The following is a 112,963-nucleotide window of genomic DNA, read 5'->3' as shown; positions in this document are numbered from 1 at the left end:
CGTTCCGCCGGCAGCCGTGCCCGGGCTCCTGGCAGAATTCGACGCCGCCGCCGCCCCCTATCCCCCGGACGCCCCCGGCCAGGACGATTACTTCTCGCCGCTGAAGGTCTTTGAGTACATGGCGGCCGCGCTGCCCGTGATCGCGAGCGCCGTGGGCCAGATCCCGTCCATCATCCAGGACGGCCGCACCGGAATCCTCGTTCCGCCCGGGGAGCCGGCCGCACTCGCGAATGCCCTCATCCGGCTCGGCGACGACCCGAACCTGCGGGAGAGGCTCGGGCTTGAGGCCCGCAGCGACGCCGTGCAGAGATTCAGCTGGAGCGGTGTGCTGTCCCGGATCACGGGGGCCCTGCCGCCTGCACGCAGGCTGGCAACGCAATGACCACCGCTGCCAGGCATTCGCACCCCCGTAGCTGGCGAACACTGTGGCGAAGGATCGGCACCAACGCACCGGCCGAACCCACACCGTTGCGGCGGACGTTGAGGTGCATCCGCCCGCATCTGCGCGGGCACAGGCTGCTCATCACCTGGGGATTCATTGCCATGGCCGTGGAAATCCTCTTCCGGCTTCTTGAGCCGTGGCCGGTGAAGATCGTCCTCGACTCCGTCTCACACTCACTCGGCGCCAATCTGCGCCGGTCCCCGCTCAGCGTTGAGGCAAGCGCCGACGTGTTGCTTCTCTGCGCCGGCGCGGTGATTGTCATCAGCCTGATCCGGGCCGTGGCAAGCTACGTGTCCGCGATCTCGTTTGCCCTCGTGGGTACCCGCGTTTCCTCCGAATTGCGCGCCCGCACCTTCCGCCACCTCCAAGGCCTGTCGATGCGCCACCACAGCCGCGCCTCCACCGGCGATACGGTCCAGCGGCTAGTCGGAGACGTGTCCCGGCTGCAGGATGTGGCCATCACGGCGGGGCTCCCGCTCATCGGCAACATCGTGTCCCTGATCCTAATGATGATCATCATGCTCTGGCTCGATCCTTTGATCGCGCTGGTGACGTTCCTGTCCATCGGGATCTTCGTCTTGTTGTCCCGCAAGAGCTCGGGATCGATTACCACCGCGGCCCGCAAGTCACGCAAGGGCGAAAGCGCCCTGGCCACCACTGCCGCGCAGACGCTGGGGGCAATGCGCGAAGTCCAGGCGTATGGACTCGAGGACACCATCAGCTCGGGTTTCCGCAAGAGCAACCAGGCAGCACTTGGCTCAGGGGTGGTCACGCTGCGGCTGTCTGCCAGCCTGCAACGGAAAACCGACGTCCTGACGGGAATCGCGACGGGGGTGGTCCTGGCTGCCGGTGGATGGAGGGTGATGCAACATGCCATGACCCCCGGAGATCTGGTCGTTTTCCTGTTTTACCTGAAAACCGGGCTGAGGCCGCTCAAGGATGTGGCCAGGTACACGAGCCGCATCGCCCGCGCGACGGCCTCCGGAGAACGGGTGGCAGATCTGCTTGAGGCCCAAAGTGACGTGCCCGAGGCACCGCACGCGGTCGCCCTCAAGAGCCCGCACCCGGACATCGTGTTCGACCACGTCAGGGCCGGGCACTTCGACGGAGCCGCGGTACTCAAGGGGGTCACCCTGACCATACCGGCGGGTCAGCACTGCGCCGTGCTGGGGCCCTCCGGGGCCGGGAAGTCCACGCTTGCGTCCATGATCCTTCGGATGGTGGACCCCTGGGAGGGGAGTGTCAGCCTCGGAGGGGAGGACCTGCGGGCCCTGACGATCGCTTCCGTGCGTGCCCATGTCTCAATCCTGCTCCAGGACTCTGTGCTGTTCGGAACCTCGGTCCGGGAGAACATCAGGTTCGGCCGCCTCGATGCCACGGATGAGGAGATCGAAGCCGTGGCTGCCCTTGCCCAGGCCGACGGTTTCATCCGTGCACTGCCCGAGGGCTACGAAACCGTCCTCGGCGAGGCGGCCAACGATCTTTCCGGGGGCCAGCGTCAACGGCTCGCCGTCGCCCGCGCCATGCTCCGCAAGGCCCCCATCGTGATCCTGGACGAGGCGACGGCCGGGCTTGATCCGGCATCCCGCGATTCGGTCCTCAGCGCCCTGGACACACTCACCGAGGGCCGGACCTCCATCACGATTACCCACGACGTCAACTCGGCCCAATCGTGCGACCGGGTGATCTGGCTCGAAGACGGCGAAATCCTCGAAGATGGGCCGCCGCAGTCATTGCTGGCGGATCCGGACTCCCGCTTTGCCGGCTGGGTCCACCGGCAGCAGACCGCAGAACCGGGTGAACTGTTCAAGGTGCCGAAATGAGCGCTGCCCCGCAGGGACAACGGCTGCAGGGACAATGCCTGCACGCGGCAGAGCGCTTCCTGGACCCGCCGGACTGGCCTATCCGCCGAGCCTTGGAGTTGATCGCATGAGCTGGCGCTCGCCGGTCCCGCCGTCCGCCGTCGACTCTTCCGGGCAAACCTGGCAGATCCACCGGGCGTGGCCGGACAGCACGGTCGGCGACTACGTCCTGGAGGTCGTTGCGGCGGGGCAGGCCGGCGTCCGTGGAGGCGTGTTGCGTGCCGGAGTGTTCGAGCTGTTGCCCGCGGACGATCCGGCGCTGCCGTCCCTGCGGGCGGAGGCTCGGCACGGGGAACTGGTGTCCTACCGGCCGCACATGCGCGCCGTCATCCGGGCGGCGGCCGGCTACATCAAGGTCTTCCTGCCGGGCGGTGCGATTGTGCCCGCCGAACGCTGCGCACAAACCGAACTTCTCCTGGACCCCGAGACCTTCACGGCGCCCAGGGTGCTGCGGAACTCTGAGGACGTCATCGTCTTCAGCGCCGTTCCCGGCCGGACGCTCGGGGATTTGGCCGACGACCACGCGGGTCTCAGCGATGCAGGGCTCGACCGGCTCTGGGAGCAATGGCAGCTCGCCTGGACCGCCCAGGTGGGCAGCTCCGCCGGGCACGCAGCCCTGGCCGCCCTCCCCGTCCATTCCCCGGAGGTGGAGGTCGCCGATCTGCGGCGGTGGGTGAAGCGGTGGCTGCGGCACTACAATGGCGTCCCGGAAGCTGCAGCGCACGGAGCCGCTCTGAGTGCCCGGGCCGACGAAGTGGCGCAGAACCTGCTCCGGACGGCACCGGATCCACTGGTCTGGGCGCACGGCGACCTTCATGACAAGCAAATCCTGACCGCCGGCGGCTCCTCGCCGCTGGGCCTGCTGGATTTCGACGACACCGCCCAGGCCGAGGCCGCCCTGGATCTGGCCAACCTGGACGTTCATCTGGAACTGCATGCCCGCCACACCCGCACGTCGCTGGAACGGTACATGGCGGCCCACACCCGGGTCCTGGCCGCCGCGGAAGAGCTGCACGTCAGCCCGGACCGGTTCCATGCTTATTCCGACGGCGCCTGGCTGCGGCTGGCCTGTTCCCCCCTGCCGAGGCGCTCGAGGATGGCCCTGGCTGTGCTCGACGAACGTGCCGCGCACACTAGAGTAGGCCCCACGTACTGACTGCACTCCATATCGAACCACCCCACACCGAACCACAGCGCACTGCACCGCAGGGCACTGCACGACACCGGGAGGACCGCTGGCATGGCTTACATCAAGGTTGGAACCGAAAACAGCACAGACGTTGAGCTCTACTACGAGGACCACGGAGCCGGACAGGCCGTGGTCCTTATCCATGGCTACCCGCTGGACGGCTCGTCCTGGGAAAAGCAGACAACGGCGCTGCTCGGCGCAGGCTACCGCGTCATCACCTACGACCGCCGCGGCTTCGGGCGGTCCAGCAAGCCCACCGAGGGCTACGACTACGACACCTTCGCGGCGGACCTGAACAGCGTCCTGACGGCCTTGGACCTGAACGACGCCGTGCTGGTGGGCTTCTCGATGGGCACCGGCGAGGTGGGCCGGTACCTCGGAACCTACGGCTCGGCCCGGGTGGCTAAGGCCGTTTTCCTGAGCTCGCTTGAGCCGTACGTCCTGCAGGCCGAGGACAACCCGGGCGGGGTTCCGCAGTCAGTGTTCGACGGGCTGATGGAGGCTGTGACGGCGGACCGGTACGCCTTCTTCACTGAATTCTTCAAGAATTTCTACAACAGCGAAACCTTCCTCGGCACCCCACGGCTCAGCCAGGAGGTCATGAACGCCGGGTGGAACCTCGCCACCAGTGGCGGGGCCACGGCGTCGGCGGCGGCGCAGCCCACCTGGCTCACGGACTTCCGTGCCGACATCCCCAAGATCGATGTCCCGGCCCTCATTGCGCACGGCACGGCGGACAACATCCTGCCGATCGACGTCACCGGACGCCAGTTCGCCAAGGCGCTGCCGAGTGCCGAGTACGTGGAGATCGACGGCGCCCCGCACGGCATGCTGTGGACCCACGCCGCGGAGGTCAACGAGGTTCTGCTGCGGTTCCTGGCGAGCTAGCCGGGACGGACGCGAATCCTGCCTTGATACAAAGGATCTGACACATGCTGTTGGAAGACTTTAACGCTGCCGGGCGCACGGAGGCCGTCACCGCCCTGCGTCCCTGCCTGGACATTGGCCGGTGGATTGAGGAGATCGTCGATTCCCGACCCTTCGGCAGCACCGGAAGCCTCCTCGACGCCGCCCGCCGCGCGGCGGAACCCTTCACGGACGCGGAAGTGGAGACCGCCCTGGCCCACCATCCCCGCATCGGCGAACGGCCCGCAGGAAACAGCACGGAGGCCCGGCTCTCCCGTTCGGAGCAGGCAACTCTTGGCGCCCCGGATCCGGCCGTCGCCGCGGCCATCTCCGAGGGGAACCGGAACTATGAACAGAAATTCGGCCAGGTCTTCCTGATCCGGGCGGCCGGCCGCAGCCGGGAGGAGATCCTCGCCGCCATCAACACCAGGCTCGCCCACACTCCCGAAGACGAACTAGAAGTCATCGGCCAGCAGCTGCGCGAAATCGCGGTACTCCGACTCGAAGGACTGATCAGCGCATGAGCACTTCCCACATCACTACGCACGTCCTGGACACCGGCTCCGGCAAACCCGCCGCGGGCGTCGCCGTCACTTTGGACATGCTCGACGGCGAACGCTGGGTCAGGATCGCGGCCGGCGCCACGGATGACGACGGGCGCGTCACATCGCTCGGCCCCGACAGCCTGGGCTCCGGCACGTACCGGCTGGGCTTCGACACCGGAACCTATTACGCCGCCGCCGGGACCGAGACCTTCTTTCCCCAAGTCACGCTGGTCTTCGCTGTCTCCCAAACGCAGCCCCACTACCACGTCCCCCTGCTGCTCAGCCCCTTCGCCTACTCCACCTACCGGGGCAGCTAGTGGCAGATGGGTGATAGCCGCGCACCGGGCACTACGGCGGTGCTGCTGGCCGCCGGAGCCGGGACGCGGCTGGGGCTCGGGCCCAAGGCGTTGCTCCCCTTCCGTGGCCGCACGCTGGTCGAAGTGATCGCTGACGTGCTGCTCGCGGGCGGCTGCCGGGAAGTGGTGACGGTGCTCGGCGCTGATGCGGCAACGGTCCGCGCCGCCACCGACCTCAGCCGGCACCGGGTCATCGACAACCCTGTCTGGGACACCGGGATGGGCAGTTCGTTCCGGGCCGGCGTTGCCGCGGCGCCCCCAGCGGACCATGTGCTCATCGCGCTGGTGGACCAGCCAGGGCTGACCACCGAGACCGTGGCCCGGCTGCTGGCGTCCCACCGGCCCGGCCGGGTGACGGCCGCCGCCTACTTCGATGTGGAGGGGAAGCTGCAGCGGGGACACCCGCTGCTGCTCGATGCCTTACTTCGCGCTGAAGCCGCGGAAACTGCAACGGGCGACGCCGGAGCACGCGTCTTCCTGCAGACCCACCCGGACCTGGTTGATCTGGTGGACTGCAGCGACCTCTCCGGCGGCCAGGACCTCGACTCCCCGGAACAGCTGCACCTCCTTGATTAATGCCCCTCGATTAGGGCAAAAGCTCCTGCAGCCCGCGCTTGAAACCGGACCGGCCTCCATGGGCCGGATGCCTGATTTTTGGCACGTCCAGGCCGCTCCGCTGCAGGCTGCGGTGCGCCACATTGCCCACGGCCACCACGGTTTCGATGGCAAACGCTTCGATCAATGCCTGCCAAAACGGAGTTCCCAGCGCAGCCTCGGAGGCCCTCGGCGTGCGGTTGGACAGCGGCCGCCCGGGCACATGGGTATGCCACGGGCAGGCGCTCCAGAGCAACGGAAGGAAGTCCAGCTCGGCCAGCACTTCCCACATCACCGTGGCCGTCGGCTCCGCCGCGATTCCCGCAGCATCCGCCGGCAGCACGTAGCCCTTCCCCGGCCCAAACAGCCCGAACCCGTTGGCGGGGCCTTCGAACATTGTGCGGTTGGTGAAGGGAATACCCGTGATCCTCATGCCCCGGAATCCCGGTGCTTCGCCCAGCAGCAGCACGTCCGGGCGCCGGTCCAGCATTTCCTGCAGATAGAGCTCCAGGTTTCGGCGGCGCAGGGCATTGGCGGCAACGGCAAAATCGAAGAAGTTGTTGCACCCCGGCCCTGTTGCCACGGCCGCGAGACGGTCAACAAAGCCATCGATGGAGGATGAAGTCATTCCGTGCCCTTTTCGTTGGCAGCCCGTAGGTCCCCCAGACTATCCGGGCCGCTCCACCCCCGACACAGGCGTCCCTGCCGCCTTAGCATGGGGGCATGACGGACATGACCATCTTCACGGTGGGGCACTCCACTCATCCCATCGGCGAATTCATCGGCATCCTGCAGGCCCACGGCGTCACGAAGCTGATCGACGTGCGCACTGTCCCGAAGTCGCGCCACAATCCACAGTTCAACGGGGACGCGCTGGCGGCGAGCGTGCGGGCCAGCGGAATCACCTACCGGCGAATGGAATCCCTCGGCGGCCTGCGGCACGCCCGAAAGGACAGCCCCAACGGCGCCTGGCGAAACGCGTCGTTCCGGGGATACGCGGACTACATGCAGACCGAAGAATTCTCCACGGCCGTCGACCAACTGCTAGAACGCGGGCGGACCAACGATTCCGCAATCATGTGCGCGGAAGCCGTCCCCTGGCGCTGCCACCGCTCGCTGATCGGTGACGCGCTCTTGGTCCGGAATATCGGGGTGCTGGACATCATGACGGAAAAGTCCGCCAAACCCCACACTCTGACTTCCTTCGCGCGCGTTGACGGAAAGCGGGTGTGGTACCCGGCGGCCTAACGTCGGGCGATGATTGAGACTCTCAACGTGAGGGGACCAGCCCTGCTTCCTTCAGGCCCAGATAGATCTTGTCCCGGGAGATGGGCAGCTGGGAGAACCTCACGCCGGTCGCGTTCCGGATGGCGTTCGCGAGCGCCGGCGCCACCGGATTGAACGGACTCTCGCTCATGGACTTCGCGCCCAGCGGGCCCAGCTTGTCGCTGGTGTCGGCGAAGTACACCTCGCTGCGCGGCACGTCGGCGAAGGAGGGGACGTGGTACTGCCGCAGGACGTCGGTGGTGACGCGACCGGCGTCGTCCACTTTGACCTCCTCGTACAGCGCAGAGCCGAGGGCCTGCGCGATCCCGCCTTCGATCTGTCCGCGGCACTGGCGCGGATTGACCACCACGCCGGCATCGGCCGCCTGCACGCTCTGCAGGATCCGCAACTCCCCGGTCCCGGTGTTCACGGCCACCCGAAAGCCCTGGACATTGAACGCCACTGAACGCGGTGTCCCGCCCCAACGCCCCTCCGCGGCGAGGTCGACGCCGGCCTGCTCCGCGGCGCCGTAAATTTCCGTCAGGGGCACCCGGGTTCCCTCGCAGACCACGGCATCCTCGTCCAGCACGCAGCCGGAGGACTGCACCCGGCGGATGCCGGCGGCGAAGGCCCGGATGCGGAGCGCGAGGCCCTCTGCGGCGGCCAGCGTCGCTTTGCCCGCCACTACGGTGCCGGCGGATCCGAACGCACCGGAATCGTGCTCCACGAGATCGGTGTCGGACTGCCGCACGGTGACGCGGGCGGCAGAGGTGGACAGCGCAGTGGCCGCGAGTTGCGCGTGGACGGTGGTGGTGCCGTTGCCGAATTCTGCCGTCCCGACGTCGGCGGCGTACGTCCCGTCGGGCAGGAGCCGGAGCCTGGAGTGGGCAAAGTGGCCGCGTGGCGGGACTGTGTCGATCATGGACAGGGCAGTCCCCTCCCCGACCACCCAGTCCGGGCCCAGGCTGTCGAGGCCGACGGCCCGGTAGCGTTCCAGTCCGCGGGCCAGGGCATCCTCCACCAGCTTTGTGCACTGGTCCAGGCCGTAGCTGCCGTAGCGGACGTCCTCTTGGGGCTCGTCGCGGACGGAAAGCATGTCGTCGCCTTCCCGGACCATGTTCCGGCGGCGGAACTCCAGGGGGTCCATGCCGATGCCTGTCGCGAGCTCGTCGATGCCGGATTCGATCGCGAAGATCATCTGGCTCAATCCATAGCCGCGGAAGGCACCGGACGGCACGGTGTTGGTGTACACGGCGTGGGCGTCCACCTTCTTGTTGGCGCACTTGTACACCGCCAGCGACTCGCCGCAGCCGTGGAACATGACCCCGACCGCGTGGTTGCCGTAGGCGCCCGTGTTGGTCAGCACCTCCAGCTGGAGTGCGGTCAGCATGCCGTCGCGGCTGGCGCCGGCCTTGAGATGGATGGTGAAGGGATGCTTGGTGGTGGCGGCGGTGAACTGTTCGGTCCGGGTGAATTCAAGCTGCACGGGGCGGTGGAGCTTCAGTGCGGCCAGCGCCACGACGTCCTCGGTGAGCACCTCTTGTTTGCCGCCAAAACCGCCGCCCACCCGTCCCGCCACCACCCGGATCTGCTCTTCCGGCAGGCCGAATACCCGGCCCAGAGTCCGCCGCACCAGGAACGGGACCTGGCTGGACGTGCGGATCAGCAGCCGCCCGTCGCTGCCGAAGGAGGCGATCGAGGCATGGGTTTCGAGCGCCATGTGCTGCACCCGTTGAGTCCGATATGTGTGTTCGTGGATGAAGTCCGCCGCGGCGAAACCGGCCGACATATCGCCGAGCTCTGAATGCAGTTCCGCCACGACGTTCCGGTCCGGCCGGCTGATGCGGGCCGTAGCTGCGTCCTTGTCCCCGTGGAGGGCGGGGGCCCCGGGGAGCATGGCGTTCTCCGGGGTGAGGACGGCGTCCAGTACCTCGTAGTCGACCTTCAGGGCCCGCACGCCTGCCTCCGCCGCCGCGACCGTGCCGGCGACTACGGCGGCGACCCGCTGGCCGATGAACCGCACGACGTCGTCGAACACGCGGGTATCGTCCGGGTCGTCGGTGTAGAGCTCGTGCTGCGCGGTCGAAAACAGCTGCGCCGGGGAGTCCTCGTGGGTGAAGACCGCCGCGACGCCGGGAGTCGCCAGCGCGGCCGCCGTGTCGATGGAGCGGATCCGGGCGTGGGCATGCGGGGAGCGCAGCAGCTTCACGTGCAGCAGCCCGGGCAGTTCGTCGGCCGGGACGTCCAGGGTGTAGCGGGCCTGCCCCGTGACGATGGCGAGGCCGGCGGGTGCGGGAACGTCGTCCCCCAGCTGTCCGGGCCGCGGCTCCGGCCGGCCGTGCCCGGCGGTTGCCTTGTCTGTATCAGAAGGGCCCGTGCCGGAGGTGTCGGCACCGGGCATGTCCGGGTGGCTTCCCCTCCCGCAGACGGCGTCCTCGATGGCCGTGTACCCGGTGCACCGGCACAGGTTGCCCTTGAGGTTCCGCGGCAGGTCCGCCTTCTGCCCGTCATCGAAGGTCGCGGCCGTCATCACCATGCCGGCCGTGCAAAAACCGCATTGGAAGCCCTGCCGGTCCAGGAACTGCTGCTGCATCGGATGGAGGGCGGCGCCGTCGGGGTCATCAGGTCCGCCGGCGGCACAGGTGGCAGCCAATCCTTCCACCGTGGTGACGGCGCGGCCCTCGGCGCGGACGGCGGGATAAATGCAGCTGTGCACCGGCACTCCGTCCACATGCACCGTGCACGCGCCGCAGTCGCCGGCGTCGCAGCCCTTCTTGACGCCCAGGTTCCCCTGTTCGCGAAGGAAGGTCCGCAGGCACTGGCCGGGCCGGGGTTCGGCCTGCGCCGGGACGCCGTTGATCTCGATGGACATGCTCAGGCCCCTTCCGTCCGGGACCCGGCGCTCGGGGACTCTGTGCGCAGGGGCCCAGCGTTCAAGGGCCCAGCGTTCAAGGGCCCAGCGTTCAGGGGCCTGCCCCGCGGCGGCCAGAAGTCACCGGATACGCGTAACGGGTCACGGCCTGCCGGGGGGGTGAGTTCGGCCTGGATTTCATGGGCCAGCCGGTATGTCATGTCCTTGCGCCAGGCGGGCAGGCCGTGGACGTCGTCGTGGTACAGCTCATCGGGGATGGCGGCATCCAGGGCCTCGGAGAGGGCCTCGGAGAGGGCATCAGTGAGGGCGTCGGCGAGCGCCGCCGCGGAGGGCTTCAGGCGCAGCTGCACGGGGCGTTTGGTGGCTGCGGTGACGGTCAGGACGAGGGCGCCGCCGGCGTCGAGCCTTCCGATCAGCAGCACCGCGGACCTGCCCAGGTTGCTCAGCGACAGCCGGCGGAAGGCCACCCGGGAGGACAGGGCCGCCGCCGGCAGGCTCACGCTGCGCAGGAGCTCGCCGGGAGCGAGGCAGTTCGTCCCGTCGCCCGTGACGAACTCCAGCACGGGGAGCGTGCGGCGGGCGCCACCGGGGCCCAAAATGGTGGCCGTGCCGTCGAGCGCCGCGCAGAGCGAGATCATGGGCCCGGCTGGCAGGGAGGTGCACAGGTTGCCGCCCACCGTGGACATGGTCCAGACCTTGAAGGAGGCCACAAAGGACTCGCAGCAGGGGCGGACGAGCTCCACGCCGGGCCAGTTCCCCCCCAGTCCCCGGCCGGCGTCCGAGTCGGGGAATGCATACAGTTGCGCGATGGTGCAGGTGGCCGCCAGCTCGATGCCGGCCGCCGAGACCGCCAGGGGTGCCCAGTCGGTGGAGCCGAGGTCCAGGAGGCGCCGGAGCGGTTCCTGTCCGGAGCCGGGACCCCCGGAGGAGAAAAGCACGGTTCCCCCCGCGAGCCAGGCGTCGCCTTGGCGCCACTGCGCCGGATCCGCGGTGCGGACCACGGCCTCGATGGTGTTCAGGTCCATGGGGCCTCCTGGGGTTCCAAAATGGCCGCGGTCCCCGGCGCTAGTAGTCGGTCCTGGACTCGAGCGAGTTCCAGGCGTTGAAGGGATCCAGGGCCGCGGGGGCTTGCGGGTCTGTCAGTTCCAGCCTGCCCACCGGCATGAGCGCGTCGCGCTGATCGTTTTCGAAGTATTCGTAGAAGACGGCGTCATCGAACCCCGCGGACGCGGCATCGTGCCGGTCCGCGGCGAACACCACGCGCGACACCCGCGCCCACAGCGCGGACGCCAGGCACATGGGGCACGGCTCGCAGCTGCAGTAGAGCGTGGCTCCGCTGAGATCGAAGGTGCCAAGTTCGCTGCAGGCCCGCCGGATGGCCGTGACTTCGGCGTGCGCCGTGGGATCGTTGGTGGCGGTGACGCGGTTGACGCCTTCGAACGCTTGCCCGTCCGCAGTGACCACCACAGCGCCGAACGGGCCGCCGCTGTTCAGGACGTTGGCCATGGCCAACTCGATGGATCTCGCCAGGAACTTCTGGGCCGTATCGGTTGTAGTCATGCTGCCACTCCCTACCTGCGGAAGCCGGTACACCGTGACGGGTACGCAAGGGCCGGATGCGACGGTGACCAGTCTTCAGCATGTGCCTTGAAGGTTGCGCCTGGTAGATAGCTTCCCGGGACCGGGCTGCCCGCCGTTGGCAAGTTCGAGAGTAGCACCGGGACGTCCGGTCGCACTCGATTTTCTGAAAAGTGATGTACACCCCGCCGGGACCGGGCTACGCTTAGTCCCAATTCGTGGCCCAGGTCACGTAACCTGGGAGCAGCAGGCAGGGTCGTAATGAGCTGGCATCAACTGATGTCGGCTCTTTTTTGTGGACCGGCGGAACAAGAAACGCACGGGAAACAAGCGCTTAATTTCTATGTGGGACTTTGATGCCACATACCTGGAGTTGGGAATCAGACCATGAGCAACAAGATCGTCCTCGGCCACAATCAGTACGGAAAAGCCGAAGTCCGGGTCGTCAAGATCACCAGGGATACCCGCCGCCATGAGATCGAAGACCTGAACGTCACCTCGCAGCTGCGCGGGGACTTCGCGGCGGCCCACCTCAAAGGCGACAACAGCCACGTGGTGGCCACGGACACCCAAAAGAACACGATCTACGCCCTGGCCCGGAACGGCATCGGTTCCCCGGAAGCCTTCCTGCTGCGGCTCGGCAAGCACTTCACCTCGAACTTCGACTGGGTCACGGGTGGCCGCTGGGCGGCCGAGTCCTACAAATGGGACCGGATCCAGGCCCACGGCGCCGGGCACCACCACTCCTTCGTCCGCAACGGCCAGGAAGTCCGCACCGCTGTCCTTGTCCGCGACGGCGGTACCGAGCACCTCATCGCCGGGCTGAAGGACCTCACCGTGCTGAAGTCGACCCAGTCCGGGTTCAGCGGCTTCCCGCGGGACAAGTACACCACCCTCCCGGAAACGGCCGACCGCATCCTCGCCACGGACGTATCGGCCCGCTGGCGTTTCAGGACCAGCACCGACTTCGGCACCTTCGACTTCAACAAAAGCTACGAGGACGTGAAGGCCCTGCTGCTGGAGGCTTTCACCGAAAAGTACTCCCACGCCCTGCAGCAGACCCTCTTCGACATGGGCGCCAAGGTCCTGGAAGTCCACCCCGAGATCGACGAGATCAAGTTCTCCATGCCCAACAAGCACCACTTCCTCGTTGACCTCTCGCCCTTTGGCCTGGACAACCCCAACGAGGTCTTCTTTGCCGCCGACCGCCCCTACGGCCTGATTGAGGCCACGGTCCAGCGTGAAGACACCAGCCCCGCAGAAATCGCCTGGCACGGGATCGCCGGCTTCTGCTAACGCCAAGCATCGCGGGGACCGCAGCCGCCGGCGGTGCCTAGGAGTAGTGTGAGCGGCCAAAGAGAAGTGTGAGCGGCCCAGGAAAGGTCCAGAAATGACTCTCAGCGTCACCGATCCCCAACCCGTCGACCGGGCCGGGGAAATCCTGACCCCGGAGGCTCTCGCCTTCATCGAGGAACTTCACCTCCGTTTTGCCGGAACCCGCGCCGCTCTGCTCAAGGCCCGCGCCCTCAAGCGCGAGCACGTGGCCCTGACCGGCCGCCTGGACTTCCTGCCGGAGACCCAGGCGATCCGCGACGCCGACTGGAGCGTGGCTCCGGCGCCCGCGGCCCTGCAGGACCGCCGGGTCGAAATGACCGGGCCGGCTGCCCCGGCCAAAATGGCCATCAACGCCCTGAACTCCGGCGCGAAGGTGTGGCTCGCGGACCTCGAGGACGCCAGCACCCCCACCTGGTCCAACGTGGTCGAATCGATCCTCAACCTCCGCGACGCCGCGGCGGGCACCCTGAAATACACCTCGCCCGAAGGTAAGGAATATACGCTCCGGACCGATGCGCCGCTGGCCGTGGTTGTGGCCCGCCCGCGCGGCTGGCACATGGGCGAACGGCACCTGCTGATCGACGGCGAACACACCGTGGGCGCCCTGGTGGACTTCGGCCTGCACTTCTTCCACACCGCCAGGCAGCTGCTGGAGAACGGCCATGGCCCGTACTATTACCTGCCCAAAATGGAGAGCCACCTCGAGGCCCGGCTGTGGAACGAGATCTTCGTCTTCGCGCAGGACTACCTCGGCATTCCGCAAGGCACCGTCCGCGCCACCGTCCTGATCGAGACCATCCCCGCAGCGTTCGAAATGGACGAGATCCTCTACGAACTCCGCGACCACGCCTCCGGCCTGAACGCCGGCCGCTGGGACTACCTGTTCAGCATCATCAAGTACTTCCGCGACGCCGGCTCGCGCTTTGTCCTGCCGGACCGCGCCACCGTGGCCATGACCGCGCCCTTCATGCGTGCCTACACCGAACTGCTGGTCAAGACCTGCCACCACCGCGGCGCCTTCGCCATGGGCGGCATGGCGGCCGTCATTCCCAACCGCCGCGAACCCGACGTGACCGCCCAGGCCTTCGAGAAAGTGCGCGCGGACAAGACCCGCGAGGCGAACGACGGCTTTGACGGTTCCTGGGTGGCCCACCCGGACCTGGTGCCGGTCTGCCACGACGTCTTCGACGCCGTTCTGGGAACGCGGCCGAACCAGCTGGACAGGCAGCGCCCGGAAGTCTCGGTCACCGCCGACCAGCTCCTGGACATCGCCTCCGCCCAGGGCACGGTCACCGAGGCAGGTCTGCGCCTGAACCTCTACGTCGCCGTCGCCTACACAGCGGTGTGGATTTCGGGCAACGGCGCCGTCGCCATCCACAACCTGATGGAGGACGCCGCGACGGCGGAAATCTCGCGGTCCCAGGTCTGGCAGCAGATCCGCAACCACTCGGTGCTCGCCGACACCGGCCGGACCGTCACCCGCGAGCTGGTGTCCGGGATCCTGGCCGAGGAAACCGAAAAACTCCGGGGCGAGGTGGGCGAGGACGCTTTCGCGAAGCACTACCTGCCCGCCAGCAAGCTCATCGGCGAAATCTGCCTGTCCGAGGACTACACGGACTTCCTCACCACGCCGGCGTACGAGCTGGTGGGCTGAGGCATGGCAGCGACCCCCGTCAGTGCCAGGCCGCATCCACGGAGCCATCCACCGAGCCATCCACGGAGGGGGGTCCGGTGACGCCGGCCCTCTCCGGGGCCGACCTCGCCCGGATCGATGCGCAGCTCGCCGACACCGACCGGCTGCTGGAGCGCACCTACCCGGGCGATGACGGCTCCCGCCAGCCGGTGCACACCGTCTACGTTCCGGCCGACCGCTTCAGCCCGGAGTTCACCGCCGACTGGGGCGCCCAGGCCCTGGCCGCGGTCGATGCCCACGGCGGGCTGGAACGGCTCGGCACCCTGCTCGGCCAGGACCCCGAACTGGCCGCCGCCGTCGCGCCGCGCGTCCGGGCCAAGCTGTCGCGCGAGCCGATCGAGGACCTCCGCCTGGACTTTGAGGACGGGTTCGGGGACCGGGGCGACGACGCCGAGGACGCCGCCGCTGTCGCCGCGGCATCCGCCGTGGCCGCCGCCGTCGCCGACGGCACCGCGCCGCCGTTCATCGGGATCCGCTTCAAGTGCTTCGAGGCCGCCACCCGCGCCCGGGGCCTGCGGACCCTCGATCTCTTCGTGTCGCAGCTGGCCGCGGCCGGCGAACTCCCGGACGGGCTCATCCTCACCCTGCCCAAGGTCAGCACGGTGGCGCAGGTGGAGGCCATGGCCTTCGCCGTGTCCCGCCTGGAGGAAGTCCACTTGCTCCCCGCGGGCCAGCTCCGCTTTGAGGTGCAGGTGGAAACGCCGCAGCTCATCCTGGGGCCGGACGGAACCTCGCCGGTGGCGCGCCTGCCGCACGCGGTGCCCGGCCGGATCAGCGGGCTGCACTACGGCACCTACGACTACTCGGCATCGCTGCAGATCTCCGCCGAATACCAGTCCATGGAACATCCCGTGGCGGACTTTGCCAAGGAAGTCATGCAGCTGGCCGTGGCCGGCACCGGGATCCGGCTCTCCGACGGCTCCACCAACATCCTCCCGGTGGGCGAGAACGTGGAGCAGGCCTGGCAGCTCCACGGCCGGCTGGTCCGCCGGTCGCTGGAACGCGGCTACTACCAGGGCTGGGACCTCCACCCGGCCCAGCTGCCCAGCCGGTTCGCCGCGACCTATGCCTTCTACCGGCAGGGGCTCCCCGCCGCCGCTGCCCGGCTCCGCAATTACGTGGAACAAACCGCCGGCGGCGTTCTGGACGAGCCCGCCACGGCCCGCGCCCTGGCGGGCTTCGTGCTGCGCGGCGTCCAGTGCGGCGCCGTCGGCGCCGAAGAAGTCCTGGCGCTGGCCGGCGTCGGGCTCCCCCGACTCACTGTGCTGGCCCATCCCCGGTTGGCCAACACCTGCACCCCCTCAGCAAAAGGAACGCACCCATGAGCAACTACTTCTACCCTGAGGGCGGGCTTCCGCCGCAGACCCAGCTCCTCTCCGACCGGGCCGTGGTCAAGGAGGCCTACACCGTCATTCCGAAGGGCGTGCTCCGGGACATCGTCACGAGCAAGCTGCCCGGCTGGACCAACACCCGCTCCTGGATCATTGCCCGGCCCATCGCCGGTTTCGCCACGACGTTCTCGCAGCTGATCGTCGAGGTGGGACCGGGCGGCGGGGCGGTAAAGCCCGAGCCGGAGGCCGGCGTCGAAGGCGTCGTCTTCCTGACCAAGGGCGCCCTCGCGCTGACCCTGGAGGGGGAAACCCACCAACTGGGAGAGGGCGGCTACGCCTATCTCGCCGCGGGGGCCCAATGGTCCGTGGCGAACGTGTCCGGGGAGATCGCCAGCTTCCAGTGGATCCGGAAGGCTTACGAGCCGCTGGACGGCTTCACGGCGAAGTCTTTTGTGACCCGCGACCAGGACGTCGAACCGCGGGCCATGCCCGACACCGGCGGCGCCTGGGCCACCACCCGCTTCGTGGACCCGGAGGACCTCGCCCACGACATGCACGTCAACATCGTCACCCTCAAGCCCGGCGCCTCCATCCCCTTCGCCGAAACCCACGTCATGGAACACGGGCTCTTCGTCCTGGAAGGCAAAGCCGTCTACCGGCTCAATGACGACTGGGTGGAGGTGGAGGCCGGGGACTTCATGTGGCTGCGTGCCTTCTGCCCCCAGGCCTGCTATGCCGGCGGTCCGGGCAACTTCCGGTACCTGCTGTACAAGGACGTCAACCGCCAGATCCGCCTGACCTGAAACCGGTCCACGCAGTGGAGCCCTTGTGGCCCCGGCGATGCTTGCTAGCCTGAGGCTGTGAAGTACGAATCACTGTGGATCGGAATGCTCCTTGGCGCGGCCCTCGGCTTCGCCATCGGAGCCGCCACCGTCGACAGGCCGTTCACGGGTCTATTGATCGGCGTTGGGCTCGGCGCACTCGTGGGCCTGGGGGTCCGGAAGGACCCTAGGAAGGGATGAGGATGTCCCGCCCACACCGGAAGGAACCCACAATGACGTACACCGTGAACTGCTCCATCCTCCTGACGGAGCTCCCCCTGCTGGAACGCCCGGCCGCGGCGAAAGCCGCCGGTTTTGACGCCGTCGAATTCTGGTGGCCCTTCGAGACCTCCGTCCCCACCGACGTCGAGGTTGCCCGGTTTGAGAACGCCATCACCGACGCCGGCGTACAGCTCACGGGCCTGAACTTCAACGCGGGCGACATGCCCGGCGGCGACCGCGGACTGGTCTCCTGGCCGGCGCGCTCCACCGAATTCCAGGACAACATCGACGTCGTCGCCGGCATCGGTGGGCGCCTCGGCTGCAAGGCCTTCAACGCCCTGTACGGCAACCGCATTGACGGCGAAACCGCTGAGCAGCAGGACGCCATTGGCGCCGAAAACCTCGCGACGGCGGCCGCCGCAATCGCCCGCATCGGCGGCACAGTCCTCCTGGAACCCGTCAGCGGCGCCCCCAAGTACCCACTGCGCAAGGCCCAGGACGCCCTCGACGTCATCGTTAGGGTCAAGCAGGAATCCGACGCCGAGAACATCAAGCTCCTCGCCGACTTCTACCACCTGGCCGTGAACGGTGACGACGTCGCCGCGGTCATCGAAAAGCACGCCAAGGACTTCGGCCACATCCAGATCGCCGACAACCCCGGCCGCGGGGCCCCCGGAACCGGGCAGCTTCCGCTCGGCCGATGGATCGCCCGCAGCCGCGCACTCGGCTACGAGGGCTCCATCGGCCTGGAATACAAGGAACCTTCGGAGACCGCGTTCAGCTGGGCCACCCGCCAGCGCGTCTCCCCCTAGACCCTGCGCCAGCCAAACAGCACAGCGCTCCGGGAAAGGAGACCCTCCGTGTCTGACGAAACCTACGACGTCGTCTTCCGCGGGCGGCAGGTGCTGACCACAGCCGGCATGGCCGCGCGGGAAGTCGGCGTCCGCGACGGCGTGATTGTCGCCATCGCGCCGCTGGGCAACGGCCTTTCCGGCGGTGAAGTAATCGATCTCGCCGACGACGAAACCCTCCTGCCAGGCCTTGTGGACACCCACGTGCACGTCAACGAGCCCGGCCGCACCGAGTGGGAGGGCTTCGCGTCCGCCACCCGGGCGGCGGCGGCCGGCGGCGTCACCACGATCATCGACATGCCGTTGAACAGCATCCCGCCCACCACTACGGTGGCTGCCCTGTTACTCAAGCGCGAGGTGGCCCAGGACCAGGTGTTCGTGGACGTCGGTTTCTGGGGCGGAGCCGTCCCGGGCAACAAGCCCGAACTTCGGCCGCTGCACGACGAGGGAGTCTTCGGCTTCAAATGCTTCCTGCTGCACTCCGGTGTGGACGAGTTCCCGCATTTGGAAGCCGACGAGATGGAAGAGGACATGGCCGCTCTGTTGTCCTTCGACTCGCTCATGATCGTCCACGCCGAGGACTCCCACACGATCGAGCAGGCACCCCACCCGGGCGGCGACGGCTACGCCACGTTCCTTGCGTCCCGCCCGCGCGCGGCCGAGAACAAGGCCATCGCCGAGGTCATCGAACGGGCCCGCCGGACCGGCGCCCGCGCCCACATCGTGCACCTGTCCTCCTCCGACGCGCTCCCCATGATCGCCACCGCCAAGCGCGACGGCGTCCGCCTCACCGTCGAAACGTGCCCGCACTACCTGACGCTGACGGCCGAGGAAATCCCGAACGGCGCCACTGCCTACAAGTGCTGCCCGCCGATCCGCGAAGCCGCCAACCGCGAACTGCTGTGGGCCGGGTTGCAGGACGGCACCATCGACTGCATCGTCTCGGACCACTCCCCGTCCACCCTGGACTTGAAGGATCTGGAAAACGGGGACTTCGCCGTGGCCTGGGGCGGGGTCTCCTCGTTGCAGCTGGGCCTGTCGCTGATCTGGACCGAGGCCCGGCACCGCGGCATCCCGTTGGAGCAGGTTCTCTTGTGGATGGCGGCCAGGCCGGCCCAGCTCGCCGGCCTGGGCAACAAGGGCCGGCTGGCGCCGGGGTACGACGCCGACCTCTCCGTGTTTGCCCCGGACGAGGCATACGTCGTGGACGCCTCCAAGCTCAAGCACAAGAATCCCATCACCCCGTATGACGGGAAGGCGCTTTCCGGCGTCGTCCGCCAGACCTACCTCCGCGGCACCCTGATCGACGGCCGGACTCCGACCGGCAAGCTGATCCGCCGCGGCGGCGTATGAGCCAGGCGGCCGGCAGAAGCACGTACAAATGCGAGCAGAACAGGCAAGATGGCGAAAAAAAGGAGTACCGCATACTCGGGAATCCCGAAGAGGCCCCGGCCTACCGTGCAACCAGCACGCAAGTGGCGTGTGGAGCGTTGAGCGGAATATATCGGGTACAAAGCTGCTCTCTGTTCGGAACGGCGGATAGAGGAGCGTACCGTGAGCGCAACGAAGAGACCAGCAGCACCCCGTATCGCCACGTTTTGGCATCTCGTCACAGTGTCGATTACGAGCGCTGCCCTTGTCTTAGGGGGCTCAGTGGCGTTAAGTCCCGTGATGGCCCAACTGCTGCCCGGTGGAACCGAGGCTGCCGAAGCCGCCGTCATCCCCGCCGTTCCGGGGGAACTGCACGTCACAGCGGCGGGCGACTATTCCAGCTCAACCGCAGCCGCCGGTGTTCTCTCACGAGTCGGACAGCTCAAACCGGACCTGCACTTGGCCCTGGGCGACCTTTCCTACGGTGCCACCGGAGCAGAGCAGTCCTGGTGCGATTTCGTCACATCCCGCACCGGCGCTGGGTTCCCGTTCCAGCTGGTATCGGGCAACCACGAAAGCAATGGAATGAACGGAAACATCAATGATTTTGCCGCTTGCTTGCCTAACCAGCTTCCCGGGGCGGTGGGAACCTACGGCCGGCAATACTACGTCGATGTCCCGCAACAGAATCCAGTGGCACGCTTTGTGTTTATCGCTCCGGGATTTGCTTTTGCGGACGGAACCGGGGACTTCTCCGTCGGCAGTCCTCGCTATAACTGGACAGCAGCAGCAATCGACGGAGCCCGGTCCGCGTCCGTTCCCTGGGTAGTGGTGGCCATGCACGCGCCCTGTATTTCGATCGGCGTATACGGCTGCGTCGCGGGCACCGACATTACCAACCTGCTTCTCAGCAAGAAAGTGGACCTTGTCCTGAATGGCCATGAACATCACTATCAGCGCAGCAAGCAGCTTTCAGTAGCAGCCGGATGCCCGGGGCTTCAGCCCGGCGTCTACAACTCATCCTGCGTGCGTGACGTGGACAATTCCCTGGCCAAGGGAGCGGGCTCCGTCTTTACAACCGTCGGGACGGGTGGTGTGGGCCTGCGCGACGTCGATACCGCCGATCCGGAAACACCGTACTTCGCCGCCTATTCCGGCCTGAACCGGAACCCAAGTCACGGCCTGCTGGATATGAAGTTCACCGCCACCACGTTGGACGCCGGATTTGTCGCCACCGACGGCGCGTTCACGGATGCCTTCAGCATCGCTTCGACGGGGAGCAACGTGCCCCCATCAGCGTCCTTCACCTCGTCCTGCTCCAATCTCACGTGTGCATTCGACGCTTCGGCGTCCACAGATCCCGACGGCACCATAGCAAGCTATGCCTGGACCTTCGGCGACGGCACCAGCGGCACCGGCCCTTCGCCGTCGCACCCCTACGCCACCCCCGGCAGCTACAACGTCACCCTGACTGTCACTGACAACGGCGGTGCCACGGGCGCGGCAACCCAGACAGTCACAACAACAGCTGGCACCGCGCCGTTTGCCCAAGACACGTTCAACAGGACGGTCAGTAATGGTCTCGGCACCGCGGACACGGGTGGACCCTGGACCGTGTCGGGGAGCACGAGCGACTATTCCGTGGCCAGCGGTACAGGACGCCTGCGTATCGCCACTGCAGGTTCCGGCAATTACGCCTATCTGGGTTCTATCAGTTCCTCGGCCACCGACTTCTACCTTGAGCTTGCGAGCGACAAACCCGCCTCCGGTTCCGGCCTGTATCTCTCGGTTGCCGGACGAAGGATTGCGGGATCCGGAGAATACCGTGCCAAGGCCCAGGTGACATCCACGGGGGCTGTGAACCTGTCATTGATCAGGACGACGGCCAGCGGCGCCGAAACCACCATCCAGAGTGGCCTCACGATCGCCGGCCTGAACTATGCCGTTGGCGATCGCTTGGCAATGCGCCTGCAGGTCACTGGCACGGGGACCACCACCATCCGTGCCAAAGTCTGGGAAGTGGGGACGGCCGAACCGGCGAGCTGGCAGCGCTCCGTGACTGACACGACGGCGGCTCTGCAGGCGGCGGGCAGCGTCGGGTTGATGACGTATCTCTCCGGCGGTGCCAACAATGCCCCGATTACCGTGCTGCTGGACAATGTGAGGGTGGCGGCGCCATAGGCCTAGAAGAGGGCGCCCGCCACCGCCTGCGTCAGCTGATGAATCACCTCGGTGCGTTCCGGGACGTCGCTCAGGTCCTGGCCCTTGGTGTAGATCACCAGGGCGTAGGCGGTGCCGTCCCGGGCGAGGATGCCGGCGTCGTGCAGTTCACCGGCCAGGAGCCCGTACTTGTGGAAGACCGTGATCCCGTCCGGCACTGCGGCGGGAATGAGCGTCTCATAGTTGGTGTCCTGCATATAGGACAACAGCTGGGCGGTGTCCCCGGCATTCAGGAGCGTCCCGGAGTAGAGGCGGGAGAATATGGTCGCCATTTCCGCCGGCGTCAGCGTGTTGATTTCCGGGACATAGTTCACGCCGAGCGACGCCGCGTACTCAGTCAGCTCCTCGTGGCCCACCGCGTCCATGATCAGGGACCACGAGTCGTTGTCGCTCTGCTGGATCATCTCCCGGAGCTGGAATCCGGCGGTGTAGTTCCCCAAGGGGTCATCGAGGCTGGCCGCTCCGGTTTCGACCAGGTGGTAGTAGGCCGCCGCGGCCAGGACTTTGGCGGTACTCGCGGCCACGAACTTCTCCCGGACCCCATATTCGTGGACGTCCGCGGAGCCGGCGTCCCGGGAGAGGTCGACCACCGCCACGCCGATCTGGTACTGGCTGTTGGCAGCGAGAATGGCCTGGATACGGGCGTCGAGTGCCTTGTCGACCGTTCGCGCAGCCGGGGCGGACGCCGGGGCCGACGCATCGACACTGGCGGAGGGCGAAGCACTGGCCTGCGCCGTCGTCGCGGCAGACGGAGCAGCCGACGCCGTCGTGAGATTCGCCGCCGTCGAGCGGGCTTCTGCGGCGGAATAGATACCTGCGGCCAGCGCAACGGCGAGCACGGCGGCACCGGCCGCACCCATCAGGGCCCGTGGCCGGACGGTCATTCGACGGGGTCCGCGGCCGGGAGCGCGCGGGGCTCCGAATCGTCGCTGTCTTGGGGTTTGCTGTTCCATGATGGCTTCAAGTTAATCACGGCAGCTATGCCGGAGCTGTGAAACAGCTGTCAGGCCCGAGCCTTGCCGAGCCGCCCCGGAGGGGCCCTTGATGGGTTCAGGCGGCGGAATACAGCCTCGGTCCACGATGTTGTGCATCACAGACCCGTTGTCCACTCCCCCGAAGGATCATCATGAGCGCAAACATGACCGTCAAGCTTCAGCCCGGCACCCCGGCCCCGGATTTCACGCTGCCCGACGCCGAAGGAAGGCCGGTATCCCTGGCCGATTACCGCGGCAAGAACGTCATTGTGTACTTCTACCCGCAGGCCGCGACCCCGGGCTGCACCACCGAGGCCTGCGATTTCCGCGACAGCCTCGCGTCCCTGCAGGGCTCAGGCTACGAAGTCCTGGGCATCTCCCCCGACGCCCCGGAGGCCTTGGCCCACTTCACCGGTGACTTCGCCCTAACCTTCCCGCTCCTGGCCGACGAGGACCACGCTGTCGCCCTGGCCTACGGCGCCTGGGGCGAGAAGCTGATCCAGGGCGAGGTCACGGAGGGGATAGTCCGCTCCACCGTGGTGCTGGACTCCGAGGGCAAGGTGAAGCTGACGCAGTACCAGGTCAAGGCCCAGGGCCACGTGGCGTCGCTGAAAGAAGCGCTGGGCGTCTAGCGCGGCTGGGCGTCTGACGCTCCACTGATTCCCCGTCGTCGCCCGCCTGTGGGCCGGGGCGCTTTTCGCCGCCGTTTCAGACCCTCGCTGCTGAATCGGACACATGCAGCGAGGATCTGCGGCGCGCCCGTCCGATAGTTGCGCGCCTGCCCGAAACTGCCGCGAAAAGGTTCTCCACATCCGCCCCGCCGCTGGTTGTCAGGGGCAGCGTCGCGGGCCACCATCGGGGCATGGAATTACCTCCGTTGATTCTCAGCAGCGATCTCGCACGACTGGGCCAGGACGCGCGGAACCTTGCGCGGCAGGCGAAGTCCGGGCAGCTGCGGCGCATCAGGCAGGGCGTTTACGTCCGGGCAGACGAGTGGGAAGCGCTGACGCCGTGGGACAGGTATCCGGTTTTCATCCGGGCGGCGGCTTCCACGCTGAGGAGCCGCACCGTCTTCTGCCGCCAGTCCTCAGCTGTGCTGTGGGGCATGCCGGTGCTGGGGCCACCGCCATCTGGTGCACGCATGCACTTCCGACGGCGGCGGCGGACGCTCGCGCGCCGGGGTCCGCCGGCATTTCGTGGATTTGGACTCGGCGCAGATCGAGGAACGTCACGGGCCCCTGGTCACAGACCGTGTGCGGACGGCCTTGGACTTGGCAGCCTTCGAATCGTTCGAGCAGGGCGTCACGGTATTCGACCACGTCCTCCGCCCGCAGCCGGACAACCTGGCACCGCTCAGCCGCGAGGAACTCGACGCCGGTATCGACGGCAACTACACAGGAGCCGCAGCCCGGAGAATCCGGACCGCCCTGAAGTTTGCTGATCCTGCCTCCGGCTCCCCAGGAGAATCGGTGAGCCGGGCGCTGATGCACCGGCTCGGCTTTCAGGTTCCCCTGCTTCAGGTCGAAATCCGCGATGCCCGGGGGCTGGTAGCGTTCACAGACTTTGACTGGCCCGATGAACAGCTTTGCGGAGAGTTCGACGGCCTCGTGAAGTACCGCAAGGCGGAGTATCTCCAGGGCCGAACGCCAGCTGAGGCGCTTACTGACGAGAAACGCCGGGAGGACCGGATTCGTGCCACGGGCCGACGTGTGATCCGGTGGACATGGTCGGAGCTGTCCAATCCCAGAACATTTGCCGCGTTTCTGGCGGCGGCTGGTGTTCCCCGGCAGCCGCTCCCGTCCTGTCTGCGCTGATCCTGCCACGCAACCGGGCTTCCGCTACTTATTCGGACAGATGCAGCGAGGATCCTCGGTGCATCTGTCCGAAAGCGGTACGCCCGTCCGAAAACGCCGCGAATATCGGCCTGAGCTACGGCTTGGTCCCGGCCACTACCGTGGCGGTCGACCGGAGCCGGATCGCGCCGTCGTGCTCGTAGCGGCCCAGCAGCGCGAACACGTCCTGGCGGATCAGAGCTCGCGAATCCTCGTCCGCCTTGGCCAGCCCCATCGCCACGGTGGTCGCGATGTCGGTCATGAACTCCCAGTAGCTCTCGGGAGATTCGTGCACCAGGTCCGTGCTGACCTGGCGCTCGGTCACTTCTGCCAGCCCGGCATCCTTGAACATGCGGGTCATGAACCCGGTTGGTGCGCAGCGGAACAGTCCGGGAGTGCCTGCGGGCGGAATGGGCAGTTCCCGGTGCCGGGCGATCGTGCCAAGGATCAGGCTTGCCCAGGGATTTGACGCCGCGCGCCCCCAGACGACGGCGCCCACGCGGGCGCCTGGCTTGGCGGTGCGCGCCATCTCCGCCATCGCCGCGGACATCACCGGAAAGAACATCAAACCGAAGCGGGAATACACGGCGTCGAACGTGCTGTCCCCGAAGGGCATGGCGGCAGCGTCGCAAACCTCGAAATCCAGGTTGGTCAGGTGCCGGGCGGATGCCTTCTCCTCGGCCACCCGGAGCATCCCCGCCGAAATGTCGGTCAGGACCACACGGCCGTCGGGCACCTGCGCGGCCACGTTGAGTCCGGGTTCCCCGGTGCCGGCCGCGACATCCAGCACCTCGGAATCGGGGCGAAGCCGGAGCTCCTGGAGCAGGGCGTCCCCGAACGGGGCCTGCCAGCCGAGCAGTTCAGCGTCCCATTTCTTCCAGCCCGCCGAGAACTCATCCCAGAGCAAACGCTGCTCCTCACGAACTCGGTCGGCCGAGGCTAACATGGCGGTTCCTTAGCTCGTCTGTACCTGGCCCTCCCCCACCCCTAGTCTGCTCCGGGAACCGGGCCCCGGCAATGAGTCCAAGGGCAGTAGGCTTAATGGCATGTCTTCCCACGAAACCCCCGGCACAGCAGGCAGCGATCCCCAGCGGGAACCGGCCCAGGGCAGCACTCCGCGCAGCGTTCCGGAGCGCCGCGAGGTGACCGTCCGCCGGGCGCCGAAATATGTGCCCTTCCTGATCCTGGGCGGCCTCGTGGGCGTGGCCGCCGCGGCCATCATCGCCTATGCCCTTCCCGGTGACGCGAGCTATGACGCCAGCTCGGTCTTCGGCTTCTTCATGGTCCTGTGTGCTGCCGGCGGCGTCATCCTGGGTGCCGCGGCCGCCCTGGTCCTGGACCGGATGAGCGTCCGCCGCGCCGAGCACGCCGTCGTCGAGTCCGCACCGGACGCCGACGACGACGGGAACCGCACCTGAGGGCGGCAGGTCACAAACCGGCCGCCGGAAAAGTCTTAGCGCACATCGTGAGATAATCGACCAGTGGCACGCGGCGATGGAAAACTTTCTCATGATCTTCTCCCAGGCGAAAAAGGCCCTCAGGACGCATGCGGCGTCTTCGGGGTCTGGGCACCCGGTGAAGAAGTAGCAAAACTCACCTACTACGGGCTGTACGCATTGCAGCACCGCGGTCAGGAGTCGGCTGGCATTGCAACCAGCGACGGCAAGCGGATTAACGTCTACAAGGACATGGGACTCGTTTCCCAGGTCTTCGACGAGACCACGCTGAACACCCTGACCGGGCACCTGGCCGTCGGCCACTGCCGCTATTCCACTACCGGTGCGAGCCACTGGGCCAACGCCCAGCCCACCCTGGGCGCGACGTCCACGGGCACCGTGGCCCTGGCCCACAACGGCAACCTGACCAACACGGCCGAGCTCAAGGCGATGATCGAGGACCGCAACGGCGGAAACCTCAGCGGCGAGATGAAGCAGGGCAACACCTCGGACACCGCCCTGGTCACCGCACTCCTGGAGGGCGAAGAGGGCAAGTCCCTTGAGCAGACCGCCATGGAACTGCTGCCCAAGATCAAGGGCGGCTTCTGCTTCGTCTTCATGGATGAGGGCACCCTCTACGCGGCCCGCGACACCTACGGGATCCGCCCGCTCTGCCTGGGCCGGCTCGAACGCGGCTGGGTGGTTGCCTCCGAGCAGTCCGCCCTCGCCACCGTCGGAGCCAGCTTCATCCGCGAAATCGAACCAGGCGAGTTCATCGCGATCGACGAGGACGGCGTCCGCTCTGAGCGCTTCGCCGAGGCGACGCCGGCCGGCTGCGTTTTCGAATACGTTTACCTCGCCCGCCCGGACGCCTCCATTGCGGGCCGCTCGGTGTACGAATCCCGCGTGGAAATGGGCCGCCAGCTGGCCCGCGAAAACACCCAGGAAGCGGACATCGTCATCCCGGTGCCCGAATCGGGCACCCCCGCCGCGGTGGGCTACGCCGAGGAATCCGGCATCCCCTTCGCGCACGGCTTTGTCAAGAACTCCTACGTGGGCCGCACCTTCATCCAGCCCTCACAGACACTGCGCCAGCTCGGCATCCGGCTCAAGCTCAACGCCCTCGAATCCGTGATCCGCGGCAAGCGTGTTGTGGTGGTGGACGACTCGATCGTCCGCGGCAACACCCAGCGCGCCATCGTGCGGATGCTCCGGGAAGCGGGCGCCGCGAGCGTCCACATCAAAATTTCCTCCCCGCCGGTCAAGTGGCCCTGTTTCTACGGCATCGACTTCGCCTCCCGGGCGGAACTGATCGCCAACGGCGCCACCATCGACGAAATCACCCAGGCCATCGGCGCCGACTCGCTCGCCTACATTTCCGAAGACGGCATGATCGACGCCACCCGGCAGCCGCGCGAGCGTCTTTGCACCGCCTGCTTCACCGGCAAGTACCCGATTGAGCTGCCCGGCGCGGACAAGCTCGGCAAGAACCTGCTCGAGCGCAAGGACCTCGGCGGCCTTCCGTCCGCCTCCGCTGCGGCTCTTTCCGGCGGGGCCGGTTCCGGCGCGGCTGTTTCCGGCGCGGCGGCGTCCATGGCGTCCGACGCCGAACCCGGCACCGCGATCTCCGACGACCCGGCCGAGAAGGCCGGCGCCACCGGTTGCGATCCGGGGCCGGACTCCGAATTCGAAGAACTGCTCACCGATGCCGACCGCGTCACCACAGCCGACAAGAAAGAGCCAGTATGACTTCCGCCTCCCCGGCCGCTGACATGAACGCCGCCCAGAACTCCGGCATCACCTACGCCTCCGCCGGCGTCGACGTTGAAGCGGGAGACCGCGCCGTCGAACTCATGAAGGACGCCGTCAAGGCAACCCACAACGCCTCGGTGATCGGCGGCGTCGGCGGGTTTGCAGGCCTCTATGACGTCTCCCGGCTGCTCACCTACAAGCGCCCGCTGCTGGCCACCTCCACGGACGGCGTCGGCACCAAGGTGGCAATCGCCCAGGCCATGGACATCCACGACACCATCGGCTTCGACCTCGTCGGCATGGTGGTGGACGACATCGTCGTCGTGGGCGCCGAGCCGCTCTACATGACCGACTACATCGCCTGCGGCAAGGTGGTCCCGGAGCGGATCGCCGACATCGTCCGCGGCATCGCGGCCGCCTGCTCGGTCGCCGGCACCGCGCTGGTGGGCGGCGAAACGGCCGAGCACCCGGGCCTTCTCGGTGAGCACGAGTACGACGTCGCCGGTGCCGCCACCGGGGTGGTCGAGGCCGACGCGCTGCTCGGCCCGGACCGTGTCCGCGCCGGCGACGTGGTGATCGGCATGGCCTCCTCCGGCCTGCACTCCAACGGCTACTCCCTGGTCCGCCGCGTCATCAACCACGCCGGCTGGGCCCTGGACCGCCAGGTCTCCGAACTCGGCCGCACCCTTGGCGAGGAGCTCCTCGAGCCCACCCGCGTCTACGCCGCGGACTGCCTGGACCTCGCCCGCACCTTCCCGGTCAACGGCTCCGCCGCCGGCAAGGCCGTCCACGGCTTCAGCCACGTGACCGGCGGCGGCCTCGCGGCCAACCTCGCCCGGGTCCTCCCGCAGGGCCTGCTGGCCACCGTGGACCGCTCCACCTGGGAACTCCCGGCCATCTTCAAGCTGGTCGCCGAGCTCGGCAACGTCCCGCTGGCCGATCTGGAGCGCACGCTGAACCTGGGCGTGGGCATGGTGGCCATTGTTTCCCCGGAAGCGGCCGACGCCGCCGTCAACCGGCTCAACGACCGCGGCCTGCCGTCCTGGATCATGGGCACCGTCGAGCAGAACTCGGACTCGGTCATCAAGTCGGGCCCGGACTACGTCCAGGGCGCCAAGGGCGTCGACGGCGGCGCCGTCCGGCTGGTCAACGCCTACGCCTAGAACCGTCTGACCCAACGTCGAGTGCTCCCCACCGGCCCCCTCGCCTCGCAAGCTCGGCCAGGGAACCCTGCCGGCGTGGGCCCGACTGCCGTTTTGAGACCTGAAAACGGCAGTTGCGGAGCACTCGGTGTGTTTAAGCCGCGGCCCTAAACCTCCAGCAGGCTGAAGACGCCACCCTGTGGGTCCTTGAGCGTGGCGATGGTGCCGGCTTCCTCGACCTCGTCCGGTTCGATCAGCACGACGCCGCCCGCGGCCACCGCAGCCTGGACCGCCTCCGCGACGTCGGCGACACCGAAATAGACCTGCCACCCCGGTTCGAGGGTGTCCTGCGCATCGCCGGGGACCCGGGCGATGCCGGCCACTTCGGCGCCGCCCACCATGAGCGTGGTGTAGGTGCCGCCGTCGTCCTGGGGGTATTCGGTCACCTCGTGCCCGAAAAGCTGCTGGAAGAAGCCGACGGCGGCCTGCGGCTCCGGGGTGAGCAGCTCGGCCCAGGCCAAGGTGCCCGCTTCCTGGCTCCGGCCGGCCCCGAAATGGCTGCCCGCCTGCCAGGCCCCCGTGGTCCCGCCGCCGGGCGGGGCGAAGAAGACCATGACGCCGGTGTCTCCGATCGCCTCGGGGCCGAATTCAAGCTGCCCGGGGGAATGGGCCAGTTCGTCGGCCAAGTCCCGGGCGTCCTCGATCGCGAAATATACGTTCCACCGGCCCGGTCCGCCCGAGGCTTCCTGCTGGGGGGTCTGCGGCGCGAGCACGGTGACCAAGGCATCGCCGAGGAAGGCTTTCGCGTAGCTGCGCCCGTCCGGGGTGGGCAAGTCCTCGTAACGCCAGCCGAAAACCTCCGCGTAGAACGCCTTCGCTGCCTCCACGTCGCTGGTCTGGAGGTCCGTCCAGCAGAGCTCACCCTCGGCGAATCCTGTGCGCATGGTCATGGCAGTCCTTCCGGGCATCTGAGTCGCGTCCGGGAAAATCCGGCACGAACAACCTAGCCCGAGGCCCCGCCGGTGACAACTGCGCCGGCGAAACCATGGAGCAACGCTCGAAACCATGACGCAATGCTACGGGCACAAGAAAAGGCCGCTGGCCACACCTGTTGCAGGTATGGCCGGCGGCCTGAAATCTTTGGCTGGCACCGCAGTGCCGGAAGGTTTCCCCCGGAGAAACTGCCGGAGGGAAGCGTCGACTAACCTATACGACGGGAATCTACCTCGTCGTCGTCGTCTTCCACATCGTCCGCGTACTTATCCACATACGCTGAGTAATCCGGCTCGACCGGGTCATCCGCGAAGTGGCTCGTGGCACGACTTCCCGGGCCCGTGAGCTCGCGCTGAAGGGCCGAATAGTCAGTGTTCGGGGAGTAGTACTTGATGTCCCGAGCCTGCTTGGTAGCTTTTGCCTTTTGACGGCCGCGCCCCATGGCGTGACCCCCTTTTGTACTTGGACCGGAGGTGGTCACCTTTGGCGATCGGTGAGGCCCCGGAATGTTTGGTCAATTTGTCGTACACCTAGATTACATGCTTTCGGCGTCAACTGCTCGCCAGCCTGCCCCCTGTGGACGGTGTGGCACTTTCCGGAATGGTGGCCGCGGCGACCGGCACATGCGCCGTGCCGCGCATCTTCGATAGAGTTTCGTGATGTGCGCCCAGAACAGGGCCGCGGCTCCGGGCTTCCAGCCCCGGCAAAGACGCACGGAAGTGGTGAATTTCTCAGTGACTGAAGAGAATCCAAGATACGACGCCGGGTTCATCCCGCCGCCGCCTTCGAGGCCGCCAACGTCCGCCCTGCCTGTCATTACAGCCGACCCTCCGCGGGCCACGAATCGCCCGGCGGCACCTGCAGCGGCGAGGCCCTCGGGCCTCACCTTCGCCGGCATCGTCGCCGCGCTCTCACAGCGGGCGCGCCCCCTGGCCCGCCGAGCGCGCACCCTGGGCCACCGAGGGCGCCCCCTGGTCCGCCGGATCCGACGGCAGGGGCCAAAGCGGCTCGGCGTGGCCGCAGCCGTACTCGTCGCGCTGGGGCTCCTGGTCTGGTGGGCTGTGGCGGCATTTGCCGGCGGCGGCCAGCCTCCCGCGGAAAGCGGCAGCCAGGCCCCCGCGGCTTCGTCGGCGTCGGCCCCGGCCAGCCGTGGAGCCTTGCCGCTGGAGGGCGTCAGCCCCATGGACTTCCAACTGGCGGACTGCTTCAAGGACTTCGATCCGAATGCGCAGCAGTCGACCATTGTGGACTGCTCCACCGTCCACTCGGCACAATTAGTCGCCGTGGAAAAGTACGGGGCAGATGAGTCCTACCCCGGCCGGGAACCGCTCAAGCAGAAAGCGCGCAACGCCTGCAAGACCGCGCCGCTGACGGATAAGGCCCACGACTACGACCTGAGTTACAAGCTGGCCTACCCGAGCTCACACAGCTGGGACAAAGGCGACCGTCGCGTGGACTGCTACGCCGTGACGGATGCCGGAAACGTCATCAAGGAGTCCCTGCTGCCCTAGCCTTGCCAAGCTTCAAGGCACTGGTTTAGCTCGCTGGCGTAGCGCACGGCTTTAACGCGCCGGCAACCGGGACGGGCCCGGCTGCCGGCGGTTAGCGCGCTCTTGCCAGTTGGCGTCTACTCCTTGCGCCGGACCGAGAGCCCGGTGCCGGTGGCCGCGCCGCCGTCGGGCAGGCCGCTGTCCTCCAGCCCGCCCATGGTGAGTTCCATCAGGTCCGGCGCGGTGTCCACCAGGACGGTGTCGCCGTCGGCGATTTCGCCGGCCAGAATGGCTTTTGCCAGCCGGTCGCCGATCTCGCGCTGCACCAGGCGGCGCAGCGGCCGGGCGCCGTACGCGGGATCGAAGCCGGATACGGCCAGCCAGGCGCGGGCCCCCTCGGTAACTTCCAGGTTCAGCCGACGGCCCTTGAGCCGCTCGCCCAGTTCCTTGACCTGCAGTTCCACGATCTCGGACAGCTCCTCCACGTTCAAGGGATCGAAGAGCACCACCTCATCGAGCCGGTTCAGGAACTCCGGCTTGAAGGAGGCGTTCACCATAGCCATGACGGCGTTCTTCTTGGCCGCGGCGTCAAGGTTGGGATCCACGAGGAACTGGCTGCCCAGGTTCGAGGTAAGCACCAGGATCACGTTGCGGAAGTCCACGGTGCGGCCCTGACCGTCGGTGAGCCGGCCGTCGTCGAGCACCTGCAGGAGGATGTCGAAGACCTCCGGGTGGGCCTTTTCCACTTCATCCAGCAGCAGCACCGAGTACGGGCGCCGCCGCACGGCCTCGGTGAGCTGGCCGCCCTCCTCGTAGCCGACATACCCGGGGGGTGCCCCGACGAGCCGGGCCACGGAGTGCTTTTCGGAATATTCGGACATGTCGATCCGCACCATCGCGCGCTCGTCGTCGAAGAGGAAGTCCGCCAGGGACTTGGCGAGCTCGGTCTTGCCCACGCCGGTGGGGCCGAGGAACAGGAACGAGCCGGTGGGCCGGTTGGGGTCGCTGATCCCGGCGCGGGCACGGCGTACGGCGTCGGAGACCGCGGCGACGGCCTTCTTCTGGCCGATCAGCCGCTCGCCCAGGACGTGCTCCATGTCCAGCAGCTTCTGGCTCTCGCCCTGCAGCATGCGCCCGGCGGGGATGCCGGTCCAGGCCGAAATCACCTCGGCGATGTCATCGGCGGTGACCTCATCGGCCACCATCTGCCTCGATTTGTCGGGCACGGCCGCCTCGGCCTCGGCGGCGGCGTTCAGTTCCCGTTCCAGGGCCGGTATCTCGCCGTAGAGGATCCTGGACGCCGTCTCGAAATCGCCCTCGCGCTCGGCCTTTTCCTCTTTGGACCGCAGTTCATCGAGTTTGGCCCGGAGGTCACCGGACCGGTTTAGCTGTGCCTTCTCGGTCTCCCAGCGGGCATTGAGCCCGGCGAGCTCTTCCTTCTTGTCCGCCATGTCCGCGCGCAGGGCGGCTAGTCGCTCCACGGACGCGGGATCGGTCTCGCCGGCCAGGGCCAACTCCTCCATGGTCAGGCGGTCCACCTGGCGGCTCAGCTGGTCAATTTCCTCCGGAGCGGAATCGATTTCCATCCGCAGCCGGGACGCCGCCTCATCCACGAGGTCGATCGCCTTGTCCGGCAGCTGCCGGCCGGAAATATAGCGGTTGGAGAGGGTCGCGGCGGCGACGAGGGCAGAGTCGGAGATGGACACCTTGTGGTGCGCCTCGTAGCGTTCCTTGAGGCCGCGCAGAATGCCGATGGTGTCCTCCACGCTGGGTTCGCCCACGTAGACCTGCTGGAACCGGCGCTCCAGGGCGGGGTCCTTTTCGATGTTCTCGCGGTACTCGTCCAGCGTGGTCGCACCGATCAGTCGGAGCTCGCCGCGGGCCAGCATGGGCTTGAGCATGTTGCCGGCGTCCATGGAGCTGTCCCCGGTGGCGCCGGCCCCCACCACGGTGTGGAGTTCGTCGATGAAGGTGACGATCTGGCCCTCGGAGCCCTTGATTTCCGCCAGGACGGCTTTGAGCCGCTCTTCGAACTCGCCGCGGTATTTCGCTCCGGCCACCATGGAGGCGAGGTCCAGGGCGATCAGGGTCTTGCCGCGCAGGCTTTCGGGCACGTCGTTGGCGACAATCCGCTGGGCTAGTCCCTCGACGACGGCGGTCTTGCCGACGCCGGGTTCGCCGATGATGACGGGGTTGTTCTTGGTCCGCCGGCTCAGCACCTGGATGATGCGGCGGATCTCGGCGTCGCGGCCGATTACCGGGTCCAGCTTGCCGGAGCGGGCCATCGCGGTGAGGTCCGTGCCGTACTTCTCCAGCGCCTGGAAGGAGTTTTCGGGGTCCGCGTTGTCCACCTTGCGGTCGCCGCGGACACCCGGCAACGCGGCGAGCAGGGCCTCATGGGAGGCGCCGGCGTCGCGCATCAGCTTGCCGACGCCGTCGCTCCCGGCGGCGAGCCCCAGCAGCAAGTGTTCGGTGGAGACGAAGGTGTCCCCGAGCCGCTCGGCCTCGTTCTGGGCATTCTTGATCGCCTGTAGCCCGGCCCGGGACAACTGTGCCTGCTGCACACTGCTTCCGGACGTCGAGGGAAGGGCCTTGATGGCGGTGCTCGCCTGGACGCTGACGGCGTCCGGGTCTGCGCCGGTGGCCCGGAGCAGTGCAACGGCGACGCCCTCCCGCTGGTCCATGAGCGCCTTGAGCAAGTGAGCGGGCTCGAGCTGCGGGTTTCCCGCGGTCGAGGCGTTCATGGCGGCGGCAGCGAGAGCCTCCTGGCTCTTGGTGGTGAATTTGGCGTCCAAAGAGGGCTCCTTCCGGAATGGTCCTGATGTCAGAGTTGAGTCTACATCGCTCAACTTTGCAACGAGGGACGCTGAGTCCATGTTTGCCGACAGCGAAACGCCTGTCTAGGGGCCGGGCGGCGCGGGGGGCCGAGGACCCGGGGACGAGGGGACGAGGGGACGAACAATGAGCATGCCCCGCAGCCGCCGCGGCCAGGCCGGGACATGCCCTCCCCCGGGCCCAAAGGCTGGACATAGTCCCAACATGTCCACTGCCCAAGCCCAAGGCTGGACATGTCCCCTCCGCCTGGGCACCAAGAATGAGCATGCCCCCTCAGCCTGGGCCCGAACAATGAGCATGTCTCCTCGACCTAGGCGCCGACGGACTCGAAGACCGGACATGCCCGCCCCTGGCCCGCATCAGTGGACACGCTCCCGTTAAGCCCATTCACAGGCACAAAGACTGGACATGCCCCCCGCCGCTAGATATGGCCACCGGACATGCCCTCCCCTGAGCCGCGCCAGTGGACATATTCCCCTTATGCCCCGTCTCAGGCTCGACCACTGGACATGTTCCACGATGCTAGGTGTGACCAAGGGATACCCCCCGCTGGCCCGCATCTGTGGGCATACCGACCACGTGCCTATTCCCAGGCTCCAGGGCTGGACATGTTCCACGCTGCTAGATGTGGCCACCGGACATGCCCTCCACTGGCCCGCACCAGTGGACATACTCCCGTTATGCCCAGTCCCAGGCTGGATGACTGGGCATGTTCCAGGCTGCTAGACGTGGCCACGGGACATGTCCTCTGCTGGCCCCGCAGCTGGACATGTCCCCAGTAAGTTCCGGCGAAGCTCGGCTCGGCTCGGCTTGGCGGAGCCCAGCGGGGCGTTGCCCGGCCCGGTCCGGTTAGGAAGGAGCGGTTCGGAAGGAGTGGTCCGGTGGCTGGGTCCCCCAAGGAACCGGCCACCGAACCAAACACTCCCACCCCCAAAGCTTGTCACATGTTTGACAATATTTGTCACACGGCGCTCCGGGCCGTGCCGAAGCTCGTCGGTATTGTGGAATCCATGAATGAGACGGCGGCACCGCAGAATTCCGAACAGCGGAATGTATTCCTCGACAAGGCGCACCCTGCTGCCTGGCGCGCACTCAACGGGCTGGGCCTGAAAGCCAAGGAAGCCGCCACCGAGGCCGGGCTGGACGGGGCGCTGATCGAGTTGCTCAATGTCCGCATTTCGCAGATCAACGGCTGCGCCTACTGCCTGGACATGCACGTGGGCGATGCCGTCAAGAACGGCGAGTCGGCCCAGCGCCTGGCCGTGCTCTCCGCATGGCGAGACACCACTCTTTTCTCCGAAAAGGAACGCGCAGCCCTGACCCTGGCCGAGGCCATCACGACCATCTCTGACGCCCATGCCCGCGACCACGAGGGCGCACAGGCCCGGCGGCACCTGACGGCCGACGAATTTTCCGCCGTCAGCTGGCTGGCGATCACGATGAACGCATTCAACCGGGTTTCCATCGTCAGTCAGCACCCAGTCCGCGCCGACCGCGACTAACCCGGCTAACCCGGCTAACCCGCCACCCGGCCAAACCCGCCGCCCGCTGCCAACCCGCCGCCTGCCCGCGACCGACTCGCCCGCCGCCCCGCCAGGACGCCAGGTCCCCGAGCATCGAAGCGTCCAAGACGCCATAGTCATCAATGAGGTGCGGCTGGCCAAGCAACCGGCCGTAGCCACCGTTGGCGCGCGGTCGTAAGCTCTGAAAGTGGGGCGGAGCCGCGGTCACCGAGGGAGCACTGCCATGAGGTGGGTCAGGCCGGGTCACCCGGAATACGACGAAACTCGAAGACTCTTCAACGCGATGATCGACCGCCATCCGGCCGTCATTGCCCCGTGCGTCGACCCGGAAGGGGTGGCCGAGGCGTTGGCGTATGCGCGGACACACGGCCTCGATGTCGCCGTCCGCGCCGGCGGCCATTCCGTGGCCGGCATGTCGATGAACGACGGCGGTCTTGTGATCGACGTTCGTCCGATGAAATCCGCCCGGGTGGACCCGGAGGCCCGCACGGCCACGGTGGGCGCAGGCCTCACGTGCGGCGAGTTTGACCGCGCCACCCAGGAACACGGCCTCGCCCTCACAGGCGGGCGGGTCTCCACGACGGGTCTCGCCGGTTTCACGCTTGGGGGCGGGTCCGGCTGGCTCGAGCGCGCCTTCGGCTTCGCGTGCGACGACCTCGTCTCCGTGGATCTGGTCACGGCCGCCGGCGAGCGGGTCACAGCCAGCGCCCGGGAGAATCCCGAGCTGTTCTGGGCCCTGCACGGAGGCGGCGGGAATTTCGGCGTCGCCACGTCGTTCACCTTCGGCCTGCACCAGCTCGGGCCAAAAGTACATGCCGGCGTGCTGATGTGGCCGGGGGACGCGGCACCGGAACTCAGCCGCGGGTACCGGGACCTGGCCGCTGCTGCTCCCAACGAAGAGTCCGCCACCCTCATTTACGGGATTGCTCCGGCGGAACCCTTCGTGCCCCCGAACATGGTGGGCAGGATGGCGGTGTATGTCGTCTACGTGTTCGCCGGGGACGTCGAGGACGGCAAAGAGCACGCCAAGGCCTACCGGGAGCTTGGTCCTGTTGTGGACCTGGTGGAGGATACCGACTACGCAGACTTCCAGTGCTCCCTCGACGACCCGCCGGGCAAGTACAACTACTGGAGCGCTGACTATCACGACGAACTCTCCGACGACGCCTTAAACGTCATCATCGAATCGGCCCGGAACCTCCCCGGACCAAGTTCCCAGCAGCTGATAGCCCATTGGGGCGGGGCGGTGAGTGGGCCTGCCGCCGCGGCCACCCCGCTGTTGAACCGGAGCGCCAGCTGGGTGAGCCACCCGTTCGGCCTCGGCGACACCCCGCAGGGCGGGCAGGAAGCGAAAGCATGGGTCAAACGCTTCCGCCAGGACATATCCCCCTACGCCACAGGAGGGGTCTGGCTGAACTTCATCGGCGACGAAGGACAAGCCCGGATCCGCGCGGCCTACGGCGACGAAAACTACAACCGGCTCGCAGAAGTGAAACGCGAGTTTGATCCCGGGAACGTTTTCCGCGGCAACCAGAACATCCGCCCCGCGGTCGCGGTGTGACCCCCTGGATGTCCGACGCCGGTCGGCTCCCGGATGTTCGACGCCGGCCCGCGCGTGTCCGCCGCCGGTCGGGGCACCGCCCGCGCAGGTCCGACGCCGGCCCGCGCCCGGGCCGGTGCCCGCGGACGGGGCTAGACTGCCACCATGGCCGTCTACGTCGATCCGCCGCTCTGGCCTGCCCACGGAACCCGCTTTTCCCACCTGATTTCGGACACTTCGCTCGCGGAGCTGCACGCCTTCGCCGCGGCCTCCGGCATCCCTGAGCGAGCGTTCGACGGCGACCACTACGACGTCGCCGAGGCCCGGTACGAGGCCCTGGTGGAGGCCGGCGCCCTTCCGGTGGAGGGCCGGGTCCTCGTCCGCAAACTGATCGCCAGCGGGTTGCGGATCCCGGCCCGCCGGCGCGGAAAGGCCCTCCGGGTTCCGCTCCTGAACCGTTGGAATGGCGCCCTGCCCGGCCACGACGCCCTCTTCCTGGACCTGATGGACCGTTGGGGCGAGGAGCACCGGAAATACCACGGCCGCACCCATCTGCTGGCGGTGCTGGAGGCCCTGGACCTGCTGTGCCATCCGGCCGACCCGCCCCGGACCGTGGTGCTGGCCGCCTGGTTCCACGACGCCGTCTACCGCGGCGTGGCGGGACAGGACGAGGAAGAATCGGCGCGGCTGGCCGAAGACCGGCTCCGGCATGCCGGTCTTCCGGCCGCCGAGGTGGACGAAGTGGTGCGCCTGGTGCTGCTGACGGCAGACCACTGTCCGGAGCCCGGGGACGACGGCGGCGCCTTGCTCAGCGACGCCGATCTCTCCGTCCTCGGCGGGGATCCGGAGGCCTATGCCCGCTACCTCGCCGCCGTCCGGGAAGACTTCGCGCATATCGGCGACGCCGACTTCGCCTCCGGCCGCGCCGCCGTCGTCCGCCGGCTGCTGCGGCTTGATCCGCTCTTCCACACTGACCGCGCCCGCGGTCTGTGGCTGGAGCCGGCCCGCCGGAATCTGCAGGGCGAACTCGCCTGACAGTGTCCCGGCAGCCCCAAGGGCCCACCGGCAGCCCGCCGGCAGCCCACCCGTGGGCCCACCGGCAGCCGGGAGGCTCAGGCGGAAACGCTGAGGTGATTCGCGAGCCGATCGAACGACTCGCGCCACCCTTCGCCGTGGCGGTCGCGGCTGGCCGCGGAGTCAAACGGCCCCTGGGTGAACGTCATCTGCGTGCCGCCGTCGATCTCCTCCAACCGGATCGTCACCTCGGTCTCGAACCCGCGGGTGCCGTCCGGCCTGTCCCAGGCATGGGTGAACATGAACAGGTGCGGCGGCTCAACATCGGTATGCACCCCGCTCCACCAGAATTGCTGCCCGGTGCTGTCCTGGATCATGCAGGCGCGGTACAGGCCGCCGACTTCGAGGTCCGCGTCGACGCTCTCACGTGGGACATGGAAGCCGCGCGGGCCCCACCACTGCGGGGCCTGGTCCGGGTCCGTCAACGCGGACCACACACCCAGGATCGGGGCCCTGAACTCGCGGACAATGACCAGCATGAGGTCCGTGTCCCTGGACGCCGGTTCGCTCATGGTCCTCTCCCTCGGATTGCTTGGACTGACAGGGAAGCGCCCCTCGGCCCCCGCTGGCCGCGCTGCCGCCCTAGTGTCGGCTGGGGCTGTAGGCGATCACATAACGCGAATGGCTCGGAACGATCTGTTTGCCGAGCGGCATCAGCGAGATGGGGATGAGCTTGAGGTTGGCGATCGCCAGCGGGATGCCGACAATCGTGATGGCCATGGCGAAGGCCGTGACGACATGCGCGATCGCGATCCAGATGCCTGCGACAAGCAGCCAGACGACGTTTCCCAGCAAGGCAAATATGCCGCTTCCGCCGGGTTTGTCCACCACCATGCGCCCGAACGGCCACAGTGCGTAGGACGCGATGCGGAACGAGGCCAGCCCCCACGGAATGGTGACGATCAGCACGCAGCAGACGACGCCGGCCAGGAAATATCCAAGAGCAAGCCACAGGCCGCCAAAGAGCAGCCAAATGATGTTCAGGAGTGTCTTCATGGATTCATTCTCGCCCGTAGGAGTGACATTCGGATCAGTGGTTCACCCGGAAAAATCCCTGACTTTCGCGCCCGTCCTGTGTCCGGCACTTGGCGACCGGATTCCCGGGGCCGGCACCGGGTTGGGCTCCGCCGCTTCGGCGCTTAGGTATCGGCCTGCTCGACGTCGGCTTGCTTCACCATGGCGGCCTCAACATTGATCTTGACCTTGTCGCTGACCAGCAGCCCGCCAGCTTCGAGGGCGGCATTCCAGGTCAGGCCGAATTCCTTCCGGCTGATGTCCGCCTCCGCACCGAATCCGGCCCGGGTGGCGCCGAAGGGGTCCACCGCCACGCCGGTGTACTCGACTTCGAGTTCCACGGGCTTAGTGACGCCGCGGATGGTGAGCTCGCCGGTCAGCACGTAGTCGTCCCCGTCACCCCGGATCCCGGTGGCCCGAAAAGTCATGTCGGGGTACGTCTCGACATCGAAGAAGTCGGGGCCCCGGACGTGGCCATCACGGTTGGCGTCCCCCGAATCGAAACTGGCCGTCTTGACCGTGGCGTGCAGGCTGGCGTCCGCCAGCGACTCACGCACCCGGGCCTCGGCGGAGGCCTCGTTGAACCGGCCGCGGACCTTGCTGATGCCCGCATGGCGGACGCTGAAGCCGATTTCGCTGTGGGACATGTCCAGAGTCCACACTCCAGGGGTCAAACCTTCGGGCAGAGTCACAACGGTCTCCTTCGGGGGGTAGCGGGCCTGTACCGCCGGGGGGCGATCGGGGTGTTCCCCACTCTGCATGCTAACGAGGAAGCCCGTCCCGGGCTAGGTCCCGCCGGCCCTTGACGCGGGAGCCGCGGCACGAGACATGCCAGCGGACACGCTGGCTTGCGACTTCCGGATTTCCGACGGCGGGTTCCGCTATCCGAGGCCGACGCATTCTCTGGCCATCGCTTCACGGCCGGGCTACTCTGGCCTATAAATACCGGACAATCACCAAATTCCGCAGAGCTATTCGCACAGTCCTGATCAACCAAGTGATGTGAGGAATCGTGGCCGGGTCCCTGGGAAAACGTGGCAAGGCGGGCATCGGGGCTTTCTTGCTGAACATGGCTCTGTTGCTTTCGGCCTGCCAGCCCGGCCCGCCGGAACCCGCACCGCGCCCGAGCCCGGGCACGCCGTCGTCAGCCCCGCCGTCTTCTGCACCGCCGTCGTCGTCTGCCGCGCCGTCGGCCGGCGAGCCCGTGCACTTCACCGCCCAGGGGGACATCGGTGTCGGCTCAAACGCCGAAAAGGTGCTCGACGTCGTTGCCGGCCTCAATCCCCACCTAAACCTCACCCTCGGCGACTTCGCCTACAAGGCCGGGCTCGAACAGCAGTTCTGCGACATGGTCACCGCCCGCCTCGGCGAGGACTTCCCCTACCAACTCGTGACCGGCAACCACGAGAGTGACGGCGAAGACGGCGACATCGAGAAGTATGTCCAGTGCCTGCCCAACAAGCTGCCCGGCCTCCAAGGCCAATACGGCATCCAGTGGCGGGTCGATGTCCCCGAGCAGAATCCCGTTGTCCGGTTCATTCTGGTCTCCCCCGGCATCGACTTCCGGGGCGGGGAGCCGCTGGACTACTCCAGGGGCAGCGAGCGCTGGCGCTGGACCGCGAACGCCATCGACGAGGCCAAATCGCAGAACATCCCCTGGACCGTGGTGGGCATGCACACCCCGTGCCTCAGCGTCGGCAACTATGACTGCCAGGCGGGGCAGGACTTCACGAACATGCTGATCGAAAAGGAGGTGGACCTGGTCCTGTCCGGCCACGACCACGTCTATCAGCGGACGCATCAACTGGCCACGGGCGGCAGCTGCGCGGAAGTCGTTCCCGCCAGCTTCACCAACGGGTGCCTGGCCGATACCGACGGCGCCATGGTCCAGGGCTCGGGGACCGTGTTCGCCACCGTCGGCGTTGGCGGCGTGGGGCTCTACAACGTGAGATCCGATGACCCGGAAATGCCTTATTTCGCCAGCACATCCGGCAAGAACCAGGAACCGGCCTTTGGCACCCTGGACGTCACGGCCACGATGGACCAACTTGCCGCCCGGTTCGTTCCCGCAGACGGCTACACCTTCTCGGATTCCTTCACGCTCCGGCGCAAGTGATCCGCTGTAAATCCTCCGGCGCCGGCAATCCGCTGTCTAATCCGCCGTGTAAACCGCCGGGGCCTTCCTAGGGCGTCAGGCCGGCACCCAGATGCTGATCCAGTCGAGCGAGACGTGGCCCCGGGTCGCCGGGGCCGGGCACCGGGGCAGGCACGACTCGGTCTGCAGGATCAAATGCATGGGCGACGTCGGCGCCTTGGTGCTGACGCCCAGGGATCGTCCGTCAAGGAAGAACTCGATCCGCCCGGGACTCCATTCCATCGTGGCCACATGCCACGAGGTTGAGGACTGGCCGGAATTGAATCCCTCGAAGGCGTCCGCGCCGTTCCGGGAATAGTGGGCGTAGCCGACAATGACTCCGGCCAGATCCCCTTCGGGGAAGTCCACCTCGCCATCCCGGGGCCAGACGCCGCTGTCCGGCCACAGCAGCCATGCCGTCTTGAATCCCGGCAGCGCGTCAGCCCGGTAGCGGACCGAGTACCGGCCATGGAGGAGACTGTTGGCACGCGGCGGGTTGGAGCTGGCGTTGGGGATCCTGGGCGTCGGCGCCGCCCCCATCGAGATCCCGTTCTCCGAGTGCAAGTACCAATCCAGCGAGCCATTGCGGACACTAAGCACCTTGGACGGGTAGTAGCCGGACTTTCCACCGCTGCGTTGTCCGGCGGTGTCCGGCGTCCCGTCTTTGTAGCCGGCGCTCCACCGCGCACTGTAGAGCGGGCCGGGGAAGCGGCCCAGCGCGACGTCGCCTGCGGAGAAGTCCTCGACAAAGACCTGCTTCCAGCCAAGGAGGTCACCGGTCATTGTCACATCCGTGGTCCGGACTGGAAGCGGTGCCGATTGGGGCGCGGGCGGAATCCCCTGCGCCGGGGCAAACCCAGTCGCGGCACCACTTTCCGGCGCTCCCGGCGTGGTGCCAGCACCCGTGGTGCCAGTGTCCGGGGAGCCTGACGGTCCGGCCGGCGATGCCGAAATGGACGTGAAGAGCGGCCGATCGCTCCGGGGAGCACCATCCGCGCCGCATGCCGCCAGGGCCAGGACTGGGCCCAGGACCATGGCGGGAACCGCCATGAATCGGAAGGTGAGGAGATGCCGGCGGCTTCCCGGCACGCGCCCCCTTATAACGCGTGTCCGCATCCGGCCAGTGTCGCATGGAGGCCAGCGAGCCTCAACAGCTTTCCTCTATTTTTAGTTGAATTTTCAAGTTAATCCAAGGTTAATGCAAGGTGGAATGACCAGACTTTAACCCTGGGGTATGTCAATTAGTTGTCGACAACCGATCAGCGTCAGCCTTGGGTCTATTTTCCGGCTGGGGAGTCGGAAAGCGCTGCAGTTGAGACGAGCAGAAAACGTTATTGAGTGGTGAGGCCAGTGTCCATCCCGAATCTCAAGCCAAACGTGCGCCCCCAAACGACGCCCCCGCCGGCAAACCCCTCAGTCAGTGTGGTGATCCCCACCTTGAACGAGGCAATGAACCTGCCGTGGGTGCTGCGGCGCATGCCCTCCTATGTGGATGAGGTGGTAATTGTTGATGGCCGTTCCCTGGACGGCACAGTCGATGTGGCCCGGGCCTTGCGCCTGGACGTCGTGGTGGTGGCAGAACCCCGCCCCGGCAAAGGAAACGCCGTACGGGCCGGATTTGCGGCGGCCTCCGGGGACATCATCGTCATGCTGGACGGCGACGGCAGCATGGACCCCCAGGAGATCGGTTGGCTGGTGACTCCGCTCCAGCATGAATACGACTTCGTCAAAGGTTCCCGCTATGTGACGGGCGGCGGCTCGGACGATCTCACATGGCTGCGCAGCGGTGGAAACAAGATGCTCACCCGGCTCGCCAACGCAGTCCTCCACAGTGACTACTCCGACCTTTGCTACGGCTACATCGCCCTGCGCCGCGAATGCGTCGACATTCTGGAGCTGAAGTCTGACGGGTTCGAAATCGAAACTGAACTGATTGTGCGGGCCTCACGGGCCGGCCTCCGCATTGCCGAGGTTCCCAGCCATGAACTGTCCCGCATCTCGGGCCAGTCGAATCTGCACACGTTCCGGGACGGCTGGCGGGTCCTCCGCACCCTTGCCCGCGAGCGCGTTAGCTGGGAGGCTCCGACCGCCGGAGCCCGTCCCGAAGCCCTGCGTCGAGTCAAGTACAAGTACCCCAGCGAAGTATTCCCGCACGTTCCCACCGATCCCAGCAGCGTTCTGGGCGCACGGGCAGGCGAATAGGATGTCCGAGGACTCCAGCTTGCCGGCAGTGTCCGTGGTCATTTGCTCCTACTCGGAAGCCCGGTGGGACAGGCTGAGGGGCGCCTTGGACTCGGTCCGCACCCAGACCGTCCCGCCCAAGCAGACGATCGTCGTCGTCGACTACAACGTGGACTTGTACAAGCGCCTGATCTTCACTGTCCCGGACGCCGTAATTGTCGAGAACACCGGGCCCAAGGGCCTCTCCGGCGCCCGCAACACTGGAGCGGGCATCGCCAAGGCGGAGATCGTGGCCTTCCTCGATGACGATGCCGAAGCCGAGCCGGATTGGCTGGAGCGGCTCGCGGCCATGTACGACGACCCCAACGTTCTGGCTGTGGGCGGCCGGGTGGAGCCGCTCTGGGAAGCCGGGCGCCCGGGACACTTCGCCAACGAGCTCGACTGGATTGTCGGCTGCACGTACCGGGGAATGCCCAAAGTCGCCGCCGAAGTCCGCAATGTCATTGGCGCGAACATGTCCTTCCGCGCCGAAGTCCTGGACCGGGTCGGCGGTTTCAACACAGCCCTGGGACGCCAGGACGGCGTCCCGCTGGGCTGCGAAGAGACCGAGCTGTGCATCCGTGCCGTGATCGGAGCGCCCGGATCCCGTGTGGTCTATGAGCCCGCGGCCCTGGTGCACCACCACGTTCCCGTCGAGCGCGGCACCCTGCGCTACATGCTTGCCCGTTCCTGGGGCGAAGGGATTTCCAAGGCGCAGGTCAGCCGGGTGGTCGGCCACAAACGGGCACTGGGTCCCGAACGGCGCTATGTCCGTCAGGTCCTGCCACGTGCAGTGTTTGCCGGAATCCGAGGCTGGCTCGGCGGCGGGGACCGTGCCGGGCTCGGCCGGGCGGCAACCATCCTCGCCGTGCTCGCGGCCACCGCGACCGGCTATCTACGCGGCCGGCGCCTGCCTTCCGCGCCCTCGCCGCAGAAAACGGCCGCGGTGTCGGGGGAAGAGCCTTGGAGGGAAGTCCAGTGAACCGCGCAGCTAACGTGCCCGTCCCCATATACCGCCCTGTGAAACGCCCAGTGCAGCCGCTGCACCCGGAACCTCCCGGTCGCAGGAACCCGACCCCAGAAAGCCTGGATCATGAGCCAACCTGAACGCGACGTGAAACAGCCGATTGGCGCCTCTGCCGGAGCCTCCTTCGATGTCCACGGGATCGTCGGCATCGACGTGGAGGCAGGGACGCCAGGAGAACCGCAGCTGAGGGACATGCTCGCCCCATTCCTTGGGAACTCCGGCGCGCCACGGCGGATCACCATCGGCGCCAAGATATCCCCGATTTCCAGCCAATCCCACGCGGAGGATGCCTACCGGTTCACTGGGGAGTCCCTCTACCTTCCGGCGGACCGCGTCCAGATTATCGAGACGAAGGACGGGTACCGGATCGAAGGCGCCGGCGAGCTCCTGACTTCTGTTATTCCGCTGTTGGACCGGCTGTGTGTCCAGGAGGAGACGGCGATGATCCATGCCGCTGTGGTGGACTTCCGCGGCTCCGGGGTGCTCCTGCCGGCCTGGGGAGGGGTCGGAAAGACCAGCACGGTGGCGAAGCTGGTAGCAATGCGCGACGTGCGGTTCATGGCAGACGACTGGGCCTTCATGGGCGCCGGCGGAATGCTCCTGGGCTACGCCAAACCGATGTTCATCAAACCCCACCACCGAGACATCTACCCGGACATGTTCCGGGGGACGCGCAAGCCCCTGGCCCCCGGATGGCTGACGACGCCCGTGGCCCATCTGGCCACGGCGGTCCATCCGGTCATTGTCCGCTATCCGAAAACAGCGGCATTCACCCGGCGCTGGTCCCCCGAGCACCGCATGGTGCAGCCGGAGCATGTCTTCGGGGCGCAGCGGATATCGTCCGCGGCGCCGGCACAGCTGGCCATCTTCCTCGAGCGCTTCGACGGGGCGGACACGCGACTGGAGGCCCGAAGTGCGGAGTGGATGACGTCGCGGATCGTCGGCAACTTCCATTCGGAACTGCCCATGGTGTCGCGGCGGCTCGTCGAGGCCCTCGGCGCCACCGGCCTTGTCCCCCTCGAGGAGCATTTCGGCCAGAAGGCGGCCGTGGTGCGCCGGGCGCTGGAGGACGTTCCCTGCTGGCTGCTCCGGCTGCCCGCCGCCTGGTCAGCGGACCAGGCCTCTGACTTCATCGCCAACCTGGTTCGTTCAAAACTGGATGAGTGAGGCGAGGCCACGTGAGCGATCTGAAGGTGTCGGTTGTCGTTCCGGCGCGCAATGCCGCAGCGTGGCTGGGCGAGTGCCTGGAGTCGATCCGCAGCCAACACCCGCACGAAATGATCGTGGTCGATGGCTGCTCCACGGATGACACTGCCGCAATCGCCCGCGACTGCGGGGCAACCGTCATCTCCGATGAGGGACGTGGCCTGCCGGCCGCACGAATGCTCGGCGCCCGAAGTGCCACCGGTGAGGTAGTCGCCCTGATCGACGCCGACGTCGTCCTTCCGACGAAGAGCTTGCCCCGGCTGCTGACCGAATTCGAGTCCGGCGGTTACGACGGCCTGCAATTCGGGCTGGCCAGTGAAGCCGACGGCCCCGGGTACTGGGGGGCCGCGCTGGCCTGGCACCATAACCACAGCCGGGTGCGCAAGTGGTTCGGCGTCAGCGCCACGCTGATGCGCCGCGACGTGCTGCTCGACGTCGGGTTCGACGACGACTTCCGCTCCGGGGAGGACGTTGAGCTCAGGATCCGGCTGGAGCAGGCAGGGTACCGGCTCGGCGTCTCCGACTCCGTAGTGGTTAGGCACCGGTTCGACGACACGTTCGATTACGCCCGCGACCAGTGGCTCCAGGACGGGGCCGGGATGGCCCGGACCGTCCGCAAGCACACGGGCCGCGCCGGCTGGCTGGTGATGCTGCCCCTGCTGGCCACGGTGCGGGGCATGGGCCTGTCCCTGGTCCGCGCCCCCCGCTTCCTGCCTTATTGGATGGGTTTCCTCCTCTACAACTACCGCGCCATGGCCGGCGAACTCCTGCGGCCGGCCCACAGGCCCATCTCGGTGGGAGGGAACGCGGCCTGGCTGGCCGCCGCAAGGATCGCCCCCATGGTGACGGGTTTCCTGTTCTGGGCGCTCGCGGCCCTCGTGCTCCCGCCCGAGCAATTAGGTCTCGGCTCCGCGGTGGTGGCGGCCGCCCTCCTGACGGTGCAGCTGGGGACGCTCGGCGTCGGGCCCGCGACGCTGACGCTCCTTCCCGCGGAAACTGACGGCGGCCGGCGCCTCATCGCCGCCAGCCTGCTTGCCGTCACCACATTCACCCTGCTGGGCGCGAGCCTGCTGGTTGTCGTCACAAATTGGCTCGGCACAGGTGTGGGCGAGGCCTGGACCGACCCGCTGGTCACCGTCCTTTTCCTGGCAACGGCACTCCTCGCCGCCAGCGCCTACCAGCTTGACCACGTGGGGGTGGCCCAGGAACGGGCCGACCGAACGCTGGTCAGAAGCCTCGTGCAGAGCCTCGTGCAGCTGGCCTTCCTGGCCGCCGCGTTCGCCGTCGGGCTCCGTGACCTGGCGGTGATTGTGGCCGCCGTTGCCGCCGGCGCGCTGGCCAGCGACCTCGTGGGCCTGCGCCAGCTTGGCCGGGCGCACGTGTCCCCCGATTGGAAGCACGGCCTCCGGCCGCGCCCGGCCCTAAAACTCCTGAAACCGGGGCTTCCCAACCACGCCCTCATGCTCGCCGACCGCGCGCCCGGCTACCTGCTTCCGCTCATCGTTGCAGCGACTCTGGGCCCCGCCCCGACTGCCGCTTGGTTCGTGGTGTGGATGATGGCCTCGGCGGTGTTCTTCGTGCCGCAGTCCGCGGGCTTTACGCTGCAAACGGCCCTGGCGGGAACGCGGGCGAGGCCGGGTCTCCTCGGTTCCGCCCTAAGGGCCAGCTTCCTGTTGACACTTGTGGCCGGGTTGATATTAATGCTGGCCGGGCCACTGCTTCTGGGCATCCTCGGGCCGCAGTACGCGTCCGCGTCGGTCCTTCTTCCTGTACTCGTTCCGGCACTCCTCCTGAGTTGCGTGACCCAGGTCTACTACGGGCTGTGCCGGGCCCAAGGGCGGCTTTTCGAATCCACGGCAGTCGCCACCCTGGCCGCCATCCTGGTCGTGGCACCCGCCGCGGCCGTGGCCCAGCAATATGGCCTCACCGGCGTCTCCGTCCTCTGGGCCGTTGCCCAGGCGACGGCTTCGCTGATTGCCGCTTGGCGCCTGATCACCCTGACCCGAGTGAACCCCGCCCCCACCGCAGGCGAGTTTCCTTCAGCGCGCCACCAGCCGACCTGAATCGAGGAATGATGACACACGAAACGGCAACAAGCCATCCCGTGGGCACCGCCCACCGGCATGAGGCGCACGCGCATGTCGGCGGTGCCAAACCGCCCACCCACCGCAACCTCGGACTGACGCCGTCGTGGCACATCGGCGCCTTGGCCGCAACAGCCGCGGTCGCCCTCGCCCTCGGGGTCTGGAGCATGACCCAGGTCGATCCCCTTCTGATCGGCGGGGCCGGACTCATTGGCGTCCTCCCGCCTGCCTATTTCGTTGCGCTCGGGCTCAGCCTGGTCGGATTTGTCGCCTCGTTGAGCCTCCGCCGCCTGGTTCCGGCACTTCTAACCTGGCAGCTTCTGGTTGCAGTGGTTGTCCTCCATGGAGCTGACCCCATCATCCACGGCCTTCCCCGCCTCGAGGCCACCTTCCGTCATCTGGGTATTGCCGACAACATCGGCCAATCGGGCCAGCTCGATCCGACCCTGGACGCGTACTTCGACTGGCCCGGATTCTTCAGCATGCTGGGAATGCTCTCTGGGGCGACAGGCGTCAAGGACCTTTTCGGCATCGCAACCTGGGCGCCCGTGGGAATCAACCTCCTCCTGCTCGCACCACTGCTGGCCCTGGCACGGCGGTTGACGGCAAACCCTCGCCAGGCCTGGGCGGCTGTCTGGATCTTCTACATGGCCAGCTGGATTGGGCAGGACTATCTGTCGCCGCAGGCGCATTCGTTTGTCCTCCTGCTCACCCTGGTTGCCTGCCTGCTCAGCGTCTTTGGCGGTTGGGCCTGGCCCACGGAGCGCACCAGGTTCTCCCGGCGGCTTGCCCGCACTGTCAGCAAGCTTGACAGCTCAGCGCCCGGGTATGGCGCCATCGAGCCGCACCGGGCGGACACGGCGGTGCTAGTGGTGGTCTGCGCGCTCTTCCTGCTTGCCATGACGGCTTCACATCAGCTCAGCCCCTTCGCCGTGATCCCCATCGTGGCCGCGCTGCTTCTGACCGGCCGTCTCCGGCTGCGCTTCTTCCCGGTCCTGGCCGTCGTCCTGCCCGTAGGCTGGCTGCTCTTTGCGGCTTCAACATTCTTGGCGGGGCACTTTGGCCAACTGGTCGGCTCCTTCGGTGACATCGGCGCGAACAGCCTCGGTGCGCTGAGCACCAGGGTCTCAGGCAGCGATGCCCATGTGCTGGTCGTCTACACGCGCCTCGCCGAGGTCGCGCTGATCTGGATTCTCGCCGTTGCCGGCGCCATAGTGGGCTACCGGCGGAAGGTACCGTGGTTGGCGGCCGCGGCCGCGGCGCTTGCGCCGCTGGTCCTGGTTCCCCTCCAGCCATATGGCGGCGAACTGCTTCTGCGCCTGTATCTCTTCAGCCTTCCGTTTGCGGTGTGCCTGGCGGTGCTGCCGCTGATGTCTGACAATACTGCCGGGCTGAGCCTACGCCGAGCCCTTGGACTGCTGCTCATGGGTGCGGTACTGGCCACGGCCACGGTCGTTTCCCGATACGGAAATGACGGCATGGAGAGCTTCAACGACGACGAAATCGCCTTAGTGAACCGCCTCTATTCGACTGCGCCCACCGGCGCCATCCTCATTGAGGCGGTTCGCAACACCCCGTGGAGATACCAGCACTACGCGGACTATGACTACCGGGCGCTCGTTGCTGCCGAGCCCATTCCCAACGCCGCGCCACTCAGCTGTGACGCGGCCAACCAGATCGCCCACAATGCGGGCGCGTACCTCATCGTTACCCAAAGCCAGCAGGAGGCGGCCGAACTTCGCGGTTCGACTCCCACCGGCGATCTTCAACGTTTTACCGCCACCTGCGCCACCAGTCCCGGCTGGACGAAGGTTTATGAAAACGCCGGCGGCGTGATTTTTCACATCAAAGGAGTTAGCAATGGCAAGTGAACGCAGCTACATGAGCTATGCGACGGCAGCCGTCGCCCTAGCCGCCATACCGCTCTCGTTTGTCGGCCCCGAGGGCCTGCGCCTGGCGGTGATCGGCCTGCTGATGCTGGCCGGGCCCGGAACAGCGCTGGTGCTGCTCCTCCGCTTCGACCACCCGCGCTCGGCCCAGGCCACTGGCGCACTCCCCCTCAGCATCGCCATCGCAATTGCCTTCAGCCTCACGATGTCCACCCTCGTGGCGACGGCGATGATCTACGCACGGCTGTGGTCACCGCCGGCGGGCATATGCGTCCTGTCGATCATGACCCTCGCCTTCCTGGGCCTTGAGCTCACGAGGCCAAAGCGGGCCCTGGTGCGTGCGAAATGATCATTTTCCTGACAGGACTGGCCACAGTGACAGCACTCGTGAGCTGCGATGTGCTGCGCGTGTTGAATCCGGATAAGGCACTGCCGCGCGCCGTGGTGATCGTCACTGCAGCCCTTCTGGCCATAGTCGGCGTCGCGGCGGTCGTCCAGTTCGTGCATCTCGCGCAGCTGGCATGACAGAAGCCGGCCGCGCGGTGTCGCGGCACAGGCACACCTCAACAAGTCGAACCACTCACGGAAAGTATCTTCAATGAGAAAACTCAAAGCACTCAGTACGGCGGGGACCCTCGGAATGCTCGTAGCCGGTTCCCTTGTCTTCGGTCCCGCCTCGGCGGCCACCGCTGCAACCTGCGCCCCCGCAACAACAAACTCCTATCCTGGGACCATTGTGCTGGCCACAAGTCTTGAGTCGGGCGGCTTTTGCGGCCTCATCCCCCAGGTGTCGGGCACCGGCACGGCAACGATTTCCAGTTCACGGGCGCATACCGGTACCCATTCGACCAAGCTGCACGTGACCACGGATTCCGGCTCGCTCGCAAACCTTTCTACCTCGGCATTCACCTCGGGAACCAAGACCTCGTACGCAGATGGCTGGTTCAATATCACTGTGGCCGGCGTTTCCGGCAATGACGTCCCGTACTTCCGCTTCTTCTCCGGGTCCACCCGCGTCGCGGACATCTACCGCTACAACAGCAACGGGCAGCTGTGGCTCCGGGTCACCGCACCGAACGGCACCTTTGTCTACACCAAGCTGATCGCCAGCAGCATCACCCTGAGCGCGTGGCACCGCGTGGCCATGCGGGTGACCGCCAACGGCAGCGCGACAACAATCCAGGTGTGGTTCGACGGCGTGCAGCGATACAGCAGCACGAGCGTCAATATGCTGGGGAGCAGCCTGAGCAAAGTTCAGCTCGGGGCCGAGCACAACCGGCAAAAGGGCGACGAATACATCGATGACATCGTCATCAAACGCTCCTAGCTCCCTTGCCATAGTCCGCGGGCGGCCCGGCTCATTCCGGCCCCTTGGCCGCCCGCACGAAGTCCCCGATCTTGGCCAGGTCCTTGATGCCGCGTGCCGACTCCACGCCGGAGGACACATCGACGCCCCACGCCCCGGCCTCCGCCGCTGCCCGGGCGACGTTGGCGGGATCCAGGCCGCCCGCGAGCAGCCACTTGCGTCCAGCCAGAGCCTTGGCCCGGACGGAACCGTAGTCCCAGGCTTCGCCGGAGCCGGGGACAGCGGCGTCGATCAGGAGCAGCTCTTCACCCCAGTTTTCGAAGGCTTCCGCGGCGGCGGCCATGGTGACGGCCCGGATCAGCTTCATCCCGGCGTCGTGCACCGTCCGCACGTCCGCCGGTGAGCGGTCCCCGTGGAGCTGAACCCAGGCCAGGCCCGCCTCGCGGGCGACGGCGACGGCGTCGGCAGCCGGTTCGTGCCGGAACACCCCCACCGCGGGCAACGCGTACGGGACGTGGGCGAGGAGGTTCCTGACCTGTTCCGGCGTGACCTCCCGGGGGCTGCGGGTCAGGACGAAGCCGACGGCGTCCGCGCCGGCACCGGCCGCGACGCGGACCGCATCCGGGGTACTCAGGCCGCACACTTTGACAAACATTCGGGCTCCCTTCTGCACGCTTCCTGCCTCTGACGTTAGCAACACCGCACCGCCGCCGCCGACTTTGCGTCGCCAGCCCGGCCGGCGGCAGGTGCCCCGGGACGGGCCGATAGGCTGAGACCATGGAGATCATCCGCTACGCCGAGCTCAAAGCCCACCCCTGGCGCAACGGCGGCGGGGTGACGCGCGAAGTGGCACGCCATCCCCGGACACCGTCCGTGCAAACCGCTCTGCAGACCGCCCCGCAAGACACAGCGCAGGAGAACGCATGGGACTGGCGCGTCAGCATTGCCGAGGTATCCAAGGCCGGCCCCTTCTCCGCCTTCGCCGGGATGGACCCGGTGCTGACGGTGGTTGACGGCGACTTGTTGCTCCTGAGCGTGGACGGCGCCGAGCACCCGCTCGAGAAGTACCGGCCGTTCCGGTTCTCCGGCGACGCGGCCTCGGCGGGGGCGCTGCCCACCGGCGACATCCGGGACTTGAACGTCATCACCCGCAACGGTGCCTTCAAGGGCTACACGTCCATCATCGAGCTGTCCAAGAAACGCGCCCATCCGGTGTTCGAGGGCCAGTTCGGCATCCTCCTGCAGGGTCAGGGGACCGTCAGCCCCGGGACTGCGGGCGGCGCCGCGGCCGCCGGGTCCACCGCACCCGCGGCCGCCGTCGCCCCGGAACCGGAGCGCGTCGAGCTGAACCGCTACGACGCCGTCGTTGGCGCTGATATCGCGACGCCGGAAATCGTGGGCCGCGGATTCCTGGCGGTCGTGTCCATCGATCCCACGGAACCCGGCACGGTTTAGCGCTCGTCCGCTTTCGCACGGGCGCCGCTGACACGCACGGAGTCCCCGGACAGCTTTTGCGCGAGCCAGATCGGAACGATCGAGACCACGATCAGCACGACCGCCACGACGTTGACCACGGGCGCCTGGTTCGGCCGGAAGAGGTTCTGCAGGATCCAGATCGGCAGCGTGGTCTCGCCGGCCCCGATCGTGAACGTGGTGACGATGATCTCGTCGAAGCTCAGCGCGAAGGCCAGCAGGCCGCCAGCCAGCAGGGCGGAACGCAATTGGGGGAATGTCACCAGGTTGAAGGTGGTGAAGACACCGGCGCCAAGGTCGGCGGAAGCTTCCTCCAGGCCTGGACTCGTTCGCCGGAGCCGCGCGATGACGTTGTTGAACACGGTCACCATGCAGAACGTTGCGTGGGCGATCACCACCGTCCACAGGCTCAGCGGGACGCCCAGAATGGTGGTGAACATGTTGTTCAGGGCAATGCCGGTGACAACGCCTGGCAGTGCGATCGGCAGGATCACCAGGAGACTGATGACGTCGCGGCCGAAGAACTTGTAACGCTGCAATGACAGCGCCAGCAACGTCCCCAGCACCAGCGAGATGATGGTCGCAACCACTGCCACCCACACGGAGGACAGGACAGCGTCCCGGACGCCGGGTGAGTCAAAAGCCTTACCCCACCATTCCAGCGTGAAGCCCTTGGGCGGCCAGCCGAACGTCCGGTCTGCGTTAAACGAGTTCACCACCACCAGCATCAGCGGAACGTAGATGAACAACAGCACCAGCACGGTGATGACGCCCAGGACCACTTTGGCGCTACGGGAAAGTCTCATGCTGCGCCTTTCGCTACAGGTTGTTCAGGGCGCCGGTGCGGCGAACGATGAAGAGGTAGAACATGATGATGGCGATCGGAACCAGCGAGACCGCGGCGGCGAACGGCAGGTTGTTGGCCGCCCCGACGTTCGCGTAAACAACGGTGCCCAGCATCTGAGTGGTCCCGCCGACGATCTGCGCGGTGATGTAGTCGCCCAGGGACAGGGAGAACGTGAAGATCGTGCCCGCGATGATGGAGGGAACCAGCAGCGGAAGCATGACAAGGCGCATGGTGGTCAGCGGCTTCGCGCCCAGGTCCCCGGAGGCCTCCAGCAGGGAGTCGGGTACCCGGTCAAAGCCCGCGTAGATCGGCAGGATCATGTACGGCAGCCAGATGTAGGACAGCGTCAGGATGACGGCCGTCTCGCCGTAGCCCGGCGACGACAGGCCGATCGGCGCGCCCAGCCACTCCAGCAGGCCACCCTCGGCAAGGACATTCCGCCAGGCGTAGGCCTTGACGAGGTAGCTTGCCCACAGCGGCATCAGCACGGCCACCACCAGCAGTTTCTCCCAGCGGGCCGGAGCCACCTTGGCGATGAAGAACGCGATGGGCAGGGCCAGGATCATGTCGATCACGGTGACCGCCACCGCGATCCACAAAGTCCGCAGCGTGATCCGCTGGTACACCGGGTCCGTCAGGACCGTGACGATGTTCTCCGTGGTCCACTCCGTGGACACCTCTCCGGTGAAGGTGTCCACGGTCCAGAACGCCGTGACCAGCAGTGCCGCCAGGGCTGCGACATAGACGAGGATAAGCCAGAGCGCCGGAGCCGTGAGCAGCCCGGCAAGCCGCAGCCGGGGCGAACGGTGCAGCACCGCCGAGAAGGAATTGGCTTTCGCGCGGGGTACAGCCCCGGCACTCTTGGGTGGGCCGGGCGGAAGCTGTTGCATCTGTTGTGCCATCTCGCCCTAGTTTCTGCCAGCCCTCGAGGCCGGCTGTTCTATCCGGATCCAATGCGGCCCGGTGTCCGGCATCAGCCCTTGATTTCCGTCCAGGCCTTGGTCCATTCCGAATAGTCGGTGCACTTGACGTCCTTGCGGCCATCGAGGCACTCGGCCACCGGGGTGGTCCAGTACCAGATCTTTTCGGCGTAGGCGGTATCACCGGAGTGGTACGTCTCGCAGTGCTTGGGGTCCTTGGTCAGTTCGCAGGACTTGGCGTTCGCCGGGGATTCGCCAAAGTACTCCGCCACCTCGGCATTCGGCTTGGGGCTGGCTATGTAGTCGAGCCACTTGTAGGCGCAGTTCGGGTTCTTGGTCTTGGACCCGATCATCCAAGTGTCCGACCAGCCTGTGGCACCCTCGTCAGGGACAAGCGTTGCGACCTTGGCGCCGTCGGTCGTCGCGATGTTGGCCCCCACCTGCCAGGTGGTGCCGACCACGGTACTCCCGGACGTGAAGGCCTGGACCTCCTTGAGGACGTCGCTCCAGTACTCGCCGACGTGCGTGCGCTGCTGCTTGAGCAGGTCGACGGCGGCGGCCAGTTGGTCCTTGTCGAGCGCGTAGGGGTTCTTGATGCCAAGCTCCGGCTTGTGGGCCATGAGGTACATGGCGGCATCGGCGATGTAGATCGGCGAATCATAGGCCGTGACCTTGCCGGTGTTCTTGGCAGCATCGTCAAACACCGCGCTCCAGGAGGTCGGTGCCGGGGTGACCTTGTCCGTGGTGTACATCAGCACGTTCGCGCCCCAGCCGTGCGGCATTCCGTAGTTCACACCGTTGACGGTGTTCCAGGCCTTGTCCTTCAGGAACGGATAGATGTCCGGGTAGTTCTTCAGCAGGCTCATGTTGACAGGCTGCACATCGCGGCCGGCGACCAAGCGCAGCGAGGCATCTCCGGAGGCCGAGACGACGTCGTACTGTCCGGTGCGCATCAGCGTCACGGCTTCGTCCGAGGTGCCGAACGGCTTGAAGCTGACCTTGCACCCGGTCTCTTTTTCGAATGGATGCACCCAGTCGACCGCCGGGTCGTTGCTGCCGTCCTCCGCATACCCGGGCCAACCGAGGATGGACAGCTGGCCTTCACCGGTGCCGATCTCGGTCTTGGTCGGCTGCGCCGACCCTGAGGAACCCGGCCCGCCGCTGGTGCCGCAGCCGGACAGCATGAGTGCTGCCGCCGCAACCACCCCGACCACGAGGGAGGCCTTCGTTCTTGGTGCCATGATCCTTGCCTTTCGCTGTGGAGAAAATCTCTGGACTGGGAACGCCGCGGCCCGGGGGAAGGTCCGCCCGGCCTGGCCCGGCGTCAGGTGCCGCGGGCCGGAAGCCAAACGACGGCGTCGTCGTCCCAGCTGACCGTGACGGGCCGGTTGACCAGCTCCGCATCCCTGCCGGGAAGCTTTTCCGGCACGAGCGCGACGACGGCAGGTCCGCCGTCGAGTTGCACCCGCACCTGGGTGGCGTGCCCGACGTAGACGGACGACGTCACCGTTCCTGGCCGGGAGGTGGTGCCGGGACGGTGCTCGGGTTCTCCGGTCCAGGCGACGCGCAGCCGCTCGGGACGGATGCAGAAGGGCTCCGCCCGGCCATAGACCGACTGGGCCTGGCCGGCGTCGAAAATGTTGGACGTGCCGACGAAATTGGCCACGAAGATGCCGCCGGGGCGCTCGTAGATTTCGTGCGCGGTGCCGATCTGTTCGATGCCGCCGTTGTTGAAGACGCCGATCCTGTCGCTCATGGTCAGGGCCTCCTCCTGGTCGTGGGTGACGAAGATGAAGGTGATGCCCAGCGAGCGCTGCAATTCCTTGAGTTCGACCTGCATCTGCTGCCGGAGCTTGAGGTCCAGGGCACCGAGCGGCTCGTCCAGCAGGAGGACCTTCGGCTCCACCACGAGCGCCCGGGCCAGGGCAACCCGCTGCCGCTGGCCGCCGGAGAGCTGGGCGGGTTTGCGGCCGAGGAACTTCCCGAGCTGGACGCGGTCCAGGGCGTCCCTGGCCCGCTCGCGCCGCTGGTTCCCGGGCATGCCGCGCACCCGGAGCCCGTAGGCGACGTTGTCCACGAGGGACATGTGCGGGAACAGCGCGTAGTCCTGAAAGACGGTGTTGACGTCCCGCTGGAAGGGCGCCATCCCCGTGACGTCCTTGCCCTCGAGTTCGATACTTCCGGAAGTCGGCAGCTCGAAGCCGGCGATCAAGCGCAGGACCGTGGTCTTGCCGGAGCCGGACGGGCCGAGCATGGAGAAGAACTCCCCGTGGCGGATGTCCAGGTCCACGCCATTTACCGCGACGGTATCCCCGAAGACCTTGGTGAGCTTGCGCAGACGGATCGCCGGAATCTCTTCGGTTCCGGTCGAAGTGCCGGCGGCCAGTGTTTCGGTCATGGGGTTCGCCTAACTCCGTTGCCGGATCGTCCACGAGAGAGCCACGCAGCGGCATGTGATCCAGTTCATACTGGGCTGCTGGGCCAAATGCTATTACTTCATAGGTTTTATGTATAGACCCTCCAGCAAAGCCCGGACTAGGATGACAACAGCCCGGGCGACGTGCGGCGACGCCGCCCCGCGGGACGCTGCCTGAATGCCCCGGACGGGGCGGCCGGATACCGCCGGAGGGAAGGGAGGCCCAGATGTTGTTGTCGCCGAATGGCGCCTCCCGGAGCCTGGCGGCGGTGTTCACGCCGATCAAATCACGCGGGCTCGTCGACGAAGTGTGCGGCCGGATCGAACAGGCGGTGGAGACCGGGCTGCTGACCAGCGGCCAGCGGCTGCCGAACGAAACCGAGCTGGCCGCGGCCCTCGGAGTGTCCGCGGTAACGGCACGGGAGGCCCTTTCCCAACTGCGTGCCTCGGGAATCATCCGGACCGCACGCGGCCGCAGCGGCGGAAGCTTCATCGCCGACAACGTGCTCCCCTCCAGGGAACGGGCACTGGCGCAACTGCATGAGTTGAGCCGGCTGCAGATCAGGGACCTCGCACTGCACTACCAGGCAATCGCCGCGGCCTGCGCGGGGGTGGCGGCCCGGCGCTCCGACGCCGCCGACATCGCCACGCTGCGCTCGTTCATCCCCTCAGCCGACGATGACTCCCTGAGCTGGCGTTTGGCCCTCTCGGAGTTCCTGCTGGAAGTCGCGGCCATTGCCCGCTCCGCCCGGCTGGCACGGGAGCTCATCCGGCTACAGGCCGATCTTGGCACCCTCACGCTGCTGCCCTGCGCCGACGCCGGCTACCGCGGGCGCACCACCGTGATTCTCGAGGACGTGGCAGCCGCCATCGAGGCCCACGATCCAGGGGCCGCCGAAACGGGGATCAAGGCCCACATCTCCGCCACTACCGACTGGCTGCTGACCGAGCAGGCCAAACGCTATTGACCGCGCCCGCACCTTTGAGCCACGATCTTGACCGCCCAACTTGGACCCCCAACTTTGACCGCAAAATGTCCCGGCACCTTCGAGCTAAGGCGGCAACCATGTCCGACACCACCTCCACCGCAGGCCCGTCCGCGGGCCAGGCCGAACCCGGCCCTGCCGAGCGGGCCGAACCCGGCCCTGCCGAGCTGGCCGCCGCCGAACTCGACGCCACCATCGCCGGCATCGAGCACCACCTGGCGGCGTGGGCCGCTGACACCGGAGCGGCCCTGGCCGCCATGTCCGGCAAAGTCACGGGCACGGCCGTGGACAAGCTCATCCGGCCGATGGTCGAGGAACTGGTGCAGCTGCCCGGCGGCTACGCGGCCGGCGCAGGGTTCATCGCCAACGCGGGGCTGCTCGGGCCCGAGCGCAGCTATATCGCCTGGTGGCAGGGCCCGGACCTGGAACACGTCGACGCACTGGCCAACTTCAGCCCCAACTCCATCAGCCGGTACGTCAAGGCCGAGTGGTTCCGGATCCCCGTGGAAACGGGCCGGGCGCATGTCACCGGGCCCTACGTGGATTTCCTCTGCACCGACGAGTACGTTCTGACCTTCACGCACCCGGTTTTCACCCGTCCGGACGGCCCGGTCGCGGGAATCGTGGGCATCGACGTCACGGTTCAGCGCGTGGAACGCGGGGCCATGCCGGCCCTGCGGCGGATCGGCGGCCGGGCCACCCTGGCCAACCCCGACGGCCGGGCCGTGGTGTCGGCGGCGCCCGATATCGACGCCGGAGACCTTATCTCACCGGCCGAGCCGTGCGCGCACTACCCCGTGGGGCGCACATTCACACTCTGGAGCGACGCCACCGGACTGTGACACAGGGCTGTGACGCGGGGCTGTGACGCGGCCTTGCTAGAATTGGAGGCCAAGGCCCACTCTTCCGGGCCTCCGGACGACGGTTCAGTACCCGGCACGCGACAAGACTGGCCACAGGAGCTGTCATGTCGTGGCTAATACTCATTCTTTCCGGGGCGCTGGAGGCCGTCTGGGCCGCCGCCCTGCACCGGACCGCCCAGGCCTCCGGCCGCCGCCGGCTGGTCCCGGCCCTCGTTTTCCTCGCTTCCGTCCTCGCCAGCACCGGGGGCCTCGCCGTCGCCATGCAGTCCATCCCCACCGGAACGGCCTACGCCGTATGGGTGGGGGTCGGCGTCGTCCTGACGTCCGGCTACGCGATTGTCGCCAAAGTTGAGCGCGCGACGGCGGCGCGGATCCTGCTGCTCGGCGGGATCGCCGCGAGCGTCGTCGGCCTGAAGCTGGTGGCGTGACGATGGCGAACTCAGCTGCAATGTCATGGACGATCCTGCTCGCTTCGGCTGTGCTGGAGGCGGTCTGGGCCACGGCCCTGGGCCTGTCCGACGGGTTCTCCCGCCCGCTGCCGACCCTCGTGTTCGCCGTGACGGCCACCCTCAGCATGGTGGGGCTGGGCATGGCCGTGAAACGCATTCCGCTCGGCACCGCCTACGCCGTCTGGGTGGGGATCGGCGCCGCACTGACGGTCGGCTGGGCGATGGCCACCCACGTCGAACCGGCCAGCCCGCTCAAAGTGCTGTTCATCGCCGGAATCGTGGGCTGCGCGGCGGGGCTGAAGCTGCTGCCGGCCGGGGATACCGAGGGTACACCGACGCTCCCACCCGGTTAGTCCGGGGCCCGGGCCGCGAATCGCCGGAATCGTGGGCTGCGCGGCGGGCCTGAAGCTGCTGCCGGCGACCGAACCAGCGACCGAAGCGGCCACTGAGCCGGCGAGGGCGGCACCGGAGGCACAGGAGCCGCGCTCCCCCGCGGAAACTCCCCACGTTTGAGGCAGTGCAACGGCGTGTCCCCGCGGGCGCGCCGTCGTACCGGCCGCGCAAGAATCAAAGGTGGGGAAAATCTTCCGCCGGGCCAACGATCTGGGGCAGGAATAGCCGCGCGCGCCCCGGGGTTCTTGGCAGGGACGGAACTACTCCGGAACTATTCAGTGCGCGAATGGAGATCCAGATGACGGCAGCAACAGTCCAGCTCGGCGACGGCCTGAGGGTCAGCCCCTTGGGGTTCGGTGGCATGGCACTGACCCCGGTGTACGGCGAGGTGGACCCGGCCGAGGCCTTGCGGACCCTGCATCACGCGGTGGATGCCGGCGTCAGCTTCATCGACACGGCGGACATCTACGGCGGCGGCAGCAACGAGGAGCTGATTGCCCGGCTGCTCAAGGAACGCCGCGGCGAAGTCCAGCTGGCCACCAAGTTCGGCCTCGTGGGGACACCGGGAACCGGCTACACGGATATCCGCGGCGACGCCGCCTATGTGAAGCAGGCGGTGGACCGCAGCCTGCAACGGCTGGGCACCGACTCCATCGACCTGTACTACATGCACCGCCGTGACCTCCGCGTTCCGATAGTGGAAACCGTGGAGGCCATGGCGGGGCTGGTGCAGGCCGGCAAGGTGCGGCATCTGGGCCTGTCAGAGGTGACGGCCGAGGAGCTGCGCGAGGCCAACAGCATCCACCCGATCGCCGCAGTCCAGAGCGAATGGTCCATCTGGAGCCGCGACGTGGAACGCAACGTGGTCCCCGCCGCCGCCGAACTCGGGGTGGGTTTTGTGCCCTATTCGCCGTTGGGCCGGGGATTCCTCACCGGCACCGTGGACGCCTCGACGCTGGGCAGCAACGACTTCCGCCGCAACATCCCCCGCTTCGCCGCGGACGCTGCCGGCGCAAACCAGGGTGTGGTGGCCGCCGTACGGGCGGTCGCCGCGGAACTGAGCGTTGCCGGGCAGGCTGCAACTCCCGCCCAGGTGGCATTGGCCTGGCTGCTCGCGCAGGGCCGGAAACTGGGGCTGCCTGTGGTCCCCATCCCCGGTACGCGCAAGGCGGACCGGATCGACGAAAACCTGGGCGCCCTGGCGCTCGACTTCACCGCAGCGCAACTGAAGACGCTCGACGCCGCCGCGGACGCCGTCGTCGGCTCCCGCTCCGCGGACCCCAACTGGGTGTCCCAGGGCCGTGAATAACGCCTCCGTAGACTGAAGCCCATGGACTCGCTTATTCACTCTTTACGTGACATCACCATCCGCCGGATTTCGGTCGGCGAGATGGACAACAACGTGTACCTGCTCACGGCCAAGGCGTCCGGCGCGCAGCTCCTGATCGATGCGGCCGATGATCTGGCTGCCATCCAGGGGCTGCTCGCGGACTCCGCCGCGGATACTTCCGCGACGCCGAAGCTGGCGCTGATTGCCACCACCCACCAGCACTGGGACCACGTCCGGGCGCTGCCGGACCTGGTGGAAGCCACGGGTGTGAAAACGGCGGCCGGCACAGAGGATGCCCCGGAGCTTCCGGTGCCGGTGGATGTACTGCTGAATCACGGGGACGTCGGCAACTTCGACGGCTTCGACGTGACGGCTGTGCATCTGCGTGGCCACACACCGGGTTCGATCGCCCTCGTGTACCAGGACCCCGCGGGGCCGGCACACATCTTTTCGGGCGATTCGCTGTTCCCGGGCGGAGTAGGCAACACGCAGAAGGATCCGGCGCGGTTTGCCCAGCTGATCACCGATGTCAGCGAGCGTTTGTTCGACGTGTATCCGGACGACACCGTGGTGCACCCGGGCCACGGCAAGCCCACCACGCTCGGTGCCGAACGCCCGCACCTGGAAGAGTGGCGCGCCCGCGGCTGGTAGGTATCAGCTTTTCGCGGCGTCTACGGACAACCGCCGCGCTTTCGGACGGCCGCTACGGGTATACCCGTAGCGGCCGTCCGTTTGCGTAGCGCCAGCTATTTTGTCCTGCGGAAAACCGGAACCTTAGCGGCTGCGGCGTTCGTTCGAGGCCGGAGCCGACGCGCGGCGCGGGCCGGCGCTGCGGGCCGGACGTCCTTCACTGGAGCGGCCGCTGCCGCCGCCGGCGTAGGATCCGCCGGAGGTGCCGCCGGTGTTGGAGGACCAGACAGCCGCGCTGCCGCCGGATTTGCTCCCAGCGGACTTGGCTCCGGCAGCGGCACGCTGGCCGGTGGCCGGACGTCCGCTGCGCTGGCCGCCGGCCGAAGCGCCGGCGCGGGGAGCGCCGCCCGTGCGGGGTGCGCCACTGCGGGGAGCTCCGCTGCGGGGAGCCGAAGCGCCCCGGGCATCGCTGCGGCCCTCGGCGGCGCGTCCGTCCGAACCGCGGCCGGCCGCGGCACGGCCGCCGGCAGCCGGAACATCGTTGTGGTGCCCGTAAGCAGTCACGCGGCCACGGCCACGCGCATTCCGTCGCTCGGCGCGCTCGGCATCCGCACGGTCCTGGTTCTGCTCGGCAACACGGTCGGCGGCGTTGCGAGCAGCAGCTTTGCCTTCGTAGGCGACGGCGCGGCGCTCGGCGCGCGGCAGATCGGTCCGGGGAGCCTCGGCCCCGACGCGTCCGCGTCCGCCACGTCCGCCCCGGCCACCCGCGGTGGGTGCAGCCTGGGTGGTGCGGCGGGCGCGCTTGCGCTCGGCGTTGGCACCGGTGGAGGTGCCGCCGCCATGCTGTGCGGCCTTGGCGGCCAGCAGCGCGGCGCGGGTACGCGGATCGATCTTGTCGGCCATTTCGCCGACCAGTTCAGCAACCAGCGGCGAGTTGGCGGTGACGCGCTCGAAGTTGACCTCGACGCCGGCAGCCTTCATCAGCTTCTTGACGTCGGACTGCTGCTCGGGCAGGGTCAGCGTGACCACGGTGCCATCGGAACCGGCGCGGGCGGTACGGCCTGAGCGGTGCAGGTACGCCTTGTGCTCCGTGGGCGGATCCACGTGGATGACCAGTTCGACGTCGTCGACGTGGACGCCGCGGGCCGCGACGTCGGTGGCCACCAGGACGCGGACGTCACCGGAGGAGAACTCGGCCAGGTTGCGGTCACGGGCGTTCTGCGAGAGGTTGCCGTGGAGATCGACGGCGGGGATGCCGGCGTCGGTCAGGGTCTTGGCCAGCTTGCGGGCGTGGTGCTTGGTGCGCATGAAGAGCACGCGGCGGCCGGCACCGGAGGCGAGCTCGACGATCAGCTGCTTCTTGACGGTCTGGTCGTTGACCACCAGCACGTGGTGTTCCATGGTGGTCACCGCGGCCTGCGGGTCGTCCACGGAGTGGGTCAGCGGGTTGGACAGGTAGCGCTGGACGATCTTGTCCACGCCGTTGTCCAGGGTGGCGGAGAACAGCAGGCGCTGGCCCTGGGTGGGGGTCATGTCCATGAGCTTCTTGACCACCGGGAGGAAGCCGAGGTCGGCCATGTGGTCGGCCTCGTCCAGGACGGTGATCTCGACTGCCTCGAGGGTCAGGATGCGCTGGCGGATCAGGTCCTCCAGGCGGCCCGGGCAGGCGATGACGATGTCGACGCCGGCGCGCAGGGCCTTTTCCTGGCGGGCCTGGGAGATGCCGCCGTAGATCACAGTGGTGGTCAGGCCCATGGCCTTGGCCATCGGCTCGATGGTCGCGTTGATCTGCGTGGCCAGCTCGCGGGTCGGAGCCAGGACCAGGCCCATCGGGCGGCCGGGCTTGCGGAAGTGCTTGGCTTCCCGCTCGGCGAGTCGTGCCACAAGCGGGATGGCGAATGCGATGGTCTTGCCGGAGCCGGTGCGGCCGCGGCCCAGGACGTCGCGTCCGGAAAGGGTGTCGGGGAGTGTCTTGACCTGGATCGGGAAGGGCTCCACGATGCCCTGGGCGGTCAGGGTGTCGGCAAGTGCTTTGGGCGTGCCGAGGGCAGCAAATGTAGTCATGTGTTTCAAAGTCTTTCAGGCGGTATCCGTGCGGATATCGGCCCCCGATGCCGGTTGGCTCAAGGGTTCGCCGAAGAAAAGTCAGGTGATCAACCGGGCTGTTGCCAAACTTCAGCAAGCGGCCGCCGGGACCAAATGGAACGCGTTCATCGACGCAGGATGTGCCTCTCACATGAAAAAATCCCACTCCCTGCGTGCGGATTCCCGAGGGAATCTGGCAGGGATCCGGTTGATGGACCGAAGCCGGTCAACCGAATCAAGAGTGGGCATCACTGCACATCAAGTACTAGTAGCCTACCACCTGGCAGGGCCGGGTCCCGTATCCGTGGCCCCCGGCCCCCACCTTCGCGGCGCTCCAAGGGAAGCCCAGAACGTGTCTTGACCACCATTGCGTCCCGGAGGAGCATGGTGGGCGGGCAAGGCGACGAGAGGAGACGGGGCACGATGCCGGGAATGGTCGGCGCTGGCTTCTTTCGGTTCATCCAAGTGGCGCTGTTGCCCATCGGGGCGGCCGGCTACGTCGCGGCGGTCCCCCGGCTGCTGAACTACAGCCGGCGCGCGGGCGTTTCGGCCACAGTGTTCGCCTCGCTCTATACCCGCTACATGCAGCACCGGCTGGGGACGAGGCCGGATGAGCCTGCCGCCCGGCTCATGGCGGTCATGCCGAATGTCTCCCAGGAGGGGTTCCGGCTGGAGACCGCCCCCACGCTCGTGGGACACCTGCTGACGGGCTTCGTTCCCAGGATCTATCGCTATCCGTACGAGGGACGGGCCCCGATGCGGCATCAGGCGACGGCACGGACCAGCTACTACGATGCTGCCCTCCAGCGGCATCTTGCCGGCGTTGACCAGCTCGTGGTCCTCGGGGCGGGATTCGACACCCGGGCGTTCAGGCTGTCATCGGAGGACCGTGTGCGCTGCTTTGAAATCGACCTGCCCCGGACGCAGGCCCACAAACTCGCGATGCTCGAGAAAGCAGGCCTGTCGACCCGCCTGGCCACTTACGTGTCCGCCGATTTCGAGACCGAGAACTGGATGGAAAAACTGATGGCGTCGGGTTTCGATCCCGCAAGGCCCGCGTTTTTCCTCTGGGAAGGGGTAACCATGTATTTGGACCGCGATTCAGTCGAGGCAACACTGCGCGGGATCGCCGGCACCGCCCCGGGCAGCGTCGTGGCCTTTGACTACTTCGCCCGGGAAACCATCGCCTCGCGGTCGCCCTACATGCGGTACGCCCGGGCTACGGCGAGATTCGTCGGCGAGCCTCTGACCTTCGGCATCGACAACACTCCCCCGGCCCGGAAGAGCGCCGCGGACTTTGTTGGGTCCTTCGGGCTGGCCCTTGAGGAGCACAGGAATTTCGGCCGGGAGACCCGACGGCGATCCGCGCCGGCCGGGTTCGTCACCGCCGTCGTGACGCCCGACGTCGTGGCGCCCGCCGCCGGCCACGGCCCGCAGGAAAACATGCAGCCAGACCCGTCGGACTACCGAGATGAGGGGAAACCATGACAAAACGCAGCCCCACCCACAGCCACAGCCACGAGCACGACGCCGCCGAGCATGCGGCGCCCGGCACCGCGGCCCGGATGTGGGATGAAAAATACAGCAGCCGCGCCAAGATGTGGAGCGGGGATCCGAACCCGCAACTCGTCGCGGAAGTGGCGGACCTGCGTCCCGGCGAGGCTCTGGATCTGGGGTGCGGCGAGGGTGCGGACGCCATTTGGCTCGCTGCCCGCGGCTGGACCGTGACCGGCCTGGACGTTTCCGCCGTCGCCCTGGAGCGTGCGGCCGCCCACGCCCGGGAACGGGGCCAGGACGCCACCATCGAGTGGGTGCAACAGGACCTTGCCTCGTGGGTCCCGGACCGGTTGTTCGACCTCGTCACGGCCCAGTTCCTGCATTCCACCCAAATGCCGTGGCAGCAGGCGTTGCAGCTCGCCGCGGCGGCCGTGCGGGCCGGCGGAACGCTGCTGATCGTCGGCCATCACCCCGACGGCCTGCCTCCGTGGGGCGCTCACCATACGCCGGAGAAGTTCTTCACCGCCGAGGACCTTGCCCGGGAGCTCCGGATCGAGGAGCCGCTGTGGCGCGTCGAGGTCCTGGACAGCCGGCAACGCAACGCCATCGGGCCCGAGGGCGAGGCGGTGTCCCTCAGAGATGCCGTGCTGCGGGCCACGCGACTGGCCGCCCAGTAGGCACCAGGCAAGCGTCCGAGGGAACGTCCCCGGGGATCGCGGACGCCGCCGCCGAACCCGCCCTCGGAATCGATACATTGCCGGGCCATCCACTTCCGGATCTGGTCCGAATCGCCAGTGGCACCGGGCCAATGTGACTGGACCGACCGCGCCCGTTGGCCCGGGGGACGTACAGCAACACCGCATGAGCTAGTAATCATGGGAAGGGAACATCATGGGAATCGACGACAAGGGTAACCTCACCGTCATCCACCACATCGGTGCAGCCAAAGAAGGCACCGGGAAGATGACGGGCAATGAGGACCTCCAGCGCGAAGGCCAGCGTGAGCAGGCCCAGGCCAAGCTGCAGGAGGCCGGCGAACAGGTCAACGACGCCTTCGCCAAGGAGTAGCGGCCGCAGCAAGTGAACCGCCCACCCGAACGGCCCCGCCCAAGGCGGGGCCGTTCCGTTGTGCAAAATGTGACAAAAGACAGCGGACGACGACTGAAGCTAAGATGGTCGACAGTTGTCGAACGTGCCCGCGGGCGGCCGATTCGCGGACACGCGATACCGGAGCCGGCAGTGGGCGGGCCGTGCCGGCGTCGCATTTTCCCCTAGAGCCCGCGAAGGATGCGGGCTCCGGGCCCGTTCCCCCGCCTTCCGGGAGGTCCGTTCCGCCGGGAGCGCCGCGGCACATCATCGGCCGGCCGGGCTACCTGCGCGGGCCGTCGCGACAACAGGAACGACCAAATACCGGCCCTAACCTTGATTTACCCGCCAAAACTGTTACCTCCGTCACACTCTGACGGATCCGTGCGGCCCGCACTGCGGAACCCCCGCCCGCTGCGGCTGCCTGTGACAAGGAAGAAGCCTCATGTCTGAACGCACCACCTCGGCCGCTCCGGCCATTTCAGAATCTGACACTGCCACCTCCGCCAACGGTGACTCCGGCGCCGGGAGCCGCGAGCCGCATCTCGCCCGTGCGCTCGGCAACCGCCACATCCAATTGCTCGCCATCGGCGGCGCAATTGGCACCGGCCTGTTCATGGGGTCCGGAAAGACCATCTCGCTCGCCGGGCCGTCCGTCATCTTCGTCTACATGATCATCGGCTTCATGCTGTTTTTCGTGATGCGTGCGATGGGCGAGATCCTGCTCTCCAACCTGAACTACAAATCCTTCAGTGACTTCGCCGGCGACCTGCTCGGCCCCTGGGCCAGCTTCTTCACCGGCTGGTCCTACTGGTTCTTCTGGGTGGTCACCGGGGTGGCCGACATCGTCGCCATCGCCGGATACGTGGACAAGCTCGCACCCGGCACGCCCCTGTGGATCCCGGCCCTGCTCACGCCCGTGGTCTTGATCCTCCTGAACCTCCCCACCGTGAAGGCATTCGGTGAAGCCGAGTTCTGGTTTGCCATCATCAAGGTGGTCGCCATCGTGGCCCTGATCATCACCGGCGCGGTCATGATCGCCACGCACTTCACGTCCCCGAACGGCGCGGAAGCCAACCTCGCCAACATGTGGAACGACGGCGGCATGTTCCCGCACGGCATGTTCGGCTTCGTCCTCGGCTTCCAGATCGCCATCTTCGCCTTCGCCGGGATCGAACTGGTGGGCACCGCCGCCGCCGAAACCAAGGACCCGGAGAAGAACCTGCCGCGGGCCATCAACTCGATCCCGGTCCGTGTCCTCCTCTTCTACGTGGGCGCCCTGGTGGTCATCATGGCGGTCAATCCGTGGCGCACCATCGATCCCGCGAGCAGCCCTTTCATCGGCATGTTCACGCTGGCCGGGCTGGGGATCGCCGCAGTGGTCATCAACCTGGTGGTCCTGACCTCCGCCGCCTCCAGCGCCAACTCCGGAATCTACTCAACGTCCCGGATGGTTTACGGCCTCGCCCAGGACGGGAACGCGCCCAAGGCATTCGGAAAGCTCAGCGTCCGTAAGGTACCGCAGAACGCACTGCTGTTCTCCTGCATCTTCCTGCTGGCCGGTCTTGTCCTGCTCTATGCCGGCGACTCCGTAATCGGCGCGTTCACGATCGTCACTTCCGTGGCCTCCGTGCTGACCATGTTTGTGTGGTCCATGATCCTGATCAGCTACATCGCCTTCCGCCGCCGGCGGCCGGCCCTGCACGAAGCTTCGGCCTTCAAGATGCCCGGCTCCGCCTTCATGCCGTACGTGGTGCTCGCGTTCTTCGTCTTCATGCTGGTGGCGCTGGCACAGGCCGATGACACCCGCCTGGCACTCTTCGTGACACCCGTGTGGTTCCTGCTGCTGGGTGCGGCCTGGCACTTCAACCGGAAGACCCCGCTGCAGCAGGCCCGGATTGTGGAATGGAAGGCCGTCCGCTCACAGGAGGAAGCCCGCGCGGCTGCCTGATCCTTGGACGTGATGCAAAGGAGCCCTGATACATAGGAGCGCTGATGCAAGGGGAGCCCCGGCCGGATCATCCGGCCGGGGCTCCTTTGCCGTGCTGTGCCCTTACGCGGGTGTCCTGACGGCGGCCGGGACGACGGCGACGCGCGGCGCGACGGCCACGGCGGCGAGTCCGATCACCGCCGTCAGCGCGAAGACTCCGGCAAACGACGCCGTCGGAGTCGCCGTCGCGAACGCGGCGAACACGATCCCGGTGCCGGCGAGGGCCAGGGCGCCGCCGAGGGAATCCGAAATGGACATCGCCGAGCTGTTGAAGCCCTCGGTGTCCTTGGTGGAGAGGGCCAGGGTCATGACGCTCAGGCGCGGATACATCAGGCCCATGCCGCCCCCGGCGAAAATCCATCCCGCGATCGCGACGGCGGCCGGCCAGGCCAACACCGTTGTCACGAAGGCCAGGACGACGGCGCCAAAGACGAGGGCCGAGCCGATCCGCACTGCCTTCCGGTGCTCCAAGCGGGTCCCCAGCCTGCCCTGGATGGCCGACGCCGCCGCCCAGGCGATGGCGCCGCCGGTGAGCGTGAGGCCCGCAAACGTCGGGGCGAAGGCGTAACGTTCCACGAGCAGGTACGGCAGGTAGACCTCGGCGCCGAAGAAAGCTGCGGACGCGAGCCCGCGGGTGAGGATCACGCTCGGCAGGCCGCGCCGGGCGGTCAGCGTTCCGCGCGGCATGAGGGGGCGGACGGCCAGGAGCGCGACGGCGACGGCGGCCGCCGCCAGCACCGCGCCGGCTCCCGGTACTGCGGCGGACAGGTTCAGGCCCAGCACGGCGAGCGCTGCCAGCGCCGCCAGCGCCAACTTGGCAAGGCCGCCCGGCGCACGGCCGCCCGCTGCAGTCTCGACGTTTGCCGGGGGATCTCCGGCGGCGGCGCCGGGGCTTCCGTTCAGGCCGCGCAGGGCCGGGGCCGTCAGGAGCAGGGCAGGCACCACGAGTCCGACCACGCCGAGAAAGACCCACTGCCAGCCGGCCAGTTGCGCCACGGCGCCGGCCGCGAACGGACCCACGAGGGACGGGATCACCCAGGCCGCGGAGAAGGCGGCGAAGATTTTCGGATGCAGGACCGGCGGGTAGACCCGGGCAATGACCACGTACAGGGCCACGGTGAGCCCGCCTCCGCCGAGCCCCTGCACGAGCCGTCCGGACACGAGGACCGGCATGGTTCCGGCGGTACCGGCGATGAGCAGGCCGACCACGAACATGCCCACTGCGGCCAGGAGCGGCGCCACGGGTCCCTTGCGGTCCGACCAACTGCCTGCGGCCACCATGCCGATCACCCCGGTGGCGAGCGGGCCGGCGAAGGCCAAGGCGTAGAGGCTTGCGCCGTCCAGTTCCCGGCTGACGAGCGGCATGATGGTGGTCACCGCCAGGGACTCGAAGGCCGCCAGGAACACCAGAGCGCAGGCGCCGAGCGTCACCAGCAGGTAGCCGCGGTGGAAAATGCCGGCGGATTCCGGGACGGATGTCGGACGGGCGGGTGGGTCGGTTCGTGGCACGTGCCACAGCTTACAACCGGGGCACGCCGTGTTCCGCCTGCCGGATGATTTGTCAGATTCCACCCCGCCGCCGTCAGCCGGCCGCGTCCAACGTTTGGGCCGGAACTACGACGGCGCCGCTGGCCCTGGAGTCCGGGTTCAGCATCCAGCCCACGCGCTTCACGGTGCTCAGCATGACGACGCTTTCCACGAGCACGATCCCGGGCACCTTCTGCTGCAGCGCCAGCTCGATGTTCATGACGTCCGCCAGGGACTGCAGCCACATGATGATCACGAAGTTTGTAGGCCCCGTGGTGGAGGCGCTCAGCCGCACGTTCCGCATGGTCCTCAGCTCGGCGGCGGCCGCCTCGTGCCGCCCGGCGGGGACGTTGACGAACCATTGGCAGGTCACGGGGAAGGCCGAGAACTTCTGTGCCACCTCGCACCGGAATGACAGGATGCCGCTGGCGAGCACGCGGTTGAGCTGGCGCTGGACGGTGGCAGGGTGCCTGCCCAGCCCGCGGGCAATGTCCGCCGCCGTGGCCCGTCCGTCCCTGGCCAGGAACGGCAGGAGCGCAAGGTGGCTTTCCGGCAACGCTTCCCGGGCGGCAGCCTGGGCAACCCCGGTGGCCTCGGGGCCGGCCAGTGCCCGCACAGCGGCCTGCTGTGCCCGGCTCAACACATTGAGCCGCCAGGAGCCGCCGCTCGCGTGCAACCTGGTGCACAGGGCGGTCTGGTATTTGAGGAGGCCGTCGATCTCCTTCAGCCGCGAGATGACTTTCAGGCTGAAATCGTCCAGGGAGGGCGTAATGACGGTCAGCATGAGGTCCCGGTTGCTGGCCGCCTCCTCCACCGTCACGATTTCCGGCATCTGCGCGAGCCTGGCGGTGACTTCCTCGCGCCGGTGCATTTCGCAGTCCACGGCGACGAACGCCAGGCACATCTGCTGAGGGTCGCCGATCAGGTGGGCGGTGATCCAGGAAACGCCGGAGGCCAGCAGCCGCTCCCAACGGGCGGCGAGCGTGGTGGCATGAACGCCCAGCACCTCCGCCGCATCCGCCCAGCTCAGGCGCGGGGCAATCTGCAGGACGTTGATCAGGGCGAGGTCGTCCTCGCTGAGTTCCATCTTTCTTCCCCTCGTTCATGCACGAAACCTGCGGCGATGGCCTCTTTTTGCATTTTTTCTGGTCTTGGACCGCATGTGAACCATGTCACTTGAGAATAGACGCAGGTGTCCCCATCGGACGCGAACCAAGCCAATGTGACAGCCCAGCGATTTCGACAACCAAGGAGAACACGTGCCGATCACCGCAGACGCCCGGGAACTGCAGGCGGACCTTGCCCGGTTCCGCCATGAACTGCATCGTGAACCCGAGATCGGCCTGGCGCTGCCCCGCACCCAGGAAAAGGTGCTCAAAGCCCTAGACGGGCTCCCCTATGAGATCACCCTGGGCAAGGACACGACCTCGGTCACCGCGGTACTGCGCGGCGAGGCATCCGGAACCGGCGCGGGCTCCCGCCCGGCCGTGCTGCTGCGCGCGGACATGGACGGCCTGCCGGTGCAGGAGAAAACAGGCGTGGACTACACATCCCGGATCGACGGCGCCATGCACGCCTGCGGCCACGACCTGCACACTTCCATGCTGGCAGGAGCCGCCACGCTCCTGGCTGAGCGCCGGCACCGGCTGGCCGGCGACGTCGTCCTGATGTTCCAGCCCGGCGAGGAAGGCTTCGACGGTGCCAGCCACATGATCCGCGAAGGCGTGCTGGATGCCGCCGGCCGGCGGGTCGACGCCGCCTACGGCATGCACGTGTTTTCCGCCCTGGAACCGCACGGCACGTTCTGCACCAAGCCCGGCGTCATGCTCAGCTCTTCCGACGGCCTGATGGTCACCGTGCTCGGCGCCGGCGGCCACGGATCGGCCCCGCACTCTGCCAAGGACCCCGTGACGGCGGCCGCCGAAATGGTCACCGCCCTCCAGGTCATGGTCACCCGCCAGTTCAACATGTTCGATCCCGTAGTCCTCTCCGTGGGGGTCCTCCAGGCCGGCACCAAGCGCAACATCATCCCGGAAACCGCACGCATCGAAGCCACCATCAGGACCTTCTCCGAGGAAGCCCGGCAGAAAATGATGGAGGCCGTGCCGCGCCTGCTGAAGGGAATCGCGGCGGCGCACGGCCTCGACGTCGACGTCGACTACCAGCAGGAGTATCCGCTCACCATCACGGACGAGGACGAAACGCACACCGCGGAAAATGTCATTGAGGGCCTGTTCGGCGATTCCCGGCTCTCCCGCTGGGCCACCCCGCTCAGCGGCTCCGAAGACTTCTCGAGGGTTCTCGCCGAGGTCCCCGGCACGTTCATCGGGCTGAGCGCCGTCCCCCGGGACGCCGACCACGCCACATCCGCGTTCAATCACTCCCCGTACGCCACCTTCGACGACGGCGTGCTGGCTGACGGCGCCGCGCTCTACGCGGAGCTCGCCATTTCGAGGCTGGCCGCGCTTGCCGCAGCCGACGCTCCCGCCGCGGCCACCGCTGCCGCCACCACCCTTTCCTAGCCGCCACCCCCGAGAGAGAAAACCATGACAGCAACCGCGATTACACCAGCGGCAACCCGAACATCCACCCGCAAAACGCTCATCGGCACCGGCATCGGCAACGCCGTCGAATGGTACGACTGGGCCATCTACGCCACGTTCACCCCGTTCATCGCCAGCCAGCTTTTCAGCAAGTCGGATCCGGCGTCGGCGGTGCTGTCCACGCTGGCCATTTTCGCCGTCGGCTTCGTTGCCCGCCCTTTCGGCGGCTTCCTGTTCGGCTGGATCGGTGACCGGATCGGCCGGAAGGCGTCCATGACCCTGGCCGTGGGACTCGCGTCGGTGGGCAGCCTAATGATCGGCATCGCGCCGACCTTCGCGGCGGTAGGCGTGTGGGCGTCGCTCACGCTCCTGGTGGCGCGCCTGATCCAGGGCCTGGCACATGGCGGTGAGCTGCCGTCGTCGCAGACCTACCTGTCCGAAATGGCACCGAAGGAACACCGCGGCTTCTGGGCCACCCTGATCTACACCTCCGGCACTGTGGGCATCCTGTTCGGAACCCTGCTGGGTGCCGTGCTGAACATGACCCTGAGCACCGAAGTCATGAACGCGTGGGGCTGGCGCATCCCGTTCCTGATCGGCGCGGCCATGGGCCTATACGCGCTGATCATGCGGTCCCGGCTGCACGAAACGGACGTCTTCGAGGGCGAAGCCACGACCGAGAAGCGCGCTCCGATCTGGCCGCAGATCGTCCGCCACCGCAAGCAGGCCCTCCAGGTGATCGGCCTGACCGTCGGCCTGACCGTCATCTACTACATCTGGGGCGTCGTCGCCCCCAGCTACGCCACCACCGCCCTGAAGATCGACCGCGGCGAGGCCCTGTGGGCCGGCGTGATCGGCAACATCGTGTTCATCGCGGCACTGCCCTTCTGGGGCAAGCTGTCCGACCGGATCGGCCGCAAGAAGGTGCTGTGGTCCGGTGCGATCGGCGCAGGCGTCATGCACTTTCCGATGACCGCCCTGCTCAAGGATTCCGCCTGGCAACTGGCCGTCAGCATGTCCGTCATGCTGATCTTCATCGCCGCCAGCGCGGCGATCGTTCCGGCCGTGTACGCCGAACTGTTCCCCACGAGCATCCGCACCGTGGGCGTCGGAGTGCCCTACTCCATCTGCGTGGCAGTCTTCGGCGGAACCGCGCCCTATCTCCAGCAGTGGCTCGGCACCACCGTGCAGATGCCGCAGCTGTTCAACGTGTACGCCGTGATCCTTCTCGCCATCTCCGCGGTGTTCGTCTTCACCATTCCGGAAACGAAGGGCAAGGACCTCACCCTCTGAATCAGGGTCGGCCGGATGCGCTGGCAGGTATGGCTGTTCTGAAAGCTCAGAACAGCCATACCTGCCAGCGCATTGTGTTTGAGAGGGTCAGCCGCCGACGACGCAGGGCGCTATGGCCCTGCAAACTCAACTATTCTGGAAGGGATGAGCGAATCCCCAGAATCCCCCGGCACGCCGGCAGCCCCGGAGTCCGGCGCCCCCGACGAGAACCGGCTGCCGCGCCCCGTGACCCCGGGCAGCCAGGCCTCGTTCGGCACGTACGGAGGCCGTCCGGTGAGCTTCGTGCGCCGCGGCACGCGCCTGCAGGGCCGCCGCCAGGCCGCCTGGGAGGAGCACGCGGACCGCTGGGCGGTTGAGGTCCCCCGCCATGTCGCCAACACCTCCGTACACCCGGACTACGTGTTCGACGCGGAGGCCGAATTCGGCCGGACGGCTCCGCTGGTTGTGGAGATCGGCTCCGGACTGGGCGACGCCGTGTGCCACGCCGCGGAGGCAAACCCGGACAAGGACTTCCTGGCCGTGGAGGTTTACACCCCGGGCCTGGCCAACACTTTGATCAAGATCAACAGCCGCAAACTGAGCAACGTGCGGGTAGTGGAGGCGAACGCCCCCGAGGTGCTCGCGACCATGCTCCCGGCCGGCTCCGTCACGGAACTATGGGTGTTCTTCCCGGATCCGTGGCACAAGTCCCGGCACCACAAGCGCCGCCTCATTCAGCCGGACTTCGTGGATCTCGCGGCCCGGGCCATCAAGCCCGGCGGCATCTTCCGAATCGCGACCGACTGGTCCAACTACGCCGTTCACGTCCGCGAGGTCATGGCAGGCTCCGCGGAGTTCGAGAACCTCCACGAAGGCGAGCGCGCCGGAACGGACAGCCCCCTGACCCAGGTGTGGGAATCCGGCGTCGAGTCCCGCGTGGGCGGCGCACCCGTCAAGGAGGGCCGGGCGCCGGTCAGCACCGAGCACACCGGACCCAACGAGGGCGTCGACGGGACCGGCGGCTGGGCGCCGCGGTTTGAGGGCCGGATTTTGACCAGTTTCGAGAACAAGGCGCACGAAGCCGGGCGGCTGATCTTCGACCTCAGCTACCGTCGAATTTAGGCACGCCGGGTCCGCGCGCATCTGTTCCTGAGCGGCTTGGCGTGGCACGATTACGGAACGAACCGCGCTGGGCAGGACTAAGGAACGATCATCAAACGAGAAATGAAGGACGCCGCTGACGTCGCCGAGGACGTCACCAATTCGAAGCCCCTCGAAATCGCAGCACGGGCCGGTTTCGCCGTGTCGGGGCTGCTGCACTTCCTCATCGGGCTGGTCGCGATCCGGCTCGCCATGGGTGGCCGGGGCCAGGCCGATGTCAGTGGCGCGGTGGAAGAGCTCGCCAAGCAGCCGGCCGGGCCGTTGCTGCTCTGGACCTCCTTTGCCGCCTGCGTTGCGCTGGCCATCTGGCAGACGTCCGACGCCATCTTCGACTTCCAGCATCTGCCGACCAAGAAAAAGGTCGGCAAGAAGCTCAAGGCAGCCCTGCAGGCCGTGGTGTACGCCGCGTTCGCACTGACGCTCGCGTCGGTCGCCACCGGGGCCGGCTCCGACAACCGCGAGTCAACTTCCGATATGACCGTAAACCTCATGAAGGCACCGGGCGGCGTTGCGCTCCTCATAGTCATCGGCGTCGCGGTAGCCGTCACGGGGATCGTCTACGCGATCCGCGGCTTCAAGAAGTCCTTCCTCAAGTACCTGCGCATGCCGTCCCAGCCGCACGCGCGCACCGCGGTGACGGTCATCGGCATGGTGGGCTACGTCGCCAAAGGCTTCGCCCTGCTGCTGGTGGGCCTGCTCATCATCATCGCCACCGTGACGGCACACCCCGAAGAGTCAACCGGGCTCGACGGCAGCCTGAAGGCCCTGCGCGAGCAGCCGTTCGGCGTGTACTTGCTGGCCGCCGTCGGTGTCGGGCTGATCTGCTACGGCATCTACATGGCAGTGCGGGCCAAGCTCGCGAAGATGTAGGCACGCGCGGACTGCTCGCGGGGATTCCAGGGGCCGGACCGACACGTCCGCCGGCCGCTAGGAGTGGGCTAACCCTGAGGCACGGCGATAACAGCCACGGTCTTTTGCTGCGCGTCGCGCAGCGCGACACTGGCGATCCTGGTCAGCTGCACCGGCGTCGCCCCGGTAATCCGGACCCTGCCGGTGGGAGTGGCCGTCCACGAGCAGGCGCGGTCCTCGCCGCCGTCACGGTCCTTCACCCAGAGCGAGAGGGTGCCGGCGACGGGCAGGCTGCGGGCGTCCACCGCCAGCTCGGTGCCCCAGGTTTTCTTGACGAGCCCCACCGTGACCTCCAGCCCGCTGCTGGCCGCGACGGAATAGCTTGCGTCAGGTTTGGCGGGTTGGTTCAGCAACGGACCGGCCATGATCCCCAGCGCCAGGCATGCGGCGGCGGCCGCGGCGACCGCCGCCGCCCACCGCCGCCGCACTTTCCGGCGGCGGGCGGCGAGCTCGTCCAGGAGCCGGGGCGGGACGGGTACTGGTTCCGGCGGAACAAGCGTCCGCTCGCGGGCGGCCGCAGCCGCCGCGGTGAGCGCGACGGCGTCGGACACCGGGATCGCGTCGAGCAGCGCGGGGAGGCTGGCGAGATCGTCCAACTCCTGGCGGCACTCGGCACACACGGCAAGGTGCTGGTCGAAGGATGCGGCCTCGGCCGGCTCCAGCCCGCCGAGCAAATACGCGCCGAGGAGTTGATGCCGTTCGGTCCCGTTCACCGCTGTACCCCCATTTCGTCGAGGATCGCCCGAAGGGCCCGCACGGCGTAGAACGCCCGGGACTTCACCGTGCCGCTGGGGATCTTCAATTGGGCGGATGCCTCCTGGACTGTGTAACGGCGGTAGTGGAGCGCAACAAGGACTTCGCGGTGCTCCGCGCTGAGCCGCAGCAGCGCCTCCTCCATCAGGACCTTGTTGAGCAGGTCATCGATGCGTCCGGCGCCGTCGGCGCCGTCCGGGAGGGCCGAGACATCGCGTTCGCCAGCTTCCTGCGGACGCCGCTGGGCCTTGCGGTAGTTGTCGATCATGATGTTGCGGGCCGTCCGGAACAGGTAACTGCGCAGGCTGCCGGTGATTTGCGGCGCCTGCTGCCAGACCCGCAGCACGGTCTCCTGGACGACGTCGTCGGCGAGCTGCGGATCCCGGCAGGCGCTGAGGACGAAGCGCTTCAACGCGGTCCCGTGGTCGCGGTAAATCGCAGCCACGACGTCTTCGTCCAGCGGCATTTCCCACCTCCCGGGAGTTCTTGTTCTGCCCCTGTATGACGTACGGGCGGACCCAATAGTTCAGTGTGCCCCAGGACAGCCCGACACCAACATGTCCGGTCCGCCATGAACCATTCCGCGCTCCATAGCGTCGTATCGGGTAGCGCCGGCCTGGCGAGTTGGGCCGGCTCGAGCCTAGGAGCAGCAATGAAGAAGCACCTCAGCATTGGCTTGTCCGCATTCGCCCTTGCCGCGCTACTGTCCGGCTGCGGCGGCGGAGCGACCACAACGACGCCGACGTCGGCGGCGCCAGCCACCTCCGCGCCCGCAGAGTCCTCCACCAGCGCGCCGGCTGGTTCGGCGCCGGCGTCCACGTCCGCTGCGGTTCTCTCGGTGGGCCAGTCCAAGGCGGGCCAGATCGTGGTGGCCGGCCAAGGACTGAGCGTCTATTACTTCACCAAGAACTCGGCGGACTCCGGGAATAGCGCCTGCACCGGCGCGTGCCTGACGTCGTGGCCCCCGGTCACCTCGACGACGGCGACTCCCACCGTTAATGGCGTCACCGGCAAGGTCGGAACCATCCCAACGGCTGACGGAAAGATGCAGGTGACCATCAACGGGATGCCGATCTACTACTACTCCAAGGACCAGACCGCGGGAGACATCACGGGCCAGGGCGTCGGCGGGGTCTGGTACCTCGTGGCACCCTCCGGGGAGATGATCACCGCACCGCCCGTGCCGTAGGCCCAGACTGCACTGACTCGTCGAACTCCACTGTCTCTTCGAACTCCACGGCCGCGAGGATTTCCTGGGTCCGGGGGTTGAGCATGAAGGCCTCGTCGTCGTCTTCCAGCATGAGGAATTCGCCCTGTTCCGTGGTGAAGTGCCAGGCCAGGGTGGTTTCGCCGTTGTGCTCATAGTTGGGATCGCCCATGCTGATCCGCTCCAGGCTGTGGCCGGCAATGTCGCACAGCTCCCGGATGATCTGTTCGAACTCCGGCGCGTCCAGAAGGGCTTCCTCGGCCGCTGCCGCCTGGCGCTCCGCGAGGTTGGGAATCCGCGCCACCCGGCCGGCGATGTGGGCGTCGAGGTCGTCGTCGGCAAGGACCAGCAGGTCCGCCTGGCCACGCAGCCAGGCGGCGTTCAGTCCCGCGATGTCCTCTGTTGCCAGGACCGATTCGAATTCCCCGTCCAGTTCTTCAAGGCGGCGAACGGCGTCGGAGACTCCGTCCCCCGGTTCGTCGCTCTCGGTGTCGCCTTCGGCGGCCCAGCCGCTGCCGCCGTCGAGGTAACTGTCGACGTCGCTGTCGGTCAGGGCGCCGAAGGCGGCCACCGTGCGGTTGAAGAGATCCAGGTGCGCGGCGGCTCCCATGGCCGCCAGACCTTCCCGGACGTAGGGATCGACTTCCTCGCGTTCGGGCGCTGTGAACACGTACTGCGCGAAGCCGCCGGCCAGCGCCTGCGTCAGGTAAAAGTCCACGTAGTAGCTGCGCAGCGCGGCCGGGGAGATCTCGTCCGCATCCAGCAACTCCTCGAACATGGCGTTGACCACGTTGACGTTCGCGTCGACAACGTCCTCATTTCCGCCTTTGATGCTTTCCGTGGTCAGCACGGTCGGGTAGCTGTGGGCGGACTGGATGGTGGGCTCACCGTTGGTCATGGGGAATCCTTACTGCTGGCGCTGCTGATACTCCGGACCTCTCCACGGTAGGTCGGTCTTCACGGCGGGCAGCCAAGCCCCAGTTGAACGTCAGGCGAAGTTTGAGCGGCGGTTCCGCGGCCACCGGCGAAGTTCCGGGGCCTGCGAAGGCTCGGTAAGATGGATCAGATGATTACCTGCCGAAAGTAGCGCGCACATGCCATCCCATCCGGACGAGAGTGCGGCACTGGCAATACAGACTCCCGCGATCAACGACCGCTCCCTCGCGGCCGGGCTCGCTTACGCCATGGGGAGCCGCGTTTCCGGGATCTCCTTCGATGCCGCCACAGGCCTGTTGCTGGGCAAGGTGCGGGGCGGTTCCGACGTGCCCTATTCCACGACGGCGAAGCTTGTCCGCAAGGCGGGCGGCTGGAGCTGTACGGTGGGCGTCTGCAGCTGCCCGGTCCGCAAGGACTGCAAGCACGTGGCGGCCCTGCTCTTCGCGGCCGAGGACAACCCGGCCACCCGGCTGCAGCTGCTGGCCCCCGCCGAGGCCACCCGGCTGTCCCGCCAGAGCGCGCCGCCGGAATTGGCCGACTGGGAGCAGGCCCTTGGCCCGCTGATCGCCCACCCGGGGATCACGCCGTCCGCCAACGGCACTCCGCTGGCGCTCCAGTTCGACGTCGAGGAACCCGCCCCGCACTTCTCTTACACGGGCCGCCGCGATCCGCTCCGCAGCGTCCGCCAGCTCAAGGCCCGCCCCGTCATCATGGGGGCCAAGGGCAAGTGGATCCGCGGCGACGTCTCCTGGAGCACGCTGAGCTACCTGAACTACCGGCGCGAATGCAACGAGGCGCATGTGGAGTGGATGCAGGAATTCCTCGCCTCGCACACAGCCATGGCGAACCGCCAGCATTCCGGCACCGGATTGTGGCTGGGGCTGAACACCTACGCAGGCAAGAACCTGTGGAGCCTGCTGTCCCAGGCCAAGAAGATCGGCGTCGCCCTGGTGCACAGCCGCGGCGACGAGCCGGTGCGGCTGGTCGAGCAGCCTGCCGCCGTCGGGCTGAACCTGGCGCGGTTCGGCGCCGGCGGGGACGACGGCGGACTCGAGCTCGCGCCGACCATCACGGTCGAAGGCGAGGTGGTGGATCCGGCGTCGGTCGGGACCATCGGCCGCCCGGCGCACGGGATCTTCCTGGCCTCCGACGGCGGCGCCCTGCCCGGCATCGCCCCCACCGACCCCGTCATCACCCTTGCGCCGCTGGAAAGCGGTCTCAGCGAGGAATTGCTGACGTTCGTCACGGGCGGGACCACCCTGCACATCCCCGCACGGGACGAAAGCCGCTTCCTGACCGGCTTTTACCCCAAGCTCAAGCAGACGGCCCGGGTTACCGCCTCCGACGAGTCCGTGGAACTGCCCACGCTGGCGGTCCCCACCCTGTCCCTGCTGGCCAACTACGGGGCGGACCACCGGGTCCGGCTGCATTGGGAATGGCACTACACGTCCGGGAACCTCGTCACAGCGCAGCCGCTGTGGCGGCATCCGGGCGATCACGGCTACCGGGACGACCCCGCCGAGGCGCGCATCCTTGAGGGGGTCGGGCAGCCCTGGGACGTGGTGCCTGCCCTGGGCGAATCCGCGACCGGCGGCTGGGGCACGCCGCGCCTGGCAGCCACGGCGGAACTGTCCGGACTGGACACGCTCGCCTTCACCGAGGACGTGCTGCCCCGGCTCCGCGACCTCCCCGACGTCTCCGTGGATACCTCCGGCGAGATTGCGGACTACCGCGAAGCCGAAGAAGCCCCGGTGGTGGCGATCTCCACGAAAGCGACGGACAGCCGCGACTGGTTCGATCTGGGCATCGTCATCACCCTGGAGGGCCAGCCCGTCTCCTTCGCGGCGCTGTTTTCCGCCCTCGCCGCCGGCCAGACCCGCATGCTGCTGCCCAGCGGGGCGTACTTCTCGCTGGACCTGCCGGAGCTGCACCAGCTGCGGGCGCTGATCGACGAGGCCCGCTCCCTGCAGGACAACCCCGGCGACAAGGACGCGCCGCTGCAGATCAGCCGCTTCCAGGCCGGGCTGTGGGACGAGCTCGCGCACCTCGGCATCGTGGACGAACAGGCGGCCGCGTGGCGCGAGTCCGTGGGCGGCCTGCTCGAAGGCGGCATCAAGGGCCTTCCCCTGCCCGGGACCCTGAACGCCGAGCTGCGCCCGTACCAGCTGGAGGGCTTCAACTGGCTGAGCTTCCTGTACCGCCACGGCCTCGGCGGTGTGCTGGCCGACGACATGGGCCTGGGCAAGACCGTGCAGGCCCTGGCGCTGATCTGCGCCGCAAAAGCCGCCGCTGGCGAGACCGCTGCACCCACGGCCCCATCCGCGGCACCCTCTGCCGTCCCATCCGCGGAGGAGCCCGCGGCCGGGGCCGCCCCGTTCCTCGTCGTCGCCCCCACCAGTGTGGTGGGCAACTGGGAGGCGGAGACGGCACGGTTCGCGCCGGGGCTGAGCGTGCGCGCCATCGGCGAAACCTTCGCCAAGAGCGGCTCGCACCCGGCCGAGGCGATGGCCGGCGCGGACATCATCATCACCTCCTACGCCCTGTTCCGGATCGACTACGAGGCCTACGCCTCCCAAACCTGGGCCGGACTGGTCCTGGACGAGGCGCAGTTCGTCAAGAACCACCAGTCCAAGGCCTACCAGTGCGCCCGCAAACTGCCTGCCGCCTTCAAACTCGCCATCACGGGCACCCCGCTGGAGAACAACCTGATGGAGTTTTGGGCGCTGACCTCGATCGTTGCCCCCGGGCTCTTTGCCAGCCCCAAACGGTTCGCCGAGTACTACCAGAAGCCCGTGGAAAAGAACGGCGACAAGGGGCAGCTGGACAAGCTCCGGCGGCGGGTCCGGCCGCTCATGATGCGGCGCACCAAGGAGCAGGTCATCCGGGATCTGCCGCCCAAGCAGGAGCAGATCCTGGAAGTCGTGCTGAATCCGCGGCACCAGAAGGTGTATCAGACGCACCTGCAGCGGGAGCGCCAAAAGATCCTGGGCCTGATCGAGGACGTCAACAAGAACAGGTTCACCATCTTCCAGTCGCTGACCCTGCTCCGGCAGCTGAGCCTGGACCCCTCGCTGATCGATCCTTCACTGTCCGGGGTGCGCTCCAGCAAGCTCGATGTCCTGTTCGAGCAGCTCGCGGACCTTGTGGCAGAAGGACACCGCGCCCTGATCTTCAGCCAGTTCACCGGCTTCCTGGGCAAGGTCCGGGAGCGGCTGGTCGAGGAAAACATCGAGTTCTGCTACCTCGACGGCGGCACACGCAACCGCACCGAAGTCGTGAACGAGTTCAAGAACGGCGCCGCGCCGGTGTTCCTCATCAGCCTCAAGGCCGGCGGCTTCGGCCTGAACCTGACCGAGGCCGACTACGTGTTCCTGCTGGACCCGTGGTGGAATCCGGCGTCGGAGGCCCAGGCCGTGGACCGGACCCACCGGATCGGCCAGGCCCGGAACGTCATGGTCTACCGGCTCGTCGCCAAGGACACGATCGAGGAGAAGGTCATGGCGCTCAAGGCCAAGAAATCCCAGCTCTTCGCCGACGTCATGGAAGGCGACGCGCTCACCGGTTCCGCGCTGACGGCGGAGGACCTTGCGGGGCTGTTCAACGACTGACGCCCTCCAACCGCGCCCCGGCCGGCTTCAGGAGTGAGCACCGGAGTCAGTTCGTCATCAGATCCGCGTGGTGAACTGCGGCGACGTTCGGGTGGGCCCGGAGCCGGTAGCGAAGGGCGTTATCCCCGTAGGTTTCCAGAATCGGGCTGTTGGTCGGGTCAACCGACAACCCACGGGCCTTGGCCTGAAACTCCGGGCTCACCGCGAGCTGGGGCATGGTCGCGTCCAGCGCCGGATTATAGAAAAACGGAAGAGAGATCCTGTCGGTGCCGCGAAGGGGCGAGATCACGCGGTGCAGAGTCGCTTTAAGGTAGCCATTAGTGGCCAGCTCGAGCATCTCGCCGATGTTGACCACGAATGTTCCGGGCACCTGAGGCGCGTCGATCCAGCTCCCCTGGTACTCGACTTGGAGTCCGCCCTTTCCGGGTTCAACGAGGAGGAGCGTCAGCACACCGCCGTCGCGGTGGGATCCGACGCCCTGCTTGGGTTCCGGGTTGGATTCCCCCGGATAACGCACAATCTTGAGCAGGGGGAACGCCCGCTCGGCGAACGCGGCGTCGAACGTGTCCTCGGGCGCCCCGAGGGACACCGCCAGCGCCCGCAGCAGGGTGAGGGAAATGGCGCTCAGGCGCTCGGTCCACTCGGAGACGATCGCCCGCATCTCGGGCAGTCCGTCTGGCCAGAGGTTGGGCCCCTCGAGGCGCCAGTAGTCAGCGACGCCGGCGACCGGCTCCACAGCGCCACGCTCGACGCCTATGTCGATCTGTTCACGCCAGTCGACTGCTCCGTCCGTGAGTTCGCCGCCGATGCGCGTGTAGCCGCGGAACTGCGGGCTGTGGACGTTCTCGACCGCGAGTTTCTGTTCGTCGGGCAGCTCGAAGAAGCGGCGGGAGACGTCGAGCATGGCGTCAGTGAGCTCCTGCGGGATGCCATGACCGGCCAGGTAGAGGAACCCGACTTCATGCATGGCGTTGCGCAGGTCGTCCCGAAACCGGGAGGCTTCCTCCGGTCCTGCACTCAATCGAGAGAAGTCCAGGACGGGCAATGATTCTAGTGACAAAGCGTCTTAGTCCTTTCCGGTGAACTTGGCAAGCCGAAACCGGTATTGGCCCCAATGTTACGGACCGGAGTGCGGCAATGAGGATTATCGTGTCGAAATAAGACATTCGGAGCAGGTCAGTGTCCCGGAGCCGGGGCCAGCCGTTAGGCGGGAATCCTCGCGAGGGCGGGGCTGTTCAACGACCGACTCTGTTTGACCGGACTGTGTCAGCAGGATTGCGTCAGCCGCGCGGCTGCGCGCGGAGCCTGGCCAGGAGCGTCGCGGCGAGCAGCGCCGTCGTCATTTCCACCGCAATGACCACCAGCAGCGCCCCGGAGCCTGCGGGCGCCGCGCCGGCTGCAGCGGCAGCTGCGGGTCCATGGTGGCCGTGGCCCGCGCCGCCGGATCCCGTGCCGAGAAGCAGGACCGCGTGCACCGCGATCATCGCCAGCGCCGCGGCCATCACTTGGCGAAGGGCGCGGGCCGTACCGTGGCGCCAGATGTGCACGGCGCACGGCAGGCACACTGCCACCATCGCGAGCATGAGCAGGTTCAGCCAGGTCCCGTGCTGGTTCCCGGCGGCAAGCCCCAGGTGCATGAGGCAGGACGCCGCCGTCACCGCAGCGCAGATCCGCGAATGGAAGACGGTGCTGGCCATGCCGGCCCGGCGGCCCGCACCGGCCGCGACGCTCACGGCGCCGGACTAGCCGTGGCAGTGGCCGCCGGCCGGCTGTGCACTCGCCGGCACATCCAGCACGGGGCTGCGGTCAAAGAATCCCTCGGGCCGGAGCTTGAAGCCGACCGTGTCCACCGGCATGATGGGCCAGTCCTCGGGACGCGGGAAGTGGGTCAGGCCGAAGGTGTGCCACAGAACGATGTCCTGTCCGTCCAACTCCCTGTCCTGTGCCACATACTGCGGCAGCCCGGCTCCCCCGGCGTGCTGGTTCACGAAATCGCCGGTGGGGTACCGCTCCTCCTCCGCGAACCGGGTCACCCACAGATCCCTTGTGGCAAAGGCGGCCCGCCGGGCAATGGACGACTCCGGGTCCGCCAGCAGCGTGGGCTGGCCCGCGGCATGGAGCTTGTATCCCACGGCTTCGCCCATGCGGTTCCGTGACTGCGGGTTGGAGATGACCCAGGTCCGGCCGCTGCGGGGATCGGCCTCGCGCGCACCCTCGGATTCGCGGGTGATGACTGTGCGATTCCGGGAGAAGGCATTGCCGCGTTCGTTGCCTTCGCCCATGGCCTGGCGGACCACGTCCTCTTCCTCGACCCGGTTGGTGAAGCCATCGATCGCCATGTCGAGGCGGGCGCTGAACAGGTGCTGGTGGTACGGGGCGCCCAGACCCGGGGCGAGCTGGGAGATGTTGGCCGAGCCGCCTTCCGGGTAAGCGGAGGTGAAGACGACGCCGGTGGCTTTGGCCTCGAACTCGATGGTCCCGTCGAGGTAGAGGTACCAGTAGAAGCCGTAGTCGTAGTTGCCGATGGTGGTAAAGAAGGAGATCACCAGGCGGCGGTTGCGGCGGGTGTAGTTGATTCCGGTCCAGAGGTCGCTGTGCTTGGCCAGGATTCCCCAGTCTTCCTCATGCATGCAGATGCCGTTGCGGATTTCCCGGGGGTTGCCGAAGGCGTCGCTGATGACGGGACTGAGGTAGGTGATCTCGCCGAGGCAGTCGCAGCCCAGTTCCAGCGAGTTGGCGTACTGGCCCACGAGGTATTCGCCGGTGTCGAAGTAGTTCTGCCAGGACCGGATCGGTGACGGGTCCCCGTAGGGAACCACCATCTCGGCGATGGATCCGCGGTGGATGATGGGCCGCTTGCGGTCGCCGTCCTGGAAGGCAAGATTGTGCAGCACCACGCCTTCGCGAACGTCGAAACCGACGTCGACACTCCATTTTTCCCATTCGACGTGGTTGCCGCCGGTGACGGTGAAGCTGGGTCCGTCCGGCTGGGTGATGTTGATGGGTTTCTGCGTGGTGCGCAGCGGGCCAGTGAGCTTCGGATCGGTGTAGTTTCCGTGTTCGGCGGGAATCGGAACGGCCCCGGTGTCCAGGACCTGCGTGACCTCCTGGCTGACGACGTCGACGTACGCCACGAGGCCGTCCACGGGGTGCGCCCAGGCGCTGTCCTCGGGGAAATCCTGGACGAACGCCAGGCCACGCAGGATCCGGCGGCCCTTTTCCTCCGGGTACTCGAATACCCCGGCGGACAGCGGGGCAACGCGGACCTTGCTGACGTCCAGGCCCCGGCTGGCCAGCGCCTGGAGCCACCGCTCGTCCGTGGCCAGGAGCTGTTCGACGACTTCGAACTCCTCCTCCAGGACAGGAAGCTCGCCGATCACCGCCGTGTCCAGCTCGACGGCGGAAACCACCGCGCCGCTGGAAACCGAGACGGTCACGTCGGCGGGCCTTCCTCCGGAGACGTCGTGCAGGAAGACCCGGAACCGGCGGTCCTCGCTTTCGGCCGACGCGTTCCTGGCGGGGTCCACCAGACCGAGGTACGCGATGCGCTGCGTCTCACCCAGCAGGCCCGCGGCACGCAGGATGCCTTGGACCGCGGTGATTTCGGTGCCCGAGGCCAGACTGTACGGGCTATACGGTGTGTGAGTGTCAGTTTGTACGGGCATCTTGGGGCCTTCGTTCGGGGACCTTGGCGGGTCAGAACTTTATTTTCTATAGTTGTAGAGAATACGGAACCGTAAGATGTGCCACAAGAGTCCGACGCAAAATATTTTGGGGAGCTGCCCGGTGCCAAAGATTGTCGACCACGACCAACGACGGCTTGAACTCGTCGACGCGACGTGGCGGACCATCGCCCGGCTCGGCATTGAAAGCGCCACCATGCGCGAAATCGCCCTCGAGGCCGGCTTCGCGAACGGGGCCCTCAAGCCATACTTCCCCACAAAGGATGATCTGCTGACGTTTGCGTTCGGGCACGTCTTCAACCGCACCAACGAACGCATCGCGGAGGTCACCGCCGGGCAGTCCGGACTCGTAGCCTTGAGGTCGTTTTGCGTTGAGGTGCTGCCCCTGGATGAGGAGCGGATCAACGAGGCGCGGATTGTCATTCCTTTCTGGCAAAAAGCCATCAACGATCCCGGCAAGGCCCGGATCCACCGGGATTCGATGCAGCAGTGGATTGCGGCAATGAGTCAGCATCTTGCCGAGGCGCGGCAATCCGGCGCCGTCACCACGGCCGTCGCCGACCCCGCGCTGGCCGGGCAGCTGCTCAACTTCCTCCTCGGCGCGCAGATCACGGCGGCACTCGCCCCCGAGGGCCAGGTGGAGCTCGGGCTGAACGAGCAGCTGGAGGGGTTCCTGACACTATTGGGCACCTAGGCGTCGGGCATTCTTTTTTCGCCGGTTGTCGAAAAAAGATGACATCGGCCGGCTGCGCCGCTACCCTGAAAGGACTGTGTCCCACGACACGGTCCCAGATATACGACGGCGTCAGGATCTTTTATGACCGCAGTTGCAGCCCGCCCGGTCGCCAGTCCCGCCGGACAAGACGTCCGCACCAGCACGGCCGCCTCGTTCGAGCACTGGAGGCATCTCGTCGCGGAATCTTTCGTTCCGCTGGCCGCCTCGACCGGAAATCCTGACAACTTCCGCGGCCGCATGCGGGCCCGCCGTCTGGACCGCGTGGCGATCGTCGCGGTCTCCTCCACGGGCCATGAGGTCCACCGCACGCCGGCGCTGATTGCGCAGTCCAACCAGCGCTATTTCAAGCTCAACCTCCAACTGCAAGGCACCGGGCTCCTCATCCAGGACAACCGTGAGGCACTCCTGCGCCCGGGCGACCTCTCCATCTACGACACCAGCCGCCCCTACACGCTTGCGTTCGAGGGAGACGCCCGCCTCATGGTGGTCATGTTTCCCTGGGATGCGCTGTCCCTGCCGCCGGAGTGCATCGCGCAGCTTTCAGCCGTGCGGATGGCCGCCGACGGCGGCCTCGCCGCGATCGTCGGGCCGTTCATCGCCCACCTCGCGGAGAACCTGGACGTGCTGAGCGGCCCCAGCGGGTCCCGCTTGGCCGCGAACGCCGTCGACCTCGTGTCCACGATGCTGCATTCGGAACTGGACATGTCACCGGACCGGATGAAACCGCAGGCACTCCTGGCGGCATCAGTCCGCGAGTACATCGACGCCCATCTGGCCGATCCGCTGCTGTCACCGGCCTCCATCGCGGCGGCCCATTTCATCTCCACGCGGCACCTCCACAACGTCTTCCACGAGTCCGGAACCACCGTGGCGAGTTGGATCCGGACCCACCGGCTGGAACGAATCCGCCGCGACTTGAGGGACCCGCTGCACAACGGCACCTCCGTGGGGGCAGTCGCCGCCCGCTGGGGCTTTCTGGACGCGGCGCATTTCAGCCGCTCTTTCCGCGACGCCTTCGGCGAATCCCCCAGCGACTGGCGGCGCGGCGCCTGAGCATGACCTTCCCCGGCGGCTGACAGCGCCCGTCGTCTTGACAGGACCAGCCAGCCGGGACGCACAGGGGGCGGTGCCGGATCTGTCCGGCACCGCCCCTGCTGCTTCTCGGACCGGTCCTTAGACGGGGAGCCCCGCGAGAGCGGCCCTGCGTTCGACTCCGACCTCCACCAGCACGCCGGCCGCAAAGACCACGGGGACTGCGATCAGCAGGCCAACGGCCGTTTCGGCGCTGCCGCCGATCAGTGCCGTGAAGTTGCTGACCACGAGGAACAGGACCCAGCCCAGCAGCAAGGTGGCGAGGATCGGCGCCACCGCCGTCTGCCAGATCTGCCCTGCCACCCGTTCCCGGCGGAAGTACGCGACGACGGCCAGGGACGAGAGCATGTAGAGCGCCAGCAGTGCCGCCACGGCCAGCCCGCTGAACCAGGAAAAAAGGGTCAGGACAGGATCCAGGGACAGCAGGGCGAAGGGCGCCACTAGCAGGAGCGCGATCGCGGTCTGGACCCGCGCGGCCACGGCGGGGGCGCGGTGCCGGTTGGTCCGGGCCAAGGCGCCGGGCAGCGACCCGCGCAGGGCCAGCGAATGGAGGTAGCGGTTGATGCCGTTGTGGAAGGCGATGATGCCGGCCAGCAGGGATGTCACGAGCAGGATGCCGGTGACTGTTCCGGCCCACGGCCCGAACAGCTCCACCATCGGCGTCAGAACGAACGAGGTGGAGTCCCCCGATTCGAGGGCCGCGCCCGCGGCATCCATAACGCGGGAGGGGCCGTAGTAGCTGACCAGCATCCACGAAATGAAGGAGAAGAACACCGCGATGACCACGACCGACAGGTACGTGGCGCGGGCCACCGTGCGGTGGGCGTCTTTGGCCTCGGCCGAGTAGATGGCCGTGGATTCGAAGCCGAACATGGACGCGACAGCGAACATGATGGCCACGCCCGGGGCTCCGGTGGCGATTGCCTCGGGCGAGAAGGACGCTGCCAGGCTGATTCCTTCCGGTCCGCCGCCACGGAACAGCACGGTGAACCCGAACATGAGCAGGATCGCGACCTCCAGGCCGACGAGCAGCGACAGAACCCGTGCCCCGAGTTCGATGTTGAGGGATCCCAGCACCTGTACGCCCGCCATGGTGATTACGGCCAGCAGCCACCAGGGGACCTCGATGCCGGCGGATCCTAGGAGCCCCGAGAAGGCCGCACCGTACAGCCCGTACATCGCGGCCTGGACCGTGCTGTACGCGAGGAGCGCGAGCCACGCGGCACCCGCGCCGGTCTTTCGCCCAAAGGCGGCGGTCACGTAGGCGTAGAAGGCGCCATTGGCCTGGATCTTGCGGCTCATCGCAACGAACCCGACGGCGAAGATCACGATGACGATACCCACCACCAGATACGCCCCGGGCGCCCCGGCACCGTTCCCGAGGGCCGCGGCTAGCGGTGATGCGCCGACGATTCCGGTCAAGGGCGCCTGGGCGGACAAGACAAAGAAGAGAATGCCCATGACGCCGACGCTGCCGGCGCGCAGCGCGGTGGAGTGCTCCGTGCGGGGACTGGTTTCTGCGGTCCGGGACTCGGGATTTGAAATACTCATCGGATCCTTCTTAACGGTCATGAGTCTGGGGAATGGCGGTCTCAGAAATGGGAGGTGAGATGCACCGTGCAAACCAGCATGGCAGGTGACGCCCGTCACTCTATTGTCGATTAGCGATCGGTTGTTGTTCCTCAGCGCAATGGCGTCCAGCGCCAGGCGATCGTTCGCCATGGATCAACTGCAGTTCGCGCAAAGGCAAGACTGCGCGTCCGGCGCCGGTGGACACTCGGACATGACAGTACGGCCGCTGGAACCATCCTGCGCCTCAACTACTCGATGTGGAGTACCCATGGAAACCTACGACGCCCTCCTCGCCTCGATCACCCCGGTGTCCGGTGAGACCCGCACGATCCTGGACCCCGCCACCGGGCAACCGGTCGGCGAAGCCCCGGTCCACACCGTCCAGGACCTCGAAGAGGCCATCGCCGCAGCCCAGGCAGCACAGCCGGCCTGGGCCGCCCTGGGCCACGACGCCCGCAGCGCCGCGCTGCTCAAGGCCGCCGACGCCGTCGAACGCTCCGCCGAGGAACTCGCCCGGCTGCTCTCCCGCGAGCAGGGCAAACCCTTGAACGGGCCCAACGCCCGCTTCGAAGTCGGCGCCTGCGCCGCGTGGCTCCGCGCCGCCGCCGCCACTGCGCTGGAACCGGAAACCGTGGTGGACGACGGCGAAACCCGCGCCGAACTGCACTACAAGCCCATCGGCGTCGTCGGCGCGATCGGGCCCTGGAACTGGCCCATGATGATCACCGTCTGGCAGGTTGCGCCGGCCCTGCGGATGGGGAACGCCGTGGTGGTCAAACCGTCGGAATTCACCCCGCTGTCCGTCCTGGCCCTCGTCGAAATCCTCAACCAGGAACTCCCGGAGGGCCTTCTCACGGCGGTCTCCGGCGGCCGGGAAGTCGGCGCCCGGCTGGCCGAACACCCCGCGATCGGCAAGATCATGTTCACCGGCTCCACCGCCACCGGCAAGGCCATCATCAAGTCCTCCGCGGACACCGTCAAACGACTCACCCTGGAGCTCGGCGGCAACGACGCCGGCATCGTGCTGCCCGACGCCGACCCGAAAGCGATCGCCGAGGGCCTGTTCTGGGGCGCCTTCATCAACACCGGCCAGACCTGCGCGGCGCTCAAGCGCCTCTACGTGCACGACGCCATTTACGACGCCGTCTGCGAGGAACTCACCAGCGTGGCGCGTTCCATGCCGATGGGTAACGGCCTGGACGAGGCCAACGTCCTGGGCCCACTGCAGAACCGCCAGCAGTTCGAGATCGTCGCGGCGCTGGTTGAAGCCGCCCGCGACTCCGGGGCAAGGATTCTGCTGGGCGGCAACCCGGCCCCGGACCAGCCCGGCCACTTCTACCCCGCCACGCTCGTTGCCGATATCGACAACAGCAACCCGCTCGTCGCCGAGGAACAGTTCGGCCCCGCCCTGCCGATCATCCGCTACAGCAACGTAGACGAGGCGGTCGCCATGGCCAACGCCCTCGACGTCGGGCTCGGCGCCTCCGTCTGGTCCGCCGACCCAGCCGCAGCCCGGAAGGTGGCGGGCCGGATCGAGGCCGGCACCGTCTGGATCAACAAGCACGGCGCCGTGGACCCCCGCGTCCCCTTCGGCGGTGCCAAGCAGTCCGGCTACGGACTCGAATTCGGCGTCGAAGGCCTCAAAGCCCTCGGCGTTCCACAGGTCATCAACGGCTGACACCGCTCTTATTAGGGGCATTCATTGCAGCGCCTGCGGCACGGGTTCGTGCCGCAGGTAGCTGCGCCGGAACCGGCCGCTGCCGGCGGTCAGGGCCCGCAGCTCCACCGAGTACCTCAACAGTTCCTGGTCCGGAACCTCGGCGCTGATCTCGGTGCCGTCCGCCCCGGAGGAGATCGTTCCGGTCAGGCGTGCCCGTCTGGCGGACAAGTCGCTCATCACAGCGCCCACGTGGTCCTCCGAGACGCTGATAGTCACGGACGAGACCGGTTCCAGGAACTGAATGCGGGTTGCCGCCGCCGCTTCCCGGAGGGCCAGCGCGCCGGCAGCCTGGAACGCCGCGTCGGAGGAATCCACGCTGTGCGTCTTGCCGCCGATCAGCGTGACCTTGATGTCCACCACGGGGAACCCGGCGGAGACGCCTTTCTGCATCTGGGCCCGCACGCCCTTTTCCACCGAGGTGACGAAGGGCCCGGGAATCACTCCGCCCACAGTTTTGTCGACAAACTCGAAACCGGCGCCGCGGTCGAGGGGTTCTACCTCGATGTCGCAGACGGCGTACTGTCCGTGGCCGCCGGATTGTTTGACATAGCGCCCATGCCCGGCCGCCGGCGCGGCAAACGTCTCCCGCAGTGGCGTGATCACCGGGACGGTCTGCAGGTTCACGCCCTGGTCCCGAAGCCTGCCCAGGACGACATCGGCGTGCGCCTCGCCCATGCACCACAGGATCAGTTGGTGGGTTTCGGAGTTGCGTTCCACCCGCAGCGTCGGGTCCCCGGCGGTGACTTTCCCCAGGTTCCTGGCCAGGGCGTCCTCGTCACCGTGCGTGGCAGCTTCGATGGCAACCGGCATGAGGGGGTCCGGCATGTCCCAGGGGGCCACCAGCAGCGGCAGCTCCTTGGCCGAAATCGTGTCGCCGGTCTCGGCGGTGCCCAGTTTGGTCAGGGCGCAGATATCCCCGGCGACGCAGAACGGCACGGGCCGCAGTCCCGATCCCAGCGGCGAGTACAGGCGTGTGACCCGGTCGTCGCTGTCGTGGTCCTCGTGCCCGCGGTCCGCCATTCCGCGGCCGCCCACATGGATGGCGGCGTCCTCCCGCACAACGCCGGAGAAGACACGCACCAGGCAGACCCGGCCGAGGAACGGGTCGATCGTCGTGCGGACCACTTCACCGAGCAGCGGGCCGTCGGGGTCGCAGCCGAGCGGGCCGGCGGGCACCCCGTCCAGGTCCGTCGCTGCGGGAACGCCGTGTTCCGCCGGCGTCGGAAATGCGCGCACCAGGACCTCGAGGAGCTCCGCCAGGCCGAGTCCGGATTCCGCTGACGTCGGCAGCACCGGGTGAAAGGACCCGCGGGCCACGGCCGTCTCCAGATCGGCGATCAGGACATCGGGAGGGATTTCTTCACCTCCGAGGTAGCGGTCCATGAGCGTCTCGTCCTCGCTCTCGGCAATGATCCCCTCGATCAGCGCGCCGCGAGCGGACTCCGCCGCGGCAAGCTCGACGCCGGTCGCGGCCCGGGTGGCCGGCGCGGGTTCCGCCGGACCGTGCTCGGAAACGGTCCCGGTCAGCAGCCCCAGCAACCCTGTGACAGCACCGTCCGCGCGGACCGGCAGGTAGAGCGGAACGATGGCGTCGCCGAATGCCAGACGGCAGCGGGCGACTGCGGCGTCGAAATCCGCGCGCGGATGGTCCAGCCGGCTGATGGCCACGGCCCGCGGCATTCCGAGCCGTTGGCACTCGCTCCAGAGTGCGGTGGTCGCGGCGTCGACATCGTCGGTGGCCGAGACGACGAACAGCACAGCATCCGCCGCACGAAGGCCTGCCCGCAGCTCGCCGATGAAATCCGTATACCCAGGAGTGTCCAGCAGGTTCACCTTGATCTCCCCCACCGTCACCGGCACCACCGCCAGGGCCACGGAGCGCTGCTGCGCGATGGCGGAAGGATCCGAGTCGCTCACCGTAGTGCCCTCGGCGATCGAGCCTTTGCGTGTGATGGCTCCGGTGGCGGCAAGCAAGGCCTCGGTGAGCATTGTTTTCCCGGAACCGGAGTGCCCCACGAGTGCCACATTGCGGATCTTGTCCGGCTGCTCCGGCGGCGCGACGCCGGTGGCGTCGGCCCGCCGGAGGTCAGACGTACCCCGGACCGGGCCCCTTGACGGGGTCTTGGCGCCTTTCGACGGCATGAGAACCTCCCGGCGTCGCATCCACTCGTGCCCTGCAGGGCCTTGTGTTAAGGATTGGACACCCTGGGACGCCCGGACAGCAAGGGCTTTTTCAGGCCGTGGCCGGGGCGACCATGGACCCGGAGGCCGCCCGGTTCCGGAGCCATCGTCCCAGTGCCTTGCCTTTGCCCTTCCACCAACTGTCTTCGTCGGTGTCATGGTGCCACCGGAAGATCACGGCGACCAGGACGAAGACCCCGGCGCCGACGCCCTGCCAGGAGCCGGAGGCGGCATCGATGAGCACACTAAACGCCATGACCAGGATGGAAGGCAGGGCAAGTGTCCGGAAAACGGTGTTGGCCACGTACCGGCGGTGCGACCGCGGCACGGACACCGCGCGGACGAAGTCGAAGCACAAGCAGACGACGACGAGGGCCTGCCCCAGGGACATCAGGATGTGCCCCGGCAGGGAGCCGGCAAACAGGACGGCCGCCGGGAGTCCCGGGCTCACGGTGTGCCCGTCAATGTTGCCGGCTGCAGCCCGGGGGGCGAATCAAACCTGGGCGGATCGACAATGGACGGATCAAACTCGGCTGAATCATGCATGCGATGCCCCCCGGCGTCTACGCTGCTCCTGCGCTGGCTCTGCCCGGGCTTCCCGTAGGAGCTGTGAGCGTGTCACGCCAGCCTTTTCTGACACTCCAATTCAACGCGCGGCACGGGCCTCAAGTCACGCAAATCAGGTACCCGACTATCGGATGCCCGATTACCTGCTGGCGTTCCGGTGTACTCAGTTTCGTCGTTGCGCCTACTTGCCCAGGCATCCCGAGGTAACAGCGAAAAGTGACCGTTGACACATCAAAGATATTCATGTCATGGTTGTAACACCAGATGGTCTGACCAATAGACCGAATGACTCGCAGCGATACTACGAGGAAGTAGCCACATGAATCTCTACTCGCTTATGCAGAAGCGAACCGCCACGCAGGGGCCCATCAGGGTCGGCGTCATTGGCGCCGGTAAGTTCGCCTCGATGTTCCTCACGCAGGCACTCAACACTGAGGGGATCCACGTTGTCGGCGTCGCCGACATCGACGTCCCCAAGGCCAGGGGCGCACTCCAGCGCACGGGCTGGCCGGCCGAGCGCTACGCCGCCAGGAACTTCGCCGAGGCCCTTCGCAACGGCACTACCTTCGTCACGGAAAGTTCCGCTGACCTCATCCGGCTCCCGGAGGTTGAGGTCATCCTGGAGGTGACCGGAAACCCGATCGTCGGCACCGCCCATGCCGTGCAGAGCATCGACAACGGCAAGCACATCATCATGGTCAACGTCGAGGCCGACTGCATGGTGGGCCCGATCCTCCAGCGCCGCGCCGAAGCCGCCGGCGTGGTCTACTCCATGGCCTACGGCGACCAGCCCGCCTTGATATGCGAAATGGTCGACTGGTGCCGCACGGTCGGCTTCGACATCGTCGCCGCCGGCAAGGGCACCAAATACCTCCCGGAGTACAACTACTCCACCCCGGACACCGTGTGGAACTACTACGGCTTCAGTGACGAACAGCTTGCCTCCGGTGACTTCAACCCCAAGATGTTCAACTCCTTCCTGGACGGCACCAAGTCGGCCATCGAAATGGCAGCAGTCGCCAACGGCACGGGGCTCACCCCGCAGGATGAAGGGCTCTTCTTCCCGCCGGCCGGCGTGGAAGACCTACCGAACATCTACCGCGAGAAGTCCGTCGGCGGGATCCTGACCCGGCGCGGCACCGTGGAGATCGCCTCCAGCCTGAACCGGGACGGCACCGAAGTGGAGCGCGATCTCCGCTGGGGCGTCTATGTCACGTTCGAGGCCAAGACCGACTACGCCGCGCAGTGCTTTGCCGAGTACGGCGTGAAAACCGACTCGACCGGACGCTACGGCTCGCTGTACCGTCCGTACCACATGATCGGACTCGAACTGGGGGTCAGTATCGCCTCGGCCGTACTGCGCGGGGAAGCCACCGGTTCACCGACCGGCTTCCGCGGCGACGTCATGACGACGGCCAAGAAGGACCTCAAAGCAGGCGAAATCCTGGACGGCGAGGGCGGCTACACGGCGTTCGGCAAGCTGGCCCCGGCCCGGATCTCCTTGGAACGCAACGCCCTGCCGCTGGGCCTCGCGCACGGCATGAAACTCAAGCGCGACGTCCCCAAGGACGGCACCGTCTCATGGGACGACGTCGACGCCGACGAAACCCTCTTGGCGGTCCAGATCCGGCGGCAGCTGGAGACGGAATTCAGGGCCGAGATGCTGACGCACGCATAGGTCAGACCTTCAGGCCGCGACTACGATGGAGATGCCGCCGGCGATCGGCCGGCGGCATGGCAATCAACGAGGTGGTCGAGTATGAGCGCAGAAGCATGGGAACCGGTCCAACGGGTCCGGACCTACGAACAGGTGATGTCCCAGATCGAGGACAGGATCCTGGACGGCAGACTCAAGGCTGGGGACAAGCTGCCCAGCGAACGGGACCTCTCGGCACTTCTTGGAGTTTCCCGGCCATCGCTCCGGGAATCACTCAGGGTCCTGGAGGCCTTGGGCATCGTGGATATCCGTCCCGGCGGGGGCGCCGAGGGCGGGGCAGTGCTGGTCGGCGAGCCGGGATCCGGATTCGTCAACCTGCTCAAGCTCCAACTCGCACTGGGTCAATTCGACCAGAACGAGGTACTCGAAACGCGGATCGCACTGGAAACCTGGTGCTGTGAGGAAGCCGCGGCGCGGGCCAGCGAAGAGGACCACCACGAACTGGGACTGATCCTGGATGCGATGGATGACCCCGACATTTCAACCGCAGAGTTCAACCGACTGGACGCCGCATTCCACGTCCGGATTGCCGAATCAACAGGCAACACGCTTTCCTCCCACTTGATGGGCTCGCTTCGGACCGCAATCAACCGCCAGATGATCGAGGCCTACGCGCGGCTGGAGGACTGGAAGAAAACCGCCACAGTCGTTCGCAGCGAACACCGCCACATTCTCGATTCCATCCGGCGGGGGGACGCGAATGAGTCCAGGCGCGCTGTGGGGGATCACATCCGCAGCTTTTACAACATTGGAAACATCGAGGGACTGAACCACCCGCACTGACGCCGGCTGACGGCGTCGCCGGGTGCAGGACCCTCGCCACCCGGGACAGGGGGAAAAATCCCCCGTCCCATATCGAAGGAGATAGGGACGCTGATGAGCACGCTCACGCAAACACAGACCCACCAGGCTGAACATGGTTCACCGGACAAGCTCAAGGTCGCAATCGGAAGTGCCGTCGGCACGACGATCGAAAACTACGACTTTCTCGCCTACGGCACGGCCGCCGCGCTTTATTTCGGCACCGCATTCTTTCCCGGCCAAGACCCCGTCGCTGCCACCCTGCTGGCATTCGCCACCCTCGCCGTGGGCTTTGCCATGCGGCCGCTGGGCGGACTGATCGGCGGCTACCTCGGCGACAAGTACGGCCGCAAACCAGTCCTGGTCGGCGCGCTGCTGGTGATGGGTGCCGCGACCTTCCTGATCGGCGTCCTGCCCACCTATCAGCAGGTGGGCGTCCTGGCACCGATCCTGCTCGTCGCGATCCGCATCATCCAGGGCCTGGCCTTCGGCGCCGAATGGGGCGGCGCCATCATGATGACCTTTGAGCATGCTCCGTGGCGACAGCGCGGCCGCTACACCGGCATCCCGCAGGCCGGTGTCCCGCTTGGCCTGCTGCTGGCCAACCTCGTCTTCCTTGCCACCACCGGCTGGAACAACGAATGGTCCTGGCGCGTGCCGTTCCTCGCCAGCTCCGTCCTGATCATTGCCGGCATCATCATCCGAATGAAGGTCAGCGAATCCCCCGAGTTCGAGGAAACGAAAGCCAAAGGCGAACTCGTCAAGAATCCGCTCCTGACCGTCATCAAGAATGACTGGCGCACGATTCTGCGGGTCATCGGTCTTCGGCTGGCAGAATCCGGTGGCTTCTACGTCATCGTCACGTACCTGCTGTCCTACATCGTCGCCAACAAGCTCGTCGACCGCCAGACGGGCCTGACCGGCCTGGTGCTCGCCGCAGCACTGGGCGTGGTGACCACAATCCTCTGGGGCCGGCTTACGGACACGATTGGACGCCGCAAGCTCTACATCATCGGCACTGCCGGCATTATTCTCTTCGGCTTCCCGATGTTCCTCATGGTCAACACCGGCGTCCCGTTCCTAGTTATCCTCGTGTATATCATCGGGTTGCCGATCCTCCACGACATGCTCGCGGGTTCCCAGGGCGCCTGGTTCTCCGAGCTGTTCCCCGCCAACACCAGGACCTCCGGGGCATCCATTGGATACCAGTTCTCGGCCGCCATCTCCGGCTTCATCCCCCTCATCGCAGCAGCCACGGCAGCCGCCTGGGGCTGGAGCGGCGTGGCAATCGTCTACATGGCATGCGGAGCCATCGGACTCATCGCGGCCCTGGTCACCCGGGAAACCTGGGGAAAGCGCGAACGCGCCGCCGTCGACCAGCTCATCGCAGCCGGCAAGTAAGCCCGGCACCCCCGCTGCACGCACCAACAGCTGTGCCCGGGACCATTGGTCCCGGGCACAGTTGTTTTCCTGGTGTTTTTCCTAGAGCCTGTCCTTGTCGATGCCCCGCGGCCGCCACACCACCAGCGCCTGCGACCTCGCCTGCGGGCGCTTGCCACGGGCCAGGCTGACGACGTCGCCGGCAGTTCCGGCGGCGAAGATCCGCGAATCGGCGGCCTGACGACGCTGGCCCAGCTCCTGCGTCAGTTCGCTGACCCGGCGCTGCAGGGCGGCCACCTGGTTCTCCAACTGCAGGATCCGCTTGATGCCTTCCAGCGAAACCCCCTCCTGGGAGAGCCGCTGGACCTCGCGGAGCATGTTCACATCCCGCTGCGAGTAGCGCCTCGACTTGCCCGGGGCGCGGCTGGGCGAGACGATGCCCATCCGGTCGTACTGGCGAAGCGTCTGCGGGTGCATGTCCGCCAGTTCCGCGGCAACGGAGATGACGAAGATCGGCTGATCGAAGTCAATGGCCATGGCTGGATCCCGTTCCTAGAGCCGGGCCTTGGCTGCCAGGCCCGTGCGGACGTCCTCATCGGCGGTCGCAGCGGCGAAGGCCTTCACGGCCTCCTCAGCTTGCTTGTTCAGCTTCCGCGGAACAGCGACGTCGATTGTCACCAGCAGATCGCCGGTGGCTTTGGCGTGCTTGACGCCGCGGCCCTTGACGCGCAGCGTGCGGCCCGAGGGCGTCCCTGCGGGAACCCTGACCTTGACTTTGTCGCCGTCGATCGTCGGAACCTCGATATCCGCCCCCAGCGCCGCCTCCGGGAAGGTGACCGGGACGTGGATCCGGAGGTTGTCGCCGTCGCGGACGTAGAACTCGTGGGGCTTCACCGAGACGGTGACCATGAGGTCGCCGTTGCCGGCGGCGGCGTACTGTCCCTTGCCGCGGACGCGGACCTTTTGTCCGTCCTTGATCCCTGCCGGGATACGGACGTCGATGACCTCGCCGTCCGGTTCGCGCAGGCCGATCGTGGTGCCGCGGATTGACCCGGCAAACGAGATCGAGGTGGACGCGGTGCGGTCCGCGCCCTTCTGCGGAGCCCGCTGGAAGGACTGGCCCCCGCCGCCGAATCCGCCGCCGCCGAAGAGATCTGCGAACTCGGGCGGAATGCCGCCGGCCGTGCTGTAACTGCCGGAATGGCGCCCACCGCCGCCGGTGAAGAGCCCGCCGAAGAGGTCCTCGAAGCCAGCTCCGCCGGTGGCCCCGCCGCTTCCGCCGGGGGCGAAGCGTGCGCCGCCCCCCATGGCCCGGATGGCATCGTACTGCTGGCGCTCATCGGGATCCGAGAGCACAGAATAGGCCTCGGAGATGTCCTTGAACTTCTTCTCCGATGCAACATCCCCCGCGTTGGTGTCCGGGTGGTGCTGCCGGGCAAGCTTGCGGTAGGCCTTCTTGATGTCGGCGTCGGAAGCGTCCTTGGCGACACCAAGGATCTTGTAAAAGTCCTTGTCCACCCAGTCCTGGCTAGCCAATGGCGTTTCCTTTCAAAAGTTCAAACAGTTAAGGCGAGATTACCGCTGAACGCCGTAGCGGATGAGGGGGCCCGGGAGTGGCATCGGGCCTGCCGGAGCGTGGAGGCAAAGTCCGTCAGGACTTTGCCTCCACGCGTAGGGGCGGGGCCCCCTCATCCGCGAAGGCGTGGGCGCAACCCTACGCCGGAACCGCCACGATCACCTGGGCCGCGCGGAGGACGCGTTCGCCGGACTTGTAGCCCGAGCGCAGCACCTGGCTGACGGTGTCGATTTCGATGTCCGTGCCGGGCTGCTGGATGAGGGCCTCGTGGATGGTCGGATCGAACTCCACGCCGGTCTCATCGATGCGGACCAGTCCGTACGTCTTCAGCGCAGCCTCCAGCTTGGCGGCGATCGCGGCGAAAGGGCCGTCCGCGAGGTCGCCATGCTGGCGGGCGGCGTCGACGTCGTCCAGCACCGGGAGAAGGGAGTTCAGGACGCCGATCACGGCCATTTCCCCTGCCACGGCGCGGTCGCGTTCGACGCGCTTGCGGTAGTTGACGTACTCGGCCTGCAGCCGGCGGAGGTCATTCCTGAGCTCCTCCGCCGCGGCCGCGTCAACGCCCTGCGCCACCGACTCCTCGGCGGGCACCTCGACACTGTTGAGGATGTCCTCGGCTTGCGACAGGGCATCCCCGGAACGGGAGTCCTCAGCACCGGAGTCCGCGGCGGCGGCGTGCTCCTGGCCGGGGTGGCGGGCCTGGCCGGTCTTCGGATCAACCTTGCGGTGATCGTGGATCACCGGCTTCTGCGGCTCGTTCTCCTGCTGTTCAGCGTGGCGCCGGTCCTCGGAAGAACCGTGCTCTTCTTCGTTACCGTGGTGCGGCATGATTACTTCTTCTCGTCTTCGTCAACGATTTCGGCGTCGACGATGTCCTCGTCAGAGCCGGCCGCATGCTCGCCTGCGGGGGCACCCTGCGCACCGGCGTGGCCGTCGGGGGAACCGGTGTGGCCGTCGGGGGAACCGGCCTGGGCGTAGATGGCTTCGCCGAGCTTGCCCTGGGAAGCCTGCAGCTTCTCAAACGCGGTCTTCACGGCGGCGTCATCGGTGCCCTCGAGGGCCTTCTTGAGGGCGTCGACGTCGGCCTTGACCTCGGTCTTGACCTCTTCGGGCAGCTTGTCGGCGTTGTCGGCGATCAGCTTGTCCACGGAGTAGGCGAGCTGCTCGGCCGTGTTGCGGGTGTCGGTTGCCTCGCGGCGGGCCTTGTCCTCGGCTGCGTGCTCTTCGGCGTCGTGGACCATGCGGTCGATGTCTTCCTTGGACAGCGCGGTGCCGCCGGTGATGGTCATGGACTGTTCCTTGCCGGTGCCCTTGTCCTTCGCCGAAACGTGCACGATGCCGTTGGCGTCGATGTCGAAGGTGACCTCGACCTGCGGAACGCCGCGGGGAGCCGGAGCGATGCCGGTCAGCTCGAACGTGCCCAGCGGCTTGTTGTCGCGGGTGAACTCACGCTCGCCCTGGAAGACCTGGATGGCCACGGACGGCTGGTTGTCATCCGCCGTGGTGAAGGTCTCGCTCCGCTTGGTGGGGATGGCGGTGTTGCGCTCGATCAGGTGCGTCATGATGCCGCCCTTGGTTTCGATGCCAAGGGACAACGGGGTGACGTCGATCAGCAGCACGTCCTTGCGCTCACCCTTGAGGACGCCGGCCTGCAGGGCTGCGCCGACGGCGACTACCTCATCGGGGTTGACGCCCTTGTTCGGCTCCTTGCCTCCGGCCAATTCCTTGACGAGGTCGTAGACGGCCGGCATGCGGGTGGAACCGCCGACTAGCACGATGTGGTCGATCTCGGAGAGCTTGATGCCGGCTTCCTTGATGACGTCCTGGAACGGCTTCTTGGTGCGGTCCAGCAGGTCCTTGGTGAGGTCCTGGAACTTGGCGCGGGTCAGCTGCTCGTCCAGGTGAACCGGGCCGTCCGGGGTGACGGAGAGGTACTGGAGGGAAACGTTGGTGCTCGAGGAGGAGGAGAGTTCCTTCTTGGCCTGCTCCGCTGCTTCGCGGAGACGCTGCAGGGCAATCTTGTCCTTCGTGAGGTCGATGCCCTTGACCTTGAGCTGGTTCAGCAGGTATTCCACGACACGCTGGTCCCAGTCGTCGCCGCCGAGGTGGTTGTCACCGGCGGTGGCGCGGACCTGGATGGTGGAGAAGTTGTCCTCGTCCTTGCCGACCTCAAGAAGGGAGACGTCGAACGTTCCGCCGCCGAGGTCGAAGACCAGGATGAGCTCATCTTCCTTGCCCTTGTCCAGGCCGTAGGCCAGGGCGGCCGCCGTGGGCTCGTTGACGATGCGCAGGACGTTCAGGCCGGCGATTTCTCCGGCCTCCTTGGTAGCCTGGCGCTGGGCGTCGTTGAAGTAGGCCGGCACGGTGACGACGGCGTCGGTGACCTTTTCGCCGAGGTAGGACTCGGCGTCGTTCTTGAGCTTCATGAGGATACGGGCGGAAATTTCCTGCGCCGTATACTTCTTGTCGTCAATGGCGACCGACCAGTCAGTGCCCATGTGGCGCTTGACGGACGCGATGGTGCGGTCAATGTTGTTGACGGCCTGGCGCTTGGCGATCTCGCCGACCAGGACCTCGCCGGATTTGGAGAAGGCAACAACCGACGGCGTGGTGCGGCCACCCTCGGCGTTGGCAATGACGGTGGGCTCGCCACCTTCGAGAACGGAGACGACGGAGTTAGTGGTTCCGAGGTCAATACCTACTGCACGTGACATGGATTGCTTCCTTACTTTCCTTGGAATCTTGCGGAGATGGCCGCGGACCACAATGCTTCTAACCGCAAAGGATCCGACCGTTATTGAGCGATCTACACTCAACTTTACGCAGACGCGTTCATAAGTCAATTCAAAGTTGAGCGACATCGACTCAACTTTGCTCCGCGTCCGGCCCGCGGCCGCTCATCGCCGCCTAGATTCCAGCCCCTCCGGCACTTCCCGGGCAGTGTTTCGCCCTGCGCGAACCTGTGCACGAACCGCCCGTGCACTGACCACCCGCGCACAGGCCGCGCCGCAGACCAGCCGGCGTCAGCGCCGGCTGGTTCCGCCAGCTTCCTTCGCTCTAGTTGTCGCCCCGAGCGGCGTCGTCGTCGGCAGACTCTCCCGCGGCCGGCCGGCCGGGGCGCTCGGGATGGGACGTTCCGGCGGTCCCGTAGTCACCTTCGGGATACTCCCCCTCCTCGGCGATGCCGGCGGGCTCACCGGCGACCCCGCCCTCGCCGTAGTCGCCCTCGGCATAGTCGCCTTCCACCTCGCCGACGACGGCCGCTCCGGCCACGCCGGCGCTGCCGTAGTCCCCGGTCGCGTACTCCCCCTCGACGGCCGTGGGCGGGACTTCGCCTTCCGTGCCGGCGGAGCCGTAGTCGCCCTCGGCGTACTGCCCCTCTGGCGCGGCGGCCTCCGCTTCACCCTCAATGGGACCCGCATTGGCGTTTTGGGACGCCGCCTTTCCGGACACGTTCTCTTCAGACATGTTCTCTTCAGGCCTGCTATCTTCAGGCCTGTTCTCTTCAGACATGGATGGATCCTTCCTGGACGCATCGGGCGCGCCCGTGCGGGCGCATGGGCAGTCTATCGAGCGCCACCGCGGGGCAACAGGGGATCCTGGTTCACACGGCAGCGCCGGCCGCCGGCAGTCCGGCGACGTCCGCCAGCACAGCAAGGTGGTGAGCAAAGAGCTCCTCCCGGGCAGTGAAAGTGTCCGGGCCGTACTGGCCAAAGACTTCGAAGCTGACGGCGCCGAAGAGTGAGGTCCAGGCCAGGGTGCCGCGGGCCAGGAGGTCATCCGGCACCGCCAGGCCGAACTCCGCCCGAATTTTCGCCAGGTCCCCGGCCAGCCCGGCGGCCACGGCAGGACTCCGCCGACCGGTCGCGGCAAGCCGCCCGGCCCGGAAGGCGCCGTCGAGGATTCCAATGAGGGCAATAATCACCCTGGTGCCGGGACCGGTGGTCCGCTCGGCGGGGGCCCGGTAACCGGGCACTGGACTGCCGAAGAGCAGGGCGTAACGGGAGGGTTCGCGCAGCGCCCACTCCCGCACCGCGCGGCCCAGCGCCGCAAAGCGGCCGTCGAAATCGGCTTCCGGCACCGCGCCGACGGCGGCATCCACCTCATCGCCAAGCTCGTTGTACGCATCAATCAGGAGAAGGGTCAGCAGCTCCTCCCGGTTCTCCACGTAGCGGTAGACCGCCGAGGAGACGACGCCGAGATCGCGGGCCACGGCCCGGAGGGACAGCGCGGCAGCGCCGTGCAGCGCCAGGTGTTCCCGGCCCAGCCGGACAATATCGGCGACGGTCTGGGCCCGGGCACGCTCGCGCGGGGTGCGGGGCCGGGAAGCCGCGGCCGCCGAAAGAGCATCAACGTCAGCTTCGATCCCGGCTTCAATCCTGTCTTCTGGCATGAGACCAGCTTTTCACAAACAAGAGCACTGTCAACAAATGCGAGCACCGCTCTTGACTTGCCGCATCCCGACGGCGCATCCTGAATGAGAGAGCACTGCTCTCATTACTTCAAAGGAGATTGAAATGTCCGAACCTGTTGCCTCCGGACGCCCATCGTCCAGGCTTTATGTCGTCACAGGTGCCGGCCCGGTGGGCTGGACCGTCGCGGAACAACTGGCTGCGGCGGGCCACCGCGTGCGCGTCCTGACGAGGTCCGGCAGCGGGCCCGCCCACCCTTTGGTCGAACGACTGTCGATCGATGTTTCGGAGCCCTCCCGGCTCGGCGAGGCCTTCCACGGCGCCACGGCGGTTTTCCACTGCATCCACGGCTCGCGGTACAACGCCGACGTGTGGGCCAGGGAACTGCCGGCCGCCGAGCAGAACGTCCTCGCCGCGGCGGGCGCGGCGGACGCCGTCGTGGTCTTTCCGGAAAGCCTGTACTCCTACAGTGCACCGGAACGGCCGATGACCGAGGAGGGCCCGCGGGAAGCGCAGGGCGGCAAGCGCGGCGTCCGGACGGCACTTCTGAAGGCCCGCGCGGCATCCACAACGGACACAGTGAGCGTGGTGGCGAGCGATTTCTTTGGCCCCAGGGTCCGTAATTCGCACGCCGGCGAGCGCATGGTCCGTCCCGTCACGGCCGGACGGCGGATGCAGGTGATCGGCCGGGCAGACCAGCCGCATTCCTTCACGTACGTTCCGGACCTCGCGGCCGCCATGATTGCTGCGGCGGACAGGCCGCAGGTGTGGAACCGGATGTGGCATGCACCCACCGGGCCTGCCCTGACCCAACGCGAGATTGCGGGGGCATTCGCCAAGGCGGCCGGCGCCCGGGCGCCGCGTGTCACGGCGGTACCCGGCTGGGCGCTGCGGGCGATGGGTATGTTTTCCCCCGACATGCGGGAACTGGCCGAGACGCTGTACCAGTTCCAGCGACCGTTCGTGATGGAGTCCGCCGCAAGCCAGACCGCCCTGGGGCTGACGCCGACCCCGCTGCACGAAGCAGCCGCCGCCACCGTGGCCTGGTGGGGGGACGGTGGACGGTGACTGGGGGACAGTGACGGCGGCTGCGGCATTCGGTTCCGCCTAGCGGACTCCGGCGTCCTCGTTTTCCGTCGGCCGGGAGGACGCCCGCCGGGAGGACAGCGCGTCGCGGCCCGCGGCATCGTTCCCGGGCCGGCCTAGCCTGCCGGGCCACCAGAGCCGCGGGCCGATGTCGTAGGCCAGCGCGGGCACCAGCAGGGAGCGGACCAGCACCGTGTCCAGCAGGACGCCAAACGCGACGATGAAAGCGAGCTGCACCAGGAACATGATCGGAATAACGCCCAGGGCCGCGAAGGTGGCCGCGAGGACCACCCCGGCCGAGGTGATCACCCCGCCTGTCACGCTGAGGCCGCGCAGGATGCCGGGCCGGGTGCCGTGCTTGAGGGACTCCTCCCGGACCCGGCTCATCAGGAAGATGTTGTAGTCAACGCCCAGCGCCACGAGGAAGACAAAGCCGAACAGAGGCACCGTTGCATCCGCCCCCGGGAAGCCGAAGACGTTGTTGAACACGAAGGCTGAGACGCCCATCGCCGCTGCGTAGGACAGGACCACGGAGACGACCAGCAGGACCGGCGCGAGCACCGATCGCAGCAGCAGCATGAGGATCACCAGAATCACGCCCAGAACCACCGGGATGATGGTGACGAGGTCACGCTGGGCCGTGGTGTTCGTGTCCAGGGCGGTCGCCGTCACACCACCGACCAACACGCCGCCGTCAATCTTCTTCAGTTCCTGGCGGAGCGACACCACGGCGTTTTCGGCTTCGGTGGAGTCCGCGGCGTAGTTCAGCGTCGCGTTGATAAGAACCTTCCCGTCCCGGGCCGCCGGTGCCGTGGGAGCACTGGGGTTGGCCGCGGCGCCGGTCATGATGGGGACGCCGCCATCGGCCAGCAGATAGGCGTCCCCGACGCCGTTGCTCGCCTGGACCCGATCCAGCACCTCTTGGGCCTTTGCCTGGTCGGCCACGATCACCGCCGGGCTGCCGGACCCGGCGTCGAAGTGCCGGCCCAGGGCATCTTGTCCGTCGACGGCGTTGGAGGCGGTGAGGATGACGTCAGTCTGGGCCACGCCGTTGGCCTTGAGCTGCAGGATGCCGGCACCGGCCACAAGGAGCAGCAGCACCGAGGCAACCCAGACCGTGCGCGGCCGGCGGGCAACCAGCGAACCGGTGGCCCGCCACAGTCCCTTCTGGCCTTCCAGCCCGGTAACCAGTTCCGGTTCCCGCTGGGTTTCCGGCAGCAGCTTGGGCCGGAACGGCCAGAACGCCGCCCTGCCCAGCAGCGCCATCAGGGCCGGCAGCAGGGTCAGTGCCGCGAACAGCGCGCAGAGAATGCCCGCCGCCGCCACGGGGCCGAGCGCCTTGTTGGAGTTGAGGTCGGAGAAGAGCAGGCAGAGCAGTGCGATGATCACGGTGGCGCCGGAGGCCAGGATCGGCTCCCAGGCCGCCTTCCACGCGGTGAGGGCGGCGGCCGTCCGGTCGGTGGTGTGGGTCAGGGCTTCGCGGAACCGTGCCACATAGAGCAGGGCATAGTCGGTGGCCGCGCCGATCACCAGGATGGACAGGATGCCCTGGCTTTGGCCGTTCAGCTGGATCCAGCCGGCCTTGGCCATGCCGAACACCAGCAGGATCGCGGCGCACAGCGCGAACACGGACGTGAACAGCACCATGACAGGCAGCAGCAGGGAACGGTAGACGATCAGCAGGATCAGGAACACGGCTCCGAGGGCGACCAGCAGCAGGATGCCGTCAATTCCCGCAAAGGCACTCACCAGGTCTGCCGTAAGCCCGGCCGGTCCGGTAACGAAGGTCTGCATTCCTGCCGGCGCGGACCCCTGAACCTCGTTGCGCAGTTCCTTGACCACCGTCTTCACTTCCGCCGAGGAAGGAATGGGCACCACGAACTGGACCGCCTTGGCGTCCCCGGAGGGGATGGGGCCGATCACCGTACTCCCGGCCTGGAGGGCCTCCAGTCTGTCCTTGAGTGCCGCGGCCTCGCGGAGCTGGGCCGGAGTGAAGGCGGAGTCGCTCTCGACCACGATCACGGCGGGAATTTCCTTGGAGTCCCGGAACTTGGCCTGCCAGTCCGCGGCCCCGGTGGCCTCCGCCCCGGCGGGAAGGAATGATGCCTGATCGTTGGATGACACCTCGCTCAAGCGGCCGAATGTCGGGCCACCGACGCCGGCGATCGCCAGCCAGGCCACGAGCACTGCGGGAACCAGCCACCGCAACCAGAACGGGACGCGCGTGGTGGGCGAAGTCGTTTTCATGTGTCCTTCTGGGGGCGCTTCGGAGTGATGCCAGGAACAACTCCATAGTAGACTATCTCCATCATAGAGATAAGGCGATGGTGCGAAGTGCCGGAGGAGAATTGAAGGACACCCGGCGTCAGGCCGCTGCAGTGGACCTGAAGTAAACTCCCAAAGAGGCCGTCGGCAGCGCCGACCCGCCGGGGCCAGGCCGCCACGGCCACATCAAGGGATGAAGGAGGTCCGCCGTGTCAGCCGAATCCCAAGTCCCAACCGAAAAGGCAGGCCCATCCGCAAATGCGGGCCCGGCCGAAGGCGCAGGCCCGTCCGAAGCGGCCGGGCCGCCGCCCCTGGTCCGGCTCCTGCAGGAATTCACCCTCGAAGCCAACCGCTATGTGGACTCCGCCGGCGGCCGCAATGACATGCACCGAACGGATCTCAACGCCCTCGCCGTGATCATGCGGCACACGGCGAGGGACCAGATTGTCACTCCGGGAGTGCTCCGGAAAGAGCTGAACCTCAGCTCCCCTGCCACCACCGCACTGATCGATCGGCTCCACAGTTCCGGCCACGTGGTCCGCGAGCGCGAGGGCGCGGACCGTCGCCAGGTGCAGCTGCGCATGACCCCCAAGGCCTTCCGCGACGGCGGCGCCATGTTCCTCCCACTGGCCCGCCACATGGGCGCGGCGATGGAAAGCTTCACGCCGGAGGAACTGGAGATTGTTACCCGGTTCATGAACTCAATGATCGATGCCACCGTTCGGGCCGGCGAAGAAGCCGCCCGCGGCCCCGCGCCGGAGCACCGCCCCGGCTGATGCGCAGCGCGCGCCGTCACAGGCGCGCAGCTGCCTTGGGCGGGCGAGGAAGCGCCGCTTCGGGCGCCGGGCTCCGGCCGAAGTGCCTGCCGACGCCGACGGCGGCCGCTGCCAGCGCCAGCGGGACCGCGAGCGCCCAGCCACTAAAGAGCAGGACGGCCACCATGACGGCCGCCGCCACGATCACGCCGTACCAGGCGACGGTCCGCGGCTGCAGCAGCCGGATGCCGGCAGCCAGGCCAAACGCGGTGACGGCCGTGAAGCACGCCGAGGCGGCCCCGATCTGGAACTGCATGTCGGTGAGTCCGGCAATGGCCGCGGCGAACGACAGCAGCGTCAGGACGGCCAGGGTTGCCAGGCTTCCGACGGGCACCTGTCCCCGCCCGGCGCCGCGGGCAAGGGCGGGCGGCAGCACGCCGTCGGACGCCAGGGAGGCCCCGAGCCGGCTGGCGCCGGCAACGAAGGTGTTGATGGGGCCGAAAGTCAGCACGGCGGCGGCGACGGCGGTGAGCGGGGCCGCCAGTGAGCCCAACCCCTTCTCCAGCAACGCCGCGACGGGCACGGCCGTTGCCGGCAGCTCCGGGCCGAGGACCGCCACCGAGGCGGCGACAACGCCGATGTAGACCGCGCCCACCACAATCAGGGTGAGCCACGTGGCCCGCCGGAGATCGCGCCCGGGATTCCGGAACTCCCCGGCCAGGTGGGAGACCGCTTCCCAGCCGGCGAAGCAGAAGAACAGCAGGCTGGCGGCGCCGCCGACCGCCCAGTAGCCGTGCGGGGCAAAGGGCTGGAAATTTTCCGCCTTGGCCTGGGGCGCTGCGAGCACGACGGCGAGCGCGAGCAGTGCCACCAGCAGGACCATGAGCGCGAGCTGCATGCGACTGGAAACCCTGATGCCGACGGCGTTGCTCGCGAAGGCGGCCAGCAGGATCACCGCCGCCGCGAGGACCGCGGTTTCCCGGCCTCCACCGACGGCGTGGGCGATGTAATTGCCGCCGATCACGGCCGTTGCCGGGGCGCCGAAGGGGATAGAAAAGTAGAAGAGGTACCCGGCCACCACCGAAGCGCGGCGCCCAAAGGCACGCTTGACGAAGTGGGCGATCCCTCCGGCGTCGGGCTGCTGGCGGCTCATTTCGGCGAAGCTGAAGGCGACAGGAATGCAGAACACCAGCAGCACGGCCCATGCCAGGAGCGATGCCGGGCCGGCCTCCTTGGCTGCGATGGCGGGAAGCACCAGGACGCCCGAGCCCAGAATCGCCCCCACATAGATTCCGGTGGCCCGGAACAGGCCCAGTCCGTTGCCGTCACTATTGTTGTTGATTTCCACTCCTCCATTCATCCGCAGAATCTCCGGCGCCGGAAGCGGCAAAACTGACGGCCAGCCGCAAAAAACTGCCTTCCCGCGCGCGGCGACCGAAAAGGCGAGCACCCTGGGAGGGTCTGCACTTTTCCGACCGCAGGAGGGTAGCGTTCCATTATGAGTGCGCAGCAGCCTGACGACGTGTACACGCACGGCCACCACGAGTCGGTGGTCCGTGCCCATGCCTCCCGCACGGCGGAAAACTCGGCGGCGTTCGTGATCCCGCATCTCACGCCGGGGGTGTCCGTCCTCGACGTCGGCTGCGGGCCGGGCAGCATCACGTGCGACTTCGCCGAACTGGTGGCTCCGGGCAGGGTCACAGGCCTGGACCGCTCCCCCGACATCGTCGCCCAGGCCGGGACCCTCGCCGTCGAGCGAGGCGTGGACAATGTCGACTTTGCCACCGGCAACATCTACGACCTCGACTTTCCGGAGGAGTCGTTCGACGTTGTCCACGCCCATCAGGTCCTCCAGCACCTCACGGACCCTGTCGCGGCCCTGCGGGAGATGCGCCGGGCGGCCAAGGCCGGCGGGATTGTGGCGGTGCGCGACGCCGATTTCCACGGCATGAGCTGGTACCCGGCCATCCCCGAGCTCGACGACTGGATGGAGTTGTACCAGCGGATCGCCCGCCGCAACGGCGCCGAGCCTGACGCCGGCCGCCGGCTCGTGTCCTGGGCGCAGGCCGCGGGGTTCACGGACGTGGCGCCGTCCAGCAGCAACTGGCTCTACGCCACCGGGCATGAGCGGCGCTGGCAGGCCCGGGTGTGGGGCGAACGGGTGCTGCACTCCTCCTTTGCCGACCAGGCGCTCGAGTACGGCTTCGCCAGCGAGGCGGACTTGGCCCGGATTTCCGCGGGCTGGCACCGGTGGGGCTCCACCGACGACGGCTGGTTCCTGATTCCCAACGGCGAGGTCATCGCCCGGGCCTGAGGCGCAGGCCTTTTCCACATAGGCGTGTCTGGCTCTGGGGCCGCAGACGTCCGCTCTCTAGCATCAAAGAATGATCATCCAAGCAGGTTATGACTTCCAGGATCTCGCCCGCCCGTATATCGTCCAGGGCGGCAAGCTCATGCCAAAGCTGGTGCTGATATGTGTGGACGAGGAAATGCGTTTGGACACCGTCGAGGTCATGGCCGAAGATTTTGCTGGTTCCCTGACCCCTTTCCACGATGCTGTCCTAGCGGCGCTGAATCCGGAATTCACCAAGTACTTTGCGATCGCCCACCCTGGCAGATTCAGCGAATACGACTTCTCGGAACCAATCATGGACGAGGCAGGCGCATTGGAATCGAAGGCAGCGGAACGGGGCATGCAGCTGATCGGCCACTTCGCCATCGACGAAACGGGCTATATGTCTGCCCGCGCGCTCTCCTATTTTGACCAATATCCGAATCACGATGACCTTCCCAGGACCATGGTCCACTGGGCTCATTCGAAGCTGGGCAAATGCGGCTAAACGCGTTTGCACTCACAGCGCCGGCACAGCACCGCCTAAGTGCTGCCATACCTGCCGCGCTGAGGCTGGGTACAGGCCGAAAACTCGGCCGGCCCGGCATCCGGGCCCCAGCAAAGGAGTAACACCATGGCAAGAATCAACAAGACCACCGCGGGCATCATGCTCGCTGCGGTGATCGGCGGTGGCGCCATCGGCGCGTCGGCCATCCCCGCGATGGCTGCCGATTCCACCGGCAGCTCGTCCTCGACCCAGGCCACCGATGGCTACGGCACCGGCGGCCAGCGGGGCCCGCACCAGGCCAACGGGAAGACGGAGGAGGTCCTCACCGGCGACACCGCCACGAAGGTCGAGGCGGCGGTAAAGGCCGCCCAGCCGGACGCGACGATCGAAAGGATGGAGACCGACGCCGACGGCGCCACCTACGAAGCCCACATCACGAAGGCGGACGGCACGCGCGCCACCGTCCTGCTGGATGCGAACTTCACCGTGACCGCAACCCAGGAAGGTCAGGGCGGCCATGGCGGCCCTGGCGGCGCAGCCATGGACGGCTACACGTCCATCGGCTAACCCTTAGCGGGCCTTGGGCGCGCCCCGGGGCACGCCCAAGGCCTGCGATCCCGGCCGCACAGCTGGCATCCGGGGGCGTTTACCAGCGAGTTACCGTCAGCCATTCCCTGTTTCGGGGTCTGCGGATAGGGTGCATTGGAGACCTTCACTGGAGACCCACGTATGGATATCCACGTATGGAAATCCACGGTGCACTCGAGACCCACGGCAAGGAGAACCCTCATGCGCAAATTGACGGCCGGCCTTTTCTGCTCTGTGGACGGCGTGGTTGAAGACCCGTTCCTGTGGCAATTCGATAGCTTCGACGAAGAGCTGGGCGCCGGGATGGGCGAGATGATGGGCCGGATCGATACCGCGCTCCTGGGCCGCATCGGGTACCAGCAGTGGGCAGAGTACTGGCCCAACGCCGAAAGCGACGCCGACTTCGCGGGGTTCATCAATCCGCTGCCGAAGTTTGTCGCGTCCCGGACCCTGGCCGGGGAGCTGGAGTGGCAGAATTCGCGCCTGATCGAGGGCCCGCTGGAGGACTTCGTTGCGGGCCTGAAGGACAGCGACGGCGGCGAAATAGGGATCTTCAGCAGCATTTCGCTGGTCCGCCAGCTGCTGTTCGCCGGGCTGCTCGACACTTTGATGCTGATCGTCCATCCCGTGGTCGCGGGCAGCGGTCGGCGGCTGTTCAATGACGGGGATCCCCTCACCCGGCTGGAGCTGCAGTCGTCCCAGCAGACCAGCAAAGGCAACATGATTCTCAGCTACGGACTCCGTGGCGACTGACTCCCGTCATCAATCAGGTCAACGGCGGCCGGGACCGTAAACTTGGCGGGTGCAACCCTCACTTTGGCTGGCCCTGGCCGGCGCCGGCGTCCTGATCAGCTTCACTCCCGGCGCGGGCGCCATCAACACCATGAGCAACTCCCTGAACTCGGGATTCCGCCGTTCCCTTTGGGGCATCCTGGGCCAGCAGGCCGCCCTCGTGGTGCACATCCTGATCGTGGCCCTCGGCGTCGGGGTGCTCGTGGCGAGCTCACCGGTCGCCTTCAACGTGATCCGCTACGCCGGCGCCGCCTACCTGGTCTACCTGGGCATCCGGCAGTTCCTGCACAAGCCGGACCTGGACCAGGAGAAGGCCGCCGCCCTGCGCAACGAAGCGGGACTCTCCATGTTCCGGCGCGGCCTCTGGGTCAATCTGCTCAACCCCAAAGCCGTGGTCTTCTTCCTGGCCTTCATGCCCCAGTTCATCCGGCCGGAGCAGCCGCTGCTGCCGCAGTACGTGGTCCTGGCCGCCACCGTGATCGTGATCGACGTCCTGGTCATGTGGTTCTTCTTCGCGGCCGCGGCCCGGTCCTTCCAGCGCTTCACCCGCGACGCCGGCGGACAGAAGGTGCTGAACCGGACATTCGGCGGCCTCTTTGTCGGCGTCGGCATCCTTCTGGCCGCGATCCACTAAGCGCGGCGGGCGGGCGCCGGCCACACCAGGCGGGCACCAGCCGGCCTGGTTCCGGGCCGGCTGCGGGGCAAGAGGAATAGCCTTGGGGCAGGAGGAGCCATGACCGTTCGGAGCGCCGGCATTCTGCTGTACCGGATAAGGAGTGCATTCCCGCCCAGCGGTGCGCCCCACCCCGCCGGCGCACCGCAGCTTGAGGTCTGGATAGCCCACATGGGCGGACCCTTCTGGGCCCGCAAGGACGCTCAAGGCTGGTCCATCCCCAAGGGTGAATACCCGGCCGGCGAGGAACCGCTGGCGGCTGCGCACCGCGAATTCGCGGAGGAAATCGGCACGCCAGCACCTGCCGCCGACTACCACCGGCTCGGCGACTTCCGCCAGCCCTCCGGCAAGATCATTACGGTCTTCACGGCCGAATCGGACTTTCAGCCCGAACGAATCGTGAGCAACACCTTCACACTGGAGTGGCCAAGAGGATCCGGCACGATCAGCAGTTTCCCCGAGATCGACCGCGCCGAGTGGACCGCCGAGCCCGAAGCCCGGTCCAGGCTGGTCAAGGGCCAGCTGCCGGTCCTCGACGCGCTGCTCCGGCACCTGGGGCTGGGCCCGGCAACACGCGACGCGCCTGCCGACGGGAACCGGCGTGACAGAAACTGAATGTCGGTTGACATTTTTTGTAATACTTCGCGGGGGCCAGCTAGCCAAGAGGCCCGTGATCGTTCATGCTTAGCTATGACCTCAATGTCGAGCCAGTACCGGATCA

At 67.2% G+C, this 112,963-nt stretch carries 105 protein-coding genes, 1 pseudogene and 1 riboswitch (2 of these 107 only partly in view); of the genes and pseudogenes, 67 read left to right on the top strand and 39 right to left on the bottom strand.

Annotation, left to right across the window (positions count from 1 at the left end):
• The 7 genes from BLS42_RS09930 to nboR form a co-directional block, all read left to right on the top strand.
• On the top strand, positions 1-382 hold the 3' portion of the coding sequence (locus BLS42_RS09930) for a glycosyltransferase family 4 protein (RefSeq protein ID WP_090580224.1). The gene continues 794 nt to the left of window position 1, outside the view; 382 of the gene's 1,176 nt are visible here — the last part of the coding sequence; its start codon lies off the left edge, out of view; it ends in the stop codon at positions 380-382.
• The gene (locus BLS42_RS09925) at positions 379-2,265 is read left to right on the top strand and encodes an ABC transporter ATP-binding protein (protein ID WP_256336375.1); all 1,887 of its coding nucleotides are present in this window, start codon (positions 379-381) and stop codon (positions 2,263-2,265) included. Before BLS42_RS09930 ends, BLS42_RS09925 begins: the two co-directional genes overlap by 4 nt.
• A gap of 106 nt (positions 2,266-2,371) precedes the next feature.
• Positions 2,372-3,460, top strand: coding sequence for a phosphotransferase (locus BLS42_RS09920; RefSeq protein WP_090580221.1), 1,089 nt, complete (start codon positions 2,372-2,374; stop codon positions 3,458-3,460).
• An 84-nt stretch (positions 3,461-3,544) separates the two neighbouring features.
• Entirely contained in the window at positions 3,545-4,381 is an 837-nt protein-coding gene (locus tag BLS42_RS09915) for an alpha/beta fold hydrolase (RefSeq protein WP_090580218.1), read from the top strand.
• 44 nt (positions 4,382-4,425) lie between these two features.
• Complete coding sequence (gene uraD, locus BLS42_RS09910; protein ID WP_090580215.1) at positions 4,426-4,923, top strand: 2-oxo-4-hydroxy-4-carboxy-5-ureidoimidazoline decarboxylase; 498 nt, start codon at positions 4,426-4,428, stop codon at positions 4,921-4,923.
• Entirely contained in the window at positions 4,920-5,261 is a 342-nt protein-coding gene (gene uraH / locus BLS42_RS09905) for a hydroxyisourate hydrolase (RefSeq protein WP_090580212.1), read from the top strand. The genes uraD and uraH overlap by 4 nt, the downstream gene beginning before the upstream one ends.
• Before the next feature lie 6 nt (positions 5,262-5,267).
• Entirely contained in the window at positions 5,268-5,876 is a 609-nt protein-coding gene (nboR, locus tag BLS42_RS09900) for a nicotine blue oxidoreductase (RefSeq protein WP_090580209.1), read from the top strand.
• Positions 5,877-5,886: 10 nt separating this feature from the next.
• On the opposite strand, the gene BLS42_RS09895 is transcribed toward nboR, so the two are convergent.
• A complete protein-coding gene (locus BLS42_RS09895) occupies positions 5,887-6,522 on the bottom strand; it encodes a uracil-DNA glycosylase (protein ID WP_090580206.1) in 636 nt (211 codons plus the stop codon).
• A 95-nt stretch (positions 6,523-6,617) separates the two neighbouring features.
• Between BLS42_RS09895 and BLS42_RS09890 the strand changes: the two genes are divergently transcribed.
• Positions 6,618-7,142 (top strand): DUF488 domain-containing protein, encoded by a 525-nt coding sequence (locus BLS42_RS09890; RefSeq protein WP_090580203.1) that lies wholly within the window; start codon positions 6,618-6,620, stop codon positions 7,140-7,142.
• 22 nt (positions 7,143-7,164) lie between these two features.
• On the opposite strand, the gene BLS42_RS09885 is transcribed toward BLS42_RS09890, so the two are convergent.
• From BLS42_RS09885 to BLS42_RS09875, 3 genes are read right to left on the bottom strand one after another with little or no spacing between them, the layout of a single operon-like run.
• Positions 7,165-10,032, bottom strand: coding sequence for a molybdopterin-dependent oxidoreductase (locus BLS42_RS09885; protein ID WP_090580200.1), 2,868 nt, complete (start codon positions 10,030-10,032; stop codon positions 7,165-7,167).
• Between the two features lie 2 nt (positions 10,033-10,034).
• Positions 10,035-11,057 carry an FAD binding domain-containing protein gene (locus BLS42_RS09880; RefSeq protein ID WP_090580197.1) on the bottom strand — a complete coding sequence of 341 codons (1,023 nt, stop codon included), beginning with the start codon at positions 11,055-11,057 and terminating at the stop codon, positions 10,035-10,037.
• 40 nt (positions 11,058-11,097) lie between these two features.
• Positions 11,098-11,592: a nucleoside deaminase gene (locus BLS42_RS09875; protein WP_090580194.1), complete on the bottom strand. Its 495-nt coding sequence runs from the start codon at positions 11,590-11,592 to the stop codon at positions 11,098-11,100.
• 405 nt (positions 11,593-11,997) lie between these two features.
• On the opposite strand from BLS42_RS09875, the gene pucL reads away from it, so the two are divergent.
• The 8 genes from pucL to BLS42_RS19960 all read left to right on the top strand — a co-directional run bounded on the left by pucL (position 11,998) and on the right by BLS42_RS19960 (position 21,415).
• Positions 11,998-12,906 (top strand): factor-independent urate hydroxylase, encoded by a 909-nt coding sequence (pucL, locus tag BLS42_RS09870; RefSeq protein WP_090580191.1) that lies wholly within the window; start codon positions 11,998-12,000, stop codon positions 12,904-12,906.
• A 94-nt stretch (positions 12,907-13,000) separates the two neighbouring features.
• Complete coding sequence (gene aceB, locus BLS42_RS09865; RefSeq protein WP_090580187.1) at positions 13,001-14,599, top strand: malate synthase A; 1,599 nt, start codon at positions 13,001-13,003, stop codon at positions 14,597-14,599.
• A 77-nt stretch (positions 14,600-14,676) separates the two neighbouring features.
• The gene (locus BLS42_RS09860; RefSeq protein ID WP_090580184.1) at positions 14,677-15,963 is read left to right on the top strand and encodes a DUF6986 family protein; all 1,287 of its coding nucleotides are present in this window, start codon (positions 14,677-14,679) and stop codon (positions 15,961-15,963) included.
• Entirely contained in the window at positions 15,960-16,772 is an 813-nt protein-coding gene (locus BLS42_RS09855) for a bifunctional allantoicase/(S)-ureidoglycine aminohydrolase (protein ID WP_090580182.1), read from the top strand. The genes BLS42_RS09860 and BLS42_RS09855 overlap by 4 nt, the downstream gene beginning before the upstream one ends.
• 57 nt (positions 16,773-16,829) lie before the next feature.
• Entirely contained in the window at positions 16,830-16,991 is a 162-nt protein-coding gene (locus BLS42_RS20210) for a glycine zipper domain-containing protein (RefSeq protein WP_176803298.1), read from the top strand.
• Between the two features lie 32 nt (positions 16,992-17,023).
• Positions 17,024-17,824, top strand: a complete 801-nt coding sequence (locus BLS42_RS09850) for a hydroxypyruvate isomerase family protein (protein ID WP_090580179.1) — start codon at positions 17,024-17,026, stop codon at positions 17,822-17,824.
• A 48-nt stretch (positions 17,825-17,872) separates the two neighbouring features.
• Positions 17,873-19,216 (top strand): allantoinase AllB, encoded by a 1,344-nt coding sequence (allB, locus tag BLS42_RS09845; RefSeq protein WP_090580177.1) that lies wholly within the window; start codon positions 17,873-17,875, stop codon positions 19,214-19,216.
• Between the two features lie 300 nt (positions 19,217-19,516).
• Complete coding sequence (locus tag BLS42_RS19960) at positions 19,517-21,415, top strand: PKD domain-containing protein (protein ID WP_143019171.1); 1,899 nt, start codon at positions 19,517-19,519, stop codon at positions 21,413-21,415.
• 2 nt (positions 21,416-21,417) lie between these two features.
• Here the strand turns inward: BLS42_RS19960 and BLS42_RS09835 are convergent, their stop codons facing one another.
• Positions 21,418-22,338 carry a serine hydrolase gene (locus BLS42_RS09835; protein WP_256336373.1) on the bottom strand — a complete coding sequence of 307 codons (921 nt, stop codon included), beginning with the start codon at positions 22,336-22,338 and terminating at the stop codon, positions 21,418-21,420.
• A gap of 242 nt (positions 22,339-22,580) precedes the next feature.
• Here BLS42_RS09835 and bcp point away from each other — a divergent pair, with 242 nt between their 5' ends.
• A complete protein-coding gene (gene bcp, locus BLS42_RS09830) occupies positions 22,581-23,060 on the top strand; it encodes a thioredoxin-dependent thiol peroxidase (protein ID WP_090580174.1) in 480 nt (159 codons plus the stop codon).
• Positions 23,061-23,290: 230 nt separating this feature from the next.
• A pseudogene (locus BLS42_RS20810) lies at positions 23,291-23,365 on the top strand (hypothetical protein); the annotation flags it as partial.
• A 38-nt stretch (positions 23,366-23,403) separates the two neighbouring features.
• Here BLS42_RS20810 and BLS42_RS20575 read toward each other — a convergent pair.
• A complete protein-coding gene (locus tag BLS42_RS20575; RefSeq protein ID WP_256336372.1) occupies positions 23,404-23,571 on the bottom strand; it encodes a hypothetical protein in 168 nt (55 codons plus the stop codon).
• On the opposite strand from BLS42_RS20575, the gene BLS42_RS09825 reads away from it, so the two are divergent.
• Positions 23,562-24,242, top strand: a complete 681-nt coding sequence (locus tag BLS42_RS09825) for a hypothetical protein (RefSeq protein WP_256336371.1) — start codon at positions 23,562-23,564, stop codon at positions 24,240-24,242. The two genes, BLS42_RS20575 and BLS42_RS09825, sit on opposite strands and share 10 nt — an antisense overlap.
• 115 nt (positions 24,243-24,357) lie before the next feature.
• On the opposite strand, the gene BLS42_RS09820 is transcribed toward BLS42_RS09825, so the two are convergent.
• Positions 24,358-25,206, bottom strand: a complete 849-nt coding sequence (locus BLS42_RS09820; RefSeq protein ID WP_090580171.1) for a class I SAM-dependent methyltransferase — start codon at positions 25,204-25,206, stop codon at positions 24,358-24,360.
• 100 nt (positions 25,207-25,306) lie between these two features.
• Here BLS42_RS09820 and BLS42_RS09815 point away from each other — a divergent pair, with 100 nt between their 5' ends.
• From BLS42_RS09815 to purM, 3 genes are all read left to right on the top strand, one after another.
• Positions 25,307-25,678, top strand: coding sequence for a hypothetical protein (locus BLS42_RS09815; RefSeq protein ID WP_090580168.1), 372 nt, complete (start codon positions 25,307-25,309; stop codon positions 25,676-25,678).
• Positions 25,679-25,741: 63 nt separating this feature from the next.
• Positions 25,742-27,445, top strand: a complete 1,704-nt coding sequence (gene purF / locus BLS42_RS09810) for an amidophosphoribosyltransferase (protein ID WP_090580165.1) — start codon at positions 25,742-25,744, stop codon at positions 27,443-27,445.
• Positions 27,442-28,611, top strand: coding sequence for a phosphoribosylformylglycinamidine cyclo-ligase (gene purM, locus BLS42_RS09805; RefSeq protein ID WP_090580162.1), 1,170 nt, complete (start codon positions 27,442-27,444; stop codon positions 28,609-28,611). Before purF ends, purM begins: the two co-directional genes overlap by 4 nt.
• Before the next feature lie 146 nt (positions 28,612-28,757).
• Here the strand turns inward: purM and BLS42_RS09800 are convergent, their stop codons facing one another.
• Together BLS42_RS09800 and BLS42_RS09795 are read right to left on the bottom strand one after the other, a co-directional pair.
• Positions 28,758-29,540 (bottom strand): VOC family protein, encoded by a 783-nt coding sequence (locus BLS42_RS09800; RefSeq protein ID WP_090580160.1) that lies wholly within the window; start codon positions 29,538-29,540, stop codon positions 28,758-28,760.
• 251 nt (positions 29,541-29,791) lie between these two features.
• Complete coding sequence (locus BLS42_RS09795; RefSeq protein ID WP_018774150.1) at positions 29,792-30,025, bottom strand: DUF3073 domain-containing protein; 234 nt, start codon at positions 30,023-30,025, stop codon at positions 29,792-29,794.
• Between the two features lie 292 nt (positions 30,026-30,317).
• Here BLS42_RS09795 and BLS42_RS20400 point away from each other — a divergent pair, with 292 nt between their 5' ends.
• Positions 30,318-31,094, top strand: a complete 777-nt coding sequence (locus BLS42_RS20400) for a septum formation family protein (protein ID WP_218122092.1) — start codon at positions 30,318-30,320, stop codon at positions 31,092-31,094.
• Positions 31,095-31,210: 116 nt separating this feature from the next.
• On the opposite strand, the gene clpB is transcribed toward BLS42_RS20400, so the two are convergent.
• Complete coding sequence (gene clpB / locus BLS42_RS09785) at positions 31,211-33,868, bottom strand: ATP-dependent chaperone ClpB (RefSeq protein WP_090580155.1); 2,658 nt, start codon at positions 33,866-33,868, stop codon at positions 31,211-31,213.
• 1,050 nt (positions 33,869-34,918) lie between these two features.
• Here clpB and BLS42_RS09780 point away from each other — a divergent pair.
• The 3 genes from BLS42_RS09780 (at position 34,919) to BLS42_RS09770 (ending at position 38,006) form a co-directional block, all read left to right on the top strand.
• On the top strand, positions 34,919-35,410 hold the full coding sequence (locus BLS42_RS09780) for a carboxymuconolactone decarboxylase family protein (RefSeq protein WP_090580439.1): 492 nt from the start codon (positions 34,919-34,921) through the stop codon (positions 35,408-35,410).
• Positions 35,411-35,654: 244 nt separating this feature from the next.
• Positions 35,655-36,992: an FAD-binding oxidoreductase gene (locus BLS42_RS09775; protein ID WP_090580152.1), complete on the top strand. Its 1,338-nt coding sequence runs from the start codon at positions 35,655-35,657 to the stop codon at positions 36,990-36,992.
• A gap of 144 nt (positions 36,993-37,136) precedes the next feature.
• On the top strand, positions 37,137-38,006 hold the full coding sequence (locus BLS42_RS09770; protein ID WP_090580149.1) for a DUF4031 domain-containing protein: 870 nt from the start codon (positions 37,137-37,139) through the stop codon (positions 38,004-38,006).
• Between the two features lie 77 nt (positions 38,007-38,083).
• Here BLS42_RS09770 and BLS42_RS09765 read toward each other — a convergent pair whose 3' ends face one another.
• The 3 genes from BLS42_RS09765 to BLS42_RS09755 all read right to left on the bottom strand — a co-directional run bounded on the left by BLS42_RS09765 (position 38,084) and on the right by BLS42_RS09755 (position 39,751).
• Positions 38,084-38,557, bottom strand: a complete 474-nt coding sequence (locus BLS42_RS09765) for an SRPBCC family protein (protein WP_090580146.1) — start codon at positions 38,555-38,557, stop codon at positions 38,084-38,086.
• A gap of 70 nt (positions 38,558-38,627) precedes the next feature.
• Positions 38,628-39,041, bottom strand: coding sequence for a YccF domain-containing protein (locus BLS42_RS09760; RefSeq protein ID WP_090580143.1), 414 nt, complete (start codon positions 39,039-39,041; stop codon positions 38,628-38,630).
• Between the two features lie 143 nt (positions 39,042-39,184).
• The gene (locus tag BLS42_RS09755) at positions 39,185-39,751 is read right to left on the bottom strand and encodes a YceI family protein (protein WP_090580140.1); all 567 of its coding nucleotides are present in this window, start codon (positions 39,749-39,751) and stop codon (positions 39,185-39,187) included.
• Positions 39,752-40,128: 377 nt separating this feature from the next.
• On the opposite strand from BLS42_RS09755, the gene BLS42_RS09750 reads away from it, so the two are divergent.
• On the top strand, positions 40,129-41,175 hold the full coding sequence (locus BLS42_RS09750) for a metallophosphoesterase (protein ID WP_256336370.1): 1,047 nt from the start codon (positions 40,129-40,131) through the stop codon (positions 41,173-41,175).
• Between the two features lie 75 nt (positions 41,176-41,250).
• Here the strand turns inward: BLS42_RS09750 and BLS42_RS09745 are convergent, their stop codons facing one another.
• Positions 41,251-41,976, bottom strand: coding sequence for a glycoside hydrolase family 16 protein (locus BLS42_RS09745; RefSeq protein WP_256336369.1), 726 nt, complete (start codon positions 41,974-41,976; stop codon positions 41,251-41,253).
• Positions 41,977-42,543: 567 nt separating this feature from the next.
• Between BLS42_RS09745 and BLS42_RS09740 the strand changes: the two genes are divergently transcribed.
• From BLS42_RS09740 to BLS42_RS09705, 8 genes are all read left to right on the top strand, one after another.
• A complete protein-coding gene (locus tag BLS42_RS09740) occupies positions 42,544-43,395 on the top strand; it encodes a glycosyltransferase family 2 protein (RefSeq protein WP_256336368.1) in 852 nt (283 codons plus the stop codon).
• Between the two features lies 1 nt (position 43,396).
• Complete coding sequence (locus BLS42_RS09735; RefSeq protein WP_176803329.1) at positions 43,397-44,395, top strand: glycosyltransferase family 2 protein; 999 nt, start codon at positions 43,397-43,399, stop codon at positions 44,393-44,395.
• A 111-nt stretch (positions 44,396-44,506) separates the two neighbouring features.
• On the top strand, positions 44,507-45,607 hold the full coding sequence (locus tag BLS42_RS09730; protein WP_090580137.1) for a hypothetical protein: 1,101 nt from the start codon (positions 44,507-44,509) through the stop codon (positions 45,605-45,607).
• Between the two features lie 11 nt (positions 45,608-45,618).
• On the top strand, positions 45,619-47,709 hold the full coding sequence (locus tag BLS42_RS09725; RefSeq protein ID WP_090580134.1) for a glycosyltransferase: 2,091 nt from the start codon (positions 45,619-45,621) through the stop codon (positions 47,707-47,709).
• An 11-nt stretch (positions 47,710-47,720) separates the two neighbouring features.
• Positions 47,721-49,601 (top strand): hypothetical protein, encoded by a 1,881-nt coding sequence (locus tag BLS42_RS09720; RefSeq protein WP_256336367.1) that lies wholly within the window; start codon positions 47,721-47,723, stop codon positions 49,599-49,601.
• Entirely contained in the window at positions 49,591-49,968 is a 378-nt protein-coding gene (locus tag BLS42_RS09715; RefSeq protein ID WP_090580129.1) for a hypothetical protein, read from the top strand. Before BLS42_RS09720 ends, BLS42_RS09715 begins: the two co-directional genes overlap by 11 nt.
• On the top strand, positions 49,965-50,144 hold the full coding sequence (locus BLS42_RS09710) for a hypothetical protein (protein WP_090580125.1): 180 nt from the start codon (positions 49,965-49,967) through the stop codon (positions 50,142-50,144). Before BLS42_RS09715 ends, BLS42_RS09710 begins: the two co-directional genes overlap by 4 nt.
• A gap of 73 nt (positions 50,145-50,217) precedes the next feature.
• On the top strand, positions 50,218-50,946 hold the full coding sequence (locus tag BLS42_RS09705) for a hypothetical protein (protein ID WP_256336366.1): 729 nt from the start codon (positions 50,218-50,220) through the stop codon (positions 50,944-50,946).
• 31 nt (positions 50,947-50,977) lie between these two features.
• On the opposite strand, the gene BLS42_RS09700 is transcribed toward BLS42_RS09705, so the two are convergent.
• A complete protein-coding gene (locus tag BLS42_RS09700; RefSeq protein WP_090580122.1) occupies positions 50,978-51,580 on the bottom strand; it encodes a phosphoribosylanthranilate isomerase in 603 nt (200 codons plus the stop codon).
• A 122-nt stretch (positions 51,581-51,702) separates the two neighbouring features.
• On the opposite strand from BLS42_RS09700, the gene BLS42_RS09695 reads away from it, so the two are divergent.
• Positions 51,703-52,380, top strand: coding sequence for a HutD/Ves family protein (locus BLS42_RS09695; protein ID WP_090580119.1), 678 nt, complete (start codon positions 51,703-51,705; stop codon positions 52,378-52,380).
• On the opposite strand, the gene BLS42_RS09690 is transcribed toward BLS42_RS09695, so the two are convergent.
• The 4 genes from BLS42_RS09690 to BLS42_RS09675 all read right to left on the bottom strand — a co-directional run bounded on the left by BLS42_RS09690 (position 52,377) and on the right by BLS42_RS09675 (position 56,563).
• On the bottom strand, positions 52,377-53,204 hold the full coding sequence (locus tag BLS42_RS09690; RefSeq protein ID WP_090580116.1) for an ABC transporter permease: 828 nt from the start codon (positions 53,202-53,204) through the stop codon (positions 52,377-52,379). The two genes, BLS42_RS09695 and BLS42_RS09690, sit on opposite strands and share 4 nt — an antisense overlap.
• A 13-nt stretch (positions 53,205-53,217) precedes the next feature.
• Entirely contained in the window at positions 53,218-54,147 is a 930-nt protein-coding gene (locus BLS42_RS09685) for an ABC transporter permease (protein WP_176803327.1), read from the bottom strand.
• 71 nt (positions 54,148-54,218) lie between these two features.
• Complete coding sequence (locus tag BLS42_RS09680) at positions 54,219-55,406, bottom strand: ABC transporter substrate-binding protein (protein WP_090580114.1); 1,188 nt, start codon at positions 55,404-55,406, stop codon at positions 54,219-54,221.
• 83 nt (positions 55,407-55,489) lie between these two features.
• Positions 55,490-56,563, bottom strand: a complete 1,074-nt coding sequence (locus BLS42_RS09675) for an ABC transporter ATP-binding protein (RefSeq protein WP_090580111.1) — start codon at positions 56,561-56,563, stop codon at positions 55,490-55,492.
• A 245-nt stretch (positions 56,564-56,808) separates the two neighbouring features.
• Here BLS42_RS09675 and BLS42_RS09670 point away from each other — a divergent pair, with 245 nt between their 5' ends.
• The 6 genes from BLS42_RS09670 to BLS42_RS09645 all read left to right on the top strand — a co-directional run bounded on the left by BLS42_RS09670 (position 56,809) and on the right by BLS42_RS09645 (position 61,253).
• The gene (locus tag BLS42_RS09670) at positions 56,809-57,549 is read left to right on the top strand and encodes a FadR/GntR family transcriptional regulator (protein WP_090580108.1); all 741 of its coding nucleotides are present in this window, start codon (positions 56,809-56,811) and stop codon (positions 57,547-57,549) included.
• A 98-nt stretch (positions 57,550-57,647) separates the two neighbouring features.
• Positions 57,648-58,409 carry a cache domain-containing protein gene (locus BLS42_RS09665; RefSeq protein WP_090580105.1) on the top strand — a complete coding sequence of 254 codons (762 nt, stop codon included), beginning with the start codon at positions 57,648-57,650 and terminating at the stop codon, positions 58,407-58,409.
• Between the two features lie 48 nt (positions 58,410-58,457).
• Positions 58,458-58,525, top strand: a riboswitch (guanidine-III (ykkC-III) riboswitch).
• Between the two features lie 9 nt (positions 58,526-58,534).
• Entirely contained in the window at positions 58,535-58,858 is a 324-nt protein-coding gene (locus BLS42_RS09660) for a DMT family transporter (protein WP_090580102.1), read from the top strand.
• 20 nt (positions 58,859-58,878) lie between these two features.
• Positions 58,879-59,232, top strand: a complete 354-nt coding sequence (locus BLS42_RS09655) for a DMT family transporter (protein WP_090580414.1) — start codon at positions 58,879-58,881, stop codon at positions 59,230-59,232.
• A gap of 338 nt (positions 59,233-59,570) precedes the next feature.
• Positions 59,571-60,581, top strand: coding sequence for an aldo/keto reductase (locus tag BLS42_RS09650; protein ID WP_256336365.1), 1,011 nt, complete (start codon positions 59,571-59,573; stop codon positions 60,579-60,581).
• Positions 60,582-60,602: 21 nt separating this feature from the next.
• Positions 60,603-61,253, top strand: coding sequence for an MBL fold metallo-hydrolase (locus BLS42_RS09645; RefSeq protein WP_090580096.1), 651 nt, complete (start codon positions 60,603-60,605; stop codon positions 61,251-61,253).
• A 123-nt stretch (positions 61,254-61,376) separates the two neighbouring features.
• On the opposite strand, the gene BLS42_RS09640 is transcribed toward BLS42_RS09645, so the two are convergent.
• Positions 61,377-63,296 (bottom strand): DEAD/DEAH box helicase, encoded by a 1,920-nt coding sequence (locus BLS42_RS09640; protein WP_090580093.1) that lies wholly within the window; start codon positions 63,294-63,296, stop codon positions 61,377-61,379.
• A gap of 444 nt (positions 63,297-63,740) precedes the next feature.
• Here BLS42_RS09640 and BLS42_RS09635 point away from each other — a divergent pair, with 444 nt between their 5' ends.
• From BLS42_RS09635 to cycA, 4 genes are all read left to right on the top strand, one after another.
• The gene (locus tag BLS42_RS09635) at positions 63,741-64,805 is read left to right on the top strand and encodes a class I SAM-dependent methyltransferase (RefSeq protein ID WP_176803325.1); all 1,065 of its coding nucleotides are present in this window, start codon (positions 63,741-63,743) and stop codon (positions 64,803-64,805) included.
• Entirely contained in the window at positions 64,802-65,491 is a 690-nt protein-coding gene (locus BLS42_RS09630; RefSeq protein ID WP_090580087.1) for an SAM-dependent methyltransferase, read from the top strand. Before BLS42_RS09635 ends, BLS42_RS09630 begins: the two co-directional genes overlap by 4 nt.
• 214 nt (positions 65,492-65,705) lie before the next feature.
• Positions 65,706-65,882, top strand: a complete 177-nt coding sequence (locus BLS42_RS09625) for a CsbD family protein (RefSeq protein WP_090580085.1) — start codon at positions 65,706-65,708, stop codon at positions 65,880-65,882.
• A gap of 463 nt (positions 65,883-66,345) precedes the next feature.
• A complete protein-coding gene (cycA, locus tag BLS42_RS09620) occupies positions 66,346-67,851 on the top strand; it encodes a D-serine/D-alanine/glycine transporter (protein WP_176803323.1) in 1,506 nt (501 codons plus the stop codon).
• 102 nt (positions 67,852-67,953) lie between these two features.
• Here cycA and BLS42_RS09615 read toward each other — a convergent pair whose 3' ends face one another.
• Positions 67,954-69,399 carry an MFS transporter gene (locus tag BLS42_RS09615; protein WP_090580082.1) on the bottom strand — a complete coding sequence of 482 codons (1,446 nt, stop codon included), beginning with the start codon at positions 69,397-69,399 and terminating at the stop codon, positions 67,954-67,956.
• Between the two features lie 73 nt (positions 69,400-69,472).
• Positions 69,473-70,504 carry an Lrp/AsnC family transcriptional regulator gene (locus tag BLS42_RS09610; RefSeq protein WP_090580079.1) on the bottom strand — a complete coding sequence of 344 codons (1,032 nt, stop codon included), beginning with the start codon at positions 70,502-70,504 and terminating at the stop codon, positions 69,473-69,475.
• Positions 70,505-70,676: 172 nt separating this feature from the next.
• Between BLS42_RS09610 and BLS42_RS09605 the strand changes: the two genes are divergently transcribed.
• The 4 genes from BLS42_RS09605 to BLS42_RS09590 all read left to right on the top strand — a co-directional run bounded on the left by BLS42_RS09605 (position 70,677) and on the right by BLS42_RS09590 (position 75,263).
• Positions 70,677-71,939, top strand: coding sequence for a M20 metallopeptidase family protein (locus BLS42_RS09605; RefSeq protein ID WP_090580077.1), 1,263 nt, complete (start codon positions 70,677-70,679; stop codon positions 71,937-71,939).
• Positions 71,940-71,963: 24 nt separating this feature from the next.
• Positions 71,964-73,253: an MFS transporter gene (locus tag BLS42_RS09600; protein ID WP_090580073.1), complete on the top strand. Its 1,290-nt coding sequence runs from the start codon at positions 71,964-71,966 to the stop codon at positions 73,251-73,253.
• Between the two features lie 144 nt (positions 73,254-73,397).
• Positions 73,398-74,354 (top strand): tRNA (guanosine(46)-N7)-methyltransferase TrmB, encoded by a 957-nt coding sequence (trmB, locus tag BLS42_RS09595; protein ID WP_256336364.1) that lies wholly within the window; start codon positions 73,398-73,400, stop codon positions 74,352-74,354.
• Between the two features lie 102 nt (positions 74,355-74,456).
• Complete coding sequence (locus BLS42_RS09590) at positions 74,457-75,263, top strand: DUF1206 domain-containing protein (protein WP_090580070.1); 807 nt, start codon at positions 74,457-74,459, stop codon at positions 75,261-75,263.
• Between the two features lie 68 nt (positions 75,264-75,331).
• On the opposite strand, the gene BLS42_RS09585 is transcribed toward BLS42_RS09590, so the two are convergent.
• Together BLS42_RS09585 and BLS42_RS09580 are read right to left on the bottom strand one after the other, a co-directional pair.
• Complete coding sequence (locus BLS42_RS09585; RefSeq protein ID WP_090580067.1) at positions 75,332-76,015, bottom strand: zf-HC2 domain-containing protein; 684 nt, start codon at positions 76,013-76,015, stop codon at positions 75,332-75,334.
• The gene (locus BLS42_RS09580) at positions 76,012-76,521 is read right to left on the bottom strand and encodes a sigma-70 family RNA polymerase sigma factor (protein ID WP_090580063.1); all 510 of its coding nucleotides are present in this window, start codon (positions 76,519-76,521) and stop codon (positions 76,012-76,014) included. Before BLS42_RS09580 ends, BLS42_RS09585 begins: the two co-directional genes overlap by 4 nt.
• 186 nt (positions 76,522-76,707) lie before the next feature.
• Here BLS42_RS09580 and BLS42_RS09575 point away from each other — a divergent pair, with 186 nt between their 5' ends.
• Positions 76,708-77,244 (top strand): COG4315 family predicted lipoprotein, encoded by a 537-nt coding sequence (locus BLS42_RS09575; RefSeq protein WP_090580058.1) that lies wholly within the window; start codon positions 76,708-76,710, stop codon positions 77,242-77,244.
• On the opposite strand, the gene BLS42_RS09570 is transcribed toward BLS42_RS09575, so the two are convergent.
• On the bottom strand, positions 77,222-78,160 hold the full coding sequence (locus BLS42_RS09570) for a DMP19 family protein (protein ID WP_176803322.1): 939 nt from the start codon (positions 78,158-78,160) through the stop codon (positions 77,222-77,224). The genes BLS42_RS09575 and BLS42_RS09570 overlap by 23 nt on opposite strands.
• 196 nt (positions 78,161-78,356) lie before the next feature.
• Here BLS42_RS09570 and BLS42_RS09565 point away from each other — a divergent pair, with 196 nt between their 5' ends.
• Complete coding sequence (locus BLS42_RS09565; protein ID WP_090580055.1) at positions 78,357-81,806, top strand: DEAD/DEAH box helicase; 3,450 nt, start codon at positions 78,357-78,359, stop codon at positions 81,804-81,806.
• 46 nt (positions 81,807-81,852) lie between these two features.
• On the opposite strand, the gene BLS42_RS09560 is transcribed toward BLS42_RS09565, so the two are convergent.
• The 3 genes from BLS42_RS09560 to BLS42_RS09550 all read right to left on the bottom strand — a co-directional run bounded on the left by BLS42_RS09560 (position 81,853) and on the right by BLS42_RS09550 (position 85,471).
• Entirely contained in the window at positions 81,853-82,866 is a 1,014-nt protein-coding gene (locus BLS42_RS09560; protein WP_090580053.1) for an isopenicillin N synthase family dioxygenase, read from the bottom strand.
• 220 nt (positions 82,867-83,086) lie between these two features.
• Complete coding sequence (locus tag BLS42_RS09555) at positions 83,087-83,539, bottom strand: hypothetical protein (protein WP_371129547.1); 453 nt, start codon at positions 83,537-83,539, stop codon at positions 83,087-83,089.
• Positions 83,540-83,548: 9 nt separating this feature from the next.
• A complete protein-coding gene (locus tag BLS42_RS09550) occupies positions 83,549-85,471 on the bottom strand; it encodes a primary-amine oxidase (RefSeq protein ID WP_090580050.1) in 1,923 nt (640 codons plus the stop codon).
• Positions 85,472-85,592: 121 nt separating this feature from the next.
• Between BLS42_RS09550 and BLS42_RS09545 the strand changes: the two genes are divergently transcribed.
• Together BLS42_RS09545 and BLS42_RS09540 are read left to right on the top strand one after the other, a co-directional pair.
• Positions 85,593-86,183, top strand: a complete 591-nt coding sequence (locus BLS42_RS09545) for a TetR/AcrR family transcriptional regulator (protein ID WP_090580047.1) — start codon at positions 85,593-85,595, stop codon at positions 86,181-86,183.
• A gap of 123 nt (positions 86,184-86,306) precedes the next feature.
• Positions 86,307-87,278 carry an AraC-like ligand-binding domain-containing protein gene (locus tag BLS42_RS09540; RefSeq protein ID WP_090580044.1) on the top strand — a complete coding sequence of 324 codons (972 nt, stop codon included), beginning with the start codon at positions 86,307-86,309 and terminating at the stop codon, positions 87,276-87,278.
• 120 nt (positions 87,279-87,398) lie between these two features.
• On the opposite strand, the gene BLS42_RS09535 is transcribed toward BLS42_RS09540, so the two are convergent.
• Positions 87,399-88,868, bottom strand: a complete 1,470-nt coding sequence (locus BLS42_RS09535) for an APC family permease (protein WP_090580041.1) — start codon at positions 88,866-88,868, stop codon at positions 87,399-87,401.
• Positions 88,869-89,157: 289 nt separating this feature from the next.
• On the opposite strand from BLS42_RS09535, the gene BLS42_RS09530 reads away from it, so the two are divergent.
• The gene (locus BLS42_RS09530) at positions 89,158-90,567 is read left to right on the top strand and encodes an aldehyde dehydrogenase family protein (RefSeq protein WP_090580038.1); all 1,410 of its coding nucleotides are present in this window, start codon (positions 89,158-89,160) and stop codon (positions 90,565-90,567) included.
• A 21-nt stretch (positions 90,568-90,588) separates the two neighbouring features.
• Here the strand turns inward: BLS42_RS09530 and BLS42_RS09525 are convergent, their stop codons facing one another.
• Both BLS42_RS09525 and BLS42_RS09520 read right to left on the bottom strand, forming a co-directional pair.
• Complete coding sequence (locus BLS42_RS09525; RefSeq protein ID WP_090580035.1) at positions 90,589-92,751, bottom strand: elongation factor G-like protein EF-G2; 2,163 nt, start codon at positions 92,749-92,751, stop codon at positions 90,589-90,591.
• A gap of 91 nt (positions 92,752-92,842) precedes the next feature.
• A complete protein-coding gene (locus BLS42_RS09520) occupies positions 92,843-93,241 on the bottom strand; it encodes a hypothetical protein (RefSeq protein WP_176803320.1) in 399 nt (132 codons plus the stop codon).
• A 435-nt stretch (positions 93,242-93,676) separates the two neighbouring features.
• Between BLS42_RS09520 and BLS42_RS09515 the strand changes: the two genes are divergently transcribed.
• The 3 genes from BLS42_RS09515 to BLS42_RS09505 all read left to right on the top strand — a co-directional run bounded on the left by BLS42_RS09515 (position 93,677) and on the right by BLS42_RS09505 (position 97,276).
• Positions 93,677-95,035 carry an NAD(P)H-dependent oxidoreductase gene (locus BLS42_RS09515; RefSeq protein ID WP_090580032.1) on the top strand — a complete coding sequence of 453 codons (1,359 nt, stop codon included), beginning with the start codon at positions 93,677-93,679 and terminating at the stop codon, positions 95,033-95,035.
• Positions 95,036-95,116: 81 nt separating this feature from the next.
• Positions 95,117-95,857, top strand: coding sequence for a FadR/GntR family transcriptional regulator (locus tag BLS42_RS09510; RefSeq protein WP_090580029.1), 741 nt, complete (start codon positions 95,117-95,119; stop codon positions 95,855-95,857).
• 93 nt (positions 95,858-95,950) lie between these two features.
• Positions 95,951-97,276, top strand: coding sequence for an MFS transporter (locus BLS42_RS09505; protein ID WP_090580026.1), 1,326 nt, complete (start codon positions 95,951-95,953; stop codon positions 97,274-97,276).
• Between the two features lie 81 nt (positions 97,277-97,357).
• Here the strand turns inward: BLS42_RS09505 and BLS42_RS09500 are convergent, their stop codons facing one another.
• From BLS42_RS09500 to BLS42_RS09475, 6 genes are all read right to left on the bottom strand, one after another.
• Positions 97,358-97,792, bottom strand: coding sequence for a heat shock protein transcriptional repressor HspR (locus BLS42_RS09500; protein WP_090580023.1), 435 nt, complete (start codon positions 97,790-97,792; stop codon positions 97,358-97,360).
• A gap of 15 nt (positions 97,793-97,807) precedes the next feature.
• The gene (locus tag BLS42_RS09495) at positions 97,808-98,791 is read right to left on the bottom strand and encodes a DnaJ C-terminal domain-containing protein (RefSeq protein WP_176803318.1); all 984 of its coding nucleotides are present in this window, start codon (positions 98,789-98,791) and stop codon (positions 97,808-97,810) included.
• Positions 98,792-98,969: 178 nt separating this feature from the next.
• Positions 98,970-99,659: a nucleotide exchange factor GrpE gene (locus tag BLS42_RS09490; RefSeq protein WP_090580020.1), complete on the bottom strand. Its 690-nt coding sequence runs from the start codon at positions 99,657-99,659 to the stop codon at positions 98,970-98,972.
• 2 nt (positions 99,660-99,661) lie between these two features.
• On the bottom strand, positions 99,662-101,545 hold the full coding sequence (gene dnaK, locus BLS42_RS09485) for a molecular chaperone DnaK (RefSeq protein WP_090580017.1): 1,884 nt from the start codon (positions 101,543-101,545) through the stop codon (positions 99,662-99,664).
• Positions 101,546-101,888: 343 nt separating this feature from the next.
• Positions 101,889-102,299: a hypothetical protein gene (locus tag BLS42_RS09480; protein WP_090580014.1), complete on the bottom strand. Its 411-nt coding sequence runs from the start codon at positions 102,297-102,299 to the stop codon at positions 101,889-101,891.
• A gap of 136 nt (positions 102,300-102,435) precedes the next feature.
• Entirely contained in the window at positions 102,436-103,224 is a 789-nt protein-coding gene (locus BLS42_RS09475; RefSeq protein ID WP_090580011.1) for a TetR/AcrR family transcriptional regulator, read from the bottom strand.
• A 124-nt stretch (positions 103,225-103,348) separates the two neighbouring features.
• Here BLS42_RS09475 and BLS42_RS09470 point away from each other — a divergent pair, with 124 nt between their 5' ends.
• Entirely contained in the window at positions 103,349-104,311 is a 963-nt protein-coding gene (locus BLS42_RS09470; protein WP_090580008.1) for an NAD-dependent epimerase/dehydratase family protein, read from the top strand.
• 39 nt (positions 104,312-104,350) lie between these two features.
• Here the strand turns inward: BLS42_RS09470 and BLS42_RS09465 are convergent, their stop codons facing one another.
• A complete protein-coding gene (locus BLS42_RS09465) occupies positions 104,351-106,576 on the bottom strand; it encodes an MMPL family transporter (protein WP_090580005.1) in 2,226 nt (741 codons plus the stop codon).
• Between the two features lie 227 nt (positions 106,577-106,803).
• Here BLS42_RS09465 and BLS42_RS09460 point away from each other — a divergent pair, with 227 nt between their 5' ends.
• Positions 106,804-107,370 carry a MarR family winged helix-turn-helix transcriptional regulator gene (locus BLS42_RS09460; RefSeq protein WP_090580002.1) on the top strand — a complete coding sequence of 189 codons (567 nt, stop codon included), beginning with the start codon at positions 106,804-106,806 and terminating at the stop codon, positions 107,368-107,370.
• A gap of 16 nt (positions 107,371-107,386) precedes the next feature.
• Here the strand turns inward: BLS42_RS09460 and BLS42_RS09455 are convergent, their stop codons facing one another.
• Complete coding sequence (locus BLS42_RS09455) at positions 107,387-108,709, bottom strand: APC family permease (protein WP_090579999.1); 1,323 nt, start codon at positions 108,707-108,709, stop codon at positions 107,387-107,389.
• Between the two features lie 138 nt (positions 108,710-108,847).
• Here BLS42_RS09455 and BLS42_RS09450 point away from each other — a divergent pair, with 138 nt between their 5' ends.
• The 7 genes from BLS42_RS09450 to BLS42_RS09420 form a co-directional block, all read left to right on the top strand.
• Positions 108,848-109,663, top strand: coding sequence for a methyltransferase domain-containing protein (locus tag BLS42_RS09450; RefSeq protein WP_090579994.1), 816 nt, complete (start codon positions 108,848-108,850; stop codon positions 109,661-109,663).
• A 70-nt stretch (positions 109,664-109,733) separates the two neighbouring features.
• Entirely contained in the window at positions 109,734-110,189 is a 456-nt protein-coding gene (locus BLS42_RS09445) for a hypothetical protein (protein WP_090579991.1), read from the top strand.
• Between the two features lie 126 nt (positions 110,190-110,315).
• Positions 110,316-110,756 carry a hypothetical protein gene (locus BLS42_RS09440; RefSeq protein WP_090579988.1) on the top strand — a complete coding sequence of 147 codons (441 nt, stop codon included), beginning with the start codon at positions 110,316-110,318 and terminating at the stop codon, positions 110,754-110,756.
• A 222-nt stretch (positions 110,757-110,978) separates the two neighbouring features.
• Entirely contained in the window at positions 110,979-111,530 is a 552-nt protein-coding gene (locus BLS42_RS09435; RefSeq protein WP_090579985.1) for a dihydrofolate reductase family protein, read from the top strand.
• 49 nt (positions 111,531-111,579) lie between these two features.
• Positions 111,580-112,203, top strand: a complete 624-nt coding sequence (locus BLS42_RS09430) for a LysE family transporter (protein WP_090579983.1) — start codon at positions 111,580-111,582, stop codon at positions 112,201-112,203.
• Positions 112,204-112,302: 99 nt separating this feature from the next.
• Entirely contained in the window at positions 112,303-112,857 is a 555-nt protein-coding gene (locus BLS42_RS09425; protein WP_090579980.1) for an NUDIX hydrolase, read from the top strand.
• Positions 112,858-112,932: 75 nt separating this feature from the next.
• Positions 112,933-112,963, top strand: partial view of a low molecular weight protein-tyrosine-phosphatase gene (locus tag BLS42_RS09420; RefSeq protein WP_090579978.1) — the start only. 530 nt of this gene lie beyond the right edge of the window; the window shows 31 of its 561 coding nt (coding positions 1-31); it begins with the start codon at positions 112,933-112,935; its stop codon lies beyond the right edge, outside the window.

The organism is Arthrobacter sp. ov407 (assembly GCF_900102895.1).
Lineage (GTDB): Bacteria > Actinomycetota > Actinomycetes > Actinomycetales > Micrococcaceae > Arthrobacter.
The sequence above is the reverse complement of the archived record's forward strand: the minus strand, read 5'-3'. Positions and strand labels throughout refer to the sequence as shown.

Excerpts from the sequence above, each read along its gene's own strand:
- BLS42_RS09925 (WP_256336375.1), top strand. The coding sequence starts at position 379 with ATGACCACCGCTGCCAGGCATTCGCACCCCCGTAGCTGGCGAACACTG.
- BLS42_RS09920 (WP_090580221.1), top strand. The coding sequence starts at position 2,372 with ATGAGCTGGCGCTCGCCGGTCCCGCCGTCCGCCGTCGACTCTTCCGGG.
- BLS42_RS09915 (WP_090580218.1), top strand. The coding sequence starts at position 3,545 with ATGGCTTACATCAAGGTTGGAACCGAAAACAGCACAGACGTTGAGCTC.
- uraD (WP_090580215.1), top strand. The coding sequence starts at position 4,426 with ATGCTGTTGGAAGACTTTAACGCTGCCGGGCGCACGGAGGCCGTCACC.
- uraH (WP_090580212.1), top strand. The coding sequence starts at position 4,920 with ATGAGCACTTCCCACATCACTACGCACGTCCTGGACACCGGCTCCGGC.
- nboR (WP_090580209.1), top strand. The coding sequence starts at position 5,268 with ATGGGTGATAGCCGCGCACCGGGCACTACGGCGGTGCTGCTGGCCGCC.
- BLS42_RS09895 (WP_090580206.1), bottom strand. The coding sequence starts at position 6,522 with ATGACTTCATCCTCCATCGATGGCTTTGTTGACCGTCTCGCGGCCGTG.
- BLS42_RS09890 (WP_090580203.1), top strand. The coding sequence starts at position 6,618 with ATGACGGACATGACCATCTTCACGGTGGGGCACTCCACTCATCCCATC.
- BLS42_RS09885 (WP_090580200.1), bottom strand. The coding sequence starts at position 10,032 with ATGTCCATCGAGATCAACGGCGTCCCGGCGCAGGCCGAACCCCGGCCC.
- BLS42_RS09880 (WP_090580197.1), bottom strand. The coding sequence starts at position 11,057 with ATGGACCTGAACACCATCGAGGCCGTGGTCCGCACCGCGGATCCGGCG.
- BLS42_RS09875 (WP_090580194.1), bottom strand. The coding sequence starts at position 11,592 with ATGACTACAACCGATACGGCCCAGAAGTTCCTGGCGAGATCCATCGAG.
- pucL (WP_090580191.1), top strand. The coding sequence starts at position 11,998 with ATGAGCAACAAGATCGTCCTCGGCCACAATCAGTACGGAAAAGCCGAA.
- aceB (WP_090580187.1), top strand. The coding sequence starts at position 13,001 with ATGACTCTCAGCGTCACCGATCCCCAACCCGTCGACCGGGCCGGGGAA.
- BLS42_RS09855 (WP_090580182.1), top strand. The coding sequence starts at position 15,960 with ATGAGCAACTACTTCTACCCTGAGGGCGGGCTTCCGCCGCAGACCCAG.
- BLS42_RS09850 (WP_090580179.1), top strand. The coding sequence starts at position 17,024 with ATGACGTACACCGTGAACTGCTCCATCCTCCTGACGGAGCTCCCCCTG.
- BLS42_RS09835 (WP_256336373.1), bottom strand. The coding sequence starts at position 22,338 with ATGACCGTCCGGCCACGGGCCCTGATGGGTGCGGCCGGTGCCGCCGTG.
- bcp (WP_090580174.1), top strand. The coding sequence starts at position 22,581 with ATGAGCGCAAACATGACCGTCAAGCTTCAGCCCGGCACCCCGGCCCCG.
- BLS42_RS20575 (WP_256336372.1), bottom strand. The coding sequence starts at position 23,571 with ATGCGTGCACCAGATGGCGGTGGCCCCAGCACCGGCATGCCCCACAGC.
- BLS42_RS09820 (WP_090580171.1), bottom strand. The coding sequence starts at position 25,206 with ATGTTAGCCTCGGCCGACCGAGTTCGTGAGGAGCAGCGTTTGCTCTGG.
- BLS42_RS09815 (WP_090580168.1), top strand. The coding sequence starts at position 25,307 with ATGTCTTCCCACGAAACCCCCGGCACAGCAGGCAGCGATCCCCAGCGG.
- purM (WP_090580162.1), top strand. The coding sequence starts at position 27,442 with ATGACTTCCGCCTCCCCGGCCGCTGACATGAACGCCGCCCAGAACTCC.
- BLS42_RS09800 (WP_090580160.1), bottom strand. The coding sequence starts at position 29,540 with ATGACCATGCGCACAGGATTCGCCGAGGGTGAGCTCTGCTGGACGGAC.
- BLS42_RS09795 (WP_018774150.1), bottom strand. The coding sequence starts at position 30,025 with ATGGGGCGCGGCCGTCAAAAGGCAAAAGCTACCAAGCAGGCTCGGGAC.
- BLS42_RS09780 (WP_090580439.1), top strand. The coding sequence starts at position 34,919 with ATGAATGAGACGGCGGCACCGCAGAATTCCGAACAGCGGAATGTATTC.
- BLS42_RS09775 (WP_090580152.1), top strand. The coding sequence starts at position 35,655 with ATGAGGTGGGTCAGGCCGGGTCACCCGGAATACGACGAAACTCGAAGA.
- BLS42_RS09770 (WP_090580149.1), top strand. The coding sequence starts at position 37,137 with ATGGCCGTCTACGTCGATCCGCCGCTCTGGCCTGCCCACGGAACCCGC.
- BLS42_RS09765 (WP_090580146.1), bottom strand. The coding sequence starts at position 38,557 with ATGAGCGAACCGGCGTCCAGGGACACGGACCTCATGCTGGTCATTGTC.
- BLS42_RS09760 (WP_090580143.1), bottom strand. The coding sequence starts at position 39,041 with ATGAAGACACTCCTGAACATCATTTGGCTGCTCTTTGGCGGCCTGTGG.
- BLS42_RS09750 (WP_256336370.1), top strand. The coding sequence starts at position 40,129 with ATGGCTCTGTTGCTTTCGGCCTGCCAGCCCGGCCCGCCGGAACCCGCA.
- BLS42_RS09745 (WP_256336369.1), bottom strand. The coding sequence starts at position 41,976 with ATGACCGGTGACCTCCTTGGCTGGAAGCAGGTCTTTGTCGAGGACTTC.
- BLS42_RS09735 (WP_176803329.1), top strand. The coding sequence starts at position 43,397 with ATGTCCGAGGACTCCAGCTTGCCGGCAGTGTCCGTGGTCATTTGCTCC.
- BLS42_RS09730 (WP_090580137.1), top strand. The coding sequence starts at position 44,507 with ATGAGCCAACCTGAACGCGACGTGAAACAGCCGATTGGCGCCTCTGCC.
- BLS42_RS09720 (WP_256336367.1), top strand. The coding sequence starts at position 47,721 with ATGACACACGAAACGGCAACAAGCCATCCCGTGGGCACCGCCCACCGG.
- BLS42_RS09715 (WP_090580129.1), top strand. The coding sequence starts at position 49,591 with ATGGCAAGTGAACGCAGCTACATGAGCTATGCGACGGCAGCCGTCGCC.
- BLS42_RS09710 (WP_090580125.1), top strand. The coding sequence starts at position 49,965 with ATGATCATTTTCCTGACAGGACTGGCCACAGTGACAGCACTCGTGAGC.
- BLS42_RS09705 (WP_256336366.1), top strand. The coding sequence starts at position 50,218 with ATGAGAAAACTCAAAGCACTCAGTACGGCGGGGACCCTCGGAATGCTC.
- BLS42_RS09700 (WP_090580122.1), bottom strand. The coding sequence starts at position 51,580 with ATGTTTGTCAAAGTGTGCGGCCTGAGTACCCCGGATGCGGTCCGCGTC.
- BLS42_RS09695 (WP_090580119.1), top strand. The coding sequence starts at position 51,703 with ATGGAGATCATCCGCTACGCCGAGCTCAAAGCCCACCCCTGGCGCAAC.
- BLS42_RS09690 (WP_090580116.1), bottom strand. The coding sequence starts at position 53,204 with ATGAGACTTTCCCGTAGCGCCAAAGTGGTCCTGGGCGTCATCACCGTG.
- BLS42_RS09685 (WP_176803327.1), bottom strand. The coding sequence starts at position 54,147 with ATGGCACAACAGATGCAACAGCTTCCGCCCGGCCCACCCAAGAGTGCC.
- BLS42_RS09680 (WP_090580114.1), bottom strand. The coding sequence starts at position 55,406 with ATGGCACCAAGAACGAAGGCCTCCCTCGTGGTCGGGGTGGTTGCGGCG.
- BLS42_RS09675 (WP_090580111.1), bottom strand. The coding sequence starts at position 56,563 with ATGACCGAAACACTGGCCGCCGGCACTTCGACCGGAACCGAAGAGATT.
- BLS42_RS09670 (WP_090580108.1), top strand. The coding sequence starts at position 56,809 with ATGTTGTTGTCGCCGAATGGCGCCTCCCGGAGCCTGGCGGCGGTGTTC.
- BLS42_RS09665 (WP_090580105.1), top strand. The coding sequence starts at position 57,648 with ATGTCCGACACCACCTCCACCGCAGGCCCGTCCGCGGGCCAGGCCGAA.
- BLS42_RS09660 (WP_090580102.1), top strand. The coding sequence starts at position 58,535 with ATGTCGTGGCTAATACTCATTCTTTCCGGGGCGCTGGAGGCCGTCTGG.
- BLS42_RS09655 (WP_090580414.1), top strand. The coding sequence starts at position 58,879 with ATGTCATGGACGATCCTGCTCGCTTCGGCTGTGCTGGAGGCGGTCTGG.
- BLS42_RS09650 (WP_256336365.1), top strand. The coding sequence starts at position 59,571 with ATGACGGCAGCAACAGTCCAGCTCGGCGACGGCCTGAGGGTCAGCCCC.
- BLS42_RS09645 (WP_090580096.1), top strand. The coding sequence starts at position 60,603 with ATGGACTCGCTTATTCACTCTTTACGTGACATCACCATCCGCCGGATT.
- BLS42_RS09640 (WP_090580093.1), bottom strand. The coding sequence starts at position 63,296 with ATGACTACATTTGCTGCCCTCGGCACGCCCAAAGCACTTGCCGACACC.
- BLS42_RS09635 (WP_176803325.1), top strand. The coding sequence starts at position 63,741 with ATGCCGGGAATGGTCGGCGCTGGCTTCTTTCGGTTCATCCAAGTGGCG.
- BLS42_RS09630 (WP_090580087.1), top strand. The coding sequence starts at position 64,802 with ATGACAAAACGCAGCCCCACCCACAGCCACAGCCACGAGCACGACGCC.
- BLS42_RS09625 (WP_090580085.1), top strand. The coding sequence starts at position 65,706 with ATGGGAATCGACGACAAGGGTAACCTCACCGTCATCCACCACATCGGT.
- cycA (WP_176803323.1), top strand. The coding sequence starts at position 66,346 with ATGTCTGAACGCACCACCTCGGCCGCTCCGGCCATTTCAGAATCTGAC.
- BLS42_RS09610 (WP_090580079.1), bottom strand. The coding sequence starts at position 70,504 with ATGGAACTCAGCGAGGACGACCTCGCCCTGATCAACGTCCTGCAGATT.
- BLS42_RS09600 (WP_090580073.1), top strand. The coding sequence starts at position 71,964 with ATGACAGCAACCGCGATTACACCAGCGGCAACCCGAACATCCACCCGC.
- trmB (WP_256336364.1), top strand. The coding sequence starts at position 73,398 with ATGAGCGAATCCCCAGAATCCCCCGGCACGCCGGCAGCCCCGGAGTCC.
- BLS42_RS09590 (WP_090580070.1), top strand. The coding sequence starts at position 74,457 with ATGAAGGACGCCGCTGACGTCGCCGAGGACGTCACCAATTCGAAGCCC.
- BLS42_RS09580 (WP_090580063.1), bottom strand. The coding sequence starts at position 76,521 with ATGCCGCTGGACGAAGACGTCGTGGCTGCGATTTACCGCGACCACGGG.
- BLS42_RS09575 (WP_090580058.1), top strand. The coding sequence starts at position 76,708 with ATGAAGAAGCACCTCAGCATTGGCTTGTCCGCATTCGCCCTTGCCGCG.
- BLS42_RS09570 (WP_176803322.1), bottom strand. The coding sequence starts at position 78,160 with ATGACCAACGGTGAGCCCACCATCCAGTCCGCCCACAGCTACCCGACC.
- BLS42_RS09565 (WP_090580055.1), top strand. The coding sequence starts at position 78,357 with ATGCCATCCCATCCGGACGAGAGTGCGGCACTGGCAATACAGACTCCC.
- BLS42_RS09550 (WP_090580050.1), bottom strand. The coding sequence starts at position 85,471 with ATGCCCGTACAAACTGACACTCACACACCGTATAGCCCGTACAGTCTG.
- BLS42_RS09540 (WP_090580044.1), top strand. The coding sequence starts at position 86,307 with ATGACCGCAGTTGCAGCCCGCCCGGTCGCCAGTCCCGCCGGACAAGAC.
- BLS42_RS09535 (WP_090580041.1), bottom strand. The coding sequence starts at position 88,868 with ATGAGTATTTCAAATCCCGAGTCCCGGACCGCAGAAACCAGTCCCCGC.
- BLS42_RS09530 (WP_090580038.1), top strand. The coding sequence starts at position 89,158 with ATGGAAACCTACGACGCCCTCCTCGCCTCGATCACCCCGGTGTCCGGT.
- BLS42_RS09525 (WP_090580035.1), bottom strand. The coding sequence starts at position 92,751 with ATGCCGTCGAAAGGCGCCAAGACCCCGTCAAGGGGCCCGGTCCGGGGT.
- BLS42_RS09515 (WP_090580032.1), top strand. The coding sequence starts at position 93,677 with ATGAATCTCTACTCGCTTATGCAGAAGCGAACCGCCACGCAGGGGCCC.
- BLS42_RS09510 (WP_090580029.1), top strand. The coding sequence starts at position 95,117 with ATGAGCGCAGAAGCATGGGAACCGGTCCAACGGGTCCGGACCTACGAA.
- BLS42_RS09505 (WP_090580026.1), top strand. The coding sequence starts at position 95,951 with ATGAGCACGCTCACGCAAACACAGACCCACCAGGCTGAACATGGTTCA.
- BLS42_RS09500 (WP_090580023.1), bottom strand. The coding sequence starts at position 97,792 with ATGGCCATTGACTTCGATCAGCCGATCTTCGTCATCTCCGTTGCCGCG.
- BLS42_RS09490 (WP_090580020.1), bottom strand. The coding sequence starts at position 99,659 with ATGCCGCACCACGGTAACGAAGAAGAGCACGGTTCTTCCGAGGACCGG.
- dnaK (WP_090580017.1), bottom strand. The coding sequence starts at position 101,545 with ATGTCACGTGCAGTAGGTATTGACCTCGGAACCACTAACTCCGTCGTC.
- BLS42_RS09480 (WP_090580014.1), bottom strand. The coding sequence starts at position 102,299 with ATGTCTGAAGAGAACGTGTCCGGAAAGGCGGCGTCCCAAAACGCCAAT.
- BLS42_RS09475 (WP_090580011.1), bottom strand. The coding sequence starts at position 103,224 with ATGCCAGAAGACAGGATTGAAGCCGGGATCGAAGCTGACGTTGATGCT.
- BLS42_RS09470 (WP_090580008.1), top strand. The coding sequence starts at position 103,349 with ATGTCCGAACCTGTTGCCTCCGGACGCCCATCGTCCAGGCTTTATGTC.
- BLS42_RS09465 (WP_090580005.1), bottom strand. The coding sequence starts at position 106,576 with ATGAAAACGACTTCGCCCACCACGCGCGTCCCGTTCTGGTTGCGGTGG.
- BLS42_RS09455 (WP_090579999.1), bottom strand. The coding sequence starts at position 108,709 with ATGAATGGAGGAGTGGAAATCAACAACAATAGTGACGGCAACGGACTG.
- BLS42_RS09450 (WP_090579994.1), top strand. The coding sequence starts at position 108,848 with ATGAGTGCGCAGCAGCCTGACGACGTGTACACGCACGGCCACCACGAG.
- BLS42_RS09445 (WP_090579991.1), top strand. The coding sequence starts at position 109,734 with ATGATCATCCAAGCAGGTTATGACTTCCAGGATCTCGCCCGCCCGTAT.
- BLS42_RS09440 (WP_090579988.1), top strand. The coding sequence starts at position 110,316 with ATGGCAAGAATCAACAAGACCACCGCGGGCATCATGCTCGCTGCGGTG.
- BLS42_RS09435 (WP_090579985.1), top strand. The coding sequence starts at position 110,979 with ATGCGCAAATTGACGGCCGGCCTTTTCTGCTCTGTGGACGGCGTGGTT.
- BLS42_RS09425 (WP_090579980.1), top strand. The coding sequence starts at position 112,303 with ATGACCGTTCGGAGCGCCGGCATTCTGCTGTACCGGATAAGGAGTGCA.